Raw genomic sequence first — 112,622 nt, forward strand, 5'->3', positions numbered from 1 at the left:
GGCGGCAACTGGAGCTTCGAGTTCTACATGGAACAAAAACACGTCGGCTTCGCAACCGGAAATCACAACATCATGCAGCTGGGGAAGTGAAAACGACTGCACTCGAAATACGCGCTAAGAAACTCTAACTCCAGGAGGAGACCATGGGAGAAATCGTACTTGCCGCCAAAATGACTCACGTGCCTACCCTGCTCATGTCCGAGCAGGAAGGACCGATCAAAGGCAAGCGTCAACCGGCTATTGATGGCCACCGGGAGATTGCTCGTAGCGCCAAGGAACTGGGCGCAACAACTGTTGTCATCTGTGATACGCATTGGGTGTTGAACGCGGGCTTTCACATAAACGCCAACGACCATTTTGAGGGTCTATTTACATCGAATGAATTCCCCCAGTTCATTCAGGACCTGCCCTATAAATATGAGGGCAATCCCGAATTGGGTGATGCGATTGCGCGGATTGCGACCGAAAAGGGTGCTTATACGTTGGCCCATCACCTGGACAGCCTTGAGGTGGAATACGGCACACTGGTGCCGATGCGGTTCATGAGCCGTGAACACGAAATGAAAGTGGTGTCGATCGGTGCGTGGTGCACTGTGCACGCTCATGACGAAAGCCGTATCGTCGGCGAGGCAATCCGCGAAGCAGTCGAGGCCAGCGACGAAAAGGTGCTGCTGGTTGCGTCGGGTTCGCTGTCGCACAAGATCTGGGCCAACAAGGACTATGCCGCCAATAACGGCACTTTCACAATCAGCTCAGAATTCAATCGCCAGATGGATCTGCACGTGCTGGAAATGTGGAAAAACGGCGATCACGCTACGTTCCTCAAGATGCTGGGTGACTATGCCAACTTCTGCTGCGGTGAAGGTTCGATGCATGATACCGCGATGCTATACGGCGCACTCGGCTGGGACGCTTACGACAAGAAATGCGAGGTTGTGACCGAGTATTTCCCGTCCTCGGGCACCGGTCAGACTAACGTCATATTCCCGGTCTGAGGGTCGCGGTTCCCATACCGATTGCTTGCCCCTGGTGCCTTTTGGCGGGGCAAGCCGTTGATCTATCTAATTCGAACTGATGCAGGTCCCCAAATGTTTCCTTTGAAAGACCCCGGTTTGCTGCGAGAGGCTGCCCTTGTAGGTACACGCTGGATTGAAGCTGACCCGGCCAACGGCCTTGCCGTCACCAACCCTGCCACCGGTGAAGTTATTGGTCATGTTCCCAATCTGGGCGCCGCCGAAACCGCCGAAGCTATTGCTGCCGCCGAGACCGCGCGCCACGGGTGGGCTAAACGCACCGCCAAAACGCGTAGTCAAATTCTGCGTCGCTGGTACGAACTGATGATGGAGAACCAGGACGATCTGGGTGCCATCCTGACAGCTGAGCAGGGCAAGCCACTGGCCGAAGCCAAAGGTGAGATCGCCTATGGTGCCAGCTTCATTGAGTGGTTCGCAGAAGAGGCCCGCCGCGCCTATGGTGATGTCACCCCAGGCCACGCGCCAGACAAACGCATCCTGACGATCAAACAACCCATCGGGGTTGTAGCCGCGATTACGCCGTGGAATTTCCCAAACGCTATGATCACGCGCAAGGCTGGCCCTGCTCTGGCGGCGGGCTGCTCCATGGTTCTGAAACCGGCCAGCCAGACTCCATTCTCAGCTATCGCGTTGGCGGTTCTGGCCGAAAGAGCGGGCCTGCCTGCGGGGCTGTTCTCGGTCGTCACCGGCTCAGCCCGTGGCATTGGCGGCGAGATGACCGGGAACCCGACAGTACAGAAACTGACCTTTACCGGTTCGACCGAGATCGGAACGCTTCTATATGCGCAATGCGCACCAACGATCAAAAAACTGGGGTTGGAGCTGGGTGGCAATGCGCCCTTCATTGTTTTCGATGATGCTGATCTGGACGCTGCTGTGGAAGGAGCGGTGATCGCCAAGTTTCGAAATAATGGTCAGACCTGCGTTTGTGCCAACCGCATTTACGTGCAGGCCGGTGTCTACGATTCCTTTGCCGCCAAGCTGCGCGACAAAGTAGCGACTTTGCCCACTGGTAATGGCTTTGACGAAGGTATCATATTTGGTCCGCTGATCGATCAGGCGGCAGTCGACAAGGTTGCTGAGCACATCGCTGATGCGACCTCGAAAGGTGCCGAAGTCACTCTGGGCGGCAAGTCGCACGATCTGGGTGGCACATTCTTTGAGCCAACCATTTTGACCGGTGTTACTTCGGAGATGGCGGTCGCGACCGAAGAGACGTTTGGCCCGGTCGCACCCCTTTTTAAGTTCAACACCGAAAGCGAAGTCGTCGCTGCGGCAAATAACACCGAGTTCGGCCTTGCCTCATATTTCTATTCCCGCGACCTGGCTCGCGTTTGGCGAGTTTCCGAGAAGCTGGAATATGGCATGGTCGGAATCAACACCGGCCTGATCTCGACTGCGGAAGCTCCGTTTGGCGGGGTTAAGATGTCTGGTCTGGGCCGTGAAGGCTCGCGCCATGGGCTGGATGACTTCATGGAACTCAAATACCTGTGCATGGGCGGCATCGACACCGCCGAGGAGGCTTAATGCGCTTTGCTACTTTTACCACCGAAGGGGATACCTTTTTTGGCGCGATTACCGATGATGGTGCGATTGCCCTGAACGGTGATTTCCCCGAGTTTTCCAGCCTGTATGAGGTCATCGCTGCGGGTGAGTTTAGCCGGTTGGCTGCGGCGGCCGAGGGTAAGCCTGTGACCCATTCCGATTTCACCTATGAAATGGTGATGCCGGATGCACGTCGCATTCTGTGCGTCGGCGTGAACTTTCCGGACAGAAATGCGGAATACAAGGATGGCAGCGCGCAACCGGAATATATGTCGCTGTTCCCCCGCTTTGCCAGCGGTTTTACCGGCCACAACCGCCCGCTGATCCGTCCGCCGGAAAACCACACGCTGGACTACGAGGGCGAAGTGGCCATTGTAATCGGCAAGGCGGGTCGCCGGATATCGCAGGACGAAGCCTATGAGCACATCGCCGCGTTGACGCTGTGCAACGAAGGCACGATCCGCGATTGGGTGCGCCATGCCAAGTTCAACGTAACTCAGGGCAAGAACTGGGATAATTCAGGGTCGATCGGCCCTTGGCTGGTGCCCTTCACCGACCCGGCGCAATTGGATGACGCCCGCATTCAAACCCGCGTCAATGGTGAGTTGCGTCAGGACGACACCCTCGACCGCATGATGTTCCCGATCCGGCGCGAGATCGAGTATATCTCGACCTTCATGACCCTGAAACCGGGTGACATTATCGTAACCGGCACCCCCACCGGTGCGGGCGCGCGCTTTGACCCGCCAAAATATCTTGCACCGGGTGACGTGGTCGAGGTTTCTGTCGAAGGTATCGGCACCCTGCGCAACACAGTCGAGGATGAGAAGGCATGACACCCGAAGAGCATGCCCGCGCAGCAGCCGACCTGCTTCAGGCCGAACGCACCGGCGACCAGATCGGTCTGCTGAGCCTGCGCCACCCCCAGATGGGTATGGACGACGCTTATGAGGTGCAGAACGCCATCTATCGCCAGAAGCTGGCCGAGGGGCGCAAGGTCATCGGGTGGAAAATCGGTCTGACATCGAAAGCGATGCAATATGCGCTGAACATCGATATTCCCGACAGCGGCATCCTGTTTGATGATATGGCGTTTGAAAACGGTGGTATGGTCCCTGCGGGCCGGTTCATCCAGCCCCGGATCGAGGCTGAAATCGCCTTTATCATGAAATCCGCAGTCGGTGGCGAGAATGTCAGCCGCGACGACATCGTATCCGCCACGGACTACGTCTCACCGGCGATTGAAATTCTGGACACACGTATTCAGCGTCAGGACCCCGAGACCGGCAAGGCCAGAACCGTCTTTGACACGATCAGCGACAATGCCGCCAATGCAGGGATTGTGCTGGGTACAGAGCGCCACGCGATTGACGAATTCGACCTGCGCTGGGTTGGTGCCTTGACCTTCCGCAACGGTGAGATTGAGGAAACCGGCCTTGGGGCCGGCGTATTGAATGATCCTGTTGAAAGTGTTGTCTGGCTGGCCCGGCGTATGGCGCAATACGGACAAAGTATTGAACCCGGACAAGTGATCCTGTCGGGCAGCTTCATTCGCCCCGTCGAATGCCCGCCAAGCACAGAAATTCACGCCGATTTCGGACCCTTCGGCTCGGTCGATATCAAATTTGATTGAAGGAGCACCTTAATGCCCGCGCCAACAAACCCCTTCAAGGCCGCACTGAAAGCCGGAAAACCCCAGATCGGATGTTGGATTGGGATGGCCAATGCATATGCCGCCGAAATCGCCGCCACATCCAGATTTGACTGGCTGCTTGTTGACGGGGAACATGCCCCGAACGATCTGCGGTCTATCCTTGAGCAAGTGAGGGTCATCGAAGGCACAGGTAGCCAACCGGTAGCGCGCCTGCCAATTGGCGAGACCTGGATGATCAAGCAATATCTCGATGCTGGCGTCCAAAGCGTATTGGTGCCAATGGTTGAAAGCGGCGATCAAGCGCGGGAATTGGTGCGCGCGGTGCAATATCCACCACATGGAGTTCGAGGCGTTGGGTCTGCTCTGGCGCGTGCTTCGCGTTTCGCGGCGATCCCGGATTACCTGACAACGGCAGGCGACCAGATTTGCCTGTTGGTTCAGGTGGAAAACCGCCTTGGCCTGGATGCACTGGATGACATTCTGACGACAGATGTCGACGGCGTATATATCGGTCCGTCAGATTTGGCCGCGGATATGGGGCACATCGGCAATGCTGGCCACCCCGACGTGGTCGAAGCGGTTTTGGACGCGTTGTCAAGGATCGTGGCAGCGGGCAAGGCAGCGGGCATCCTAACGTTGGACCCCGTGATGCAGCGCAAGTGTCTGGATCTTGGGGTTACGTTCCTGGCCACGAATATCGACGTAACACTTTTTGCCAAGTCTATGCGCGGGGCGGCCGAAACTGCGTTGGAAATGTTGCCAGACCAGTGCGCGTCTGGAAATGCGCGAACAGAAATGGCCAGCAAGTATCTTCAGCAGTTATGCAAGCACTGGTCCCACAAAGGGCAAGTCGAATTTGGCGCAACTGAAGGAAACGTTTCGTTTGAAAACCGGCGCGCGGTTGCGATGAAAGCGACGGACGAAGGGCTGGAAATAGTTGCTTCAGTCGGCCCACGTGAGGATTTGAACTTTTGGATGGGTGTTATAGAGGACCACCTGAAACGCTTTGCGTTTCGCGAGGAGTTCGAGGTTGTTTGGAATGCATAGCGCTGGAATGCAAGGGCAACCGAGCGCGCCCGGGACTTTCGGACACCGCCGCAGGCTACGATTTGTAGTCTGCGGGTATTCGACAAGATCCTGCACCGGATTCTGACTCGGGTAAAACAAGCCGCAACTGCGGATTTTCCAAACCTAAAGCGGCATCAACCTCGATAGACGTTGTGACAGTGGAAACAGACAGGCTTGCAACGAGTGATAGATGTCCGGCTTGCCGTCAAAGATGGATGTCACAACAGCCCCTGCCCCATCTACTGCTGGATACCAGCCGCCATGCTGATGATCGACAAATGTTTCATTCGCATAGGTCCAGAGCTTTCTGTACCACTCCTCGTCTTCTGGCCTTCTGTCAAGCACGATCAGAGCGGCAACCGCCCCGATGGCTTCGGTGATGGGCCACCAGAACCGCGAAGCGTTGGCAACGCGGCCATCAAAATCAAGTGTGTAGGCCAACCCGCCATCAGGCAGCCACGCATCTTTCAAAGCCTGCGCAATCAGGTGGCGCGCCGTGTTCGGAGTATTAGGGCTCGTTCGGCCTGACAAATCCCAATGCTGAAGCTGAAGCCGACCCAATTCGAACGAATGCCCCGGCGTTGTTCCGGAAGGCCTGAACATCGGATCGCCCGCATAATCTCGGTTAATTTGCCAATCAGACGAATAGTGTTCGGGAAGCCGCCAGTTTTCACCGGGTGCAATTTTGCCAATGAAAAAGTCCAGAATGCGACCGGCGCGGGACAGGTAGGTTTCGTCCCCTGTTGCCTCAAAGGCAGCCAGCATCGCCTCAACGCCGTGCATATTGGCATTCATTCCACGATATGCGGAAAACGGCGTCCAATCCCTGTTCCATTCATCGCGAAACAGGCCCGCTTCTTCGTCCCAGAAGTGTTTTTCCAGAACATTTCGGACATCTGTCATTAGTTTGTCTGCATCCGGGTGACCCGCCATTTTCGCACTTGCCGAGGCAAGAAGGACAAAGACGTGCCCATAAGCAAGCTTGCGGTCATCCTTGATCTGATCCCCTTCCAGCGCCCAAAGATATCCGCCGTGGTCGCGATCTCGGTGATGGCTTTCAAGAAATGCCATACCGTGATCAATGATCCGTTCAGCACCTTGAAAACCAGACAGATGTCCTAATGCATAAGAATGAATCAACCGGGTTGTCGTGTGCAGCTCCTGCAGCTTGCCGGGCAGCGGGCGACCATCGTGACCAAGTGTATAGAACCCGGGCTCATCCCGGCAACTCGCGCTGAAGAACGTAAGTTGCCGCTTGGCCTGGTTCATCAACCAATCGCGGTGTCTTGGCGTTTCAATCCAAAACCCGGTCTCGGACTGTGACCCCGGAAGCAATAACTGATTGTCGTTCATCTAAATATCCCGCGGATGGAGTCCTGTCGTGCGCGACTTGGCCCGATCTTCCAAATTGCCCATCATCTCAGCAAGCCCGTCGCAACGCTGTACCATCCGAGGCAAACAGATGTGCATTCTGTGCTTGAATGCGCAAACCGAGGCGATCCCCGGATTTCACGGGGATATTGCCATGCTTGCGCACCATCATGGGGCCGATCCCCTCGGCATTGACGTAGATGTTCGTGTCCGACCCCAGATGTTCAACAACATCCGCAACGGCCGACAGATCACCGGCACCGTTGTCCACGACATCGATGTGTTCCGGCCTTACACCCAGTTCTTTGGCCTGAGCGGTAAGGGGTTGATCGAGGATTTTTATTTCAACCCCATTCCCGACATTCACACCAGTTTCAGTTCCCAATACAGGCACAACATTCATGGTGGGTGAGCCGATAAACTGCGCAACAAACTTGTTGGCCGGTCTTTCATAAAGCTCAAGCGGGCTGCCGACTTGCTGGATGTCGCCTGCGTTCAGAACAACGATCCGATCTGCCAGCGTCAACGCTTCGACCTGATCATGGGTCACATAGATCATGGTCGCGCTGAGCTTTTGATGCAGCCGCGCAATCTCCAGCCGCATCTCGACACGCAAAGCGGCGTCAAGGTTTGACAATGGCTCGTCAAACAGAAATGCGCGCGGGTCTCGGATGATGGCCCGTCCCATAGCAACCCGCTGACGTTGACCACCTGAAAGGGCTTTGGGCAAGCGATCCGTCAATTTGGTCAATCCCAGCGTCTCTGCCGCCTGGGCGACCTTTGATATGCGTTCAGCCACCGGAGCTTTGCGGATTTCCATTGAGAAACCCATGTTTCGCGCGACATCCATATGCGGATAGAGAGCGTAGGATTGGAACACCATCGCGATGTCCCGGTCCCTTGGTCTCACATCGTTCATACGCTCGCCATCGATCAGAAAGTCGCCGCTTGATATCGGTTCAAGACCAGCAACCATGCGCAGCAAAGTGGATTTGCCGCAGCCTGACGGGCCGACCAGAACGATGAACTCACCATCCTGAATTTCAAGGTTGATGTTGCGCAGGACCTCGACGGATCCATAGCGTTTTGCAACGTCACGAAGTTCGATACGTGCCATGATCTGGCCTCCTATCCTTTGACCGCGCCGGACGTGAGGCCCTGCACGAGATAGCGTTGAATGAAGATGAAGAAGAGGCAACTTGGGATCAGCGCCAGCACGCCGGCTGCCATCATTTGCCCCCAATCGACCGAGAATTTGGAAACAAACGTCAACAAGCCAACCGGGAATGTCATCGCGTCGTTCTTCGAGATCAGCATCAACGCAAACAACAGCTCGGACCACGCGGCAGTAAAGACAAACCCAAGCGTCGCCCCTAACCCGGGCAATGTCAGCGGGAACACCACTTTGCGCAGCGCCTGAAACCGTGTACAGCCATCCATCATCGCCGCATCTTCCAGATCTTTGGGTATGCCATCAAAAAATGACTGCATCAGGAATGTTGCAAAGGGGATGTTGAACGCAGTGTAGACCACGATAAGGCTTGTCAGCGAATTCAGCAGCCCCAGGTCCGCGATGATCTTGTAGATGGGTGCGATGATCATCAGCAGGGGGAACATCTGGGTGACTAGCATCAAGGCGATGATGATGCGTTTGCCCGCAAAAACGAAGCGGGAAAAGGCATAACCCGCCCCAGCCGCGAACAAGGTCGTAAAGAACGCCGCGCCCAGCGACACCACAAGAGAGTTCCGGAAATAGGCCACAAAATCGGTCTGAAAGATAACCGTTTTGAAGTTTGAAAAGGTCACCTCGCTTGGAAACAGGCGGGTGCCCTCTGAAAAGATCAGTGCGTCCGGCGTCAACCCGATCTTGAGCAACCAATAAAGCGGGAACAACGCAAAGATCAGATAGAACGCAAGTGCCGCGTATTTACCCACAACCAGCAGGGGGTTGGGTTTCCTGACAGCTGACATGGTCAACTCCTCAAATCTTGACCAGCTTCTTGCGAAGCCAGAGCAGGATAACGGCGTAAATCAGAAGGATCAGCAACAGCGCCACAGCAATGGTTGACGCGTAGCCGAAGTCCAATTTGCGAAAAGCGGTGGTGAATATGTAGGTCGACAGGATTTGCGTCGAATTGGCAGGCCCGCCGCCGGTCATCACATAGATCAGGTCGGCGAAATTGGCGATCCAGATCGTCCTCAGCATCACGGTGATCGCGATCATCGGAGCAAGAAACGGCAACGTGATCTTGGTGAAGGTCTGCCAGGGGGTCGCGCCATCGACTTCTGCGGCCTCATAAAGCTCATCGGGTATTGATTGCAAAGCCGCCAGCAGCGTGATCGCAAAGAACGGCACGCCAAACCAGATATTTGCTGTGATCGGACCCCACATGGCAAGCTTGGGGTCGCCAAGGATATTGTAGGGCTCTGACAGAATGCCAAGCGCGGCCAGCCAATGCGGCAGCGGGCCGATGACAGGGTTAAAAAGCCACGCCCAAGTCAGCGCGGAAAGGAAGGTCGGGACAGCCCAGGGTAGGAAAACAAGCGCCTGAAAAAGTTTCTTTCCAAAGAACTGCGTGTTCAAAAGCATGGCAAGGCCAAGGCCAAGCAGAAACTGGAATGTTATCGACCAAAAGGTCCAGAACAGCGTGTTCTCCATCGCGATCCAGAACTTGCGGTCTCGCCACAGGTCAACGTAGTTTTCAAACCCGATCCAACCAGAAGCAAAAGGCTTTAACAGCTCAATGGATTGGAACGAATATGAGATTCCGATGATTAGCGGAACCATGATCACCGCACCGATCAAAAGAATTGCGGGCGACAAATAGAAAAAAGGCTCGACCATGTATTGCAGGTAGAGCGAGCGTCGTGCCCGGGTTTCCCCGGGCCTGACAGTTTTCTGAGTACGCGAAATCACTGTTTTGCCTTCCACTTGGCATGCTCGTCGGTGAGGAACTCTGCCCACTCATCCGCGACGTCCTGCGCGCTGCGCTGCCCCAACAGGGCTTCCTGACTGGTTTCCAGCAGAAGTGTGCTGCCGAAGTAGCCCCACTGCTCCAGGTTGGTTGGCATTGTTGTCGGCACATATTGCTCACCGTTCAGTTCTTCGAACCAGCCTTTGAATTGCTCGGTCTGGAAATGAGGATCCTGGTCGGCGCCTTTGTGGATCGGAATGACGCCAACACGCTTTGCCCACGTGGCGTTGGCTTCGGGCGTCGACAGGGCTGCGACCAGATCAAAGGCTTCGGCTTCATGTTCAGTTGCACTGAAGATCGACCAGCCTGCGAACCCAATGGTCGGGAAAGCTTTGCCCGAAGGCCCAACAGGCATCGGAATGACCGCGAAATCTTCGGCAGGCATCCGCTCGGCAATAGCGATCAGTGCGTCCGGGTCCTGATCGAGGAATGCACAGGTGCCGGAATAGAAACCAGCCACAATCTCGTTAAAGCCCCAACTGACGGCATCCTTGGGCGCATATCCGTTCTGATACATGTCGATCATGAACTGGATGCCTTCGACCGAGCCGGGCTCGTTGATGCGGCTGGTGCCGTCTTCTGTGAAAAACTCGTTGGTGCCGTTCATGGCTGCGGCGAACATGATCCAGCCATTTGTTCCACCGGGACCACCGCGCAGACAGTATCCGTACTTGCCTTCAAGCTCGGACACCGCGGCAGAGGCAGCCTTGAACTCCTCCATCGTAGTCGGAGGGGTGTCGATACCGGCTTCGGCCAGCAGTTTTTTGTTGTAGAACATCGCCCGCAGGTAGAAGCCGTACGGGATCATATAGAGATCACCCGCCTGGCTGCCCATGGCAACGGTCTTGTCTGTCAGCGTTGCCCCGTGTTCCCATCCAGCGACATGGTCCTTGAGACTGACCAGCTGGTCGGACCCGGCATAAAGAGCCTGCCAGGTATCAGGCATTTCAACCACATCCGGGATGTCGCCACCTGCCACCATTGTCGCCAGCTTTTCGAACGCGTTGCCCCACGGCAGCGATACAATCTCGACAGTGACGTCGGGATTATTGGCTTCAAATTCATCAACCAGCCCCTGAAGCACCTCTGTACGCTCGGGGCTCGTAATAACCTCGACCAGTTTCAGTGTGGTCTCGGCATAAGATGCCGAACCCATGAACACGGCCGCAGCCGTCATTCCTGATAGTAGTTTTTTCATGTTTTCCTCCTGTTGATTTTATTGAGCGAACAGTTCTAAGCCGTGCTTTCGGCGAGAGCCGAAGCAAAATCGGCCCACAAGTCTTCTGCCGACTCGAGCCCCAAACTCAGGCGCACCAGATTGGGTGAGACCCCAAATTTCTGCATTGAGTTCTGTTCGCCAGCCTGAGCAAGCCCAACGCGTGCAGGCAGGATCAGACTTTCGAAGCCGCCCCAGCTCACGCCGAGGCGGAATAGGTTCAAAGCATCAGAAAACTTTGCGATGTCGACACTGTCATCAAACTCAACCGACATAAGTCCGGACCGCCCCGTCAACCCGGGAACGTCGTTGGCCCCGGGTGAGTTGACTCGCCTCACCTGCGGAACAGTGGCCAGGTGATCGACGAAGATGTTGGCAGTCGCCTGATGCTGCATCATGCGCGCATGCAAAGTACGCAGGCCGCGCGTCAACAGGAACGCTTCAAAAGGTGCCAGTTTAGCACCAAGCAAAGGAAGTGTCAGATCACGGATGCGGGCGATATGGTTTTTGGAGGCAACCGCCACGCCCGCAACCGTGTCCGAGTGCCCCGAGATATATTTCGAGGCTGAGTGGATGACGATATCGATGCCCAGTGTGAGGGGGCGTTGGAATACCGGGCTTGCCCATGAATTATCGATCATCGTCAGCACATTGTGGCGTCTGGCATGCTCTGCGACGCGGCGCAGATCCATCGCCTCAAAAACGACGGAACCGGGACTCTCCAGATAGGCAAGCGTTACATCGGCAAGCAGTTCGGGGTCGTTTTCGAAACGCTCCGGCGCGTGATAGTCGATATGCACCCCGAACGGGCGCAGGATGCGCTCCATAAACCGGAATGTGTCCGGATAGACATGTTCGACGCAGGCAATCCGGTCACCGGGTTTGACAAATGCCAGCAGCGTCGAAGATATTGCGGCCATCCCGGAAGCAAATGCAACGGCTGTCTGACCTTGTTCGGCTTCAGCCATGAGCGTTTCAAACGCGGCGACGGTCGGGTTTTCCACGCGCGTGTAGATGGCTGTTTCTGATCTTCCCGCCATCCGGTCTTCAAAACTCTGATAATTGTCGAAAGTGAATAGTGAGGTTTGAACAATAGGCGGCGTGACCGAACCTGCCGCGTCCGGGAAGATTGCTGCAAGACGCGTTGCAAGGTCTTTGTAATCAGACATTCTGACTTTCCATGATTTCCAGGACTTCTGCTTCGACCATGTCCATGATCTCGCCGACAATCCTTGCGGCTTCTTCTGCTCTGCCAGCGACGACTGCTTCGGCAAGTTGCGTGTGCATTGGAATTGAGGCCTGACCCAAGTGCGGTTGGCCGAATGGTGCTTCGTATACTTCGTTAAAGGCTTCTTGAATCTGCCGGATTAGCTGCCCGAACAATGGGTTTCCGCACGCTTCGTGCAGTGAAGCGTGAAACCGGTAGTCTGCCTGACGCCAGTCCTCACCGGCAGAATGAACAGCTATGAGTTCTGCAACGCGGGCCGAAATCAAAAGCCGCTGCGCGTCTGAGCAATTCAGTGCTGCCAACCTTGCTGCCTCAATTTCCAGTGGCCGACGCACGGCGTGCGTCCGCAAAAGGCTTTCGGCTTCGAGCTTCAGCGTGAATGGAAGGTGGATCGTGTTGGCAGATACCTCGGCCGCCAATCGCGTCCCGGCTTTCTTGTTCCGCACAACGATGCCCATGTTCTGCCAGCTTGTCAGGGCCTCGCGAACCTTCGCCCTTCCGATCCCAAGCTGATTTGCGATTTCGATCTCTGGCGGCAGGCGATCGCCTACTTTCAAACCTTCCAGTTCGATCATTCCAGAGAGAGCATCCAGAACGTCCCGGCCGCTGCTGCCAGCCGGTAGCACCTTCAAGGTGTTGCCGACACTCTCAGCTTTTTCTTTTGGGGGCGTTCTTTTGACCACGCGCGGCTTCTCCGATTCGTATTTCATTCACTTTTACATTTAATGTAGGACAAAATAAACAATAATGTCCGACATTAAAAAACGCTTGTCATCCTTACAGTTGAAGTCGAAAAATCCGGTCTCGGTCATTTCGCGGCGGGATCAATGCAACCATAATCGCCTGCGGCTTGTTGGCGGGCTGCGGTCTTCGCGCGTCCGTCTATTTGCTGTATTCCGCCCGATTTGCCGTAATCCTGAAACGCCCGCCCAGCGGCGCCTGTAATTGCCGTTAGATTTTTGTCAGCTACGGCTGAATAGTGCTTCTTTACGCTAGGGACCCGCGGTTTCTTGCCCAAAAAAAGATGTGCAAACTTGGCAAGGCTGATCTAACTTTTTAAATGCGGGGGCGCATCTCCGGATAATATGGATTTAAAACATTGAAACCTGAACACCGCGTATCTGCGGCCCCCCGGCATGAACTGCGCAATGTGCGCAATCAGGGGATCGCGTTCCTTGCTTTGGCGTTCTTGTTCAGCATTTTTGTGAACCTGCTTATGCTGACTGGCCCATTGTTCATGTTGCAGGTGTATGACCGGGTATTGGGCTCGCGTGCAGTGGAAACACTGACAGCGCTGTTTTTGTTGGTGGCGTTGCTTTATGCGCTGATGGCGATGCTGGATTTTGCCCGCGGACGCATCGTGGCCCGGTTCGGCGCACGGTTCCAGTCACAGTTGGATGAGCGCGTCTTCGAAGCAACGCTGCGGCGTTCACTTTTGCCGCAAATACGATCTGCCCCGGCAACGGCCTTGCGTGATTTGGAATCCATTCGAAACCTGTGCTCATCCCCCGTTCTGCTGGCGGTGATGGATATTCCATGGACGCCTGTTTTTCTGGGTGCGATTTTCCTGTTTCATCCCTTGCTGGGCTGGCTGGCCGTGGCAAGCGGTGTTCTGCTTGTCGTGATTGCACTGCTCAATCAGGCTCTGACCAGCAGAAAAGTCGCTGAAGCACAAACTGCAGCAGCGCGGGCAAACGCCTTTGCGGAACATGCGAGACAAGCGGCAGAGGTTGTGCGCTCACAGGGTATGCAGGCGGACGTGACAAAGCGGTGGTTGGACCAGCGTTCGAATGCCTTGCGCCAAACCATTTCGGCCAGCGACTGGACAGGCAGTTTTACGTCTTTGACCAAGTCGTTACGACTGTTTCTTCAATCTGCAATGCTTGCCTTGGGCGCGTGGCTGGTTTTGCAAAACGAAATGACACCGGGCGCGATGATCGCGGGTTCAATCCTTTTGGGTCGAGCCCTCGCCCCGGTCGAACAAGCGGTCGGCCAATGGGGCATGATCGAACGTGCGCGAACGGCCTGGACTTCCCTAAGCCGGTTTTTGGATCAGACCCCGCCCGAAGAGCAGCGGATTCGCTTGCCCATCCCGAAGGCACAGTTGGAAGCCAAATCGCTGACTGTCATTCCCCCCGGGGCAACAACGCCAACGTTGCGGAACGTGAATCTGAAGTTGCAACCGGGCAAGGCGCTGGGTGTCATCGGCAAAAGCGGATCGGGAAAGACGACACTGGCCAAGGCGTTGCTGGGGCTTTGGAATCCGGCAGCCGGTGAAATTCGGCTGGGTGGTGCCACTCTGGATCAATATGACTCCAACGATCTGGGCAGCCATATCGGATATTTGCCGCAGCAGGTTACCCTGTTTAACGGGACTGTGGCCGAGAACATCGCCCGGATGTCAGAAAACCCGGATTCCGAAGCAGTGGTGGCCGCAGCCAAGAAAGCCAATGCGCACGACCTGATCCTGTCTTTGGAAAAGGGTTATGGTACCTTCCTTGAAGGCAATGACAGCCAGTTGTCAGGCGGGCAGAAACAGCGCATCGCGCTGGCCCGCGCCCTCTATGGCGACCCTGTTCTGCTTATTCTCGACGAACCAAACTCGGCACTGGACGCGGATGGCACCGAAGCCTTGAACGCAGCCGTGAGGGGGCTCAAGGCGGCCGGCAAAGCCGCGATCATCATGACACACCGCCCGCAGGCCATTTCGGAATGTGACGATCTGGCCGTTGTCGAAAAAGGACAAGTGGTCAGGTTCGGCAGCCGTGACGAGGTTCTCAGCGCAATGGTGCAGAATGCCGGCGCGATTAAGCGCAAGCTTAGCCCCGTAGGTGAATAATGGCAAAAAAGACGACCAAGAAGCAGGCGCAGGCCTGGAGTATGAAAATTCCTGCCTTGGTGGGATTCGCCGCACTTGCCATTTTGGTTGGCGGATTGGGTCTTTGGGCAGTGAAGACGCGCCTCGCAGGTGCGATCGTATCCTCAGGAGTGATCGAGGTACAAAGCAACCGTCAGGTGGTCGAACACCCTGATGGCGGCGTTGTTGGCGAAATATTTGTACGCGATGGTGATGTGGTCGCCTCGGGCGAGATGCTGTTGCGGCTGGATGATACTTTCCTATCGTCCGAACAGACGATTGTGGAAGCGCAGCTTTTTGAGCTTCTGACACGGCGTGTCCGGCTTCAGGCCGAACGCGACGGGCTTTCGTCGCAAGAGTTGGCGGCGCGGTTGCACGAGGTTCAGACGGAATACAGCATTGATCTGGACCTGATCGAAGGTCAGCAAAACCTGTTCGACGCCCGGGTGGAAACCCTATCCAAACAGCAAGAACAGCTGAACAAGCAGCTGGTTCAGATCGAGAGTGAGATTGAAGGCACGCAGGCCCAACTCGTTTCGCTGCGCCGTCAGGTTGAATTGATCGAGGATGAGCTGGAAGACCAGCAAAGCCTGTTGAAACGTGGATTGACACAAACCAGTCGTGTACTGGCCCTGCAACGGGAAGAAGCCAGCCTGACAGGTGAAATAGGCCGACTGGAAGCTGCTGTCGCCCGCCTCAAAGGGCAGATCGCTTCAACCGAGATCCAGATCGTTGAACTGTCTGCAACCCGCCGGGAAGAGGCAATTACCACGTTGCGGGACGTACAGGCGCAAGTTGCTGAACTATCGGAACGCCGACTGTCCCTGTCCGAGCGGCTGACACGATTGGACATCCGCGCACCGGTCAGCGGAACAGTATATGGAAGTCAGGTCTTTGCCCTTCAGTCTGTCGTTCAGCCGGGTGAACCCATGATGTATGTTGTTCCACAGGATACGCCATTGCTTGTCGCCGCGCGCGTTGACGCGATCCATGTGGATCAGCTGCATGTGGGTCAACCTGTCGCCCTGCGGTTTCCGGCCTTCAATCAGCGTGAAACGCCTGAATTGGACGGGCAGGTCAAAAACGTGTCAGCCGATACATTCACGGATGAAAAGTCCGGCTTTACATTCTACCGCGCCGAAGTGGTTATGAATGATGGCGAGCTGGACCGTCTCAACGGTCAGGAGCTTTTGCCGGGTATGCCTGTTGAGACACTGATCAAAACCGATGAACGCACCCCGTTGTCCTATCTGGTCAAGCCGATGGCCGATTACTTCAATCGTGCATTTAGGGAATGACGGCAGGGCTATCTCTGGATAACTGCACTTTCCCATTCGGCCAGAAAACGGCGGCGTTTTAATCTGTCCAAAAACGTCATCAGCGCTGGATCAAGCCCTATCGTTTCACGTTCTTCGTCCGTGTCAAAAGGTGCCAAAGGCGGGAGGGTGTGGCCACCACCTGACTGCGTGGATTGCTTTGATACAAGGTGACGAACAAAAGACGCGGCAAATTCGGGTACGGGTGTACCTTCAAGAACCATCACCGTGCGCATCATGGTCGTCTGAAAATCCGACGGCAGGATAACCTCAAGCGTATCCTTGTGCCCGGCGCGCGCATCCGCATAGCTGCCAAGTACATTATAGGCTACGGCGATCTCACCTTTGACAAGATCATCAATCATGTCGCCGGAACAGCAGTACAGACGCACATCCAACCCGCCCATGACTTCCATCAGACGCCAGAACGTTTCTGACGCACGGGCATCCTGCGTCGCAAACAGATACCCTAGACCGGACTGACGGATGTCATAAGTTCCCACCCGGCCCCGAAAACTGTCCGGTCGCATTCGAAGGGCTTCAATCAATTGCTGTCGGGTCTCTGGGACAGGCGCATCGGAAAAGGCGGCACGGTTAATCACGATGGTCGCGGGCTCGAACGTGAAGGCGAAAAGACTGCGATGCCACTGCGCCCAGGACGGCAGGGATATGTCATCTATCACGCGTCCATAACCGTCATTGGCCAGTTTCAGTTGCAGGTCCATGGCGCTGGAAATGACAATATCGAAATCTTCCGGTGCGGTGCGCACGATCCGATCGATGTCGGCAGTACCCGTCACCAAATACTCGACAGAAACGTCAGGGTTTTCCTTGATAAAGCTGGAAATCATAGGCTCAAACAAAAACGTATCGGTGCTTGAGATGACCCGAATATGAGCCTCGTCTGCTTCGGCGTTGAATACTTGCCGATCCTCCCAGACTTGCGCCAGTGTGACGGCAGGAATCCAAAGGATGACTAAAGCGATAATGTAACGCATGCGCCACCTCCCTGCCTGTTGGACAAGTCAAGCGCTCCACCATGCGCTGTTGCAACGTCCTGCGCGATGGTCAGGCCCAAACCGGACCCAATGGTACCACTTGCGTTCTTACCCCGTTCAAACCGACGCGTGAGAGTGTCAATTTCGTTTAAGGGAAACCCCGGGCCACGGTCTTTTACCCGGATTTGAGCCCGTGGCTCCGACGTGACTTCGATGCGAACAGAACTGTCGGCCGGAGCATATTTAAGTGCGTTGTCAATCATGTTGCGCACGGCGTTTTGAATGAGGATGGGGTCACCTGAATACATGACCTGTGGGTCGCCACAAAGCGACAACGACAAGTCCTTCATCTCGGCAATTGGTGTCAGGCGTTGCACAAGGTCACTGACCAAAGCGTTCAGGTCAATGTCTTCCCGCTCAAGATGGTCAGCCCGGAACGTGATCATCGCATGATCCAACAGCTGTCCTGCTGCACGAGAGCTTTCGTCAATGGCACGCACCATCGAGCGCAGCGCCTCGCGGTTTTCTTCTTTTTCAACCCTTTGTAAAGTGGCGTCAGCATAGGACCTGACCGTAGCAAGAGGGGTGCGAACACGGTGGGCCGCCTCGGCAATAAAGTCTTCTGACTGGCTGAGTGACTGATCAAGCCGACCCATCAATGAGTTCAGCGAAGCAACCAAGGGGGCCATTTCGCGGGGTACCGGCTTTTTGAACGGGCTCAGATCCTGCGGCCCACGGCGGGTGACAGAGGTTGTCAATCTATTCAACTGCCCGATGGTCGAGGACGTCGCCCAGAAGGAAAGAGCGGCAGCAAGGGCAAAGAACCCTACGCCCAGAATCGCTGCATTGCGCGAAATCTGGTCCAGAGTTTCGGCCAACGCGTCTTGTGTCTGCCCCAGCGCGACCACCAGTTCGGTTTGCTTATCCAATCCCACCAAAGTCCGGCTGGCGCTGACCTGACGAATGGTTTCACCGCGAATCTGACTGGAACTGAAAAGCGACTTTCCGTCACGCGGTCCAATGGTCGGTGGAAAATCCTCGTATCCGGAAAGAAACGTGCCGTCCTGAAAAATAGAATAGAAGATCCGGTCGTCCGCAGGGGTGCTTAGCATCGCGAAGGCGGCATATGGGATATCGACCTCCAGCTCCCCTTCCCGCAAAGCGGCCGCATCGAGGATTGAGGCCACTGATGCACCAAGTATGTTGTCTTGCCCCTGTTGCGCGACCTGCGCAGCATAGTTTCGGACTGCGACAAACAGCAGGAACGCAAGTATGGCCGCGCCGCCGATCAGTGTCAGAACCAGCCTGTTCCGCAGCGATCCTGACACATTGGGATCAGGAGGCATGGTCAAGTCTGTATCCCAGCCCACGAAGCGTGGTGATCTTCAGGTCCGAGGGTTCCAGATGCTTGCGCAAACGGCCCACATAAACTTCGATCGCGTTATCAGAGACATCATCATCATAAGAAAACAGCCGGTCCGTTAGTTTTTGTTTCGAAAAAACCTGACCAGGTGCGCTGATGAACAATTCCAGCAGGCGCAGTTCACGATTGCGCAGCGACACGGTCTCGTCACCCACGGTCAGATGGCCAGCCAGGGGATCGAATACGATGCCGCCGACTTCTATCGTTGTCTTCGTATTCCCGGATTTACGACGCAGAACTGCGCGGCAGCGCGCTTCAAGCTCGGCATGATCAAACGGTTTGGTGACATAATCGTCAGCACCAAGATCAAGCGAGCCGATTCGATCCGAAACCTGACTGCGGGCCGTCAAAACGATCACCGGCGTGTCCAAATGGCTCGCGCGATGCCGCTTGAGGAAATCGCGACCGTCCCCATCCGGCAGCATGATATCCAGCAGGATCAGATCGTATTCCTGAGTTTCAACGAAGGCAGTAGCATCACCTAATGTAGACGCGTTATCAACCACATGCCCGTCTAACCTCATGCGGGAACTGATTGCGTTTGCGAGGTCTAGATTGTCTTCGACAAGCAGAAATTTCATCGGGCTTTTATACTATTCTCGCGCGTGACAGGTTGATGTCAGGTTGGTGTGTTTTTGTTCTTCCCAATCTGAGCCGCCATGCGGCCCGTTGTCAAATGGGAGGACATCATGACAACATTCGCACTGGGCCGTCGCGCCCTTATCGCAGCTGTAGCTGCAGTAGGTCTTGCAGGACCTGTTCTGGCTGAAGACCAGGTAGTGGACAGCATCCACTTTCTGATCCCCGGCGGCGCCGGTGGTGGTTGGGACGGTACCGCCCGCGGCACCGGCGAAGCGCTGACGAACGCCGGTCTTGTGGGCACCGCGTCTTATGAAAACATGTCAGGCGGTGGTGGCGGCAAAGCCATCGGCTATCTGATTGAAAACGCCGACAGCAACCACGGGACATTGATGGTAAACTCCACGCCAATCGTGATCCGTTCGTTGACTGGCGTGTTCCCTCACAACTTCCGCGACCTGACGCTGGTGTCGGGTACGATCGGTGATTACGCAGCCATTGTTGTCGGCAAAGACAGCCCCATCAACTCTATGGGTGATCTGCTTGCTGCCTTCGACGCAGACCCGGGCAACACGGCCATCGGCGGTGGCTCGGTTCCTGGTGGTATGGACCACCTGGTCGCAGCCATGGTGATGGAAGCGGCCGGAAAAGATGCGCTTGGCGTGAAGTACATTCCATATGATGCGGGTGGCAAAGCCATGGCTGCCCTTCTGTCCGGTGAGATCGCAGCGCTGTCTACAGGTTTCTCTGAAGCCGTCGATCTGGCCAACGCAGGTGAAGTCAAAATCATCGGCGTCACATCGGCAGATCGCGTAGATGCCGCCCCAGACGCGATGACCATGAAAGAACAGGGCATCGACACCACCTTTGTGAACTGGCGTGGCTTCTTTGCGGCCCCGGGTCTGCCCGAGGACAAGCTTGCAGCCTACCAGGCCGCGATTGCCAAGATGTACGACACCCCGGAATGGGAAGAGGTTCGTGCACGCAACGGTTGGGTGAACATCCACAACTCGGGCGATGATTTCCGGTCATTTCTTGAGCAGCAGGAACAACAGATCGGTGATCTGATGAAGAAGCTGGGCTTCCTCTGAATACAATTTGGGCAGAGCGGTAACCCGCTCTGCCATCCCTGACGACGAAAAAAAGGAGGGGGTCTCATGGCGCTGGATCGCTGGATCGCGCTCATTCTTCTGGGTGTTTGTTTAACATATGGCTACGCCGCTTGGTTCACGATGGACAGTAGTCTACCCCCTTTCATGCAAAGAAACCCCATATGGCCAAGCACTTTCCCAAAAGTCTTGTCAATTCTGGGGATCATCACGGCCACGATCATTCTGCTGGGCTTTGAAAAGGCTGAACCCAGCGAACCTGAAATCGATTACCGGCGGTTGGGCGATTACCATCTTGGTCAGGCGATCATGCTGCTGGTTCTGATGGTTGTCTACGCGTTGTGCCTGCGTCCCGTCGGGTTCCTGATCTCAACTTCAGCCTTCCTGATCTTTGGGTCTTTTATCCTGGGTGAACGAAAATGGCATATCATGCTGCCCGTCGCCCTGATCGCCACCGGTACGGTCTGGTATCTGGTTCAGGAAGTCCTTGGCATATACATGCGCCCTTTGCCCGGCATTTTCGGAGGCTGACATGCTTGAAGGACTTCTGATTGGCCTGCAAACGGCATTCTCACTGCAAAATCTGCTGATGGTCGTGGCGGGCTGTCTGATTGGCACATTCATCGGAATGCTGCCGGGTCTGGGCCCGATGTCGATCATCGCCATCATGATCCCGGTAGCTATTTCCATGGGCGACCCGTCCGCTGCGCTGATCTTGCTGGCCGGTGTGTATTATGGCGCCATTTTTGGTGGTTCGACCTCTTCTATTCTGCTGAATGCGCCGGGGGTCGCGGGTACCGTCGCCTCAAGCTTTGACGGCTACCCAATGGCACGTCAGGGCAAAGCGGGCAAAGCCCTGACCATTGCAGCAATCGCGAGTTTTGCAGGCGGTACGCTAGGCGCATTGCTTTTGATGATTTTCGCCCCTGCCCTGTCGTCTGTTGCGTTGCTTTTCCATTCAGCCGAGTATTTCGCGCTAATGGTTGTCGGCTTGTCGGCCATTGCCGCCTTTGCGGGAACAGGTCAGGTTGCCAAGGCTATCATAATGACAATCCTTGGATTGATCATGGCCACCGTTGGCGAAGGCGCACTGTTCAATATGCCTCGTTTCACCATGGGCATCATGGATTTGCAGTCGGGCTTTGGCTTTATCACACTTGCAATGGCCATGTTCGCGTTACCCGAGGCGCTGTTTCTTGTTCTCAAACCCAAGGACCTTAAGGGCGAAGAAGGTGAAATCAAGGACCTGCGCATAAGCAGGGAGGAAGCCAAAGCCATTGCTCCGGTGATTGGCCGCCAGTCTATCCAAGGGTTTTTCATCGGCGTTCTGCCCGGTGCAGGCGCAACGATTGCCAGTTTTCTGGGCTACGCAGTCGAACGTAACATCGCTCCAAAGGCCGAGCAGGACGAATTCGGCAAAGGGTCAATCAAAGGGCTGGCCGCGCCTGAAACAGCAAACAACGCCGCCTGTACAGGCTCGTTCGTGCCGCTTCTGACGCTTGGCATTCCCGGATCGGGAACGACGGCGATCCTGCTTGGCGCATTGATTGCCCTGAACGTGACGCCGGGCCCACGCCTTATGCTGGACGAACCGCAGATCTTTTGGGCGGTCATCATGTCCATGTTCATTGGCAATCTGGTACTTCTGATCCTGAATCTGCCGCTGATCCCCTATATTGCCAAAGTTCTCTCGGTGCCGCGTAACTATCTGATCCCCTTTATTTTGTTCTTTACTCTGATGGGGGCCTATATCGGACAGAACAATGCAACCGAACTGCTGATACTGGTGGGTTTTGGGGTATGTGCAACGGCGTTGAAATTTGCTGATTACCCACTGGCACCACTGCTGATCGGTTTCATCCTCGGCGGTATGATGGAAGACAACTTCTCACGGTCCATGCAGTTGTACGATGGTATCGCCTTTATCTGGGAACGCCCGATGACGCTGGGTCTGCTGGTTATTGCGGCGCTTCTGGTGCTCCTACCCAGCTACCGCGCGCGCCGTGCACAGGCCCGGGCGGAAGGGGTTGCCGAAGGTGACTGACCCGCTGGCGGGAATACGGGTTCTCGATCTGACCAATGTCCTCGCGGGTCCGTATTGCTGCTACCAACTGGCATTGATGGGTGCCGACGTGATCAAGGTCGAACGCCCCGATGGTGGCGACCTTGCTCGCGTTCTGGGTGCAGATCCCGCCAGAAACAAGGCGGGGATGGGGATCAGTTTTCTGGCGCAGAACGCCGGAAAAAAGTCTGTCACGCTGGACATGAAATCGGAAAAGGGCAAGGCGCTGCTGAAACGCCTTGTCCAGTCAGCTGAAGTTCTGGTGGAAAACTTCCGGCCCGGAGTAATGGATCGTCTTGGTCTTGGTTATGAAGTTCTGCGCAACGTTAATCCCAACCTGATCTATTGCGCCATCAGCGGGTTCGGGCAGGATGGCCCCCGGCGCGGCGATCCAGCTTATGACCAGATTGTGCAGGGTATCAGCGGCGTGATGTCAATCACCGGCGCCCCCGACACGGCACCGTATCGCGTCGGCTATCCGTTGGCGGACACGGTCGGGGGGATGACGGCCGCCTTTGCAGTCGCGGCGGCATTGAACGCCAACCCACGCGGCACCTATCTGGATGTTGCGATGTCCGAAGCCGTTATTTCGACAATGGGTTGGGTTGTTTCAAATTATCTGGTGGGTGGCGTAACGCCCGGAGCGCATGGGAATGAGAACACAACCTCGGCCCCCTCAGGTACATTTGCCACGCGGGACAGCCCTATCAACATCGCGGCCAATCGGGACGAGCAATGGCAGGCACTTGCCCGCTGTCTCGGGCGGGATGACCTGCTGGACAACCCCGACTACGCAACGCGTGAAGATCGCAAAACAAACCGCCACGCCTTACGTACAGAACTGGAACGCACCCTAAAGACGAAGGCCGCGTCCGAGTGGGCGAGTGAACTAAACGCATTGGGGGTACCGACAGGACAAGTTCTGACCGTGCCCGAGGCCCTTGCAGACCCGCAACTTTCCGATCGCGGTCTGATTGGCTCTTTGTTGGTTCACGGCGAACAAATGCAACTTGCAGGCAGTCCCGTCGTAATGGATGGCGCCCGGCGAATGCCGCAAATCGCGCCACCAAAACTTGGGGCCGACAACAAGGCGGTGTGGTCCGAAATCGGATTGACCGACGCGGAAGTCGACGCGCTGAGCAGAGAGGGGATCATATGAGCGATGTGTCAGATTGCTGGGCAACATCCATCATCGATATGGAACCTGGCCGGATAGACCTGCGCGGGGAGCCGATTCAAAACCTGATCGGACGCTTTGGTTTTGCGGAGATGATCTGGTTTATGGTACGCGGCGACCGCCCATCAAAAGCGCAGGCCCAATTGTTCGAAGCCGCGCTGGTCGCGGCAGTCGACCACGGTCCTCAGGCACCGTCGATTGCAACCGCGCGCATGGCGGTTACCTGTGGCCTGCCTCTCAACAACGCGATGGCGAGCGCTGTGAACATGTTGGGCGACATTCATGGAGGGGCTGGCGAGCAGGCCGTGGAACTCTACCACTTTGTGGGCCATTACCCTGGCACTTTGGCGCAGGCAATCGATGCGTGGATCGAAAGCCACGGAAAGATACTTCCGGGTTTTGGACACAGGTTTCACACGCCCACAGACCCCCGCGCGCCGCGCCTGATGGACTTGGTCGCCGAAGCGGTGAAAACCGGTGCTTGCGATGGGCAATTCATGCGCATTGCGCAGCAGATCGAGGCAGAAATTGCGCGGCGTAAGGGTAAACCCGTCCCGATGAACATCGATGGCGCAACCGCAGTTATTTATGCCGAGCTTGGGTTTGCGCCACCATTGGCGCGCGGCCTTTTCTGCCTGACCCGATCAGTGGGTATTCTGGCACATGCCTGGGAGCAGATGCAGCAAGGTGGTCGCAACAAAGGGCCGACCCCACCCTCATATCGCTGGACGTACCAGCCGGGTTAAGCGCTTTTCCGATGGGATCGATTTGCCAACAGATCGGCGGCCGCACGGGCAATAACCAGCTCTTCATTTGTCGGGATAACCATGGCGACCACTCGGGACAGGTCTGTCGAGATGATCCGATCATTGTCCGCGTTGGCATCGGGATCCAGTTCAATCCCCAGCCAGCCCATTCCGGAACATACCCTGTCGCGTACAAGGCGCGAGTTTTCTCCGATACCACCTGTGAAGATCAAGGCATCAATACCGCCCAATATTGCGGCCATTGCCCCAAGTTCGCGGCGGATGCGGAACGTGAAATAGCTAATGGCCTGTCGGCTTTCGCGGGTATCTGCTTTTTCAAGAGTGCGCATGTCGCTTGAAAGTCCCGAAAGACCCAGCAACCCTGATTTGCGAAACAGAAGGTCGGAAATCTCTGAGGCGCTCAACCCTTCCTGATCCATCAGATACAACAAAACACCGGGATCAAGCTGACCGCAACGGGATCCCATCGGCAGACCGTCCAACGACGAAAACCCCATGGTCGAACCGACGGATCGCCCCCCGATCATGGCACACATCGACGCACCGTTGCCCAGATGCGCAACCACAACCCGCCCCGCGTGCAAAAGCGGCGCGGTTTTGGCCAAATGGTCTGAGATGTATTCATAACTAAGCCCGTGAAAACCATAGCGTCGGACGCCTTTGTCGTAATACTCGCGCGGCAGGGCGAATACGTCGTTCTCCCAGGGGTGGTTGCGATGAAAGGCCGTGTCGAAACAGGCAATCTGGGCGGCATTCGGAAAACGTTCCATAGCTGCCTTGACGCCAGCCAGGTTGTGCGGCTGGTGCAGAGGTGCATACGGAGAGAGCTTGTCCAACTCCTCCAAAGCAGCGGCGGTCAACGGCAAAGGCGTATCGATCTCAGGTCCGCCGTGAACAATACGATGCCCAACCGCGGTGACCTCGCAACTGGGGAAGGCCCGTGACAACAGGTTCAGTACCCAGTCCAGGGCGGCGGCGTGATCGTGAATATCTCCTGCCGTGCCATTCGCCAGAACTCCACCGCCAGATGACCGCGCCTTGACGATTGGCTCAGGCTCACCGATCCGTTCGACCACACCGGTGCACACCATGACTGGATCGTCTTCTGTCAGTTCGAACAGGCCGAACTTCATCGAAGACGATCCGGCATTCAGGGTCACGACATGTGTCATGCATATCCTCTGGTTTGCGAAAAGGTGAAGTTCCTAAGGTTTACTGATCCGCTCTGGTACAAGGTTGAGTTTAAGACATTACCCAAGACTACGAGCCAGCCAACCGCTACAAACCCTGGTCTTTGCAAATCTCCATGGAAGAAAAGATCGTTCAGCCCATTTTTTTCCGGGGTGCCAACATCACCTTCATTCCTGCCAACCTAGTCGTAATCATGGATTGGAACACGTGCAAGGCACTAAGCTGACGCTGTCAAACACGGGTTCCGAAGCAAAGTTCACTTCATCCTCCGCGACGGTTTCCTCCACCCCCTTGTTTTCGCATGGTCAACCCAATGCGTTTTCTCGCGACATCAACATCGACGACACGTACTTTAACCACCTGCCCGGTTTTAACCACGTCATGCGGATCTTTGACAAACCGGTCCGCCAGCTGGCTGACATGAACCAGCCCATCCTGATGCACGCCGATATCCACAAAAGCGCCGAAAGCGGCGACGTTGGTGACTGTGCCTTCCAAAACCATTCCGGGTTTCAGATCGGTGATTTCTTCGATGCCATCGGTGAAAGATGCGGAGACAAAACTGGGTCTGGGGTCGCGTCCGGGCTTTTCAAGTTCGGCAAAGATGTCCCGAACCGTCGGCAGGCCGAAATCCTGAGTTACAAATTGTTCCGCCCGCAACCCCTTTAACGCGCCATCATGGCCCATGATGTGACGGATATCGCGACCGCAGGCGGCAACGACCCGGCGCGCAATGTCATAGGCTTCGGGGTGCACTGAAGACGCGTCTAAAGGCTCTGAACCGTCCCTGATGCGCAGGAAACCGGCGCATTGTTCGAACGCACGTGGTCCAAGGCGGGCGACGGACAGCAAATCCTTCCGCGATAGGAAGGGCCCATTCAGGTCACGGTGGGTGACAATCGCTTCGGCCTGCGCCGGACCCAGACCAGACACGCGTGACAGCAAAGGGGCAGATGCGGTGTTCAGATCAACCCCGACAGCATTCACCACATCCTCGATCGCGGAATCCAGCGACTGTGACAGGCGATGCTGATCCACATCATGCTGATACTGGCCAACACCAATGGATTTCGGTTCGATTTTAACCAGCTCGGCCAAGGGGTCCTGCAATCGGCGCGCAATCGAGACCGCGCCACGTAGCGAGACATCCAGATCAGGAAATTCGCGCGCAGCCAGTTCAGATGCGGAATAAACCGAAGCGCCAGCTTCTGACACCACCACTTTTGTTGGTGCTTTCACCGTCTTGGGTAGAAGTGCAAGAGTGTCTGCAACCAACCTTTCGGTTTCACGGCTGGCCGTCCCGTTCCCGATTGCGATCAGTTCGATCCGATGAGCTGATATCAGATTGAGGATACTGGCCTGTGCACCTCGCAGATCATTCTTCGGCTGAAACGGGTACAAGGTGTCGGTGGCGACAACCTTGCCGGTCGCATCAACAACAGCAGCCTTTACGCCCGTACGAATGCCCGGATCCAGACCCAAGGTCGCCTTGGCACCTGCCGGTGCGGCAAACAGCAGATCCTTGAGGTTTCGCGAGAAGACCTGAATGGCTTCGTCTTGCGCCCGGCTGCGCAGGTCAGCCATCAGTTCGACCATCATGGACAGCGAAAGTTTCACCCGCCAAGTCCAGCCCGCGACTTTGCGCAACCACACGTCTGCTAGCCCAGTGCCACGTGTCTGTAGATGGGCGGCGACAATCGTCTCGGCCCGCGCGGCACCAAACTCCGGTTCAGGCGCGATATCCAGCGTGACGATGCCCTCTTTGGATGCCCGCAGCATCGCCAATGCCCGATGTGACGGCACGTCCGCCCACAATTCGGAATGGTCAAAGTAGTCACTGAACTTGGCGCCGTCCTTTTCCTTGCCTTCTATGACCTTTGCGCTGAGCAGAGCCTCGTGCTGCATGAAACTGCGCAATTCGCCCAGCAGAGCGGCGTTTTCTGTCAACCGCTCGGTCAAAATATCCCGCGCACCGTTCAAAGCATCCCGGGTCGTTGTTACCGCCTCGGTGAGGTACGCCGCGGCTAATATTTCAGGGTCGCAGTTGCGGTCCGCCAGAATAGCGTCAACCAAAGGTTCAAGCCCATTTTCGCGTGCAATCATCGCCTTGGTGCGCCGTTTTGGCTTATACGGCAGATAAATGTCTTCCAACTGCGCTTTGGTTTCCGCGCGCGCAATGGATTTACTCAGATCGTCGGTCAGTTTGCCCTGATCCTTGATCGAGTTCAGAATGGTTTCACGCCGCGCTTCAAGCTCGCGCAGATAAGTCAGCCGCTCAGACAGCAGGCGCAATTGGGTGTCGTCCAATCCTCCGGTTGCTTCTTTCCGGTATCGGGCGACAAAAGGCACGGTTGCTCCTTCGTCCAGTAGCTTGATCGCGGCACCGACCTGCTCGGAACGTGCCTTAATCTCGGTGGCGATAGTGCGGGCGATACGGTCCAATGGTGCCTCCTGAAGCGACGGTGGAAGAACTTCTTAACCAGCCGTTTCGGCAAGGGGAAGACCCTTGGTTCACTCCGCAGTCAGGCCGTTTCAGTTTGGCTGTTCATCAAGTCAGCACGCCAGGCAGTGTCCACATCAAACCCACGGCATAAGTCCGCGATACGGGCTACGCGTGCTTACCGAATGGGCCATATGTGCCAAGGTCACCAGATCATAAACCGGCAGGCTCAATTCCTTCTGAATTGAGGCCGCGTAAGGCGGTAGATCGGTGCATTCCAGTACCAGCGAACGGATTTCCGGTGTATCGCGTTTCAGTTTGCGTACAGCATTCAGAACTTCAGCCTCAATCAGATCGGTATCCATTCGGGTGCGCGTATTGCGCAGGATGACTTCGGCGAACTCGGTCGTGTTCTCAAGACCCTGCACAGCTACGGGGATGTCCCCTGCCCCAACCCCATCGAAATGGCGTTGCGTCAGCGCCGAGGAATCGGCGGTTATCACTCCTACCGGTGCACTGGCACCGGTCATGTGATAAGCCAGCGGCACCTGAATCAGGCTTGAGGCAAAAACGGGCACGGACACGGCTTCGGCCAGCTCTTTCTGGAACAATGCAAGAAACCCGCAACTGCCAGTGATGGCCCGCACACCTTCGGATTCAAGCCTCTGCGCGCCTTTGATGAAGGGCTCCAGCAACTCTGGTGTCGGGTTGTTCAGCAGCTTTGGTACTGTGACGCCTTCAATCATCTCATACAGCACCGGGAACGGAAGACTCGATGGGTTTTTGATATGGCCCGGAGGTTTGGGGAAATAGCTTTCCAGGCACAAAACCCCGATGGATGCCCCGCAGATATTCTGTCCACCTGGGTAGATCGGCATGACGTTGTGATCCTTCTCGAGAAGTCGCTTCGCGTGTTTCAAAACCGCGACAAGGCAAATGGGTCCAGACTGATGTTCAGACGCTGTCCAGCTACCAGATCGGCCACAAGCTCTCCGGTTTTAGGCGCCATCATCAGGCCATAGTGGGAATGACCGAAAGCGCTGAACAATCCCTGATGTCCGTCAATCGGCCCGATGGCAGGCAAGCTGTCTGGAAACGATGGGCGGCGCCCCATCCAGAATTGCGTGTCGGCGGTATTAAGATCCGGTATCATTGCCTTGGCTTGTCGCGTCAGTAACGCCTGTTTTCGTGGATCGGGCGGGGCATCTACACGCGCAAACTCGGCGGTGCCTGCCACACGCAGCCCGCCCTGCATCGAACTGGCAACCACTTTGGCATCCACATCCATAACCGAATTCTGAAGGCTCGCCAAAGGTGCGGGGAACTGAACATGATACCCACGTTCAGCAGCCAGCGGCACAGACAGACCCAAGGGTTTCAAAAGCTCGGCAGACCACACACCTGCAGCCAATATGACTGTATCAGCCTGAAGCGTATCGGTCTGGGTTGTCAGATGCCACCGCCCCTCGTCGGTACGGTTCAGTTTTCGAACTTCGGCCCGAATAAACTCAGCGCCTTGTTGGCGCGCTTTTTCAGCCAGAACCGCGCCAACCTGACCGGGTGATGTAATCCGTGCCTGACCTTTGATAAGGATCGCTGCTTCGAAATCCCTGGATAGAGCGGGTTCAATTCGGCGCAACTCTGGGCCGTCGATCCTCTCGAGTTGCCCACCTTTCTCCTGTCGGATCAGATATCCCAGCGCCTTCAGGTCAGCTTGATTCGGGTGTCGGAAAGCATGGATGTAGTTGGAATCGACAATCAGGTCTTCATAACCAGTGTTCTGCAAATGACGTCGATACAACTCTATCGACGGTCTGCAAAGAAGCTCCATCGCATCCGAGATTCGGCGGACCGATCGTTCATCAGATGCTTTCAAAAACCTCAGGCCCCAAGGGACCATCCTCGGCCAGAACGAGGCCCTGACGGACAAGGCGCTTTTGGGGTCCAGCAGCATCCGGGGAATTGCCTTCCAGATACCGGGAACCGCTTGGGGGATCACTGACCATGGCGAGACGACACCGGCATTACCGAATGAGGTCTCCTGCCCGGGCTCTCCCCGGTCAATCAACCGCACGGTTTTGCCACGTTCCTGCAATGACAGCGCGCAGCAGATGCCGACGATCCCGGCGCCGATTATGGTAACACGTTCAGACATGTCAGGCCGTTGCTTGAGTTCGGGTACGGGCGATCAACTGCGCAACGATCACGGGTGACGCCACAGCCAGCGCGATCAGGTCAGCCGTTAACGTGGGTGCCACGAAGATGATCCCGGCAAAGGCCATCAGAATACGAGACAATACGTTGAGCGGTTGCAGCCAATAGCCGACGACCGCCGCGGACAGAGCGATGACCCCCGCTATGCAACTTGCCGCAGTATATGTGAATTCCCAAAAATCAAACCCTGTGGAGGACACGAACAACAAAACCGGCGCATAGACGAATGCCATCGGCGCTATCACCTTGCCCAACCCGAGCGTAAACGCGGACAGCCCGGTGCGGAACGGATTTGAGTTGGCGATCGCAGCTGCCGCATAAGCCGAGGTACAGACCGGAGGTGTAATTTCGGATACCACACCGTAGTAAAGCACGAACAGGTGGCTTGCGATGGGCGGAACACCCAACTGGGCCAGCGCGGGCTGCGCAACCGAAACCAGCATGATGTAAAGCGCGGTGGTTGGAATACCCGCCCCCATCAAAATGCAGACGACAGCGATGAAGATCAGTGAGATGAACAGTTGCAGGTCTTCGATTGCAAACAGCTGGAAGCTGCCGAACGAGATCATATTATAAAGATCCGCCGCCAGATTGCCTGCCCCTTGCGTGACCATAAATCCGATACGAAAGCCGATACCGGTGGTGTTAATCACACCCACAACGATACCCACAGCGGCGGCAGCGGCACCCACGGCCAGCGAGTATTTTACGCCCAGTTCGACAGCAGCCAGCATCTCGGGCACTTCGATACGTTTTTGTGGGTTCAGTGTGGCTGTCACAGACAGCGCGCAGAGTATCGCGGTCATTGTCAGGTCGAACCCGCCATCCGAGAATTTCCACAACACAAAGGCCAGAAACGCCGCCGCGTAAATCAGCGTTGGTGGCTGCTTGATACGCGACATACCCGCGATCACCGCCAGCGATATGCCGCAGAAGGCCGACATGAATGGCGTGTAACCGGTAAACAGCACCACCAGCAGGCCAATCAGGGGCACGATATTGGCCCAACCTTCAGCCCAGACAGCTTTAAGCTGCGGTAATTGCTCTTTCGTCAGACCCTTCAGGTTCAGCTTGCGCGCCATCAGATGCACAACTGCAAAGACACCCACGTAGTGCAGAAGCGCCGGGAAGATCGCCGCAATGACAATAGTGGTGTAAGGCACCTCCAGGAACTCGGCCATGATAAAGGCCGCGGCTCCCATGATGGGCGGGGTGATCTGGCCGCCCGCCGAGGAAGCGGCCTCGACCCCGCCCGCGAAATGGCCCGGATAACCCAGGCGTTTCATGTTCGGGATGGTTAGCGCTCCGGTTGAAACCGTGTTGGCGACTGAAGACCCCGAGATCGTTCCAAAGAATGCCGATGAAACGACCGATACCTTGGCCGGGCCACCTGTATAGCGACCCGCCAGAATGGTGGCATTGTCGATAAACAACTGTCCCAACCCGGTGCGCTGCGCGATCACACCAAACAAAACAAAATGGAAGACTATGGTCGAAACGACCCAAAGCGTGACGCCATAGATGCCTTCCTGCGGAAAGTACATCGACGACACGAAGGTTTTGAAATTTACACCGGGATGCTGCAACAAACCGGGAAAATAAGGACCAAGCAGAGCGTAAGAGATGAATACGCAGATAATCAGCGGCAGCACCCAACCCAGCGTGCGACGGGCGATGTCAAGTACCAGCAGAATGATAACCACGCCAAGAAAGACATCGTAATTGTTGGGATTACCCATACGAAAAGTCTGTTCCTCGATCCCGAGAAAGGGAATACCGCGCCAGGCAAATCCAACGTAAAGCGCCGCAACGATGCCAAATGCCATGAATACCAGGTCATAAAGCGGGACGTTCCCGATACGAAACCTGCTGATTTTGAGCGCATATAGGTTTTTGGCCCCGACAATCGGAATGGTCGCGTAAACCAGTATGAATAACAGGGCCAGATAAATGCCCATGTGCCAGTGGTCCGCCGGCAAGCCGAAACCTGCGGTGAAGAATTCATAGGACGCGAATAACAGGGCAACAACCCGCAGAACCTTGGCCGTGTTCGGTGTAACCTGACGTACTGCGGCGCCTTCGTCGAACTGTTCTTCGATGGCTGCCAGTTCTTCGGCTGTCAGGTCGTGGTCATCGCGTGTTTCGGTCTCGGACATGATGGCCCTCTGATTGCGCGTGTAAGGAGAGTGCGGTGCCCCGCACAGGGGCACCGACGACAGGCTTCAATGAGGTTCGATTACTGCAGAAGGCCTGCTTCTTTATAGAACTTCTCTGCACCAGGATGCAGCGGGACACCCAGTGCTTCGACCCCGTCCAAAGCTGTGTCAGCTGTGATCTGCTTGCCTTTGGCGTGACCGTTGTCCAGCAGTTTTCGGGTGTTGTCGTTCCACAGTGCTTTGGTCAGCTGATAGACCAGTTCTTCGGACAGATCCGACGACACAACCAGCATAGCGCTGACCGCTGGGGTCTTGGTTTCGGAGTCAATCCCTTCATACACACCGCCCGGTATGGCGGAAGGGATATAGGCCGGAATGATCTCGTTAATCTTGGCAAGGTCTTCGTCACTGAACGAGTGCAGGTTCATGCCTTTTGTCGATGACAACTGCACCATAGCGGCGACCGGCCAGCCAGCTGCGTAGAAATACGCGTCCAGCTGCCCATCGGCCAGACGCTCGGCGCTCTGACTGTTGTTCAGCTCTGCTTCGTCCATGTTATCGCGGTTTACGCCCCATGCATCCAACATCTGCAGCACGGCCACCTGTGTGCCTGAACCCGCCTGTGCGATACCCACGCGCTTGCCTTTGAGATCGCTCAGGTCACCAATGGTCTGACCTGCGGGCAGAACCAGATGCAGATCCTCTGGGAACAGGTTTGCTACAATGCGCAGCTTGGGATGCGGCTTGCCTTCGAACTTGCCTTCGCCCAGATACATCGAACGGGTGACATCAGCGGCGGCCAGACCGGCCTCAAGCTCGCCATTCTCCACTGCCGCGTTGTTAAAGACTGACGCAGTTGTTGATTGTGCAATCGCGATCAGGCCGGGTACGCCGCACTGACCACCCTCTTCGCAGGGGCGCGAGCCCGGAGGGGCCGAGATCCCATTTGCGATAGTTCCGCCAATCGGAAAATAAGTGCCGCCTGCACCACCGGTGCCAATACGGAAAAAAGTTGGGTCCTGTGCAAGTGCAGGCGCGGCCATAGCGCCTGCCAAAGCCAGACCTGTCAGGCATTTCATCAGTCTCATCGTAAGCTCCCAGTTTTGGATCATTGGATTCGGTTTGTCCGAACTCTGATCCAATCAGCCTATGGAGATTTACCATAAATACAAATTTGTTATATTTAACTAAACTGAAGTTTGGCTTATGGATGTGGAATGAACCTTACTCAATTGACTGTTTTTCGTGAGGTGATGGAAAGCGGCTCTATCTCTCAAACCGCAAAAAAGCTGAACCGGACACAGCCGGCCATCAGCCTTGCGCTCAAGAACCTAGAAAAAAGTTTGGGGCTGATCCTGTTCGAACGAAGAGGGCGCCGTTTGATTCCAGTACCGGAAGCGCACTACCTATTGTCAGAAACCACTGGTATTCTGGACAGATTATCTACGATTTCCAATACGATGCACGGGCTTCTGAAAGGGAGTTCCGGTAGCTTGAATATTGCAGCGATGCCAGGCCCTTCCACTTTTGCCTTTCCGAATTTCATCAGCCGTTCAGTTGGTGGAAACCCCGATATACAAATTACACTTTCAACCCGCAGCTCTCCGCAGATTATGGAACTGGCGGGTACTCAGAACATCGATTTCGGGTTTGCGGATTTTGAGCATCCGACAGGTAAGCAACCACAGTTCTCAGCCGAGATCATAAGCGGCGACTGTTTTTGCGCGCTGGACAGAGACAACCCTCTGGCGAAAGAAAGCGCCGTTACGATATCCGATCTTGACGGAGTTCCAATGGGCGGGCTGCATGACACGCATCCGTTTCAGGAAAAAGTGCGACAAGCGTTTCAGATGGTCTCGGCGAATTATACGCCAACCGTGACCTGCCAATATTTTCTGCCGCTTATCCCTTTTGTCGGATCGGGCCAATGCTGCACGATTGTCGATCCGTTGACAGTCGTTACCGAGCGGGAGTTGAACATTTCAAACGACCGTGTCGTGTTTTTGCCCTTCAGTGAACCGTTGAGGTATGAATATGCGATCCTGTCACCGAACCACCGGCCTCCGTCCCAGCTAGCGTTGCAGATCAAAGCCGGCTGGAAGGCTGAGGTTTTGTCGATGCTGCATCGAACAGGTGCCAACCCACAGACAGAAATCGCCTGAAAACATACACGTTTCCAGTGCTGCTCAGTTGCGTTGTTCAATTGATGACTCCAGCGTTGACCGCAAAAGTTGCGCATCAAGCGGTTTGTAGAGCAAAGGCAGATTGGCGCGCTTGCAGCGCCTGGCCAGTTCAGATGATCGGTTGGCCGAAATAACGCAGCCGGGCAGAGGTCCAAACTCGTTCGTCAGGGCATGTATCGCGTCGACACCGGTTCTATCGTGATTCAACTGAAAATCGGCAACTATTGCATCGGGCAGAATGTCAATTTCACGAAGAAGATTGATTGCTTCGTCTTCGCTTTCGCTCTCCAAAACCTCGACCCCCCAGGATTCGATGGTCATGGTCAGTGCGCTACGAAGGTTTTCATCATTCTCAATCAACAATACGACCGTGTTACCAAGTACCTTGGAGCCCGGATCGTGGGCCGCAGGGGCGCTGCTGGATGTGGTCTGCTCTTCCTGCGCCAACGGCACTTCGACCGAGAATCCAGTGCCTTTGCCTACTTCGGAAAACAGCTGGATTGGATGTTGCAACAGCCCACAGGCGCGCTCCACGATTGCAAGGCCCAATCCCATACCCTCTGCGGCGCTGGCATCAGAATGCAGGCGCTGAAATTCCTGAAAGACGATGTCTCTTTGGTCTGACGCGATACCGATACCTGTATCCCAGACTTGCAAGGCAATTGCGCCTTTGCGACGCCGCACACCGACCAGAACCTTTCCGGTCTCGGTATATCTGATCGCGTTCGACAGCAGGTTCTGCAAAATCCGACGCAAATAGCTGGCGTCGCTGGTCACACGCGCGTTCGTGTCAACAAATGAGAGCTCAAGCCCTTTTGCCTGCGCCACCGGGCGAAATGCGTCTTCCATCTGCGAAAACAGCGTGCTCACAGATATGGTCGACAAATGCGCGGTGGCCCGTCCTGAATCCAGCTTCGAGATATCCAGCAGCGCTTCCAGAATGTGTTCAACGCTGTTCAGCGCACTTTCAGCCTTGCCTGCAACGGTCTTTGCGTCGTCTTTATCCAGGCCGCTGCCCAGCGATGCAACATAAAGCTTTGCCGCGGAAAGAGGTTGCAACAGGTCGTGACTGGCAGCTGCCACGAATCGCGACTTGGATGCATTTGCACGCTCGGCCTCGTTCAACGCGTCAGCCAGTTCCATTGTGCGAGATGTTACGCGTTGTTCCAACAGCTCTTTGGCTTCGTATAAGGCCTGAGCGGACTTTCGTTCTGCGGTTACATCGGTGAAGGATATCACAAAGCCCCGGTCCGGCATCTCCTGCGCAAACACCGAAAGAATTTTTGACCTTCCGCGGTGCATCTGAAATTGCAGAGGACGGCGATAAGTTTGCCGCGTCACCCAATCCAGCAGATCGGCTTCCGTTACCCCCTTCTGGAACTTGATGTTCGTGCCAAGGCGATTGGACAGCGATTCAAACCGGGTCCCCATCTGAAACTGTGCGATCGGAATGGCCAGCAACTCGCTGGCGCGGTTGTTCCACCCGATCAGACGGTGTTTGTTGTCAAAAATGCAAACGCCCTGTTCGATATGTTCCAGCGTCGCGCGGATCAGCCTGGCCTTGTCATCCAGTATCCGGTCACGCTCCTGCCGTTCGATCCGCATGATATCGGTCACATCGGTTTGCAGGATAACAGTGCCGCCATCCGGCGTGCGGTGTTCGGATACTTGCGACCACCGATTGCCAACAAGCCGGACGTTGAACACCACATGATCGTCCGTATGCCGGTCCAAACGGCTTTTGGCCCAGTCTGTCGGTGTCATCGTTTCAGGCAGGGACAGAAACCCGGATCGGCTGACCAGTTCAACATATTCGGCAAAGCTCAGCCCCGGGCTCAGCCGCTCCTGAATGTCAGGCATATGCAGACCAAAGCGGCTGTTGCACAGCACCAGTTTTTCGTCGCGATTGAAAAGGGCGAACCCCTCCTGCACCGTTTCGATTGCATTGGCCAGGTCAGCGCGTGCGGCTTCTGTGTCCTTGTTCGCCTGTGCCAGTCTGGCATTGGAATCGTTCAGCAATTCAAGGGCACGTTCCAGATCATTCGTCCGGGCGCGGACCTCTTGTTCAAGCACGGCCGCGCGCTGAAATTGCGCATAAGCTGCGCCTGACGCATCGGTGGATTCTTCTACCCGGCGCATTAGCGCTTCGGCAATCTTGCGAAGTTTCTCGTTCTGGCGGTCAACCGAGTCCGTGGGATCTGTAAGATGCTCGATCATACGTTACTCTTTCTCGGGTGGATAAATCGCAACACCCGTCAGAGTTTGGTTCACATGGATTGAGTTGTACTGCTCTCCGTAAGTTGAGAATCCGACAACGTGGTTGCGGGCCAGAATGTCCGAGATTTCGCGGGTCTTTTGCTTTTCCTGCGCTTCCAGTCGGCGGAGAATGCAATCACAGCCCAGAATGGTGTCGGGTTGCCGTTTCTCGGTCAGAAGGCCGATTTCTTCCTCAAGGTGCTCGACCATGTCCCTTGGTTCGGCCAGCGTCAGCACAAGCCCTTCATCAATGGCCGAGAAAAAGACGAGGTCCCCGTTGCCCGCCACCTGCTGAATGGCGCGGACGTGATGCTGCCCGCCAATCTGTACAACAACGGGGTGCGCCGCAAAGGTGAATGTCGTCAGTTGTTCCGGATCCTTGCCAAGGATACGGGCGTATTCGCGGGCGGCGGGCTCAGCGTTGATCTCCTGAACGATGCGCTTTGCCGGATCCGCCTTGGTTACGACCATACGCCGGGTCGTTGGTACCAGATGATCGGTTTTGAACACCTTGATCGGGCACCGCGTACGAACCTGAGTCAGTATGGCAGCATTGCTCAGCGCCTTGCCCTGATGCAGCACATAGGTACGCCGGAACCGGGTTCCATCACCGGCCGATCCGCCAAACAATGGCACCGGCCCCAAACCGACGGCCAACTCGGAGGTCAACGCATCCTCTTTGGTCGACAATCCGTCGATCATCAGGAATGTAAATTCATGGCTCCAGTCGGGCGCCGTGACCATCATGGCATTTCGGTTGTGGATCATCTCGTTGATGATGCTTTCCGCCTCAAAATCGTTCAGATCGGAAACCAGGACCGTACGCGTGTCGAAATGGGATTGCGGAAGGCCGATTGCGACGATCTGGTCTTCGCAATAACCGCTGTCCGCAAGTTCTCCGGCGGTGGTGCAGCCAACCACCGGCGTAGGCGCAAACACCTGCTCGGCTTTGGCAATGACCGCAGCCGCGTCCGCGTTCGGACTAACAAACAATATCACCAGCGCAAGTGGTTCAGCTCCGAATTGACGTTCGAGCACCCCAAGCGCCTGCCCGGTGTCGTAACGCACGAAAGCCGTTTTGACGATGCCTGTTGCACCGGTCCGGGCTGTCGCCCACCCGACTGCTTGGTCCATCGAGCCTCCTCCCTAAAGCGCGACGATGTGGTGAGAGTATGACGCTTAGCCTTGGTCTTGCAAGACGCTGGCAAACGACGCTTTCTTTGCAATCAGAACGGCTTGCGTCCGGCTTTGCACACCCAGTTTCCGCATGATTGCCGTGACATGCGCTTTGACCGTGGGTTCCGCAATGGACAGGTCATAGGCAATCTGTTTGTTCAGCTTGCCCTCACAGATCAGTTGCAGAATGCGGGCCTGCTGATTTGTCAGCGTCGCAAGCCGATTGACCGCGTCGGCGTGTTCATCCTCTTCGACATTGATCAGAACGCACCCTTCGGGCACGAAAACTTTGCCGGAATGCACTGTCTCGAATGCCAGGCGAAACACATCGCGTTGGCTATGCTTGGGCACATAACCCGATGCGCCCGCCTGAATCACCTGACTGACAACGCGATTATCCGTCATCGAGGACACCACAATAACCGGGGCATTCGCAGCAGCCTTCAGACGGACAAGGCCGTCCAGCCCTTCCACATCCGGCAGGTTGAGGTCCAGCATGACCGCGTCCGGTTTCAGCCCCCCTGACAGAAGTTCCATCGCGCCTTCCAATCGGTCTGCGGTATGGATTTCGCCGATCTGCGCCACGCTTTGCAAGGTCATCGACAGCGCGTCGCAAAACAGGGGGTGGTCATCGACGATCAGCACTTTCTCGAAGCCAGACCTTACAACGGAGTCAGCAAGCATTTGGTATTGCCTTTTTCAATCAGGTTGTCCCCAGCTTACCCAATCCTAACAACGAAAGTAATCTGCGCCTACTGGCCCAAAGTCGTACATAAGATCGGCTCGGCGACACCTACACCCAAGGTCTAATAGGCAGGGCGAAAAACACCACGTAGCGTAAGAAAAAACACCTGGAGAAGAGAAATGGAGCTTAGTGACAGCCGCGTCATTGCCGCGCCGCGATCCAAGGTCTGGGACGCGCTTTTGTCGGCTGAGGTTCTGAAAGAATGCGTTCCGGGATGTCAGGAAATGACGGGCTCGGTCGATGACGGATTCGAAGCGACGGTGGTGCAGAAAGTCGGCCCCGTAAAAGCGACCTTCAAAGGGGCCGTTACCCTTTCTGATATCGTAACGCTTGAAAGCGTGAAGCTCTCGGGTGAAGGTAAGGGTGGGGCTGCTGGTTTTGCCAAGGGTGCGGCCGATGTCAGTTTGTCTGATGTGCCCGAAGGTACTCTGCTGACCTATACCGTCGACGCACGTGTCGGTGGCAAGCTGGCCCAGCTGGGCAGCCGGGTCATCGATGGCGTCGCCAGAAAAATGGCCGACCGGTTCTTTGAAAATTTTCAGAACGCGGTCGAACCCGAAAAAACACCCGATCCGGAAACCTCGGATCAGGTTCAAGCTGAACCTTCTGCCGAGGGTGAAGGCGGCGAAGCAAAAAAAGGTTGGTTCAAGCGCGTATTGGGCGGTTGAACCGTTGGAACTCAGGGAGGAGAAAGTCATGAAAATTTCCATGACCGTGAACGGCAAGGCCGTAAGCGGCGAGGTCGAGGGCCGGACATTACTGTCCGGCTTTCTGCGCGAGCAACTTTCATTGACGGGCACGCATGTCGGCTGTGATACGGCCCAGTGCGGCGCCTGCGTTGTACATGTGAATGGTCAGGCCGTGAAGTCGTGCAATATGCTGGCGGTCGAAGCCGACGGCGCTGATGTTGGCACCATAGAAGGTCAGGCAAATGCGGACGGTTCGCTGAACGTGATCCAGCAAGCCTTTCAGGATCATCACGGCCTTCAATGCGGGTTCTGTACACCGGGTATGGTGATGAGCGCCGCAGCGCTGCTGAAAGACAACCCGCGCCCATCTGAGGCCGAAATCAGGAAGTACTTGGAAGGCAACCTGTGCCGTTGCACAGGATACCACAATATCATCAAGGCGATCATGGCCGCCTCAGGTCAGGACGTCGGCAGTATCGCCGCGGAATGATGCCGCTGCGGGCGTAAACGTTGCGCCCGAGGGACAAGTGAAGGGTGCAGCAGCATCCGTTTATGGGAGGAGAACAAGCAATGCCCAAAGACAGTGGCATCGGAGCCAGTTCCAAGCGGCGCGAGGACGTCCGCTTTCTGACCGGAGCAGGCAACTATACCGACGACATCAACGTACGTGGTCAGGCTTACGTATATTTCCTGCGGTCCGACATCGCGCATGGTCGGATCAATTCTGTAAATACATCAACCGCCGAAGGTATGCCCGGTGTGGTCAGAGTATTCACCGGCAAAGACTTTGAAGGCGTGGGCGGAATGCCCTGTGGCTGGGAAGTGACCGACAAGCACGGCGCGCCGATGCAGGAACCACCACACCCAATTCTGGCACAGGGCAAGGTGCGCCACGTGGGTGATCCGATCGCTGCCGTGGTGGCTGACAGCCTGGAACAGGCCCGTGACGCGGCCGAGGCTATTGATCTGGATATCGAGGAACTGCCCGCCGTGATCGACATGAAATCCGCCGCGCAGGAGGGCGCGACGCTGGTTCATGACGATCTGAAAAACAACATCTGCTATGACTGGCAGCTGGGTGAGGCCGACGACGCCAAGGTGAACGACGTCTTTGCCAATGCGGCGCATGTCACCACTTTGGATCTGGTGAACAACCGGCTGGTCGCCAACCCGATGGAGCCGCGCGTGGCTGTGGCCGAGTACAGCCGGGGCACGGATGAATATACGCTCTACACCACGTCGCAGAACCCGCATGTCATCCGCTTGTTGATGTGCGCGTTCGTTCTGGGTCTGCCGGAACATAAAGTCCGCGTCGTAGCCCCGGATGTGGGCGGTGGTTTTGGCACCAAGATTTTCCATTACGCAGAAGAAGCGTTCTGCACCTTTGCCGCCAAGGCCTGCAACCGCCCCGTCAAGTGGACCGCCAGCCGGTCCGAGGCGTTCATGTCGGATGCGCAGGGTCGTGACCATGTCAGCACGATTGAGCTGGCTCTGGATGCTGATAACAACTTCATCGGCCTGCGGACCAACACCTATGCCAATCTGGGCGCTTATCTGTCGACTTTCTCCAGCTCGGTTCCGACATGGCTGCACGGGACGCTGATGGCTGGCAACTATAAGACCCCGGTCATTCAGGTGAATGTGAAGGCGATGTTCACAAATACAGTGCCCGTGGATGCCTATCGCGGTGCTGGTCGACCCGAAGCAACCTTCCAGCTGGAGCGCGTTATAGACAAGGCCGCGCGCGAGTTGGGTGTCGATCCAATCGCCCTGCGTCGCCAGAACTTTGTCACGCAGTTCCCCTATGACACGCCGGTGGCGCTGACTTACGACACCGGGGATTATAACGGGACAATGGACAAGCTTGAGGCGGCTGCCGATCTGGCAGGCTTTGCCGCACGTCGTGCAAAAAGCGAGGCCAACGGCAAGCTGCGGGGCTTGGGTGTCAACTGCTATATCGAGGCCTGCGGCATCGCGCCCTCGAATATCGTTGGCATGTTGGGGGCCCGGGCGGGTCTTTATGATGCGGCAACTGTTCGGGTGAACGCCACCGGTTCGATCAGTGTGATGGTTGGCGCACACAGCCACGGTCAAGGCCATGAAACAGCCTTCCCGCAGGTCGTGGCCGACATGATCGGTATCGATGAGTCGATGGTCGAGATTGTGCACGGGGATACCTCGAAGATCCCGTTTGGCATGGGCACCTATGGCTCACGCTCGCTGGCGGTTTGCGGCTCGGCTATGGTCAAGGCCACCGAAAAGGTGATCGACAAGGCCAAAAAGATCGCAGCCCATTTGCTGGAGGCGTCCGAGGCGGATATCGAACTTAAGGACGGTCAGTTCAGCGTTGCGGGGACCGACAAGTCTGTAGCTTGGGGAGATGTGACCCTCACGGCTTATGTCCCGCACAACTATCCGCTGGAAGTTGAACCTGGACTGGAGGAAACCGCGTTCTATGACCCGGCCAACTTTACTTTCCCGGCAGGGGCTTATGCCTGTGAGGTCGAGGTTGATCCAGACACAGGTCAGGTCAGTATCGAGAAGTTCACGGCTGCGGATGACTTTGGCAATATCGTCAATCCAATGATCGTTGACGGACAAGTGCATGGCGGTATCGGCCAGGGCATCGGTCAGGCCTTGCTGGAGAACTGTGCCTATGATGAGAACGGCCAATTGCTGAGCGCGTCCTTCATGGATTACGCGATGCCACGCGCTGATGACGTCCCGTTCTACGGCGTGGATCATTCCAGCCAGACGCCCTGTACGCACAATCCGCTGGGCGTGAAGGGTTGCGGCGAGGCCGGAGCGATCGGCTCACCGCCTGCGGTGGTCAACGCGGTGCTGGATGCGTTGAACTCGGGTGGAAGGGCTGTTGATCATATCGACATGCCGATGAGCCCGTCACGCGTTTGGACGGCGATGCATGGTTGAGAGGTTGGGGTGCGAGGGGCCAGCCCCTCGCGCTCCCCGGGATATTTATAGCCAGATGAAGGGCGGATCAGCGCCTTTCGGAAAGGAAGAACGAAATGTACAATTTCGAGTTTGAGAAGCCCTCGACCATTGCTGACGCGGTTGCAGCATTGGCAGCAGAGGATGCGCAGGCGTTGGGAGGCGGACAAACGCTGATCCCGACATTGAAGCAACGGTTGGCGGCACCGTCCAAACTGGTGTCGGTGAGCGGCATTGCCGAGATGCAAGGCGTCTGCGTTGATGATGACGGCTCAGTCTCTGTTGGGGGTGCAACACCTCACGCTGTCGTTGCTCGCGACGCTGCAGGATCTTATCCCGCGCTGGCGGCATTGGCTGGACAAATTGGCGACCCGGCAGTGCGCAATCGTGGAACCATCGGTGGTTCGGTTGCGAACAATGACCCGGCTGCCTGTTATCCGGCGGGTGTGCTGGGATCGGGCGCAACCGTGGTGACCAACGCGCGTCAAATTGCGGCAGATGACTTTTTTCAAGGCATGTTCACCACAGCCCTGGATGAAGGAGAGATCATCACCTCGATCCGCTTTCCGGTTCCGCAGGCGGCAAGCTATCAAAAATTCCTGCAACCAGCATCGCGGTTTGCACTTGTTGGGGTATATTTGGCCCGTTTCACGGACGGCGTGCGCGTGGCGGTGACCGGGGCAAGTGAGGATGGCGTCTTCCGTTGGAGCGAAGCCGAGCAGGCGCTGAACAAGGAGTTTCGCCCGGACGCCTTGACGGACCTTCGGATTAACCCCGCCAACATGATCGCTGATTTACATGGCAGCAAGGAATACCGGGCGCATCTTGTGTCGGTCATGACCAAACGCGCCGTTGAAGCCTGCATGTAGGCATTTCACGACAAGATGCTCAAAAGTCCCGGTTTTTACCGGGGCTTTTTCGTTGAGATATGGTTTGGGTGTCTCACCAAGGTCGGGCTGGCCAGCACTTTTCCGTTGTTTGAGGGTCGTGGCCAGTGTCTGCGCAAAATGAAATCAGGCCGCCCATTTCCGGGCGGCCTGATCAAGTCATAAACTAAGCTTTCGCTTTATTCGGCGGCTTGTGCACCTGTAGCGGCGTGTTTGTCACGCTGGCTGTCGCGGAACAAAGCTTTGGCCAGAGCAATACACATCAGACCCATGACAGCAGTAAAGGGCAATGCACCGATGATCATCGCGTTTCGCAGCGCATCCATCGGGTTGTTTTCACCGGCTGCGAGGATCAGCGCGCCGATCACAGCCGTCAGGATGACACCCCAGATGATGCGGTGCTTGATGCCCGTCTCCTGGCTGCCACCCGACATGATGGTGTTCATCACCAGAATGCCCGAGTCTGCCGACGTGACGAGGAATGTCATGATCAGGATCACGCACATCACGTTCAGCATTGACAGCAGACCACCGTCAATCATGTAAGATAGTGTCACGAACAGCTTGTTGGTGTTCGATGCACCGATGATTGCACCTTCTGCGGCGCCTGCCAGTTCCAGATCAATCGCAGTTCCTCCCAGAACAGTCATCCATGCAAAGCACACCAAAGCCGGGGCGAACACACAGCCTACGATGAACTCGCGGACAGAGCGTCCTTTCGATATGCGCGCGAGGAACAGGCCCACGAAGGGCGAGAACGCGATCCACCAGGCCCAGTAGAACGTGGTCCAACCCGACTGCCAGCCGAACTGACGCCCCTGCTCACCCGCCGCATAAACGGCTGCCAGGGTTGCTTCATCCAACTCTGCTGCTGCCCCTTCCAGGCCACTCTTGAAACCGTCAAAGCTGCCCCACGCATTGGTAGCTCCGCCCATCAGATCATTGGCATGGGCTTGTGCTTCGGCAGGCAAAGCCGCAGCGAAGGCTTCAACTGACAGTGGACCATAGGCGTTAAAGCTGAGCGACAGGATATGCAGGATATAGTCGACCATTGCAGTGCCATAAGTGGTCATAGCAAAGACGAACGAGCCGAAAACAACAAACGTGCCCAACAGGATGATCGACAATACGAGGTTCAGGTTCGACAGGTATTTAACACCACGACCAACGCCTGATACGGCCGAAATAATCGACAGGCACATGATGACGACCAGACCGGTGATCAGACCCACTTTGCTGGGGGTTGGAACTTCACCACCCAGATCCATGACCCACTCCATACCGGTGATGGCATAAAGCCCGTCGATGAACTGGCTGACACCATAGCCGATGGTGACGGAAACACCGAGGATCGTTGCAACAACGCCAAGTACGTCAACCACATGGCCGAAGAAACCATTGACGAAGCGGCCAAACAGAGGCGTCAGCGCCGAACGGATGGTGAGAGGCATGTCGCGGGTATAAGCGTAATATGCCAGCGACAAACCGGTCACCACATAGATGGCCCAAGCGTGAAACCCGTAGTGCAAGAAGGTATAGCGGTAAGCCGACTGCAGTGCTTCGGGTGTATTTCCAACGACCGCCTCGGATACGATTTCGGGGTTCGAACCCCACAGCCCCAACGGTTCTGCGGTTGCAAAAACCATCAGACCAACACCCAGGCCGGCGCCGAACATCATGGAGAACCATGAGAAGTTCGAAAACTCGGGCTTTTCACCGGGTGTTCCCATCACACGGCGACCCGTGGACGGAATAGCGGCGACAACGGCTAGAAAAACGAGGAACAACCCGACAATGACAATGTAGAAGCTGTTGAAAAGCTCGAGCAGCCGCCCGTTCAGGCTGCCAAGCGTGCCGTTTGCATTTGCAGGGAATACTAGTGCCCACAAAACCAGCGCAACCATGATGGCCTTGCTGATCAGGGCAATTGGGACGCTGTAGTTTTCATAAAAACCGGCATCCGCCGTCTTTATCTCAACGTCCGTGAATGGATCGGGTATCGACATATTGCGTTTTCCTCCGTGTGTTCGCCGTTTCTTGTTATTTTGATTTCTGCTTGGGGTGCACCGCGCGGGACGGCGTAAACAAACATGCCCAATGCACCAAACGATCAGCGAGTTGACTGCAACTCAGCTGAGACTTACGGGGAAGACCACACACCATGTGGGATCGCCCACCGCTCTTTTCCTCCCAGATTGTGTTCGCTTGCAAAAGCTGTTGGTTCGTTGTGACAAGTCTGTCTGCCGTTGAACCTGGTAGCAGCTTCGCAAGAAGTGGTTGCGCCCTTCAATTCGGGAAAACCTATGACAGAGGTTAGGGCAGCTCACCCAAGAATCCGACCCTTATGCTACTCGAAACGACGCACTCGGTTACTCGAAACATGTGTTAGCGAGAACAAGTAAAGGGCGTGATTGTGGTTCCTTCTACAGTTTCAATACCAATTTATCCGACTTGGCCCGCGAAACGCATGTGCACAGGAACTCATGCGTTTCCTGCTCTTGCGGAGTAAGTATACCGTCGCGATGATCAACTTCGCCGGAAACGACATCAACGATACAGGTTCCGCAAAGCCCTTCGGAGCAGCCGAAATCAACCTGCACACCATTGGCCTGCAAAACCTCCAGAATAGATTGGTCCTTTCCAACGGGATAGACCGCGCCGGTCGACTGGATCTCGATCTGGAAATCGGCGTTCGGGGCATGTTCAATGTCCGACGCGGCGGCGAACCGTTCAAAGTGTATCGCGCCGCCACGCAGCAAGGCACCCGCTTCCAGTACCGCATTCAGCATCGGTTCCGGGCCGCAGGTATAAACGTCTGCGCCCATCGGCATCGATTGCATGACCGATCTCAGATCGAATAGCCCGTCTGTGTTATCACAATGCAAATGATACCATTCATCCAGTCCAAGCGCCCGGAATTGCGCATCCATCGCCGCGTATTCTTTCGATCGAACAAGATAGTAGACACGAAAATCCTGCCCTCGGTTCAGCAACTCACGTGCCATTGCAACCAATGGTGTGGCCCCGATACCGCCAGCGATCAAAGTGACGTGTCGATCATGGCTTTCGAGTTTGAAATGGTTGCGGGGACCGCCGATTTCCACGGTCACGCCCTCTTGCAGGTCATGCATCGCCAGTGACCCGCCTCGCCCTTCGTCTTCGCGTTTGACGGCCACGTTGATCAGGCGTCCATCCTGGCTCCAGCTCCACAGCGAGTATTGCCGTATCAGACCGTCTTCAAGATGGATGTCCACATGCGCCCCGGGCTCAAGGCTGGTGAAGCGCCCGCTTTCGATCTCGAAGCAGAAATCAGAGGTGTCGGGGCTGAGTGGTGTTTTTCGCACAAGGCGGGCAACTTGAGTATCCATCACTTGTCCTGTTCGGTCTCACGTGGCGTACATTCTGCGTCGTTCAGCAAACAACAGGAAAAAAGATAGATTTCAATTGCAAAATTTCTAACATTCGGGTGAATTGAGCTCACCCAGAGTTCGAAAGCCAACAAATCTCCATGTCTCGACGCCACTACAACCTTCCTCCACTTACGACACTATCGGCCTTTGAAGCCGCCGCTCGGCATCTCAGTTTCAAAGAAGCCGCAAGCGAGCTTTCCGTGACGCCGGGTGCCGTCAGTCATCAGATAAAGGCGCTGGAAAGCGAGCTGGGCGCGGCACTTTTTGTCCGGAAACACCGCGGCGTGGAACTGACCGAGGATGGGCAAGACCTGTTTGAGGCACTCGGCACTTCGTTCCGGCAGATTTCAAAGGTGCTTGAAAAGATTCGCAGCAATGATTCCGAAAACCACGTAACCGTTGGGTCAACCACTGCCGTCGCCGCACTTTGGCTGTCGCCGTCTGTCATCCGGTTCTGGCAGGATTTTCCGCACGTGAAAGTGAACCAGATGGCGCAGGACAAGGCCTTCACGGACCGGCCGGATATCGACCTGTTCATCCGCTATGGCCGGGACGCCAACGCGCAACTCACGCACACGAAACTGTATCGCGATATCCTGACACCCGTTTGCAGCCCCCAGATGGCCGCGGACCTTAAAGGGGCCAGCCTTGAAGACCTCGTGCAGCGGCGGCTGATCCATCTCGAAACTCAGGACAGCACCTGGACGACCTGGTCATCCTGGTTCCACGACCTCGGGTTTTCTGGAGTTGTTCCCGTGGAATCGCGGGTGAACAGCTATGCGCTTGCCCTTCAGGTGGCGCGTAAAGGGGCGGGCCTTGCGCTGGGATGGAAACGTCTGGTCCAGCCCATGCTGGCTTCGGGGAAACTCGTCGCGCTGGAGGAATTCAGCCTGCCCGCCCCGGACAACTTCTATCTTGTCGGTCGCCCGGACGATCAGCTTTCGGAAGGGGCGCTGGCTCTCAAGAATTGGTTGCTCAACGAACTGTCTGAAGGTTCGGTTTAGCCTGCCTCAATTTGCCATTAGGTTTTTTAGTATTGAACGTAGGCGGCCTCAGCCGCCAATGGATGCAGCGATAAACTCATTCAAAATCACTCAGGAGTGGCCGATGAACAAGCACGCACCGCTTTCGTCTGTTCTGACACCGGTAAACACCGCAAAGGGTCTGCCGAACGAGCATTATATTGATCCCGCAGTTTTTGCCGAAGAACGGGATGCGGTCTTGTTTGCGAACTGGTCCGGCATCGGCTTTGGCAAAGACATTCCCGAGGCGGGAGATGCATATCCGATCGATTTCCTCGGTGTGCCGCTGTTGATGGTTCGTGATCGCGACGGTCAGATCGGCGTGTTCCAGAACACCTGTCGTCATCGCGGCATGATTTTGGTCGACAAGCCGCAAAAAATCCGCGGCGCGATCCGCTGCCCCTATCACAGCTGGTGCTACGGCCTGAATGGTGAATTGCGGACTGCCCCTCATGTCGGTGGCCCTGGGCAGAACACCCATGAGGATCTGGACTTCGCCGAGTTGGGCCTTATCCGCATCCGCTCGTATGTCTGGCGGGATGTTGTCTTTGTCAATGTCAGCGGCGACGCGCCGGAATTCGAAGATGTCCATGGCGAGTTGATGGAACGCTGGAAAGAATTCGATCAACCGATGTATCACGGTGGCGCTGGCGCATCGGTTTATCTTGAGTTGAACTCGAACTGGAAACTGGCTGTTGAGAACTACTGCGAAAGCTATCACCTGCCCTGGGTTCATCCCGGCCTGAACAGCTATTCGCGTCTGGAAGACCACTACAACATCAACGAACTGGGCAAATATTCGGGTCAGGGCACCTATGTCTACCGCCAGTTCGAGGGTCACGATGGCGAAAAGCTGGATGATTTCGAGAATCTGAGTGAGCAGTGGAATGACGGCGCGGAATATATCGTCGTTTACCCGAATACCCTGCTGGGTGTTCAGCGTGACCACGGCTTTGCCTTCCTCATCGATCCGATCACGCATGAGCGTTCGAACGAACGGATTGAGCTCTACTACGCCAAAAAACCCGAAGACGCACCCGAACACGAAGCGCTGCGTGCCAAGAATGCGCAACTGTGGAAAACAGTGTTCGAGGAAGACGTCTTTGTGGTTGAAGGCATGCAGAAAGGCCGTCACGGCGTGAAATTCGATGGCGGCCGTTTCTCGCCCGCGATGGACGGCCCGACCCATTGTTTTCATCATTGGGTGGCCACGCAAATCGAAAAAGCCCGCGCTGAAGTGTAAGCAATCCTGAAAATGTTGATCTGGTCAGGCCCTTCTGACCAGATCGCGGATCGGTTGTAACAACAGCAGACGGGACGGCGTTGCGTCTTTTGTCTCCTAGTGGACAGCCGGTGAATTCGCTGAAAGGGTCACAGTGGATCTGGACGAACTCGACAAACACCTCTTGCGGGCCCATGCGGAAAAAGATGTACCCGCATTGATCCGGCTGTATCACCAAGCGGCGATTCTCGCCGAAGAGCGCCAGCATCATGAAGCCGCGTGCTTCTATCTGACCCACGCATTTGTGTTTGCGCTGGAATACGGCGCGCCGGAGGCAGATGAGTTGAACCTGAAGTTGTTTGAACGTGGCCGCGCACACCGATTGACGTTCTGACGAGCTCATTTGCTTAAGCGTACCGCGACGCTAGGCAATTTTCAAAGTTTGAGTTTAGCTGACTTCATTCGATCTCGAATTTTGTCGACATTGTCGATGGGCCAGTCTTCATGAAAGAACAGGCGCGAACGAAAACGCGCGAGATAGCCAAAATGCGAAACGAAGCTCAGGCCGTGGTCATCGGCGGGGGAGTGATCGGGTGCTCGATCCTGTATCATTTGACCAAACTGGGATGGTCGGATGTTGTTCTGTTAGAGCGGGACGAGCTGACCTCGGGGTCAACCTGGCACGCAGCCGCCAACATTCACGGATTGCACGACAGTACCAATATCAGCCGCATCCAACATTACACGATGAGCCTGTATAAAGCGCTGGAAGCTGAAACCGGTCAAAGCTGCGGAGTATTCCAGCCCGGCTCGTTATACTTGGCCCAGACAGAAGAACGCGAACATCAGCTGAAGCTACAGGCCGCAAAGGCCAGGCTGTATGGCATGAATTTCTATGAGATCAGCATCGAGGAAGCCCAGAAGCTGAACCCGCTGGTCAATTACGAGGGCATCCGTTGCGTGATGTTCGAACCCGATGGCGGCAATGTGGACCCGTCGGGCGTGACCAATGCCTATGCGGTCGGCGCACGTCAACGTGGGGCGCAGATTCACCGTTTCACTCCGGTCACCGCAACCGAGCAGCAGGAGGATGGTAGTTGGATCGTCAGAACGCCAAAAGGTGACATCAGGACACGCTGGGTGGTGAACGCAGCGGGCCTGTGGGGGCGCGAGGTTGCTGCACTGGCTGGAATCGAACTGCCGCTGCAACCTACAGAGCACCAGTATTTCGTAACCGAATCCATGGCGGATGTGAAAAGCCACGGCACCCGCCTGCCGTCTGTGTCGGACCGGGATGGAGAGTATTACCTGCGTCAGGAAGGCAACGGCTTGCTGGTCGGCGCCTATGAGAAAGACATGAGGTTCTGGGCCGAAGAAGGCACGCCGCTGGATTTTGCCCACGACCTGTTCCCTGATGATCTGGAACGGATCGAAGAGAACGTGATGAACGCCATCGAACGCCTGCCCGCGGTTGGTGAAGCCGGGATCAAGCGTGTCATCAACGGCCCAATGATCTGGTCTCCGGATTCGAACGTTCTGATGGGGCCGGTGCCCGAGGTCGACGGCTATTTCTGCTGCAATGGTATCATCCCCGGCTTCTCGCAATCGGGTGGCATGGGCCTGATGGCAGCGCAATGGATCATCGAGGGTGAAACGGAATACGACATGTTCGCCTGGGATCTGGCGCGTTTTGACAGCTGGGCCACCAAGGCATTCACCAAAGCGCGCGTGGCAGATCAGTACAGTCATCGGTTCGCGATCCATTTCCCCAATGAAGAACGCAGCGCCGGTCGTCCGGCACGGGTTCGCCCGATCTATGAGGCGCAGAAAGCCATGGGCGCGGTTTTTGGCCTGAACGCCGGTTGGGAACATCCGCTGTGGTTTGCCGCAACGCCCGGCACCAAAGACACCAATGGCTTTACCCGTCAGAACTGGTGGGGACCGGTGGGCGAGGAATGCAGGATGTTGCGCGACCGTGCCGGGATCATCGATATCTCGAATTTCGCCAAATATGTCTGCAAGGGTCCGGGTGCAGCAGACTGGCTGAATGCCGTCTTTGCAAACACCATGCCCAAAACCGTTGGTCGGTCCTGTCTGACCCCACTGATTTCAAAGCGCGGCGGTATTGCAGGCGACTTTACCGTCACCCGCGTGGCTGATGACGAGTTCTGGGTGATCGGCTCGGGCATGGCAGAACGGTATCACAAACGCTTTTTCAAACAGGTTCCGCTGCCTGAAGGCACCGCTTTCGAAAGCAAAACCGAAGCGATGTGCGGCTTTAACGTGGCCGGGCCCAAATCCCGTGACATCCTGCAACGTCTGACCAACACATCGCTGGCAACCGAAGATTTCCCGTTCATGCGGTCCGCCAAGATCGAGCTGGCGGGAGTCCAGGTCCTTGCCCTGCGCGTCTCCTTTACTGGCGATCTGGGGTGGGAGCTGCATTGCGCCACCCAAGATCAAGCACGACTGTACAATGCCTTGATTGAGGCAGGCAAAGAGTTCGGGGCTGGCCCTGTTGGCAGTCGGGCACTGATGTCTATGCGGGTCGAAAAGGGCTATGGGTCTTGGAGCCGCGAATACAGCCCGGAATACTGGCCGCATGAAGTGGATCTTGATCGCCTCTGCAAATTCGAAAAGGACTTCCTCAACAAGGCAGCTGCGCAGAAAGTATTGCAGAACCCAGCTCGGGAAGACCTGGTGATCCTGCACCTTAACGAAACGGATGTGACAGCGTCCAACGCGGATGCAACAGGTGGCGAGCCGATCTTCAAGAACGGTGAAGGGATCGGTCGGGTGACCTCAGGCACCTATGGCTACACCGTCGGAATGTCGTTGGCCTTGGGATATGTGAAAAATGCCCAGCCAGGTGATGAGGTCGAGGTTATGGTTCTGGGGCGCCCACACAGGGCCACAATCCTGCATGAACCGCCCTTTGATGCCGCAGGAAAAGCGCTTAGGGCTTAAAACCGCAATAGCTCAAGGCGTTGCCCTTCGGGATATTCCGTCACCTCTGCCGGGATGATCGCCAATCCATCCGCTTGTGCAAGCAAAGCAACGCGGCCACTGTAGGACGGCTCCATCAGACGCAATCGGGGCCGTCCGTCCGGTGTGTAACCGTCAATCTGAACCGGGCGATATTCCTGTCGGCCTGCGGTACGGTACAAAGGTTCCGACAGAACTGCCTGCACGGCTGCCTGCGGTGTGTGGTGCAGACCGGCGCGGCGCGCCATCATCTGCGATCCGATAATTTGCCAGGTCAAAAAAGCAGAAACCGGGTTACCCGGCAGACCGATGTAAAGCGCACGGCCACGCCGACCGAACATGATGGGCTTGCCCGGTTTCATTGCGACTTTCATCACATCCGTCACGCCACCGATCTCGGTGAACAGACGCGGCATATGATCTTCATCGCCGACAGAAACACCACCGGTTGTAATAATCAGGTCAGAGGTTTCAGTCGCGTCCAGCAAGACCTGTTTCAAAAGCTCGGGGTCATCTTCGACCTGCCCCCGGTCCGTGAGGTCAATCCAGGGTTTCTGCAACAGCGCAAGCAGCATGTAACGGTTCGAGTTATAGATCTGCCCCGGCCCAAGGGGCTCACCCGGTTGGCGCAACTCACTGCCGGTTGAAAAGATCGAAACCTTCAGCTTGCGGAGGACCACGACCTCGCCATACCCGGCGGAAGCAAGGGCTGCCACCTCACGCGGGCCAATCTCGCAGCCGAGCCGCAGGATCGGCGCTCCGGCATGAAGGTCTTCACCGGCACGCCGGATATGTTGCCCGGGCTTTGGACGGCGGCTGAAGCGGATTTGCCCCTCTACAACATCACAATCTTCCTGCATGACGATGGCGTCGTAATCAGAGGGAACGGGCGCTCCGGTAAAAATCCTCAGCGCGCTACCCGCAGGAGCAGCATGAGATCCGCTGTCCCCCGCCGCGATGCGACCCGCCACCGGCATCTGGAACAGGTCGGTATCGCCAAGATCGGCTGTTCGAACCGCATAGCCATCCATTGCCGAATTGTCGAAAGCGGGCATATCGACCTTGCTGAAACAGTCGCAGGCCAATACTCGCCCAATTGCAGCGGCCAAAGGCAGCGTTTCCGTTTCTGTGATCGGATCAGCAGCGGACAGGCCACGGAGCAGGGCCTCATCCACGCTCAGATACACATGCGCGTGTCGATCACAGCCGCATCCATCAGCCATATCCAGCCTCCAACTCTGCGAACATGCCTTCCATCCATTCTAAGGTGGGCTAGGCTCGCTCAACCGACACGACATCCGCGGTACTGTCATTGACATAGGTCACGTGAAACCGCGTCGCGCGCTTCGAAACGACGGGTTGGCTGGCCAAGCGCGACTTCCGCTATAGTGGCTTCTCGGATGGCTCTCAGGCCGGGAACAGCTCTTCCTGATATGCGAACAGCGCCGGTTGCCCACCCGTATGCAACAGCACAACTTTCTGGCCCTGTTGAATTGTGTCGTTTTCAAGTAATTCCAACAAACCTGCAAAGGTTTTGGCCGAGTAGACAGGATCCAGAAAAATACCTTCGGCACGCGCCATCTGTTCAAGCGCCCTCTGTGTGGACGGACCTATCCGCCCGTATCCAGGGGGCAATGCGCCGTCCCATGTGATGATGTCTTTCATGACCAGAGCCGGGTCAAACTTCATCATACCCGCCAACCGTTCCAATACCTTTTGCAACCGCGCATGTTGCAGGTGGCGGTCGCGGCGAACGCAGATGCCATAAACAGGTGCCGTGTTGCCAGCCAGCCGCAGCCCGGCCAAAAACCCGCCGTGGGTCGAACCGCTGCCGGATGGCACCACCGCCACGTCGAAATCGGCGATCTGATCCAGTAGTTCGGCAGCCCCGGCCACATAACCTAACGCCCCCAAGGGCGGATGATCGATGCCCAAGTGAATTACATATGGCTTTCGGCCCTCAGAGATCAGCTGATCTGCCCGCGCGTGAAGGGCATTGTCGGCCCCGGCCTCGTCTTCTCCGGTACCGTAGTGCATGTGCTCGGCACCCAGAAGCCGGGCCAGAAGTACATTTCCCGAGGAATAATAATGGTCTCCCATATCCGGCACACGCTCTTCCAATTGAAGCACGGCCTCCATCCCAAGCTTCGATGCAGCCATGGCAGCCGTGCGCACGAAATTGGATTGCACAGCGCCGGTGATCAGAATGGTATCTGCCCCCTGTTTTTGTGCCTCGCCCATATAGAATTCAAGCTGCCGGGTCTTGTTGCCGCCAAAGCTCAACCCTGTCAGATCATCCCGCTTGATCCACAGATCCAGACCAAGCTGGTCGGACAGACGATCGAGCCGTTCGACCGGCGTAGCAGCTGTCATCAGTCTCGCGCGGGGAAAACCGACCAGTAGCTGTTCAATCGTCATGTCTGTGTTCCATCAACTCACCCACTCAGGATCGCGCCCGATAGGGCATGTCCAGCAAGAATAGGAAGGATAGTGATTGCCGGAAAGATCGCAGACCGGGAATGGCCAGTTTACTGCACAGAGCAACGGCCACGCGGCTCTATTTCTCGCTCGGGTCGCTTTCCGCGTAATTCCGTAATACATCCATATCTGCAATTTCCGCGTGGTTTCGGTTGATCTTAACCCCGACTGGTTTCAACCTCGAAAAAGCGCGGCTCAGGCTTTCGGGTTTCATCCCCAGACGCCCGGCGATCAGCATCTTGTCATACGGCAGTTCAACTTCGCACTGGCCGGCATCGCAATCACACAGGTTCAGCAGGAATTCCGCGACACGCTGCGCACCGGTCTGGGCTTTTAGCTGTTCGAGCTGCGCCACCAGGGAATGCAGATGCGTGAATGTGGCCGCCAGAATGGACACGCAAATTTCCGGATCTTGCTTCATCAGCGACAGCAGCACCGGACTTGGGATGTGCATGATCTCGCAGGGGGATACCGCCTCGGCCGAAACGGGATAGCGCACATTGCGCAGCGCAACGGCTTCGCCAAAGCTTTCACCGCGCGTGAAAACGCTCACCACGGCTTCGGCACCGGTCGGGGAAATGCGAAACAGCTTGACCCAACCAGCCAGTACAACATGTACGGCCTTGGCCTCTTCCTCTTGCAGAAAGATCGTCTCGCCCCGGTCGTATTGCCGCCAGACGGCCTGACGCAGCAGAGTATCGACATGTTGCTCTGGCAGGCTTCGCAAGAGCAGTGACTGCCGCGCAATTATCTTTTGTGCCTCGTGTGACAAGAAGGCAGCCCCTTATTCGTCCGCTCCGGGAACACCCCCGGATGATCAACCCCGAGACATGCTATGCCAAAGCCAGCGCGGGGGTGCCACCCTTTTCTCGGTCTCCAACTTGACTATTGTCATGTAAGGGCGGGCGCCACTGGCATAGGTTCAACGAAATTTCAGTTATCCGGGGAGCACGCCAGATGGACTTCGAGCAATTTTTCAGCCAGAGCCTCGACACTTTGAAAGACGAAGGCAACTACCGGATTTTCATCGACCTGCAACGCCGTCGTGGCGCGTTTCCGAACGCGCGTCAAACCGACGGGCCGGTTCAGCGGGATGTGCGGATCTGGTGCTCAAATGACTATCTGGGCATGGGTCAGCACCCTTCGGTGATCTCTGCCATGCACGACGCACTGGATCGCTGCGGAGCAGGCGCTGGCGGTACGCGCAATATCTCGGGCACCACGCATGATCACGTTCTGCTTGAGGCTGAGCTGGCTGATCTGCATGGGAAAGAAGCCGCGTTGCTGTTCACCTCGGGATATGTGTCGAACTGGGCTGCTTTGGGGACATTGGCCGCGCGAATTCCCGGGCTGATCGTGTTTTCTGATGCACTCAACCACGCCTCGATGATCGAAGGTATCCGGCATTCGCGTGCCCAGAAGGTGATTTGGAAACATAACGACTTGGCGGATTTGGACGCCAAATTGGCCGCAGCGGATCCCGACGCACCCAAAATGATCGCATTTGAATCGGTTTACTCCATGGATGGCGATATCGCCCCCATCAAGGAAATCTGCGATCTGGCTGACAAATACGGCGCGATGACCTATCTGGACGAGGTTCATGCCGTCGGCCTTTACGGCCCGCGTGGTGGCGGGATTGCTGAACGCGATGGATTGATGGATCGCCTGACGGTCATCGAAGGTACATTGGGCAAAGCGTTCGGCGTGGTTGGTGGGTATATCGCGGCCTCAGCCGCGCTGTGTGATTTTGTCCGCAGCTTTGCCAGTGGCTTCATCTTCACGACTGCCCTACCCCCATCGATTGCAGCCGGCGCTGCCGCATCGATCCGGCATTTGAAGCATTCAAGTGCAGAGCGTGACTTGCAAAAGACCCGCGTGGCGCAGGTACGCGCCCGATTGGATGCCGAGGGCATTCCGCATTTGCCCAACCCCAGCCATATCATCCCGGTGATGGTTGGCGACCCTGTGAAGTGTAAATTCATTTCGGACACCCTGCTTGAGGAGTTTGGCATCTACATTCAGCCGATCAACTATCCCACGGTTCCAAAAGGAACCGAGCGCCTGCGGATCACGCCGTCACCCGTTCATACGGATGAGGATATCGATCATCTGGTGGGCGCCCTGTCGGCGCTGTGGCAGCGCTGTCAGATCGCGCGGATGCCAATGGCCGCACAATAACCTAAGCGTCCCTTTGCTTGGTAACCTGCCGTCCCTTTTAGGGGCGGCTTTTTTCAGATCAGGTAAAGTGCGAAGATCACAGCAGAGAAGCCCGTCAGAACCAAGGTGAAGCCACGCAGCCAGCCCGGGCTTTCAGCCAGGTCCAGATATCGGGCCAGAATCACACGGGTTTTGATCAGGGCAAGGAGCAGGATACCGCCTGCAATGAGTGCGTCAGGCGTTTTCATCAGGGTCAAAAGCGTTGAAGCCAGACTGAGCGCCAAAAGCGCCAGCCACGCGCCGGTGAGTGAGTTCGGACGCCTCCGGCGGGAGTATTTAGCAAAAGATGAAGTTGCCGGCATATTGTTTATCCCAGAAGATAAATCACGGGAAACAGCACGATCCAAACCAGATCGACCATGTGCCAGAACTGTGCGCCCGCCTCGATGTTACGAGGATCATCGCGCCACGCGACCAGCAACAGGATACACACCCCGGCCAGAACATGCGCCGCGTGAAATCCTGTCAGCAGGTAGTAGAACATGAAAAACGGGTGGGTTTCATAGGTAATGCCCTGCCCCGCCTTTCCAGCATATTCCACGCTTTTGACAACCAGGAATGCGATCCCAAGTACGGCCGCCCCTGTCAGGGCAAGTCTGGCCTTGAACCGGAATGCTGCGCGGCGCCAGTTCAGGGCCTGCGCGGCCAGGTAGCCAGATGTGACCAGTATTGCAGTGTTAAAGGCTGCACCTGTTCGATAAAGATGCGATTGCGCCTCGGCAAAGCCTGCAGGGTCGGTCAGGCGAACGCCCATGAACGCGATCAGCCCCGCACCAAAAACCAGCAGCTCACTAATAATCAGAACCCACATCAGCAATTCGCCCGGAAGCTCGTCGATGAAGGAGGTTTCGCTCATGCACCGACCAATTGGCGATATATTTGCGGCAACGCCATGGTCAGGCGATGCGGATCTGGGATAACAGCGAAACCGCCCTGTCCGAACATGCGGGGGAACCAGCTTTTGCCGGTTTTATCGATGGTGACGCCAAAAACCGATTGCCCGGCGCGGCGTGCCTCACGCACGGCCATGCAGGTGTCTTCAATACCGTGACGCCCTTCGTAATGGTCAAGGTCATTGGGTTTGCCATCGGTGATCACCAGCAACAGGCGGCGTTTGCGGGTCTGACTTGCCAGATCCTTTGAACAGTGGCGGATCGCGGCCCCAAGCCGCGTGTAGTGACCGGGTCGCAGTGACGCGATACGTTGTTCAACTTTGGCGTCCATCGGCTCATCAAACCGTTTGCATCGCTGGATATAGACGCGCTGACGTTTCAGCGAACTGAAGGCATGAATGGCGAAATCGTCACCGCAGGCGTTCAGGCCCCAGGCCAAAGCAGCCAGGGCTTCACGTTCAATGTCGATCACGGCGCGACCGGTTACGGCACTTTCAGTGGACCGGCTGACATCCAGCAGGATCGAGACTGCCAGATCGCGCGCCTCGGGGCGGGATTGTTGCCAAATGCGGTCGTTGCTTTCGCCACTGGCCATGCGGTCAGTTTCGGCGCGCACGGCGGCTTCGATATCCAACTGGTCACCGTCCAGATGGCCGCGTGTCATCACGCGTCCAGGGCGCAGCGCCTCGAACTGGCGTTTGACCGCGCGGATACGGCGGGCGGTGGCAGGGTCCTTGCCAAACGCGGCAGCATCGTCGCGGATATCCGCATCCGACAGCAGGACGTTGACGTGATCTGCTAGATATCGGCCCGAACGCACGTCCCATTCGGGATAAAGGATGCGACCGGACAGACGCTCCCGGTTCACATCCTCGGGTGCCAGATCAAGGTGCAGTTTCAGCCGCGTTGGCGGGGCTTTTGATATCTGACCCAGGCCAATCTCTTCCTGGTCATCGGCCGCTTTCTTGGCATTGTCGGGATCATCATCGTCGATGCGGCGGTTGATGTTCAGGAACTCGGCCCAGCTGAGGATGGCTTCGAACTTATGCAGAATGAAACTGTCGCTGCGCTCGGCCTGATCCGATTTGCGACGACGGGCGCGGTGGGTTTTCTCACCGGATTCCTCGGGTGGACCTTCAGTTTCGGGGTTTTCCACCTCGTTATGTTCGGAAAAGCCAACTGCGCGCAGTTCGGGCCACAGGGGAACCGGGCGCATAGGCTGATAGCCGCGAGGGGCGATCAGGTCCTCGTCCAGTGTCAGAAGCTGCTCGGCTTTCGCCGACAGCGGTTGAGGGTCACCCAACTTATGGCGGATCAGCTCTTCAACTGCGTCTTCAATCGGTGGCAGGTTGGGGATATCGCGCTGATGCAGCACGCCCTTGCAAAGTTCGGTGTAAAGCGGGCGCAGGCCGGGGGCGTCGTCCAGCGTCGTATCAACCATTCTCTGCGCAGCGATCAACGCGCGCAGGTCGGCGCGCAGCGGATCGTCTTCATCAATTCGCGTTCCCGCATGGGCAGCCGCAGCGGCCAGCCAGACATACAGCGCGCCATTGGCTTCGCGCGCAGGAAAAACCGCCAACCGGTCCGGCAAGCGCAAGACTTCGCCATCAAACGAAGCGCGCGGCATCAGCTCCACTTCGGTCGCCAGACGCCGACGCCAACTTAGGCGGTGATGTGAAACCTCGGGCGAGACCGGGCGCAATTCTACGCCCGGACCACCGCCCAGCCCTCGAAAGAGGACGGCCAGCCGCCCCGCGACCTCAGAGAGGTCGACCGCGGCTCCATCGTGCACCTGGGGTGCATCGAGGCGGCTGGCAAGGGTGTGCCACAGTTTCCCGATCGTTTCTTCGGGTTCCCATGGCTCAAAATCGATCTTGACCATCGGCCGGCCTCACCCAAAGACAGCCGTAACAAGATCGAGGAGCCCGCGTTTGATATCCTCGTCATCTGTCAGAGGTTCAATCATGGCCGCGAGGATGGCGCGGTCGGTGGACATGCCTTGTGCGATAAGTGTTGCGGCATAAACAACCAGTCGGGTGGAAACGCCTTCCTCAAGATCCTGACCCTTGAGCCCGCGCAGCTTACCCGCCAGTCGCACCAGCGGCTTGCAACGTTCCAGCGGCAGACCGCTTTCCTGCGCGACCACTTCGGCTTCCATCTGCGCGGACGGGAAATCGAACTCCAGAGAGATGAACCGCTGCCGGGTCGAAGGTTTCAGGGTTTTTAGGATATTCTGGTATCCGGGGTTATATGAGGCGACCAGCATGAAGCCGGGTGCGGCCTCAAGTTCTTCGCCGGTGCGGTCGATTGGCAGGATGCGCCGGTCATCGGTCAGCGGGTGCAGAACAACAGTAACGTCCTTGCGGGCCTCGACCACCTCATCGAGATAGCAGATTGCGCCTTCGCGCACCGCGCGGGTCAGGGGGCCATCAACCCAGACGGTTTCCCCGCCTTTCAGCAGATAACGGCCAATCAGGTCGGCGGCGGCCAGATCGTCATGGCAGGCTACGGTATAAAGCGGGCGGCCAAGTTTTGCGGCCATGTGGGCGACAAAGCGGGTTTTGCCGCAGCCCGTCGGACCTTTCAGAAGAACTGGCAAATCGTTGTTATACGCTGCGGCAAATACATCGCATTCATCGCCTTGGGGCAGGTAGAAGGGGGCGTTTGCCGCCCCCTCATTCAGTTTCATGGAACCGTCCATATCCATCACTCCGCAGGGGTTTCAGCTGCGCCGGGTTCAATGACTTCTTTCCGGGGAACCCAGATCGAGTAGATGAACAGCAGCGCACCAAGGACCACGACGATACCGGAACCCAGACGCATCCAGTAGAAGATTGCGATCTGGTCTTGTACGTCCATGAAGTAGTCTCCGACCACACGTTGCATGTGAGTCTGCACGGTACCACCGAAGGTCAACACGAAGGTCATAAAGACCATACCGCTGGTCATCAGCCAGAACGAGCCCATGTTCAGCACCTGATTGTAAGGATCACGATTCTTCAGGATCGGCATCGCGTAGCTGAAGATCGCAAGGTTGAGGCAGACATAGGCGCCGTAGAAGGCCAGGTGACCATGGGCCGCAGTGATTTGCGTACCGTGGGTATAATAGTTCACCCCGTGCAGCGTATGCAGAAAGCCCCAGACACCGGCACCGAAGAAGGCAAGCGTTGCACAACCCAGCGACCACAACAGAGCGGCTTTGTTGGGGTGGTCACGACGGCCTTTCCAGACCATGACGAAGGCAAAGGCCATCATCGCGAAGAACGGGATCACCTCTAGGCTTGAGAAGATCGAACCGATCCACTGCCAGTAACCGGGGGTACCGATCCAATAGTAGTGGTGACCTGTTCCAAGAATGCCCGAGAACAGCGCGGCGGCGACGATGACATAAAGCCATTTCTCGACCACCTCACGGTCAACACCGGTCAGCTTCAGCATCAGGTACGCCAGGATCGACGCCATGATCAGTTCCCACACACCTTCGACCCACAGGTGGACAACATACCACCAGTATTGCTTGTCCAGCGACAGGTTGCCCGGGTTGTAGAAGGCAAACAGGAACAGCAGCGCCAAACCCCACAGACCCAACAACAGGATGTTGGTGATGGCAGTCTTCTTGCCTTTCAGAACGGTCATCGACACGTTGTAAAGGAAGATCAGCGCGGCAACGACGATACCGGCCTTGACCCATTTGGGTTGCTCAAGGAACTCGCGCCCCTCTTTGCCCAGCAGCCAGTTGCCTTCGAACAGGTTGAAGACATAGGTCAAAACCACGCCCAACGTACCGACCACAAGAATGATCAGCTGCAAATAGGCCAGCTTGGGCGAATGGATTTCACGCTCGGCCTCTTCCGGGATCAGGAAATAGGCCGCCCCGAAGAAGCCCAGTATCAGCCAGACAATCAGCGAGTTGGTGTGCAGCATCCGCACGATATTGAACGGCAGAAGCTCGCTCAGGAAGTTAGGCGACACATAGATCAGACCGGCCAGCAGGCCGCCGATCACCTGGATCGCGAACAACGCCATGGCTACCGCAAAGTAGGCATAGGCGATTTTTTGGGATTCATATTTCATTGCTCCATTCCCCTTCTCAGCCAGCCTCGTTGGGCGGCCAGTCCTGAGCATCGATATTGTCCGTCCAGATCAGGAAGTTGGTCAGATCCCGGATCTCTTCGTCGCTGAGGTTGAATTGCGGCATCTGCCGACGACCGGGAATGCCGGTGGGTTGTGCCTCCATCCAGCCCTTGAGGGATTCAAAGGCCGATTCCGGGTCGTCCAACACGCCCCAACGTGTCATCACATTGCCGACTTCAGGGGCAAAGTACGCCCCTTCGCCAAGGATCGTGTGGCAGTTGATACAGGCGTGTTTTTCCCAAACATGTTTGCCCCGAACCACACTTTCGTCGAGCTTCGCGGCATTTTCGGAATTGACGATATACAGGTGTGAATGGGCTGATAGAGCCAGAAAGATGAGGATGAAGAACAGTGACCCGCCATAGAATATGTTGCGAGCCATGCTCTTTGTCATGACTTCTCGCATCGCGCTCTCCTTTGCGCAGATTAGCTAGTACAGGCAACATGACGTGCGGGTCACAGGGCTGCCTTAACGAAAGTCAAGACTTCTAAAGTATCCTCAGGAACGAGATCAGAGATCCGCAAACACCGAGAATAACGAAATGACCTTAGGGTCGCCTTGAAATCTGAGGCAATTGTGAACACTTTCGCGTCGACTTCTTGATATACCGGACGTAATCAACCACCTGAGAAAAGGTGAAAATTCCGCTTCAAAGATTGATGGGCAAAAATGGCGAACTATTCCTATATCGGTTATACACCCGGTGTCATCACGGTGAATACGATTGGGCCGGACACGGTTACGTTGGATGTCAATTTTGATCCCGACACGGATCGTCGTTTGTTCAGCGTGACTGACGCAGCCGGTGGTTTTATTCAAAACGGCGGCGGACCACCTATCCCCGATACAGGGGATGTTTTCAACGGTGACCGCTTTGACAACGAAGACGGTGATGACCTGACGCAGACCGGTACTATCACCACCCTCGATGGTTCGACCACCTTTCTAAGCGGCCCAATATACCTAGAAGAATCCTACGTTCTGTCCAAACCAGGCGGGGGCACAATTACTGTATATCGCGTCGAAGTTGACGGCGTATTGGGCGGCTATATTACCTCTGAACCTCTTGTGCCCGGTACGACCTACTCGATGAACATCGTGAACGTCACGCCGACCAATGCGCCCGACACAACTGACCCGGCTGCCATCATTGACGTGCCGTGCTTTACTGCCGGAACACTTATCATGACGCCAGAAGGTCCGATGCCCATCGAGGATCTGAAGGTGGGTGACATGGTCGTGACTGCCGACAATGGACCGCAACATATACGTTGGATCGGAAAGCGAAATCTATCGCATGAGGAGCTGGTGAAAAAACCCAAGCTGCTTCCAATCCTCATCAAAGCCGGGGCCTTGGGGTGTGACTTGCCAAAACGCGACCTGCTTGTTTCGCCACAGCACCGGATGCTGGTTCGATCCCGGATCGCCGTCAGAATGTTTGACGCAGAGGAAATCCTAGTCCCCGCGCGCATTCTTACTGCCAGCCCCGGTATCAGCGTTGCAGAAGACACTGTGTCAGTCACGTATTACCATCTTTTGTTCGACCGCCATGAAATCATCTTCGCAGAAGGTGCCCCGTCGGAAAGCCTTTTTGTCGGCGCACAGGCTCTGTCCAGCGTTCCCCCAGAAGCAAGGGCAGAAATCTTCGACCTGTTTCCGGAACTAGAGACCCCTTGGCACGTTCCTCAGTCTGTGCGGCACATACCTGAAAACGGAAGACGCGCTCGTGCGCTCGTGTCCCGCCACGTAAAGAACGAACGCCCCTTAATATTCTGAACTGCAATCCGCGCTTAAGGTTCCGTGTCAGCCGTGCTTTGCTGCGCGCGGACCCGTCAGCGCTGGCCACATGGAAAACAGATACAACCCGATTGCGGCAATCCATAACCCGTCAGCCGTCAGCATGGCGGTCATATATCCACCTGCTAGCCCGGACCCCAGCCAGCGGACCAAAGCCGCCGCCGCCATAAGCCCGTATCCGACCGCCATGGGCGACGGAGCAACAAGGGGCCGGCCACTGTGGCCAAGGGCGGCGCGGCTCATGACGGCAAGGGTCATGCCACCAACGCACCCGATCCCCAAAATGTGCAGCGCGCCGATCTCATTGCCATATCCGGTGACGGCAGACCCCCACAGCAACAACCCAAGGGCCAGCATCATCAGGCCCAGGTGCAAAGCAATCAGGATCGGCTGCCGCAACGCCCAACCCGCTCTCCACCGTGCCATGCGCATCAGCTGGGCGCCGCCCAGCAACAACGCGCAGATACCCGCCAAGAAAACACTGCCCAAGGTCAGAACCAACAACGGCAGCACAAGGGCAAGCGCCATCACGGCCTTTTCCAGCGCCGCGTTTGAAACCGGCCACAGGGCTTCGGGAACACCGTCGCGTTTCATTGCATTGCGCGTAAAGGCCGGAGTAATACGTCCCCCCAGTATCGCTATCATTGAACACAAGGTCAGCAGCCCTGCGCGGACCCCGGTATTCAACGTGTCTGTGGTGATATCAATCCATTCCAGATGAACCATCAGGTTGGCCACCCACACCAAACTCAGAAGATACAGAAATATCATGTTCTGTGGCTTGGGCCTTCGTACCAGCTGGCTAGCAATTTTCAGGACAAGAATCGGAACAAAGCTCAGGTCAACAATCGCGACGGTAATCGGAGAGAGCGATCCTGAAAACCACACCGCCAACCGCCCCGCCATCCAGATCAGCGCTACGATCGTGACAAAGCGCGCCCGCACTTCCGGCGTACCGGTCCAGTTTGGAACTGCGGTCAGAAAAAACCCACCCAGTGCTGCCGTCGCATAGCCAAAAATCATCTCATGGGCATGCCACATGACCGGGGGCATTCCATAACTTTGCTCGGCATAGGGTAAGAGCCCATCCAGTGAGGCCAGCCAAACACCCCAGGCGACACCAGCAAACACACCATAAAGACCGGCAGAAAGGAAAAATACCCGAAAGCCTTCGCTGAAAATGCGCGATATTGCAGATGACATGCCTGCTCTCCATGGCCCATCTCGTCCTTCAACAAGCAGTACTGTCCGACGGGATTCGGGCACTTAACCGAAATCAAGACGACAAAAACATGTGCGAAAAAAACAGGTTTTATTGCTGAAATCTGCGTCTGGTTTTTGCCCAAAGAACGAAGTTAGCGCCGCGCCCGTTGACTTTGGTCAAGGATGACAATCCCGTGATGGATCAGTCTCCGCATTGCCTCACCACGCAAATGGAGAGTGATCATGTCACTTGGAATCAGCTACAACAAGACCGGCCGCGCTTTTGGGGTCGGATTGGCAATGTTGTTGGGCAGCGTCGCTGCTCCAGCTTTTGCCGACGAGCCAACACTTAGCGACGAAGCCTTTGAAGCTTCGAAACAACTGTACTTTGAACAATGTGCAGGCTGCCACGGGGTTTTGCGCAAAGGCGCTACCGGCAAAAACCTGGAGCCGCATTGGAAGAAGACCGCAGCCGACGGCACCGTAACCGAAGGCGGCACCCTGAAACTGGGTCAGGAACGCCTTGAGAAAATCATCGCCTGGGGAACTGAAGGCGGGATGAACAACTTCTCGGACATCATGTCCGAGCAGGAAATCAAGGATATGGCGACCTACATCATGATGGAGGCCCCAAAGCCGCCTGAAATGTCGCTGGAACAGATGAAGGCAACCCGCAAGGTTTACGTCGAAGAAGCAGACTACCCGACCGAGCCGCTTCACGGCCGCAACTGGGAAAACTTCTTTGTCGTCATCGAACGCGATGTGGGCAAGGTTGCCGTCATCGACGGTGACACGAAAGAAGTGCTGACGCATATTCCGACCGGCTATGCCGTGCACGTCCTGAAGGCTTCGGAACATCACAACATCACCGAACCCGAAACACCTGGACGTTTCTGGTACACAATGGGCCGTGACGGCAAGATGACCAAGATCGACCTCTGGCAAACGCCGGACAAGATGCTGGTTTCAGAAGTCAAGATTGCCTATGACGCGCGAGATGTTGCCGTGTCGGGTGACGGTAAATACGTCATCGGTGGTGGGTACTGGCCGCCTCACTTTGCGATCGTTGATGCGCAGACCATGGAGCCGGTCAAAGTCGTTTCGACCCGTGGCACAAACGTAGATGGTGAGTATGTGGAAGAAGCCCGTGTGGCCGCTATCTACACCACGCCGAACGAACCCACCTGGATCGTTGCCGTGAAAGAGCTGGGTCAGCTCTGGCAGGTTGACTACACCGACCTCGACAACTTGCGGATTGACAAGATCAACTCGGCCAAGTTCCTGCATGACGGGTTCTTCGACCCGACAGGCCGGTACTTCCAGATCGCGGCAAACGCATCGAACAAGATGGTCGTTGTCGATACTGAAACGCACAAGCTTGAGGCGATGATCGACACCGCTGCCCTGCCGCACCCCGGCCCGGGCGCGAACTGGATTGACCCGAACTGCGGACCTGTGGCGGGCACAACCCACCTGGGTGTCGGTACCGTGACAGTCTGGGGCAACGACCCAGAAGGTCACCCGGAACAGGCGTGGAAAACCTGTTACGAGGTGGAAACCGACGGTCCCGGCCTGTTTGTCCGTACCCATCCTAACTCGGACTACATCTGGGCTGACCAGACCAAACACCCCGAGCCGGAAATTCAGCAATCGGTTCAGGTCATCTCGAAAGAGACCGGTGAGATCGTGAAAACCATTCAGATCACCGAAGACGAAGGCAGCGCCGCTGTTCACTTCGAATTCAACGCCGATGGTACCGAGGTTTGGGTTTCCAAGTGGAACCTGTCGGATTCGAAAGAACCCAATGGCCAGATCGTGATCTTCGACGCCAAGACATTGGAAGAGATCGGTCGGATTGACGGGCTTTACGCCCCGACCGGCAAGTTCAATGTCCACAACCGGTCGAACCACGTCACCTGACGGGTTCGCAACTTAAACCGGAAAGGGCGGGCCCCTCGCCCGCCCTTTCCTCGTTTGACAGATCCGCCAAACTCACCGGCCTGCCACCAAAGGCCAGATAAGACAGCCAAAACGGAGCCCGGATATGACTTCCGAACCGGATAAGAAAAAACCGATCTGGCGCCGGTATTTCCTGTGGGGAATGCCCGTGGCCGGCATTGCTGCGGCCTTTGCCGCCGGCATCATCTTCTGGGGTGGGTTCAACACCGCCATGGAAGCCACAAATACCAAGGAATTCTGTGTCTCGTGCCACGAGATGCGGGATTTTGTTTATGCGGAATACCAGGGCACGATCCACGACGTGAACCGTTCGGGCGTTGGTGCGGTCTGCTCGGACTGTCACGTACCCAAGGACTGGACCCACAAGATCATCCGCAAAATAAAGGCCTCGAAAGAGCTTTATGGAAAGGTGGTCGGTACCATCAACACCCGCGAGAAATTCGAAACCAAGCGCATTCATCTTGCCATGAATGAGTGGGAGCGGATGAAAGCAACGGACTCGCGCGAGTGTCGAAACTGCCATGACTTTGAATCGATGATGCCCGAGTTCCAGCGGCCCCGTGCGCGTCAGCAGCACCTGAACGCAATGGAAACCGGTCAGACTTGTATCGACTGCCACAAGGGCATAGCCCACTCGAACATCCGAGACCGCGCAACCGACGAGTATCTGGAAGAGCTTGAAGCACCAAACCCGGCCTTCATCCGGCCAATTCCGCCAGAATACCTTGCCAGCCTTGAACGGATCGAAGCCAAGGAAGCTGCCGAGGCCGAGGCTGAGAAAGCTGCAAAGAAAGCCCAGCAGGAGGCCGTTCAGGCCCAGATTGCGGCAGCAGTTGACGCCGCTGTCGCGGAAGAGCGGGCAGCGGCTGCAACCGATGGTTCGGCAACACCTGCCAGCAGTGAAAGCGGCGATGTCGGTGCCAACATCGACTGGAATGCGGTGGCCAGTGCGGACTTGAAACTGTTCTATCCAGGCCAGGCGTCGTTTGAATGGGTGCAGAATGGAAAAACCCATGGCGGGGCCCGTCCGCTGACCAAAGGTGGCGATCAATGTTCGACCTGTCATGCCAAGGAACTGGATGCGATTGGTAACAAGATCGTTGCCGGTGGCGAGTTGGAACCCACTCCGATCCCCGGCAAACGCGGTGTGATCGACGCAACCGTTCAGGCGGCACATGATGACGAAAACCTGTACATCCGTCTGCAATGGCCGGATGTGGGGCACAACCCTGCTCCGTTTGTCGATGGCGGCAAAATGGATCCTGAAAACCAGATCAAGGTCGCTATGATGATCACTGGAACCGGTATCGAACTGGGCGATCAGGTCGGGTGCTGGGCGTCGTGCCACGCCGACAACACCTATATGCCCTTTGCGCCTGAGGCCGATGCAATTGCCGCAATCGGGGATGTTTCCGGTCGCCTGACCGCTCAGGACACCGTGACCAAGTACCTCAGCGAAAGCCGCACCGAGATCGAGATCAAAGGTCGAGGCGGCAAGGCTTTGGGCGGTTGGGACAAGTTGCAGGCCGCCGAACAAATCGAGCAGTATCTGGCTGACGGTACCTATCTTGACCTGATGCGTGTCTACGCGGACGGCAGTGCCACAAATGGTTATCTGCTGGAACAGCGGGTGGTCAATGATGGTGAGATTGCAGCCTCGGCAAACCTGTCTGGTGGCATGTGGACGGTTGTTTTCACACGTCCGCTGAACTCAGGCGCACCCGGCGATGTTCCGCTGGAGGCCGGTCAAACCTATACGGTCGGTTTTGCCATCCATGATGACTTTGCCGCCGCACGGTTCCACCACGTAACGCTGGATACCAGCCTAGCGCTCGACGACGACAGCGCGTTTATCAACGTGGTCAAGCAATAACAGTTTGGGGCCGGTTCTCCCGGCCCCAATTACTTTGGAAAGGAGACATGGACCATGAAACCCCACCGCCTTCTTCCCGCGCTGCTGCTTCTTGCCGCGCCAGCCTGGTCAGATGAAACCGCCGAGATCTGCGCCGAAGCCGAAGAACGTTATGTCGAGCTGTTCGGCCACCCCTCGGCCTCGGTCGAGGACGCCAAAGTGGTTTTGATGTACAACTACAATTTCTGCCCGTTCGAACTGACCGTAAAGGCAGGTACAACTGTCCGATGGGTGAATGTCGACAAGCGCACCAGCCACAGTGTGTTGCTGAAAGATGGCAGCGAACCCGAAAGCGACCGGTTGTTCCCGGAAGAAACGGTTGAAATGACCTTCCTGACACCCGGCCCTCAGGATTATCTCTGCGGGCCCCATTGGGAGACACAGAACATGATCGGGGTGATCACTGTCGAGCCCTGATCCCGGGTGTTTTCATAGGCTGAACAGAGGGGCGCGGGCGCAAATCCCGCGCTCCTTAACTTATGTCAAGGAGGTTGGTTTTCGATTGCGCCAATCTGCCCTCATGACACGCCCGGCCTACCCAGCAACGTCCCGCAAAAGCATTGGATTCGCGCAGGAAACCCCGGGTTTCGAAGACATTCAGACCCAGCGAGTTTGAACATGAGCGGTAAGGTTTTTCTGATTGGTGCAGGCCCCGGCGACCCCGAACTGATGACGCTGCGTGCCCTGCGAATGCTGCAGGAAGCAGATGTGGTGGTCTATGACAGGCTGGTGTCTGCTGATATCCTGAATCTGCACGCCGAAGGCGCGCGGCTGATCCCTGTTGGGAAAGCGCCCAAATGCCACACCGTCCCACAGGACCGGATCAACGAAATCCTTCTGGAAGAGGCCAGCGCAGGTCACACGGTCGCCCGTCTGAAAGGTGGCGATCCGATGATCTTTGGCCGCGGCTCGGAAGAAGCCGCTTATCTGATGGCCCATGGCGTGGCAGTCGAATACGCACCGGGGATCACGGCGGCGCAGGGCGCGTCCTGCTCGACCGGCGTGCCACTGACCCATCGCGGTCTGGCCACCTCGGTTCAATATGTTACCGGACACCGGCAGGCAGACAAAGTGCTGGACCTGGACTGGAAACGCCTGGCCGACCCGGACACGACACTGGTGGTCTATATGGGTGTGGCCAATATCGGCCAGATCGCCATGGGGCTGATGACCGAAAACCTGCCAGGATCGACGCCGGTTCTGGCCATCGGAAATGCGACGACACCTGATGAACGCCGGCTGGTGTCACGGCTGGACCAATTGGCCAACGACGTGCGCACCTCCGGGTTGAAGGCACCAACGCTTTTCATCATCGGCAAAGTTGTCTCACTCTACGCCGAACAGCCCGTGGCGAACATTCTGGAACGGGCTCATGGCTAAGCTAGGGTGCAGAAATCGTGTGCCGTGTCCCGCGCCGAACAGAAATGTGCCCGGCCACAAGGGGTGGGTCGCCCGAACCTTTCTGACAACTGCGGTTCTGGCCGCAACGTCCGCCTTTGCTGCCGATGTCATTGATCCCAACGCACTGAAAAGACTTGTGCATCAGGATTGCGGCTCGTGCCACGGGTTATCGCTGAAAGGCGGCCTGGGGCCTGATCTGCGCTCGAAAACACTGGAGCATTATGACGCCGAGGTTTTGACCGGCGTCATCCTTGACGGCATCCCCGATACGGCGATGCCCCCGTGGCGGCCCCTGATCAGCGAAGAAGAGGCCGAATGGATTGCCCGATACCTGCTGGAACAGGAGGCACAATGAAACACCTTATCCTCAGCCTTGCGGCGACATTGATGATGACCACGGCCCAGGCCGAGCCGATGGCGACAGGAGACCTTGGGCTGGTGATCGAACGTGCCAGCGGATCGGTCCTGTTGGTGGACCAGTCCGACCGTGCAGCTCTGGCCCGGATAGAAGGATTGGGCGATCTGTCCCACGCCTCGTTGGTCTATTCACCGGATGAACGTTTTGCCTATGTCTTTGGCCGTGACGGAGGCCTGACCAAGGTTGACATTGTCACCCGCCAGATCGTGAACCGTGTTGTGCAGTCCGGAAACGCCATTGGTGGCGCAATCTCGGACGATGGCGCCTTTGTAGCTGTATCGAATTACGAACCCGGCGGTGTGCGCGTGTTTGATGCGCAAACGCTGGAGATGGTGGCTGACATTCCCACCGGCAGCAAAACGATTGGTCTGGTCGACGCGCCGGGCCGCCGTTTCGTTTTCACAATGTGGGACACCGGCGAGACATGGATCGCGGATTTCGCACAAGGCGCGCCCGAGATCACCAAGATCCCCGATATCGGCAAGAACCCTTATGACGCGCTGATCACTGCCAATGGCCGCACCTATATCACCGGCCTGTTTGGCGAGGATGGTCTGACCGCGCTTGATCTGTGGTCCGACAACCCGGAACCGATCCGCGTTCTACCCGGCTATGGCCGTGGTCAGGAGGAAATGCCGGTCTACAAGATGCCCCATCTGGAAGGTTGGGCGCTGACAGGGTCCGAATTTGTCTTGCCCGCCGTTGGCCACCACGAGGTTTTGTGGATCGACGCCACCACCCTGACCGAGACCGGACGCACGCAAACCTACGGACAGCCGGTTTTTGCCATGGCCCGCCCGGACGGGCGGCAGGTCTGGGTTAACTTTGCCCACCCGCTGAACGATACCATTCAGGTCATCGATACCGTCAGCAAACAGATCATCCACGAATTCAAGCCCGGCCCTGCCGTTTTGCACATGGAATTCACTCCGCGCGGGCACGAGGTCTGGATCAGTGTGCGCGATGCGAACAAGGTCATGGTTTATGACACGCGTAGCTTCGAAAAACTACGTGAGATCGAGGCCGAAAGCCCGTCGGGTATCTTCTTTACCGCGCGTGCGCACAAAACGGGTCTGTAAGTCATGCAACACATTACAGACCCGATCGACCGCCGCTTGCTGGATGAATTTCAGCGCGATTTCCCGGTAACCGAACGCCCGTTTCAGGTTCTTGGAAACGCACTTGGACTTGACGAAAGCGAAGTCATCCACCGCCTTTCAAGAATGCGCACTACGGGTCGCATCACGCGGGTTGGCGCAACCATCACGCCCGGCGCGGTGACGGCCAGTACGCTGGCGGCTGTGTCCGTCCCGGAGGAGCGGCTGGAAGAGGTCGCCGCCCTGATCGACGCCGAACCGGGTGTAAACCACAATTATCAGCGCGAGGACGCCTGGAACCTCTGGTTTGTTGCAACCGGCCCGGATCGGGCGCATGTGAATGCTACCCTAGCGCGGATCAGCCGGGTCACCGGGCTGCGGGTGCTGGATTTGCGGCTGGTGCGCCCTTTCAACGTTGATCTTGGGTTCCGCATGATCGGCGGGGTCAAAACCGTGCCTACAGCACGCCAGGTGGATGCAACTGCGATGCGCGAGGGTGATCGGTATCTACTGCAGACGCTGAGTTCGGGACTGTCTCTGGTCGCTGAACCCTATGCAGATTTGGCACATTCACTGAACCGGGACGTTGATGATGTGATGGCGCGAGTCATCGCGTTGCATTCGGCCGGTATCATCTCGCGGCTGGGCGTCATCGTACGTCACCGGGCGCTTGGCTGGTCGGCCAATGCGATGGTTGTCTGGGACCTGCCAGCGGAGCAGGTCGATACAGCCGGCCCCGCTTTGGCGGCTTTCCCCGGTGTGACCTTGTGTTACGAGCGCAACCCGGTGCCCGGTGTGTGGCCATATCGCCTGTATTCCATGATCCACGCGCGATCCCGCAGCGAAGCTTTGGACGTACTGGCCCGTGCGACGGCCCTGCCAGAACTATCGGGCGCACGGAACAAGGTTCTGTTCTCAACCCGCTGCTTCAAGCAGACCGGCGCGCTGATTCAAACCAAAGAGGTCGCCGCATGACGCTGGACCAAACTGACCGTGCGATCCTGAACCGGATGCAAGACGATCTGCCACTGGTTTCACATCCTTACGCAACAGTCGCCAAAGAACTTGGCCTGTCCGAGGCCGAATTGCTGGCGAGCCTGACGCGCATGAAAGAGACCCGCGTCATCACACGTTTTGGGCCGTTTTTCGATGCCGCGGCGATGGGCGGTGCTTTTTGCCTCTGTGCGATGGCCGTTCCGGTCGGGGAATTTGAAGCCGTCCTGACCAAAGTCAATACACACCCCGAGGTCGCCCATAATTATGAACGCACGCACCGGCTGAACATGTGGTTCGTACTGGCCACGGAAACGCCCGAAGGGATCGAGGCCGCGGCCGATGCAATCGAACGGGAAACGGGGATCGAGGTTCTTTGTTTCCCCAAACTTCAGGAATTTTATATCGGCTTTCGGGTGGCGGCATGATCGACGCAACAGACAGACAGATTATCCAAGCACTACAGGGCGGATTGCCTCTGGTTTCTGCCCCATATGCTCAGGTTGCTGATGATCTGGGGATGCAGGAAGCCGATCTGCTTGAGAGGCTGTCAGCCCTCAAAGCGCGTGGCGTAATCCGCCGCATCGCGGCCGCCCCCAACCACTACAAGCTGGGCATGACCTCGAACGGCATGACTGTCTGGGATGTCGAAGATGACCGCATCGCCGAATTGGGCGCTCAGATCGGTGCTCTACCCTTTGTCACCCATTGCTATGAACGCCCGCGCGCCCTGCCCGACTGGCCCTACAATCTGTTTGCCATGGTTCACGGATCGGATCGGGATGAAGTCGAGGAAAAACGCGCCCAGATCACTACGATCCTGGGTGACGCCTGCCGGGCCAAGGATATCCTCTATTCCACGCGCATTCTGAAAAAGACCGGGCTGCGCCTGAAAAAGAAAGGCTGAGACGATGTTCCGCCTGACCGAATACATGCACCAGCTGGTCAAACCGACCCCGGTGCGAAAACGCCGCCCCGGTCCTGTGAAACCGGTTGTAATCTGGAACCTAACGCGGCGCTGCAATCTGAAGTGCCGTCATTGCTACACCGTCTCGGCGGATGTTGCGTTCCCGGGCGAACTCAGCCACGAGCAAGCCATGGTAACCCTTGAGGATCTGGGCCAGTTTCGCGTCCCGGCCCTGATCCTCTCGGGCGGGGAACCGCTGGACCGATTTGATTTCTTCGACATTGCCAAACGTGCCCGCGACCTTGTGCCGATGCTGGCGCTGTCGACCAACGGGACACGCATTCATGATGAGACCGCCGACATGATTGCCGATGTCGGATTCAACTACGTTGGTATCTCGTTGGATGGGATCGGGGCCACGAATGACTGGTTCCGCGGCGTTGAAGGGGCTTTTGCCGACGCCCTGCGCGGTGTGCGCGAATGCAAGAGGCGCGGCATCAAGGTTGGCTTGCGGTTCTGCCTGACCGAAGGCACGCAGCATCACCTGCCGGACCTGCTTCAGCTATGCGATGACGAGGGCGTCGACAAGTTTTACCTGTCGCACCTGGTTTATGCCGGGCGCGGCGACAAGAACCGCGGCGAGGATGCTGAGCATCAGCGCACCCGCAAGGGAATGGATCTGCTGTTGGAGCGCGCGTGGGAGGCTGCCTCGGGCGGTCGCCCGCTGGATATCGTGACCGGCAACAATGATGCAGACGCGGGGTATTTTCTGAACTGGATTCGTGCGCATTTCGACGCTGACAAGGCTGCGCATGTCCGCGAGCATCTGGCCGCTTGGGGAGGAAATTCCAGCGGTTTGGGTGTGGCCAATATCGACAATCTGGGCCGGGTCCATCCTGACACCTACTGGTCCGATTATACAGTAGGCAACGTTAAGACTAATCCGTTTTCCGAGCTTTGGACCAGCGACGATCCGATGCTGGCCATGCTGCGCACGCGTCCGCGCCCGCTTAGGGGTCGATGTAGGGCCTGCGAGCTAAAGGACGTCTGCGGTGGCAACACCCGCATCCGGGCCCTGCAACTGACCGGTGATCCCTGGGCCGAAGATCCGGCCTGTTACCTGACAAACGAAGAAATCGGTGTTGACGACGCAGGCGAGCGTCTGCGGGTTACGCCGTTCCGGGGGAAAAGCCATGATCCGGCGCATCAATTCTTTTAATCCCGTCTGCTCTGAGCCTTCGACATGGGTGCCAGAGACACCCAAGGGAGCCTCCGGCGGGAGTATTTTTGAAAAGATGAAGCTCGTGGTGATGTGTTCCGTGCTGACCGCAGGTGCAGCCTGGGCAGACGCACCAACGGATTATGCTGAACATTGTGCGTCCTGCCACGGTGAAAACCGTCTGGGCGGCGTCGGCCCGGCCTTGATCCCAGAGACGCTCCAGCGCATGCGCGGGCCCCGCATCGCAGCGGTGATAGCCGAAGGGCGCGCGGCGACGCAGATGCCTGCTTTCTCGCACGAACTTGACGCTTTGCAGATTGAAGAGCTGGCTGGCTGGCTAAAATCACCGCTGGAAACCGACCCCGAATGGGGCGAGGCCCATATCATGGACAGCCGCACGCTGGATGACGGTTACATCCCCGTTGAGGCGCCAGTGTGGTCAAGTGACCCGATGAACATCACTCTGGTGGTCGAAACCGGGGACCATCACGTCAGTGTGCTGGATGGTGACACGTTTGAGGTTCTGGACAGGTTCGAGACACCTTTTGCGGTTCACGGCGGGCCGAAGTTCAGCCCGGATGGGCGTTTCGTTTTCATCATGTCCCGGGATGGCTGGGTTCAGAAATACGACATCTGGGCCCTGCAACAGGTGGGGCGCGTACGGGCGGGGCTTAACAGCCGTAACATCGCAATGTCCGGCGACGGCAAGTGGCTGGCTGTTGCGAATTATTTGCCCAACAGTCTGACCTTGCTGTCGACCGAAGACTTGTCGGTGGCAAAAGTCATTGCGATCAAAGGAAAAGCGGGAAAATCCAGCCGCGTATCCGCGGTGTATCAGGCCCCCCCGCGTGAGAGCTTTGTTCTGGCGCTCAAGGATGTTCCCGAGATCTGGGAGGTCTTCTACGGAGCCAACCCGCCGCAATCCGGGCTGGGTCACGACTTTCGCATCGAAGGGCAGTTCAAGAACCCCGATCCTTTCCCGGTGCGCAAGATCACAACGCCCGACTATCTGGACGATTTCTTTTTCGATCAGAGCTATGAATACGTCATGGGTGCCGCGCGCGATGGCAAGGGCGGACAGGTGATCGACCTTGTTATTGGGCACAAGGTGGCCGATCTGGACTTGCCGGGGATGCCGCATCTAGGCTCGGGGATTACGTGGAAACATGGCGATACGACCGTTATGGCCACGCCGCATCTGACTGACGGCACGGTGTCGGTGATCGACATGGGGACTTGGGAAACCGTCAAGCGGATCAAGACCGAAGGGCCGGGATTCTTCATGCGGAGCCACGAGAATTCGCCTTTCGTCTGGGCCGATGTCTTCTTTGGTCCCAACAAGGATGCCATGCATGTGATCGACAAGCAAAGCCTTGAAATCGTAAAGACTTTGCGCCCTGCCCCGGGCAAGACCGTGGCACATGTAGAGTTCACAAAGGATGGCCGCCACGCGCTTGTGTCGATCTGGGAAGATGACGGCGCGGTGATCGTTTATGACGCGCAGACGCTGGAAGAAGTGCGCCGCCTGCCGATGCGTAAACCATCTGGGAAGTACAATGTCTGGAACAAAATCACCTTCTCGGAAGGCACCAGCCACTGAGGGCAAATGGCCGGTCTGGAAACTGGCCATTCTGCTTTTTCCAGCCACCATGTTGACCGTGGCCATCAACCTGTTTCTGGCCGGGCTGATCCTGCATAGCGCCGGTTTCGGTGTGATTGGACCGGTTCCGGCAATCCTTTGGTCAATACCTTTAGGCATACCCGCGTCCTGGTTGGCGGGGCGATGGGTGCGTGGGTTGATGGACGAAGCGGACGGCTGAAGGGAAATTCCAAAGGCCTGACGAAAGTCAAGTATCGGACAGGGAAAACCGCCTACGACTCGGGAAAGAATACCGAGTTGGATTCTCCATGCCTGCCTTTAACTCTTTCCACACCCTCCCTGTTCGCGCATTACGCGCGGCGTGTGGACTGGCAGGTATTTTCCTTCTGTTGTTGCAAATGCTTGGCCCGGTTCTGGCGAGTCCCGGTGAGAGCATGTGGGTGGAGATCTGCTCGGAGGCGGGCGCGGTCTGGGTTCAAGTTGACCTTGAAAAAGAAGGCGACAACGATCCAACCGCGCCCTGCCCGAAATGCGCGGACTGTGCGCTTTGTGCGGTGACGGTGTCAGCACCGATGCCGGGCGCTTTGCAGCCCGCAAGCGTCGGAAATGTTCAAAATGTACGTTTTGAACATGGGGGGCAGTGCATTTTGTACAGCCCCAAACACCTGTGGCCCGAAACCCGGGGGCCCCCGTTCACGACCCTAGAAGAATCTGAACGCGCCCCGCGCGCGTCCATGGCGTCCACCCAATTGATCGGAGGTGCGCCGTGGTCATAAGTCGCGCAATCCATTTCCTTCTGGCCCTCATTCTGTTCTGCGGTGTCGCAATCAGTGCACGCGCCGACAGTCTTGCCAGCTTTCTTCCTGACATCGATCCGGCTGACCTGGCCCCGGGTGCCGACGCGTTTGGCCCGGTACGCAGCGACGTGAAGGTTGCCCCGGTCCTTCGGGGTGGCGAGACCATCGCGTGGGCTTTTCTCACTTCGGACTTTGTCGGAACGACCGGCTATTCGGGCAAACCCATTCACGTGGTTGCTGCCATCGACGCAGACGCTGTTCTGACCGGTGTTCAGCTGGTCAAGCATTCCGAACCCATCGTGCTGATCGGCATTCCCAATTCCCGGATGGTTGAACTGACCGAAGGCTATGCGGGCCTTGACCTGAAACGAGAGGCCGAGACCGGGGGTGAGGGGCATGACCTAGACATTATCTCGGGTGCGACCGTGACGATCATGGTGATCGATGACAGCCTTGTGCGCGGAGGGATCAAAGTGGCCCGCGCGCTGGGACTGGGCGGATTGTCTCCGGTACAAGCTGGAGGTCCCCAGCGCGAAGTCGATTTGGCGCAGGATGCGGTTTACGACTGGACCACATTGTCTGGAGACGGCTCGGTCCGGCGGATGACGCTGGATGTCGGGCAGGTCAATGCTGCCTTTGAAGCCACCGGGGATCAGCGCGCGATCAAGCGACCCGAACCGGGCGAGCCGGATGACACCTTCATCGACATGCACATGGCGCTTGTTTCGGTCCCGTCTATCGGCAAGTCGCTGCTGGGTGAGGCTGAATACCAGAACCTGACCAACTGGCTGGACGAAGGTGAACAGGCCATTCTGGTTCTGGGGCGCGGGGCCTATAGCTTCAAGGGCTCGGGCTATGTCCGGGGTGGGATCTTTGACCGGATTCAACTGATCCAGGGCGACAGCTCGGTGCGGTTCTTTGACAAGCAGCAGCGCCGTCTGGGTGAGGTTGCCGCGCCAGATGCCCCCAGCTTTACCGAATTGGATATCTTCAAGATTCCCGCTGATGCCGAGTTTGACCCGGCCGAGCCGTTCCGCCTGCAATTGCTGGTGCAGCGTGCCGTCGGGGCGGTTGAAAAGACCTTTCTGACCTTCGATCTGGGATACAAACTGCCGGAACAGTACCTGTTGCCCGTCACCGCGCCTTCGGTCGTGGATGATGCAACAGGCGAAGCGGCCGCCAAGGCCGCCCTGTGGCAGCGCATCTGGAAGGATCGCACTGTCGAGATCGCCGGGCTTGGTGTCATGCTGCTGGTGCTGACGGCGACGTTCTTCTTCCAGTTCCACGCCACGATGAATGCGCGCGTCTTCTACTGGTTCCGCATCGGGTACCTGACGATAACCCTGTTCTTCATCGGCTGGTATGCCAATGCACAGCTGAGCGTGGTGAACCTGATGGCGCTGGCGGGCAGTCTGCGAACCGGGTTCTCGTGGGATGCGTTCCTGCTGGACCCGCTGGTCTTTATCCAGTGGTTTGCCGTGGCCGCAGCCCTGTTGTTCTGGGGCCGTGGGGCCTATTGCGGATGGCTGTGCCCGTTTGGCGCGCTTCAGGAGCTGACCAACAAGATCGCGCGGGCGCTGAAAGTGCCGCAATGGACTTTGCCCTGGGGTCTGAACGAGCGTCTCTGGCCTGCGAAATACATGATCTTTCTGGGTCTTTTTGGGCTGAGTTTCGTATCGATCCCTCTGGCCGAGCAATATGCCGAGATCGAGCCGTTCAAGACCGCGATCATTCTGAAATTCATGCGCGACTGGCCGTTTGTGGTCTTTGCGCTGGTCCTGCTGGGGATCGGGCTGTTCGTTGAACGGTTCTATTGCCGCTATCTTTGCCCGCTGGGCGGAGCGCTGGCGATCCCTGCCCGTATCCGCATGTTCGACTGGCTGCGCCGCTACAACGATTGTGGCACGCCCTGTCAGACCTGCGCCAATGAATGCCCCGTTCAGGCGATCCACCCCACCGGTGAGATCAATCCGAACGAGTGCGTCACCTGCCTGCATTGTCAGGTGCTCTATCAGTCCGAGGACAAATGTCCCGTCGTTATCCGCCGACTGAAACGGCGGGCCAAGACCGGGTCGGTCACACCTAAGACCCCCCTCGGGCAACCACCGGCGAACCATCCGAACGCCAAACCGAAAACCGTTTCCTAAAAAGGAGGAACGACCATGTCGGACCAAGAAAACAAACTGAACATCACGCGCCGCGGAATGCTGGGGGCCACTGCCACCGGTGCCGTCATCGCCGGGACCGGTCTGGGATCGACCCTGATGACCGCGAAAGAGGCCAGCGCTGCCGCCAAGCAGCATCTGGAACCGGGCGAGCTGGACGAATATTACGGCTTCTGGTCGTCGGGCCAGACTGGCGAGCTGCGCATTCTGGGCGTGCCGTCCATGCGCGAGCTGATGCGGGTGCCGGTGTTCAACCGCTGCTCGGCCACGGGCTGGGGCCAGACCAACGAGTCGCTGAAGGTTCTGACCGAAGGCCTGCTGCCTGAAACCAAGGAATTCCTGGCTGCAAACGGCAAGGTCACCTATGACAACGGCGACCTGCACCACCCGCATATGTCGTTCACCGACGGCACCTATGATGGCCGTTATCTGTTCATGAACGACAAGGCCAACACCCGCGTGGCCCGTGTGCGTTGTGACGTGATGAAATGCGACAAGATCATCGAGATCCCGAACGCGCATGACATCCACGGCCTGCGTCCGCAGAAATTCCCGCGCACCGGCTATGTCTTTGCCAATGGTGAGCACGAGGCCCCGCTGGTCAATGACGGCCAGATCCTTGATGATCCGTCGCAATATGTGAACATCTTTACCGCCATCGACGGCGACAGCATGGAAGTTGCATGGCAGGTGATGGTGTCGGGCAACCTCGACAACACCGACTGCGACTATCAGGGCAAATACGCCTTCTCGACCTCGTATAACTCGGAAATGGGTATGAACCTGGCCGAGATGACCGAGAACGAGCTGGACCATGTGGTCGTGTTCAACCTCAAAGGTATCGAAGAAGCCGTAGCGGCCGGGAACTATCAGGAACTGAACGGCGTCAAGGTCGTGGACGGGCGTAAAGAGGCGGGTGGAAACCTGACCCGGTACATCCCGATCCCGAACTCGCCACACGGTGTGAATGCGGCACCCGACAAGAAACACATCATGATCAACGGCAAGCTGTCGCCGACTGTATCCGTGATCGATGTGGAAAAGGTCGATGCGCTGTTCAGCGAAAACGCCGATCCGCGTTCCGCTGTTGTCGCCGAGCCGCAGCTGGGCCTTGGCCCGCTTCACACGGCATTCGACGGCAAGGGCAACGCCTATACCACCCTGTTCCTGGACAGCCAGGTGGTGAAGTGGGACATCGCCAAGGCGATCGAGGCCTATGCGGGTGCCGATGTTGACCCGATCGTCGACAAGGTCGACGTGCATTACCAGCCGGGCCACAACTCGACCTCGATGGGTGAAACTGCCGAAGCTGATGGCAAGTGGCTGATTTCGATGAACAAGTTCTCGAAAGACCGCTTCCTGAACGTGGGTCCTCTGAAGCCCGAGAATGAGCAGCTGATCGATATTTCCGGCGACAAGATGAAGGTGGTCCATGACGGCCCGACCTTTGCCGAGCCGCATGACTCGATCATTGTTCACCGGTCCAAGGTGAACCCGGTCAATGTCTGGGACCGCAACGACCCGATGTGGGAAGAGGCGCGTGCGCAGGCTGCCGCTGACGGTGTCGATCTGGACGAAGGTACCGAGGAACCGATCCGGGATGGCAACAAGGTGCGGGTCTACATGACCTCGACCGCGCCCGTGTTCAGCATGGAGAAGTTCACCGTCAAGCAGGGTGACGAGGTGACCGTCTATGTCACCAACCTCGATGACGTGGATGATGTGACCCACGGCTTCTGCCTGTCGAACTTCGGTATCGCGATGGAAGTTGCACCGCAGGCCACCGCCTCGGTCACGTTCATTGCCGACCGTCCGGGCGTGCACTGGTTCTATTGCCAGTGGTTCTGTCACGCGCTGCACATGGAGATGCGCGGCCGGATGTTTGTTGAGCCGCGGAGCGCATAAACATGCGTTGGCCACTGCTCATACCGCTCATGCTCGGCTCGCCCCTTTGGGCGGCGGAATGGGATGTGCCCAACCGGGCGGGGGCCATCAACGAGATACTGGCGCAGGCGGCGGATGGAGACACCCTTCGCCTGAGCCCCGGCGTTTACGTCGAGCAGTTGGTTCTGGACCGGCCCGTGACCCTCGACGGGCTGGGACAGGCCACCATCGACGGACAAGGCCAAGGCAGCGTGATCACAGTGACCGGGCCGGGCGTGACCCTGCGCGGGCTGACGGTGATCGGATCAGGCTCGGATCATGACGGGATCGACAGCGGCATCCAGCTGACCAAGACGGCGCGCGCGCCGGTGGTCGAGGATAACGTGCTGCTGGGCAATCTTTACGGCATCGACATACACGGTGCGAAGGACAGCATCGTACGACGCAACCGGATTGAAGGGCGACAGGATCGCCACATGAACGCGCGTGGCAATGGTGTCTATGTCTGGAACGCGCCGGGTGCAGTGGTTGAAGGCAATGACATCCGCTATGGGCGCGACGGGATCTTTGTGAACTCGTCCAAGAAGAACACCTTTACCGGCAACCTATTCCGCGATCTGCGGTTTGCCGTTCACTACATGTATGCCGACGACTCGGTCGTCAGCGACAATGTCTCGATCGGCAACGATCTGGGCTATGCGGTGATGTTCACGACCAATGTGCGGGTCGCCAACAATGTCTCGATCGGGGACCGCGAACATGGCGTGATGCTGAATTACGCCAACAAGAGCGTCATCACCGGCAATGTGGTGAAAGGTGCCAAGGAAAAATGCACCTTCCTCTATAACTCGAACAAGAACGAATTCACCGACAACTGGTTTGAGGGATGTGGCATCGGTATCCACTTTACCGCTGGCAGCGAACGCAACCGCATTGTTGGCAATTCATTCATCGGAAACCGGACGCAGGTGAAATACGTCTCGACCAAGTGGGTCGAGTGGTCCGAGGACGGGCGCGGCAATTACTGGTCCGATTTTGCCGCCTATGATGTGGATGGCAACGGTATCGCCGATGTCCCCTATCGACCCAATGACAGTATGGACCATGTGCTGTGGACCCAACCCGCAGCCAAATTGCTGCTCGGCTCGCCTGCCGTGCAGCTGGTGCGCTGGTCGCAATCGGCCTTCCCGGCACTGTTGCCGGGGGGTGTGATGGACAGCAACCCATTGATGCAAGCCCCTGAACCCCCAGCTATGAAAAAGGTGCCTCATGACGGATAAGGCCCTGTCAATTGACCATGTCAGCAAGAACCGGGGGAAAACCCGCGTTCTTGACGATATCACCCTGTCCCTTGCCCCCGGTCAGCGCGTGGCGCTGCTGGGCCATAACGGCGCGGGAAAGTCGACCCTGATCAAATCCATCCTTGGCCTGACGCCCATTCGGGACGGAGCCATTCGGATCGGGGGCGCCACCCCCGGCAGCGCGCAGGCGCGGCGGGATACGGCCTATCTGCCCGAGGCGGTCTCGTTTCACCCGGCGTTGACCGGGCGCGAGCAGCTGACGCTGTTTGCAAAACTGTCCGGGTCAAAAGCCGATGTTCCCGGCCTGCTGGAGCGCGTTGGCCTGAGCGACGCATTGGACCGCCGGATCGGTGCCTATTCCAAGGGGATGCGGCAACGACTGGGACTTGCGCAGGTGCTGCTGGGACAGCCGAAAGTGGCGCTGCTGGATGAGCCGACATCGGGCCTGGACCCGATCTCGCGTCAGGACCTCTATGCCATTATCGACGAATTGGCCGCGCAGGGTACTGCGGTGCTGATTGCCAGCCATGCGTTGACCGAGGTTGAGGCCCGCACCGACCGGATCGCCATCATGCGCAAGGGTCGGATGGTGGCCGATGACACGCTGAACAACCTGTCGGCGCTGGCCGGGCTGCCGATCCGCCTGAAGGTGCGCGCCAGCGCCAATGCAGATGCCCTGGCCGCTGAACTGGGCGGCAACCGGATCAACGGCGCATCGGTCGAGCTGCTGTGTACACCCGAAGACAAGATGGAGGCCCTGCGCCGGATCGCCGGGTTGGGCGATGCAGTGGCGGATGTGGAAATGACCCCGCCCAAGCTGGAGGATCTTTATCGCCACTACGCACAAGAGGAGAGGACATGACCCGCTTCCTTGCCATCACCCGAACTGAAATGCTGATCCTGCGCCGCAACCGCTGGCTGTTGGTTGCCACGCTGATCATGGTGCTGTTCGCCTTGGCGCTGACCTTTGCGGGCAGTGCGCCCACCGGCACATTGGGTGTTGATATGCTGACCGTTTCGGTCGCGTCGATGACCACGCTGTCGGTTTACCTTGCGCCTTTGCTGGCGCTGATGATTTCCTTCGATGCCATCGCGGGCGATGTGGACCGGGGCAGCCTGTCGCTGCTGCTGTCTTATCCGGCTGGACGCGGGGAAATCCTGTTGGGCAAGTTCTGCGCCCATCTGGCCGCGCTGGCCTTTGCCATGACCGTGGGTTTTGGCACCGCAGGCGCGGTAGCCGCGTTCTTTGGTGGTGCGGGGCCGGAAAGCCTGATGGCGCTGGTGCGACTTATCCTGACCTCGATCCTGCTGGGCGCCGTGTTTCTGGCGCTTGGATACCTGCTGTCCGCTTTGGCGAGGGGCGCCACGGCGGCAGCGGGTCTGTCGGCCGGGCTTTGGCTGGTTTTTGTCGTCCTTTATGATCTGGGCCTGTTGGGGGCCGTCGTCATGGACAAGGGCGGCGCATTCACCCAATCCGTCTTTCCATGGGTGATGGTGGCCAACCCGGCCGACGCGTTCCGTTTGTGGAACATCGCCGCGACGGAAGGCGTGGCCATGGCTTCGGGCATGACCGGGGCCGCACAGGCGCTGCCGGTCTGGGCCGCACCCGCGTCGCTGCTGATCTGGCCGGTGCTGGGCTTTGCCCTCGCCCGGCTGGCTTTCCGGAGGGTCGAGCCATGAGACGCCTTGCCCTGATCGCATTGCTCGCACTGGCGGCCTGCAAGGAAGAGCTGGCCGAGGCCCCTGACCCGGTCGACCTGACACCCGATGCGCTGAGCTATTTCTGTCAGATGAATGTCACCGAGCATGGCGGCCCCAAGGGGCAGGTTCATCTGGAAGGCTATCCGGCCCCGCTGTTTTTCGCGCAGGTGCGGGACATGGTGGCCTATCTGAAAAGCCCCGAGCGCGATGCGGATATCACTGCCATATATGTCAGCGATATGGGTGTCGCGCCAAGCTGGCGGCAGCCAGGGATTTCGAACTGGATCGCTGCGGATGGTGCGACTTTTGTCGTTGGTGCCGATGTGGCAGGTGGCATGGGGGCGCGCGAAGTGGTGCCCTTTGCTGATCCTGCCGATGCGCGGGTTTTCGCGGAGACCTATGGCGGGACCGCGATGCGCCTGCCCGACATTCCCGACGCCGAAGTGCTTGGCCCTGTCGATCTTGATCTGACATTGGAGACCCCCGTATGACCGCCCTGTCCCGTCGCCGTTTTCTGATCATTTCAGCTGCCTGTGCGGCCACCCCGGCCATGGCTTCGGACGCGCATTGGCGCGGCACAGCCCTTGGGGCTGCGGCCAGCCTGCGGCTGGTTGGGCTGGCGGATGTCGAGGCCGCACCGATCATTGCCGCCGTCGAGGGTGAGGTGACCCGGCTGGAGGATATCTTCAGCCTGTACCGTCCGCAGTCACAGCTGAGCCGCCTGAACCGCGACGGTGTTTTGACCGCACCCGCGCCTGAGCTGTTGAATGTGCTGAGCCTGAGCAGTGCGCTGCATCAGGCCTCCGGCGGCGCTTTCGATCCCAGCATTCAGCCCCTGTGGTATGCTTTGGCAACAGGGGCAGGCCCCGGAGATCTGGCTGCCGCCCGCGCTGCTGTGGGTTGGGAACGGGTGTCTTTCGATGCTGCGTCGGTGCGGCTGCCGGTGCCGGGCCAGTCGGCCCTGACGCTGAACGGAATCGCCCAAGGAGCGATCACGGATCGGATCGCCGCGCTGCTGCGTGGCTTTGGTTTGCGTGATGTTCTGGTCGATATGGGAGAGGTTGCCGCCTTGGGTGCGCGAGGCGACGGCGCCCCCTGGAAAGTCGGGTTGGTCGCGCCGGACCAGCGGGTTTTGAAACGGGTCGCGCTGCGTGACCGCGCGGTCGCGACATCATCGTCGCTGGGGACGCAGCTGGGACAGGGTTTGGGCCACATCATCACCCCGGACGGGCCTGCAAACCGGGACAGAACGGTTTCGGTTTCTGCCCCTGACGCGGTGATCGCAGATGGGCTGTCTACTGCGATATGCGCGGCGCCCGAAAGCCAAGTAGCTGAAATCTTTAGATATTTTATCGGAGCCCGTGTCGAGCTGAATGTATGACGCATGGTCGCAAATCTCAGGTGGGTCAGGAAAATTCACCAAGAACATGATATTCGCGAAAAACATGATATAGGTCAATTCGTGCGCTGCTTCGCGCAGTTAGGAAGTAAGGACGCGAACCAATCTATCCACACTCGAGTCGCCAGCCATGAGCCAGTTGACCAGCAGACGCGCTTTTCTGAGCGCACGTATCCTACGGGAGGATCCTGATGCGATCCGACCGCCGGGTGCGGGCGTGACAGGCTTTGCCGATCTGTGCACAGGCTGCGAAGACTGCGCCGGGGCCTGCCCGGAAGAGATCATCACATTCGACAACAGCGGCTTTCCGGTTCTGGATCTTTCCGCAGGCGGCTGCACCTTATGCGGTGCATGTGCCGAGGTTTGCCCGACCCCGGCGTTGTTGCCCGAGCGTGTGACCGAGTGGCCGTGGCGCGCACGGATCGAGGCTGCAAGCTGCCTGTCGATGAACGGGGTAAGCTGCCGCCTGTGTCAGGACACTTGCGAACAGGAAGCCATCCGCTTTCGCCTGCAACTGGGCGGGCGGGCTGAACCAGCGCTTGAAACCGAAACCTGCATCGGATGCGGCACATGTTCTGCCGCCTGCCCCGCCGGGGCCATCACGATGCACCGCCCCGCCCCTTTGCACCCGGAGGTGACCCAATGAATATCTGTGGCTGTCTTGTCCACATCGCCCCCGATCACACCGACGCCGCACGCGCGGCGATGACCGGCACCGATGGCGTCGAGCTTCATGCCGAGGCCGAGGATGGCCGGTTCGTCGTGGTTGTCGAGGATACAGCCGACCGGCTGGCCTCGGAAACCATCATGGATCTGCACCAGATCCCCGGCGTGATCTCGCTATCGCTGACCTATCACCATTTCGAAGATCCCGCGGAGGCTGCTCCGCGTCCTGATGCTCCAAGCCAACCGTCCAGCAGGAGGCCCATGCAATGACCATCTCTGAATCCCGTCGTACATTTCTGAAAGCGTCCGCAGCGGCTGCCACGGCCTCGGCTGCCGGCATTCCAATGGCCGCTGGTTCGGCCAGCGCCCAGGCCGCCGCGCCCGATATCCGCTGGGACAAGGCCGCCTGCCGGTTCTGCGGCACGGGCTGTTCGGTTCTGGTGGGCACCAAGGATGGCCGCGTAGTCGCCACGCAGGGCGACCCGGATGCGCCGGTCAACCGGGGTCTGAACTGTATCAAGGGCTATTTCCTGTCCAAGATCATGTATGGCAAGGACCGCCTGACCACGCCGCTTTTGCGCAAAACCAACGGCGAATATGACAAGAATGGCGAGTTTGAGCCGGTCAGCTGGGACGAAGCCTTTGACGTCATGGCTGCCAAGTGGAAAGAGGCGCTGGCCAAGAAAGGCCCGACCAGCGTGGGTATGTTCGGTTCCGGTCAGTGGACCGTCTGGGAAGGTTATGCGGCGGCCAAGATGATGAAGGCCGGGTTCCGGTCGAACAACATCGACCCCAACGCGCGTCACTGCATGGCGTCGGCCGTGGTCGGCTTTATCCGTACCTTCGGCATCGACGAGCCGATGGGCTGCTATGACGACCTTGAGCACGCAGATACGTTTGTTCTGTGGGGGTCGAACATGGCCGAGATGCACCCGATCCTGTGGTCGCGTCTGACCGATACGCGCCTGACCAAGCCGGGATGCGAAGTGCATGTTCTGTCGACCTTCGAGCACCGTTCGTTCGAGCTGGCCGACAATGGCATGGTGTTCAACCCGCAGACCGATCTGGCGATCCTGAACTACATTGCCAATTACATCATCCAGAATGGCGCGGTGAACGAAGAGTTCGTCAAGAACCACGTCAACATCACCAAGACCGCCACCGATATCGGTTATGGCCTGCGCGACAATCATCCGCTGCAACAAGAGGCCGCGAACCCCAATGTCGGCAAGATGGAGCCGATCAGCTTTGAGGAATATGCCGAGGCGGTATCGGCATACACGCTGGAATACACCTCGGAGCTGTCCGGCGTTCCGGCGGACAAGCTGGAGCGTCTGGCCCAGCAATATGCCGACCCGAACCGCAAGGTCATGAGCCTGTGGACCATGGGGTTCAACCAGCATACCCGCGGGTCGTGGGTGAATTCGCTGATGTATAACGTGCACTTGCTGGTGGGCAAGATTTCCGAGCCCGGAAACTCGCCCTTCTCGCTGACCGGTCAGCCGTCGGCCTGCGGAACCGCGCGTGAGGTCGGCACTTTTGCCCACCGTCTGCCTGCCGACATGGTTGTCATGAATGACGAGCACCGCAAGATTTGCGAAACCGCCTGGAATGTGCCTGCGGGTACCATTCCGGCCAAGCCCGGCTTTCACGCCGTGCTGCAACACCGCAAGCTGAAGGATGGTGATCTGAACGCCTATTGGGTGCAGTGCAACAACAACATGCAGGCCGCACCGAATATCAACGAAGAAGGCTATCCCGGGTATCGCAACCCCGAGAACTTCATCACCGTATCAGACCCCTACCCGACCGTCACGGCCGTATCCGCCGACCTGATCCTGCCCACCGCCATGTGGGTCGAGAAGGAAGGCGCCTATGGCAACGCCGAGCGCCGCACCCAGTTCTGGCGGCAGCAGGTCAAGGCTCCGGGCGAGGCCAAGTCGGACGTGTGGCAGGTGATGGAATTCTCGAAACGCTTCACCGTTGAGGAGGTCTGGGGCGAAGAGTTGCTGGCCACCATGCCGGAACATCGCGGCAAGACCATGTACGAGGTTCTGTTTGCCAATGGCAGCGTCGACAAGTTCCCGCTGTCGGAAACCGCCGAGGGCTTTGACAACGACGAATCCGAGCATTTCGGGTTCTACGTTCAGAAGGGTCTGTTCGAGGAATATGCCAATTTCGGACGCGGCCACGCGCACGATCTGGCACCGTTTGAAACCTATCACCAAGCCCGTGGCCTGCGCTGGCCGGTCGTGGATGGCAAGGAAACGCTGTATCGTTTCCGCGAAGGCTATGACCCTTATGTGCCCGAAGGCGCGGGCGTGAAGTTCTATGGCAAGAAGGATGGCAAGGCGAGCATCATCTTTGCGCCTTACGAGCCTGCGGCCGAGGAACCGGATGCGGAATATGATCTGTGGCTGTGCACCGGTCGTGTGCTGGAACACTGGCATTCGGGGTCGATGACGCGCCGTGTCCCAGAGCTGCACCGCGCCTACCCAGCGGCTGTGGTTTACATGCATCCGCAGGACGCCAAGGATCGGGACCTGCGCCGGGGTCAGGAGATTGTTCTGTCTACCCGTCGGGGCGAGGTCACCAGCCGGGTCGAGACCCGTGGGCGCAACAAGGTGCCGCGCGGTCTGGTGTTCATGCCGTGGTTCGACGAAGGCCAGTTGACCAACAAGCTGACGCTGGACGCGACCTGCCCGCTGTCGAAAGAGACCGACTTCAAGAAATGCGCCTGCAAGGTCGAGCGCGCATAGGCAACAAGGATCGTACGGGTAAATCCTCATGTCTTTTGCCGACAAACCCCTTTCGCCGCAGCGGCGCCGGTTCCTGCAGGATTCGGCGCGGGCGGCGGGCGGCTGCGTGGTCGCCGGGACGGTGCTGGCCTATCTGGCCCGCGACGCCCGCGCCCTGCCGGCCGAGGCATTGCGCCCGCCCGGCGCGCTGCCGGAAAAGGAGTTTCTGTCAGCCTGTATCCGCTGCGGCTTATGCGTGCGGGATTGCCCATATGATACTTTGAAACTGGCCGAGTTGGGCTCGGACGCGGTGGCGACGGGAACACCCTTTTTCACCGCGCGGGATATTCCCTGTGAGATGTGCGACGACATTCCATGTGTCGCCGCATGTCCGACCGGGGCACTGGATCCCGCGTTGGACAATATCGACGACGCGAAGATGGGGGTCGCGGTTCTGGTCGATCAGGAGAACTGCCTGAACTTCCTCGGGTTGCGCTGCGATGTCTGTTACCGCGTCTGCCCCGTCATCGACGAGGCGATCACGCTGGACACCACGCACAACACGCGGTCGGGTCATCACGCGATGTTCATCCCGACCGTCCACGCCGACCGCTGCACCGGCTGCGGCATGTGCGAGAAAAGCTGTGTTCTGCCCGAGGCCGCCATCAAGGTGCTGCCTGCCCGGCTGGCGCGGGGCAGTTCGGCAGAGCATTACCGCAAGGGTTGGGAAGAAAAGGCCGCGAAAGGCGCGCCGGTGGTCGAGGGGATCATCGACCTGCCGGACCGTTTGCCCGGACCGGGCACGGACAATCTGGCCACGCCCGGCGGCTTTGCGCCGGGATATGATCTGCCGGGGGTGGGACAATGAGCGCCCGCACAGATATGCCCACAGGTCACGAGGCCATCGCCAGCAAGGGCTGGATCGGCGCGCATCGCTATCTGCTGTTGCGCCGTGCAAGCCAGCTGTTCTTTCTGGTTCTGTTTCTGCTGGGCCCGTGGTTCGGCATCTGGATCGTTCAGGGCACGCTGGCCGGGTCGCTGACGCTGGGCGTGCTGCCTTTGACCGATCCGTTCATCCTGTTGCAGAGCATGGTTGCGGGCCACTGGCCCGAAATGACCGCGCTGATCGGTGGGCTGATCGTTCTGGTGGTCTATGCCTTGATTGGTGGCCGTGTTTATTGTTCCTGGGTCTGCCCCATAAACCCGGTGACGGACGCGGCCAACTGGGTGCACCGCAAGCTAAACCTGCCGAAAGGCTGGCAGCCCAAGCGCGGCACGCGCCTGTGGATTCTGGCAACCGTCCTGCTTGTTTCGGGTCTGAGCGGCATGATCGCGTGGGAGTTGATCAACCCGATCACCATGCTGCATCGCGGGCTGGTCTTTGGAATGGGCTTTGTCTGGGCCTTGATCGCCGCCATCTTTGTCTTTGACGTCTTCGTCTCGCGCCACGGATGGTGCGGGCACCTGTGCCCGGTGGGCGCGTTCTATGGCCTGATCGGAGCAAAAAGCCTGCTGCGGATCAGCGCCACAAACCGCGCCGCCTGCGATGACTGCATGGATTGTTACGCGATCTGCCCGGAAAATCAGGTGATCTCGCCAGCGCTGAAGGGCAAACCGGGAAGTACCCCGCTGATCCTGTCACCCGACTGCACGAATTGTGGCCGCTGCATCGATGTCTGCGCGGTCGACGTTTTTACCTTTACTCACCGGTTCGACGACCACGTCGTCCAACCTTCCGATCCAGTTGCCGCGCCCGAGCCGCGCGCCGCCAGACCTATCTAGGGGAGTGCCAAGATGAAAAAATCTATCGTTACAGGCGGAATTGCCCTTCTACCCGTATTATTGCTGAGCGGATGGGCCCTCGCGCAATCTGCTCAGGTTGAATCCCTGCGCGGTGCGGACGTGGATGAGCCGGTGCCGCTGGACCAGATCCACCGAAATGTCGAAGGGCGCCAGCAGCGCAATTACCGTCAGCAGCCGCCAGTCATCCCGCATTCGGTCGAACAGTACCAGATCGACATCCGTACCAACCAGTGCCTGTCCTGCCATGACTGGACCAAAGCCGGTGACCGCAACGCGCCGACGCTGTCGATGACTCATTACCTGGACCGTGAAGGCCGCGAACTGGATCGGATCGCCGGAACCCGGTATTTCTGCAACCAGTGCCACGTACCGCAGGCCGACGCCCCGCCGCTGGTCGACAACGTGTTCCAGCCCTCCGCCGGCAATTGATCCAACGCAAGACTGAAAGGAGCACCGATATGGCCGACTCTCCTGAAAACCGCGGCTTGCTTGGTCGCCTCTGGAATGCGATCTGGACGCCGACGGTGCTGTTCAGTTCAGGCTTTCTTGTCCTGGCCGGATTTCTGGCCGGTATCCTGTTCTGGGGTGGATTTCACTGGACCCTTGAGCTGACGAATACCGAAGAATTCTGTACCTCGTGCCACACAATGGAAACCAACCTGGGCGAGTATCGCGAAACGGTCCATTACAACAACCATTCCGGCGTTCGCGCGATCTGTTCCGACTGCCACGTGCCGGATGAATGGAGCCACAAGATCAAAGCCAAGATCATGGCCGTCAAAGACGTCTATCATGAGTTGGCTGGAACCATCAGCACACCCGAGCAGTACGAGGCGCATCGCCTGAGCATGGCTTCGGCCGTGTGGAAGAAGATGAAGGAGTCGGACAGTCGTGAATGCCGCAACTGTCACAACTTTGACTACATGGACTTTACCATTCAGGAAACCCGCGCCGCGTCGGAACACCAGCGCGCCATCGACACTGGCATGACATGCATCGACTGCCATCAGGGCATCGCGCATAATCTGCCCGCGAATTATCTGGAACAATACCAGAAGATAAGCGAGGCCGTGGAGGGCGTGGTTCTTCAGGAACATGCTTCCGCCTTGGGCAGCGACATCCGCGCGTTTCTGAACAACAGCTCGAATTAGGGTGGGGGCAGACATGTTAGACTTACTTGGAACAATCGGTGCCAATGTCCTGGGCCTGCCCGGCATACTGGGACTGGCGCTTGGAATGATGACCCGCAAGCTATGGTTGGGCGCGGTACTGGGGGCCGGTGTCGGCATTCTGGAAACGCTGGTTTTTGCGGGCTTTCAGTTTGCCCATGTGGAAGCGCTGGAACTGGGCATCTCGGTTCTGGTCGGGCTTTGCGCGGGCAGCCTTGGCACTGCCATCCGCCTGAAGGGCGCAACCGTCTGAAGAAAACACCGGTTCTGCCCATTGGTGGAACCGGTATTCTGCCGGGTCACGTTTCCAGCGCCAAAGCGGGTGTTTGTACCGCGCGCGACACGTCTATTGACGTTAGGGAAGCGTTTAAGGGGCGCGGCAGCAACGAAAATCGGCAGGGTCTGATTTTCGCATTTCCACAACTTCGACAAAAGCGCACGAGGCCCTAGTGCCAAGGGGAAAACACCCTTTCCCAATACGCTCGGCAAAACAGCAGGCCGGGCCGCAACTGGCGCGTGAAAAATCAATATGAAACCGAAAGCCAATGATTTGACAAGAAAAATTCAAAGTGGAGTGGAAATTCGAAACGACATCTGTCACAGCAGATAACAAGTTAATAATGGTGTCCCTGCGTCATGTGGATAGAACGTAAATTCCTCTCTATTTTTGCTTATACAAATACAATATGTTTTGAGGGGAGTAAGGGGGGAAGGAAAATGGGCGGGGGCGCAGAACGATGACGGGGGTCCTTGAGGCATCGCCGCGTATCTCAAAAGTTCTTCAACTGGCTGATCTGGAAAACCATGCCACGCTGTTTCGGCAGGAAGGCGTGGATGATGATATTCTGGACGAGCTGACAGATCCCGAACTGCGCGATCTGGGGCTGACGGTTGGTGAAAGAAAGCGGTTTCGCAAGGCGCAGGCGCGTCTGAAATCTGAGGAAGCTTCGACCCGGCAGGAGCTTAGGTCGGAAGCCGAACGGCGGCAGCTTACGCTGGTTTTCTGCGATCTCGTAGGGTCCACGCAGCTGGCCCAGCGGTATGACCCGGAAGACCTGATGCAGATCATGAATCTGTATCTGGATACGGCGATCGGCACCCTGAAACAGCATGGCTGTCATCTGGCCTACAGGCAGGGCGACGGAATCATGGTCTATTTCGGATATCCCAAAGCCATGGAGGACGATGCCGAGCGCGCCGTTCGCGCCGTGCTGGAGACCATCGAAGCCGTACAAAACCTTGAAAACAGGTTTGGCGAAAAACTGGATCTGCGCGCGGGAATTGCCACCGGTATGGTTGTTGTAGGGGTGGTTTCGTCGACAAGTCTTGGGTCGCAGGACTTTCTGGTCGGTGAAACTGCAAACCTTGCATCCCGCCTGCAAGGTCTGGCCGAGCCGGGTGAGGTGATCGTTTCCGCAGAGACGTGGCGATTGACACAGGGCGCATTCGAGTTCGAGCCCCGTGGCAGCCAGAACCTGAAAGGGTTTGACAATCAGCGCACCGTCTATCGCGCCATTTCCGAAAGCGTCGCGACCAGCCGGTTCGATGCGCGTGTCGGACAGTCAGCCGTTGATCTTGTCGCCCGGGGCGACGATCTTTCGGTCCTGACCCAGCTTTGGAAAGATGCACAGGCGGGCTCCGGCAGGTTCGCGTTTGTCGGCGGCGCCGCAGGCATTGGCAAGTCGCGGCTTATCAAATCGCTGTCCGAAACAATTGGCGTCAAACCCTTTACCTTGCAGTGCATTCCGCATCTGGCCAGCCTTCCGCTTCACCCGATCGTGGGAGAGTTGAGGCGGGTTTCAGGCGACAAATCCGATGACAGCATCAGGGCCGCGATTTCCGATTTTGTTCAGGCCGCCTCTCGTCTGAGCGACGCGGATTTGCCTGTTCTTCTCGATATGGCCGGGGTCGAAACGGGCGCAGCGCCGGATCCAGACCCCCTGAAGAAGGCCCGCAAGTCGCTGGACGTGTTGTTGCGCAGCCTTGGCAGCCTGTGTGACAGGCGCGGCACCTTGCTGCTGGTGGTGGAAGACGTGCACTGGGCTGACGCAACCACGCTGGACGTGCTGGAGGCGCTGGCATCAGGACTGGACGGGTTCCCGATACTGGTGGTCCTGTCGCATCGCCCTGAATATGAACCGCCTGAGCATTACGAGGGCCGCGCGGCGCGCATCGATCTGACGCCTTTGGCCAGCAGTGAAGCCTCGGAACTGGTCCGGCGCGTGGCCGAGCCATACAGTTTGCCGGTCATCCTGATCAGGCAGATTGTCGAAAAAGCCGATGGCGTGCCGCTTTACATCGAAGAGATGACAAAGGCGGTTCTGGACCAGCTGCCGCAAGATGCGCCGATCAACGCCGAGGTTCTGGATGCCCTGAGTATCCCCGCGACCCTTCAGGATTCGTTGATGTCGCGTCTTGACCGGATGGAAAACGCCAAGCCTATCGCGCAGCTTGGGTCTGTTATCGGGCGCAGTTTCACCTCGGCGATGGTCCAGGCGGTGGCGCAGGAAGACATGGATGTGGAAAGCGCGCTGATGCAGCTGATGGCGGCTGGGGTTGTGCTGATCACGGGCGAAGCCGGAACGGCCACCTACACGTTCAACCACGCGCTGGTTCAGGATACGGCCTATAACTCGCTGCTGCGCGAAGACCGGCAGAAGGTTCATCTGAAAATCGCCCGGGCCTTGCTGGCCGGACATAACGCATTCGGAAACCCCGCCCCCGATACCGTGGCGCATCACTGCGACCATGGCGGGTTGAAGGATGAGGCGGTGTCCAACTGGTTTACGGCAGGCGAACAAGCCCTGACGCGGTTGGCGAACCTGCCTGCGATCTCGGCGTTTCGCGCGGCACTGCGTAATATCGGAACGATGCCCGCCAATGCCGAGCGTGACGGATTCGAGCTTCGGGTGCAGATGAATATCCTTCCGGCTTACATGGCGATCTATGGATGGTCCTCCGACCAGGTCGGAGAGACAGCCGCCCGCGCGATGGAGCTTGCCCATGCATTGGGCGATGGCGAAACCCTTTTCGCGGCCACCTTCTGCCGCTGGACCAATTTCTTTGTCGCGGGCCAGATGAACCGCGCAATGGAGATGGGACAGGCCCTGGACGCGATGGCCGGTATGAGTGGCGATCCTGTCGCCAACGTGCTGGCAGCCCGCGCGCTGAGTTTCACGCATTACTTCCGCGGGGAGTTCGCGGATTGCGAGCAGCAGCTTGACCGTGCCTTTGCGCTGATCACGCCTGAGCTGGACATGGCCATGATGCCGATGACCCAGTCCTCGACCACGGCGTCGTTGCTGGCCATTCAAGGGTGCCTTCTGTGGCAGCAGGGCAAGTTCGACGAGGCGGAGGCGGCACGTCTGAAAGCCATCGACGTCAGCCGGGCACTGAACCACGCACCCAATCTTGTCTATGTCATGGGCGCGTGCAGCATGTTCCTGCCCTACGCGGGCGAATGGGACCGGCTGGACGTCACTATGAAAGAAGCGCGCAAGATCGCCGATGAGGAAGGGTTCCTGTATCTTCACGCCATGCAGGATATCTACATGGGTCTTGCGCAGGCGGGAAAAGGTGACATCGAGGGCGTCCCGGCCCATATCGAGGCCTGCATGAACCTGATCTCAAAGTCTGGTGGAAACTTTACTTTTCCGCAGAATCAGATTGTTCTGTCTGAGTTGATGATCGATCACGGGGATATTGATCAGGCCCTGGACCGGCTTGAAACCGTGTGTACCCCCGGTTGGGAACGAGGAGAAACGCTGAACAAACCGGAATATCACCGCGTGCGGGCCAAAGCCTTTGCTGCCAAGGGTGATCGGGATAGCGCGATTGCCGAGGGTGAACTGGCATTGGCGCTTGCCCGCGAATGTGGTGCCGTTGTTCAGGAACAACGCGCCGAGGCACTTCTAGACAGTTTGACGAAAGCCGAATGAACGAGACGGACTGCCCGGCCAAACAGGGCAGCATCACCAAGAGGGATTTACAATGACCGACGCATTGGATTGGAACACCGAACAGTGGAATGCCGTTAACAAGGCCGTCCATGATGAAGCGCTGCGTGCGCGGGTGGCTGCGAGTTTTCTGCCGCTTTATGGGCCGCTGCCGGCGGACACGCAATCTGTTCCCCTGAACAAGCTGGGTCTGGTCGACAACGCATCAGGCGCGGCCAAGCGTCTGGAAGTGAATGATTATGACACCCTGCGGCTGACGACGGTTTCCGTCAACGTCTACCTGAAAGGCGCGCAGGTGGCTGATCCGGAACTGGCCGCGGCCATGATCATGTTCCGCCGGGCCGCCGCCGTCGTGGCCAAGGTCGAGGATGACATCGTTTTCAACGGCCAGCCAGGCAGCAGCGAAGCGCCCAAACATGCCGGTGGCGCACCTGCGGATCTACCGCCGATCTATACCGTCAGCGGTGGCGGCAAATACCCGGGGCTGCTGGAGGCTGGCGAAGGTCAATCCATATCGATCAACGGGAAGAAAAAACCCTGTTCCGGCCCCGAGGTTTTCGAGGCCGTGGTCGCGGGCATCAACAAGCTGGAAGCGCATGGATACCTTGGGCCTTTTGCCTGTGTGATGGGCAATGGGCTGTTTCAGGCCGTGACCACGCCGATCGAAAACTCGATGGTGCTGCCGCGTGACAGTATTCTTCCGTTCCTTGACGGCCCGCTGCTGCGATCGGGCACCCTGCCCGCAAACAAGGCAGCACTTGTATCGCTGCAAGGTGCGCCGGTCGAGATTGTCGTGCCTTCGGATATCGCGGTGAAGTATCTGCAAACCTCGTCTGACGGTGAGCACATCTTCCGCGTGCAGCAGAAGTTCCACCTTAGGATCAAGGAAGCACAGGCGATCTGCACCATCACGTGCTGACCGGAGAACTGGTCATGCGAGAATTCACAGACCGGGGTGTGACATTGCGTTGGTCCGAATTGATCAACGAAAATGGGTTAAATCGGGTGCTGATCGAAGCCGGACCCGCCGTGTCTTCGCATGACGTGGTGCGTGTGATCTGTTCCGAAGATGGCGGCCCCGAACGCGCCATTCGCGGCTGGCCCTTGCAATGCGACCCCATGACGGGGTTTCAGCAGTTTGCAGCCATGCTGCCATCTGTGACCCAGGAAAAGACATTGACCTGGCGACCGGTGCTGACGACCGGTGGTCGCGAATATGATCCCGGCCCCGGAAAGGCCCCCGAGCCTGCGCCGCCAAGCCCGGCAAAGCCAGTCACGCAAGTGCCCGCGCTTGAACACGTTGGCAGGTTTGTGGTGCCGTTCACCGACGAGTTCTATCCGTCGGGGGAAACACCGGACGGCATCTGGCTGCATTTCGGGATCAAAGAGGGCGGAACGGTTGAAGGACCTCATCTGAAGGGGACGATCGATCCGCTGGGGGGCGACTGGATGCGCGTGCGATCCGACGGAGTTGGGCTTTTGCACGCCCGAGCGCTTATTCAACCCGTTGAAGGGGGTGCGCCGATCCTGTTTGAAGATACCGGCGTGTGTGACTTTGGCTCGGATGGGTTTGCCGGGCTGGCGAAGGGCACTCTGCCCGCCTCGGCCCCGGTCCGGCTGGCACCGCGATACCTGACGTCAAACCCGAATTATGCCTGGATGAACAGGTTGCAGGGGTTCGGCATCGGCGAAGCCAGCCTGTCCGATATCACCCTGCGCTTTGACGTCTATTCCGCGAAAGGAACATCCGATGGCTGAAAAGGTTGTCATACTGGGCGGTGGCGTGGCCGGAATGAGCGCCGCGCATGAGCTGATCGAGCGCGGGTACGAGGTCGAGATTCACGAGCGCCAGCTGATCCCCGGCGGTAAGGCACGCAGCATCCCCGTGATGAAGGGCGAAGGCGATCACGGGTCTAAGGCGAAACACATCAAGGCGCTTGAACAATGGGCCGAGATGGACGGCGCCAGTTATCCCCCAGGCGTGAAACGCCCCTGGCTGCCCGGCGAGCATGGGTTCCGGTTCTTTCCGAATTTCTACCGCCATATCACCGATACGATGGCGCGCACGCCCTATTACGGCAAAGGCACCTGTTACGATAATCTGGTATCCACCACTCAGGTTCTGGTCAGCCAGTTCGACGACCCAGGAATCATCGTTCCCGAACGGTTTCCCCGCACGCTGAAAGACGTGGCCGACGCGCTCAAGACGGTTGCATTCACGCTCTCGCCCCGGGACCAGATCGCCTATGAGGATGTCGAACATTTCATCGCCTGCATGTGGCGCATCGCGACATCCTGCAAGGAACGCCGGTTCGATGAATATGAACGCATCGGGTGGTGGGACTTCATCGGTGCCGAACAACGCTCGGAAGCGTATCAGAAGTTTCTGGCCATTGGCCTGACTCGTTCGCTGGTGGCTGCGAAGGCGACAACTGCCAGTACAAAGACCGTGGGCGACATTGCCGTTCAGCTTCAACTGGGTATCGCGACGCCCGAGCCGCATGGCAACCGGCTGTTGAACGGTCCCACCAACCTTGTCTGGATACAGCCGTGGCTGGATTACCTCAAAAGCAAGGGGGTCGTGTACAAGTTCAACTCAAAGGTCACGGGCATCGACTGCGAGGATGGCCGCATCGTCAGCGCGACGGTTGAACAGGATGGCGAAGAAAAGCAGGTCACCGGGGACTGGTTCATCAGTGCGATGCCGATCGAACGGATCGCTCCGCTGATCACCCCTGCGATGACGGCAATCGACCCGTCTCTGGCCAAGCTGCCCCTGCTGGCCGAAGACGTGCAATGGATGAACGGAATTCAGTTCTATCTGACAAAGGATGTTGAACTGACGCACGGCCATGTCATTTTCATTGACAGCCCCTGGGCCCTGACCGCGGTTTCACAAAAACAGTTCTGGTCGGCCATCAACTTTGAAAACTGGGCAGAAGGCAAGACCAAGGGTTTGCTTTCAATAGATATCTCGGAATGGGACAAGCCGGGCCTGAATGGAAAAACCGCGCGTGATTGCAGCCGTGAGGAGATTGCGCAAGAGGTTTGGGAACAGCTCAAGCGGAGCGTCAACGTGGATGGCCAGACCGTCCTGCGCGACGAGGATATGCATTACTGGTTCCTTGATCCGGATATTGTGCAGGATCCCAACGACCCCAAGCGCCAAACCAATGTGGAGCCGCTGTTGGTCAATCGCATCAACAGCTGGCGGTTGCGCCCTGAGGCGGCCACATTAATCCCGAACTTCATGCTGGCGTCGGATTATGTGCGCACCTACACCGATCTTGCCACCATGGAAGGGGCGAACGAAGCGGCGCGCCGGGCGGTCAATGCCATCCTGCAACGCGGTGGATCAAAAGCTGAGCCCTGCCAGATCTGGGACCTGCACGAGCCGGATATCCTGAAACCGCTGCGCGCCTATGATTTTGCCCGTTATCAGGCCGGCCTGCCCTGGGACAACCGGTTTGCGGTTGCGGTCGAAGCCGCGCTGAGGATGGGACAGGATTCCGTGGGTGTTGAGCGTGGCGGCGAAGGGCCGCTTGCCGTCATTGCGAAACCGGCTACGGAATATTCAAAACCCGGCGGGATTACCGAAGACCCTGCGATTGCGGACGCGTTGCGCATGATCTGCCCTCCGAAAGAGCTGTTTGACCTGATGGTGGCCTACGAGCCGACCGCTGATCTTCCGATCCCGGGAGAGGAGATTGCAGAGGATGTTGCCTTTGATCTGGGCCGGGACAGCGGCCAGACGGGGGTGTTGTCCAAAGCCTTGCCGCTGACGGATTCACCTTTTTCCGCCACCGGACCAAACCTTGCCGAGACGGGCAGGAACGAGACCAAAACCCGTGTGATCATCACCCAGAAGGGATGACCCTGTGGCCACTGGCACAGCACATCTGGATCCTGCGGCACAGCAGGACTTTCTGAAAACCCTGACCTCATACGGGGATCGGGCCCGTGAGACGCTTTTGCAACTGCTGCCGACGGGCGAACCGCAGGCCTATCTGTACGGGCCGATGCGGGATTACATCGAAACCTCGGGCAAGGGGTTGCGGCCCGCGCTGTTGCTGGCCACATGCGAGGCTTTCGGCGGTGACAGCGAAAACGCACGGGTGTCTGCCGCCGTTCTTGAACTGCTGCACAACGCATTTCTGATCCATGACGATATCGAGGATCAAAGCGATTTCAGGCGCGGGCGCGAATGTATGCACAAGCGGCTTGGGGTTCCTCTGGCGATCAATACCGGCGACGGGATGCAATCGCTGGCCCTGCGCCTGTTGCGCCAGAACCTTGGGCCGCTGGGCCCTGAAACGGGTATACGCGTGGTGGACGAGTTCGATCACCTTTTGCAGCAGTCCATTGAAGGTCAGGCGCTGGAGCTTGGCTGGATACGGGACAACCGGCTGAACGTGGATGCATCGGATTATCTGACGATGTGTCTGAAGAAGACCTGCTGGTACAGTTTCATTCACCCCATGCGCATCGGGGCGCTGATTGCCCGGCCACATGATGTGGCGTCAGGCGCGCTTAATCTGGACGATTTCAACGCGTTTGGGTTTTTTCTGGGGGCTGCGTTTCAGATACAGGATGATGTTCTGAACCTCGTGGGCTCGCAGGACAAATATGGCAAAGAGATCGGCGGGGACATTTACGAAGGCAAACGCACGCTGATGCTGGGGCGGCTTAGCTTGCAGGCGGATGAGCCCGAAAAAGCGCGCCTGTCGGAGATGCTGTCAAACCCGCGTGACAACCGCTCGACGCAGGATGTCAGCTGGGTTCTGGATCGCATGGATCACTATGGCTGCATCAGATATGCACAGGACGCGGCCAATGACCTGCTGGCCTCGGCCCGTCAGGAGTTTGCGCAGGTTTTTGCAGCCACCGAAGAAGTGCCGCGCGCGTTTCTGGGTCATTTCATGGACTATCTCGTAACCCGTCAGGTTTGAGCGCCCACCACCTCATACATCACGATGATCGAGGTTTGCACTGTGCCTGTGCAGGCGATCCGGCCGTGATATTCGCCGGGATCGGCAAGATCCGGCACGGTTACAATGACGGCAACATCCGTTGACTCGCCGGGGTTTAACTGGATTCGCGGGGGGACAACATTGACCCGGTTTGCCGGAAGAGTGTCGCCGTTCCGGTTAATCAGGTCGCCCGGTTCGAATTGTAATGCGACAGGCCCGCCACCGTTTGGTGCGTCAAAGGACAGCAATATGGTTGCGGTACCGCCGGGGTGGCAGGTTTTGCGGCACGCAAATGGCCCTTCAAGCGGCTGTTGCGCGCCCCGTTCAGCCCCAAGCACGCGGCGGGCAATGTCCGAGATCGGTTGCGCATCCGGCTGCGGCGCGATCGGGCTGACCGGAAGTGGCGTGCTAACGTATGGTTTTCGTTCGAAATAAGGCATGCCCAACTGTGCACCTGTGGCGCGGATCAGTAAATGGGAAATTTACCGGATCCGCGCGACAAACACACCGCGTTATTATTTGCCTTTCCAGACCGGATCACGTTTTTCGGCAAATGCACGCGCGCCTTCAAGCTGGTCCTCGCTGGAATATAGGACATCCACGCTGCGCAGTTGCCGTTTGGTGATGCGGTTCATGGCGTCCTGAAACTTGGCGTCTTCGGCATCGCGCACGATTTCCTTGATGGCCGCATAGACCAGCGGCGGCCCTGACGCCAGCAGTCGGGCGAGGCCCCACGCGCGGTCCATCAGCTGATCAGCGGCGACGATCTCGTTCACCAGACCCCAGCGGTTGGCTTCTTCGGCATCAAACCAGCGGCCTGTCAGAAGCAGCTCCATCGCGATGTGATAGGGGATGCGCTTGGGCAGTTTGACGCTGGCGGCATCCGCAACGGTGCCCGAGCGGATTTCCGGCAAGGCAAAAGTGGCGTGGTCAGCGGCAAGGATCATGTCTGCGGACAAGGCCAGCTCTAGCCCGCCGCCGCAGGCGATACCGTTGACGGCGGCAATCACGGGTTTGTTCAGGTCGCGCAGCTCTTGCAGGCCTCCGAACCCGCCGACGCCGTAATCTCCGTCCACCGCGTCGCCGTCGGCGGCAGCTTTCAGATCCCAGCCGGGGCAAAAGAATTTTTCGCCCGCGCCGGTCAGGATGGCCACGCGCAGGTCCGGGTCGTCGCGGAATTCAGCAAAGACCTCGCCCATTCTGCGGCTGGTGATCAGATCAATCGCGTTTGCCTTGGGGCGGTCCAGCGTAACCTCGAGGATCGAGCCATCGCGGCGGGTTTTGATCGGGTCCATATCTCAGGCCTTTCTTATCAGGGCGTCCACGGCAACGGCCTTGTCCGGCGTGCACAGGAGCGGGTTAATCTCGACCTCGCCAAGCGTGTCGGCATTTTGCATGACATAGGTCTGAACGGCCTCGACCGCGGCAACAACCGCATCCATATCAGCCGCCGGTTGACCGCGATAGCCCGCCAGCAGCGGGGCGATCTTCAATTGGCTAAGGGCGGAGCGGATGTCTTCGGGCGGGCTGGGCACCAGCACGGATACCGTATCGCGCAGCAGTTCGGTCAGCACGCCCCCTGCCCCAAGGGTCAGAACAAACCCATGGGCGGGATCACGCACCACGCCAATCAGAAGTTCGGCAACGGGTCCGGTGACCATCTCCTCGATCAGGATGTCTTCGGTGCCGATATCTGCCGCGACAGCCGCGACGTCCTGGGCCCGGATGCCCAGCCGAACGGCGCTGTGTTCGGATTTATGCGCAAGCCCGACACCTTTGACGGCAAAGGGGCCTTCCATCTGGTCCGCTGCGGCACGGGCAGCTTCCGCGCCCCGCACCGTCCGGTTCTGCGGGATACGCAGGCCGCATTCCGCCAGCGCCGCCTTCGAGGCGCCTTCGGTCAGGGTTTGGGTTGGTTCCATCATACCCGGTTGCAAAACGGGCGCAGCGGATGGGGCCTTGACCTGCCCTGCGGCGCGGGTCGCAGACAGCGCCTCGCGCAGGCCCATGAAGGGGACAACACCCCCGGCCATCAGCTGTTGTGCGATGTCTTCCGGCAAAAGTTCCGGCAAGGTGGCGACAATCGCAAACCGGGCGCCGGTTTCTGCCCGTACGTTCAGCGCTGCCTGCGTTGCGCAGGCCCAATCGGTGGAGTCGGTGGTCGGGTAGTCGACGATCGAGAATGTCATGTCGATATCGTCACCCGTCATGCCCGACCAGGCCCGCGTCATCGCCTGCTCGTCACGCCAGATATAGGTGTGATAATCCAGCGGGTTGTTCAGCGCGACCATTGGCCCGAGCGCGCCGCGCAGGCGGGTCAGCTTTTCACCGCTCAGCCGTGGAAATTGCAACCCCGTGCCGACGGCCATATCGGCAATCAGGCTCGCCTCGCCCCCCGAACAGCTGATCGAGGAAATGTTGCCCCCCGGCAGCGGCCCGTAGCAATGCAACAGTTTGAGCGTTTCAAGGAAGTCAGGCAGTGCCGAAACGCGCGGAATGCCAAGCCGGTCAAGCAGCGCCTGCGCCCCGGCATCGCTGCCCGCCAGAGATGCGGTATGGGAAACGGTTGCCGCTTGCGCCTGTTCCGATGCGCCGACCTTGAGGGCGACCAGAGGGATGCCTTTTGCGTGGGCCTTGGCGGCCAGCGCCTCCCACTCGCGGATGTTCTTGAAGCCTTCGATATGCAGGCCCACTGCGGTCACGCGCGGGTCATCGATCAGGGCCGAGGCGATTTGCGCCTGACTGGTCTGAGCCATATTTCCGCAGGTGACCATATAGGCAATCGGCAGCCCGCGTTTCTGCATGGTCAGGTTGATCGAGATGTTCGAGCTTTGCGTCAGGATCGCCACGCCCTTGTCGACGGGCACAACCCCGTGCTGATCCGGCCACAGCAATGCCCCGTCCAGCGCGTTGATGAACCCATAGCAGTTCGGGCCCAGAATGGGCATGTCACCGGCCGCTGCGATCAGTTGATCCTGCAAATCCCCGCCGGTGTCGTCCTCGGCCACGGCCTCGGAAAAGCCCGAGGCGAAGCAGACAGCGCCACCCGCACCCATACTGGACAGGACTTGAACCGCTTCAATCGTGGCGTGGCGGTTGATACCGATAAAAACCGCGTCAGGTGCGTTGGGCAGGTCTTCGATAAGCCCATAAACCTTGTGGCCCGCAATGTCCGAAGCCTTGGGATGGACCGGCCAGATCTGACCGGCATATCCCATGCGTTCGGATTGCAGAATAACCTGTTGGCACCATGCACCGCCGCCAATGACAGCGATGGATTTCGGGCGCAGCAGCCGGGTCAGGTCTTTGGTCATGGTCAGGCGCCCAGCGGACGCAGAAGATCGCGGCTGATGATGTGGCGCTGAATCTCGCTGGTGCCGTCCCAGATCCGTTCGACCCGGGCGTCGCGCCAGAACCGTTCAATCGGGAAATCATCCATCAGGCCCATGCCGCCGAAGATTTGCAGCGTCGTGTCGGTGACCCGCGCCAATGCCTCGGAGGCATAGAGCTTGGCCGAGGCGATCTCGCGGTTTGCGGGCAGGTTCTGGTCCAGGCGCCAAGCGGCGGCAAGGGTCAGCCAGTCGGCGGCGTCAATCTCGGTGATCATGTCGGCAATCTGAAAGCCCACACCCTGAAACTTGCCGATGGGCTGGCCGAATTGCTTGCGCTCGGCGGCGTAGTTCAGCGCATAGTCAAAGCAGCGCCGCGCGCGCCCGACCGAGAAGGCCGCAACCGTCAGGCGGGTCGCGTAGAGCCATTCGTTCATCACCGCAAAACCGCCATCGACCTCGCCCAGAACCTGGGCATCGGACAGGCGGCAATTGTCGAAATACAGGATACAGTTTTTATAGCCCCTGTGGCTGACGGATTTGTAGCCGTCGCGCACTTCAAAGCCCGGTGTGCCGCGATCCACCAGGAAGGTGGTGATGCGTTTTTTGGGGCCTTTCGGGGTCTCATCCACGCCGGTGGCAACGAAGACAATGAAGAAATCGGCGTGTTCCGCGCCCGAGATGAAATGTTTCGATCCGTTGACGACCCAGTCGCCACCGTCGCGCACTGCCTGACATTTCATGCCGCGCACGTCCGATCCGGCATCCGGTTCGGTCATCGCCAGGGCGTCCATCTTTTCCCCGCGCACAGCGGGCAGCAGATAGCGTTCGCGCTGTTCGTCGTTGCAGGCCATGAGGATGTTCTGCGGGCGGCCAAAGAAATGCGTCAGCGCCATCGACCCACGGCCCAGTTCACGCTCGACCAGCGTAAAATCCAGATGCGACAGGCCCGCGCCGCCCACTTCTTCGGGGAAGTTGCAGGCATAGAACCCAAGATCGATACATTTCTGCTTGATCTCATTGCCAAGCTCCAGCGGGACCGTTCCGCTGCGTTCCACCGCGTCTTCATGCGGGTAGATTTCTTTTTCTACAAAGCTGCGGACCGTCGAGACGATCATGTCCTGTTCTTCTGTCAGACCAAACTGCATGGCGCGTATTCCCTGGATCGGTGGTTGACCAACCAAACGCCATCGCTCATGGTCGCGGCATGCAGAGATAGATCAGTTTCATGCCAAACTCGAAAATATTATCGCAGCAGTACAATGTCCTGCTGTTCAACGGGTTCTCGAACCATTGCCTTGCGAACATGGTCGAACCGTTGCGGGCGGCGAACACCCTGTCGCGACAGGCGTTATATGCGTGGCGCTTCTGTTCGCTTGACGGCAACCCTGTTCAAAGCTCCAGCGGCCTTGTCGTCACCCCGAACGGGGCCATCGGCGATCAACAGGGGGATTTTCTTCTTGTCATGCCGTCATATGGATACCTGAAGCTGGATACGCGGTCGACCATGCGTGCCGTGCTGGCTGCGGCCAAGAAACACAAGCACCTGGCCGGGCTGGATACGGGAAGCTGGCTGCTTGCCAGCGCGGGATTGCTGGATGACCACAGGGCGACCATTCATTGGGACGAGTTTTCGCGGTTCGAGGAAAGGTTTCCGGCGGTGGAGGCCGTGCAGGAACGGTTTGTCATCGATGGCAACCGGCTGACCTGTTCCGGGGCCATGGCCGCCTTTGATCTGGCCCTGACCCTTATCCGCCGGGATCACGGCCCGCTGCTGGCGATGGAGGTCGAGCACTTGTTCATGAGCCGGAACGGGCGCGGCCATTATGACCTGCCTCTGAAATCCGAGGACACGCTGGTCAATCGTGCGCTGACCGTCATGCAGGCGCATCTTGAAGCACCGCTGTCAGTCCGGAGTGTGGCCCGGAAAATCGGGTGTTCGCAAAAACGGCTTGAAACGCGTGTTCAGGCGGAACTGAAAACAACTCCTCAAGCGCTGTACCGGCGTCTGCGCCTGAACCGCGCACGCAATCTGGCCGAGGATACGGAACAATCCATCGCCGAGATCGCGGGGCGCTGTGGATATGAAAACGCCAGCGCCATGACCCGCGCGTTCAAGGCCGAGTTCGGTCAAACGCCGACCGCATTTCGGAATGGAAACCTGTCGGGGCGATGAGCCCGGACTGGCGGGAAGCCGTTTGTTGCTTTTCACAACCTGCAATAAAGCATGCGGTTTTCTGATGTCACTCCAGCGAAACCCACAGAATCCTGGCGTCTTCGTCGCTGGTCGAGATACAGCCATGGCCCATTCCACTGTCGTAATACAGTGAATCCCCCGCCTTCATGGGCAGGGGTCGGTAATGTTCGGAAAGGAAAATCAGCTCGCCGCTGAGTACATACATGAATTCTTCGCCAGAGTGCCGAATCCAAGTGTCGAACTCGGATACATCCCGCGCCTTGATCGTTGCGATATAGGGCAGCATCCGTTTGCTGGTCAGTTCGGAACACAGCAGTTCGTGATGATAGGTGGGCGTGGTCTTGAATTCCCCTTCACCTTTTGGGGTGAAATCGCGGCGACCCGAGATGCCCGACTGACCCGATTGCAGGAACAGCTGTGGCGTGCTCATGTCGAGCGCCTGTGTCAAGCGCCGCACGATTTCAAAACTGGGCCGTGTCTGGTTGTTTTCGATCTTAGACAGAGTGGACCGACCAATACCCGCAGCACGGCCAGCCTCTTCCAAAGTCCAGCCTTTTGATCGCCGCGCATCGCGAATGGAGCGGCCCAAAGCCTCGCCTTCGTCCGGTTCTTCCAGCCCGGAAACATCGTTTTGGCTTTCATCGACCATGGATTTCCCCCTGTTTTTCAAAGGCTACAGGTTTTCCCATACATACGCAACTTCTTGAATAAGAGATTTATGTTGCCCTATTGGATCATTTTCCACTATTGGAAACAAAGTTTCGTACTGAGGATTCGGAACCGAAGGAGGGGATAATGTTCAAAACGTCGCTGAATGAGGCTGACCCGGTAATCGCCGCGTCGATCGCGCGCGAAGGAATACGTCAGGCGGAACAGATTGAATTGATCGCGTCCGAGAACATCGTCTCGAAAGCTGTGATCGAGGCTCAGGGCTCGGTCCTGACCAACAAATACGCCGAAGGTTATCCTGCGCGCCGCTATTATGGCGGGTGCGAATATGTCGACGAGGTCGAAGTCGAGGCCATCGAAAGGCTGAAACAGCTGTTCGGTTGTGAATACGCCAACGTTCAACCCCATTCCGGCGCTCAGGCGAACGGGGCGGTCAAACTGGCGTTGCTGAGCCCCGGTGACACCATCCTGGGCATGTCGCTGGATGCGGGCGGGCACCTGACACACGGTGCAAAACCTGCCCAATCCGGCAAGTGGTTCCGGCCGGTACAATACGGTCTGACCCAAGCCGGCCTGATCGATTACGACCAGGTGGCCGAGCTGGCCCGGGTGGAAAAGCCCAAGATGATCATCGCAGGCGCATCGGCCTATTCCCAGAAGATCGACTTTGTCCGTTTCCGCGAGATCGCAGATGAAGTTGGCGCGTGGTTGCTGGCGGACATGGCGCATATCGCGGGTCTGGTCGCAACTGGCCTGCACCCTTCGCCCATTGGGCACGCGCATATCGTCACCTCAACCACCCACAAGACACTGCGCGGCCCGCGGGGCGGGATCATTCTGACCAATGACGAAGCGCTGGCGAAAAAGATCAACTCTGCCGTATTCCCGGGCTTGCAAGGTGGACCGCTGATGCATGTGATCGCCGGCAAGGCGGTTGCATTCGGAGAGGCGCTGAAGCCGGAGTTCAAAGAATACATGCAGCGCGTTGTCGACAGTGCATCGGCTTTGGCCAATGTCATGATGGCGCGCGGATGTGACATCGTTTCGGGTGGCACCGAAAACCACCTGATGCTGGTCGATCTGCGCCCGATCGGTGTGACCGGCAAGGATGCCGAGGCCGCGCTGGAACGTGCCGGGTTCACCTGTAACAAGAACAGCGTTCCGGGCGATCCCCAGAAGCCCACCATCACCAGCGGCATCCGTCTGGGCACTGCCGCCGGGTGCAGCCGGGGTTTTGGCCCTGAAGAGTTCAAACAGATCGGCCATCTGATCGGCGATGTTCTGGACGCGTTGGCGCAGTCGCCCGAAGGCGACGCGGCCATCGAAAAAGAAACCCGCGAAAAGGTTCGCGCGCTTTGCGCAAGCCACCCGATCTACTGAAAGTGCGCGAAATGAACACCTACGATCTGATTGTCATCGGAGGCGGACCGGGCGGCTATGTTGCCGCGATCCGCGCGGCTCAGCTGGGACTGAAAGTTGCCTGCGTCGAAGGGCGCGGCGCTCTTGGCGGCACCTGTCTGAACGTGGGGTGCATCCCCTCCAAAGCGTTGCTGACCTCCTCGGCCAAATATGCCGAGCTTGCACATCTCTCCTCCCACGGTGTTGCGGTCGAGGGGGCCAGCATCAATGTCGGCGCGATGATGGAGCGCAAGGACAAGATCGTGGGCGACCTGACCAAAGGCATCGCATTCCTGTTCAAGAAGAACGGCGTTGACCTGATCGAAGGTTGGGCCAGCATCCCTTCAGTCGGGCAGATCAAGGTTGGCGCTGACATCTATGAGGCAAAGAACATTCTGATCGCGACCGGGTCGGAACCTACCACGCTACCGGGGATCGAGATTGATGAGCAGGACGTCCTGAGTTCGACCGGCGCGATTGCGATGGAAAGCGTGCCGGATCATCTGGTGGTGGTCGGCGCAGGTGTGATCGGTCTGGAACTTGGTCAGGTCTGGGCGCGTCTGGGCGCGAAAGTCACCGTCGTCGAATATCTGGACCGTGTGCTGCCCGGCATAGATGGCGAGATTGCAAAACTGGCGCAGCGGGCGCTGGCCAAGCGCGGCCTGAAGTTCCAGCTTGGTCGGGCATTGAAATCCGTCAACAAGACCGCGGCCGGACTGACGCTTGCTCTGGATCGGGTTGGCAAAGACAAGGAAGAGGTGATCGAGGCCGACAAGGTTCTGATCGCCGTCGGACGCCGACCGGTAACGCGCGGGTTGGGGCTGGAAGAACTGGGGGTAGCCTGCGACCCGCGCGGCTTTATTCAGGTGGATGACACATTCTGTACCTCTGTTCCCGGCATCTATGCCATAGGCGACTGCGTTCCAGGGCCGATGCTGGCACACAAGGCCGAAGAGGATGGCGTTGCCTGTGTCGAGATGCTGGCAGGCGAAGCGGGACATATTGACTACAATACCGTGCCCGGCGTGGTTTACACCGACCCCGAGGTCGCCTCGGTCGGGCTGACCGAAGAAGCCTTGCAAGAATCGGGCATTGAATACGTGGTCGGGAAGTTTGCCTTCATGGCCAATTCGCGGGCGCGCTCGACCGGCGAGACCGACGGGGCCGTCAAGGTGCTGGCCAGTTCCGAAGGCAGGATCTTGGGCGCGCATATTTGCGGTGCGCATGGGGGAGATCTGATTGCCGAGCTGGTTCTGGCCATGGCCCAGGGCATCACCGTCGCCGAGGTCGCAGCCACCTGCCATGCCCACCCGGCGATGGGCGAGGCTGTGAAAGAAGCCTGCCTTGACGCCCTGGGCCGGGCAATTCACGCGTAGCGGGGAACAGCCAGATGACCATCCAGCTAAGACCACGTCACCCGGAAAAAGCCAAAAAGGCCGACAGCGTCATTCCGCGCAAACCCAAGTGGATACGCAAGAAAAAAGGCGACAGCTCCGCCTATTACGAAACCCGGCGCCTGATGCGGGATCACAATCTGGCGACGGTCTGCGAAGAGGCGGCCTGCCCCAATATCGGCGAGTGTTGGTCCAAGCGCCACGCAACCATGATGATTATGGGCGAGGTCTGCACACGCGGATGCTCGTTCTGCAACGTATCGACTGGCCGCCCCGACGCGCTGGACGCTTTCGAACCCGGTCGCGTTGCAGCGGCGGTCAGGAAGCTGGGCCTGCGCCATGTCGTCATCACCTCGGTCGATCGCGACGATCTGGCCGATGGCGGGGCCGAGCATATTGCCCAGACCATTCGGGCGGTACGCCACCAAAACCCCGGCACCACGGTCGAAGTTCTGACCCCCGATTTTCTGGGCAAGGGCGACGCCGCCAAGGCAGTCTTTGACGCCGCACCGGACGTGTTCAACCACAATCTGGAAACCGTGCCGCACCTATATCCGACCGTCCGTCCTGGCGCGCGGTATTACACGTCGCTGCGGCTGCTGGATGATGCCAAGCGCGCCAATCCGGAACTATTCACCAAATCCGGCCTGATGGTGGGCCTGGGGGAAACACTCACGGATGTGCGTCAGGTCATGGATGACCTGCGTGCAGCGCAGGTCGATTTCCTGACCGTTGGCCAATATCTGCAACCAACCCCGAAACACCATCCAATCGACCGGTTCTGGACACCGGAAGAGTTCGCCCAGCTGGAACAGATTGCCCGGTCCAAGGGCTTTTTGCACGTGTCAGCAACCCCGCTGACCCGGTCGTCGTTCCATGCGGACGAAGATTTCGCTGCTCTCAGGCAGGCTCGCCAGCGGGCTATCGCCAAAGGGGCATAAACCAAACGCAAATGGGAGGGAATCCATGGAAGCGTTAAATTCAATCGTAGGGGCCATCAATGGCGTCGTGTGGGGGCCGCTGATGCTGGTTCTCATCCTTGGCGTCGGCTTCTTCCTGCAGGTCGGACTGAAGTTCATGCCGATCCTGCGCATTGGCACGGGCTTCAGCCTGCTGTTCAAAGGCCGTGAAGGTCAGGGCGAAGGGCAGATCAGCCCGTTCAACGCGTTGATGACTTCGCTGTCGGCCACCATCGGTACGGGGAACATCGCCGGTGTTGCCACTGCTGTCTTCCTGGGCGGTCCGGGCGCATTGTTCTGGATGTGGATGACCGCCCTGGTGGGCATGGCCACCAAATATGCCGAGGCTGTCTGCGCGGTGAAATACCGCGAAAAGGACGAGCTGGGCAACTTCGTCGGCGGCCCGATGTACTACATCAAGAACGGTCTGGGCGCGAAATGGGCGTGGCTGGGTGTTGCCTTTGCCCTGTTTGGCGCAGTTGCGGCCTTTGGCATTGGTAACGGCGTGCAGGCCAATGGTGTTGCACAGGTTCTGGAATCGAATTTCGGAGTAAACACCTCGGTCACCGGTGTCGCTCTGATGGTTCTGACCGCCGCTGTTATTCTGGGTGGTATCACCCGTATCGGTGCGGTCGCCGGTAAACTGGTTCCGTTCATGGCGATTGCCTATATCGTTGCCGGACTGCTGGTCCTGATCATCAACATCGGCAACATCGGTCATGCGCTGTCGCTGGTCTTCACCTACGCCTTCACCCCATCAGCCGCCGAAGGTGGTTTCGCAGGTGCAGCCGTCTGGGCCGCCATCCGCTTTGGTGTGGCGCGCGGTGTTTTCTCGAACGAAGCGGGTCTGGGTTCCGCTCCGATCGCGCACGCTGCAGCCGAGACCAAAGGCCCGGTCAATCAGGGCCTGATCGCGATGCTGGGAACGTTCATCGACACTATCATCGTCTGTTCGATCACCGGTCTGGCGATCATCTCGTCAGGTGCTTGGACATCGGGGGAATCCGGTGCGGCGCTGACCTCGCTGGCGTTCGAGACCACTCTGCCGGGTATCGGCGGGTCGATCATCGCCATCGCTCTGTCGATCTTTGCCTTTACCACCATCCTCGGCTGGTCCTTCTATGGCGAGAAATGCGTCGAGTTCCTGCTGGGCGTGAAATCCCTGCTTCCCTACCGCATCCTGTGGATCATCGCGATCTACTTCGGTGCAACCGCGGATCTGGGCTTTGTCTGGCTGCTGGCCGACACGCTGAACGCCATGATGGCCATTCCGAACCTGATCGCCCTGGCCCTGCTGAGCCCGATCGTCTTCAAGCTGACGAAAGAGTTCTTCGCCTCGGGCGGCAAGTCCGAAGAGCCGGGCGGCGCGCCTGCCGAATAAGCTTGGTCTGACTTGAAACCGGGGGGCCATTCCGGCCCCCCGCCTTTGAAACAGAATTCCATATCTCGAGGAGAGACGTGATGGCCACGAAAATCCTGCTGCCCATTGATCACACCGACGACCGTTCGTGGAAAAATGCCCTGCCAGTTGCCTTGGAACAGGCGAAATTCTACGGGGCTGAGCTGCATGCGGTTGCCGTTATCCCCGAGATCATCCAGCTGCCGAACCTGCCCGCCAACTACGGCGCCGGCGCCAAAGATCACGTGCGAAATGCGGTTCAGGCCATTCTGGATCATGGCAACGCATCGGACGTGCCTGTCCATATTGAAGAAGGCAGCGTTTACCGTGAAATCCTCAAGCGCGCCTACAAGGACGGCTTTGACCTGATCGTCATGGCCTCGACCAAGGGTGATTTTCCGAATTATGAAATCGGTCCGAACCTGGCCCGTGTCGTGCGCAACGCGCATTGCACCGTCATGGTTGTTCGCGACCAGTCCCGTTGAGTGAAAGGTTGGATCAATGACCGAGATTAGACGCACGCCGCTTTTTGGGCTTCACGTTGAGTTGGGCGGCAAGATGGTTGATTTTGCCGGGTGGGAGATGCCGGTTC

General features: G+C 57.8%; 97 protein-coding genes. 61 read left to right on the forward strand and 36 right to left on the reverse strand.

Annotated elements, in window-relative coordinates; all coding sequences use genetic code 11:
• The first annotated feature begins 143 nt into the window (after positions 1-143).
• The 5 genes from hpaD (at position 144) to ACR0ES_RS14805 (ending at position 5,280) form a co-directional block, all read left to right on the forward strand.
• On the forward strand, positions 144-995 hold the full coding sequence (hpaD, locus tag ACR0ES_RS14785) for a 3,4-dihydroxyphenylacetate 2,3-dioxygenase (RefSeq protein ID WP_480774245.1): 852 nt from the start codon (positions 144-146) through the stop codon (positions 993-995).
• Positions 996-1,088: 93 nt separating this feature from the next.
• Complete coding sequence (locus ACR0ES_RS14790) at positions 1,089-2,561, forward strand: NAD-dependent succinate-semialdehyde dehydrogenase (protein ID WP_480484356.1); 1,473 nt, start codon at positions 1,089-1,091, stop codon at positions 2,559-2,561.
• Positions 2,561-3,415 (forward strand): fumarylacetoacetate hydrolase family protein, encoded by an 855-nt coding sequence (locus ACR0ES_RS14795; RefSeq protein ID WP_480774243.1) that lies wholly within the window; start codon positions 2,561-2,563, stop codon positions 3,413-3,415. Before ACR0ES_RS14790 ends, ACR0ES_RS14795 begins: the two co-directional genes overlap by 1 nt.
• On the forward strand, positions 3,412-4,212 hold the full coding sequence (hpaH, locus tag ACR0ES_RS14800) for a 2-oxo-hept-4-ene-1,7-dioate hydratase (protein ID WP_480484354.1): 801 nt from the start codon (positions 3,412-3,414) through the stop codon (positions 4,210-4,212). Before ACR0ES_RS14795 ends, hpaH begins: the two co-directional genes overlap by 4 nt.
• Positions 4,213-4,224: 12 nt before the next feature.
• On the forward strand, positions 4,225-5,280 hold the full coding sequence (locus tag ACR0ES_RS14805) for an aldolase/citrate lyase family protein (protein WP_480871178.1): 1,056 nt from the start codon (positions 4,225-4,227) through the stop codon (positions 5,278-5,280).
• Positions 5,281-5,424: 144 nt separating this feature from the next.
• On the opposite strand, the gene ACR0ES_RS14810 is transcribed toward ACR0ES_RS14805, so the two are convergent.
• From ACR0ES_RS14810 to ACR0ES_RS14840, 7 genes are all read right to left on the reverse strand, one after another.
• Entirely contained in the window at positions 5,425-6,654 is a 1,230-nt protein-coding gene (locus ACR0ES_RS14810) for an AGE family epimerase/isomerase (protein ID WP_480774241.1), read from the reverse strand.
• A 67-nt stretch (positions 6,655-6,721) separates the two neighbouring features.
• On the reverse strand, positions 6,722-7,789 hold the full coding sequence (locus ACR0ES_RS14815) for an ABC transporter ATP-binding protein (protein WP_480774240.1): 1,068 nt from the start codon (positions 7,787-7,789) through the stop codon (positions 6,722-6,724).
• An 11-nt stretch (positions 7,790-7,800) separates the two neighbouring features.
• Complete coding sequence (locus ACR0ES_RS14820; RefSeq protein ID WP_480477286.1) at positions 7,801-8,643, reverse strand: carbohydrate ABC transporter permease; 843 nt, start codon at positions 8,641-8,643, stop codon at positions 7,801-7,803.
• Between the two features lie 10 nt (positions 8,644-8,653).
• On the reverse strand, positions 8,654-9,460 hold the full coding sequence (locus tag ACR0ES_RS14825) for a carbohydrate ABC transporter permease (RefSeq protein ID WP_480774238.1): 807 nt from the start codon (positions 9,458-9,460) through the stop codon (positions 8,654-8,656).
• A 125-nt stretch (positions 9,461-9,585) separates the two neighbouring features.
• Positions 9,586-10,845, reverse strand: a complete 1,260-nt coding sequence (locus tag ACR0ES_RS14830) for an ABC transporter substrate-binding protein (protein WP_480774237.1) — start codon at positions 10,843-10,845, stop codon at positions 9,586-9,588.
• A 35-nt stretch (positions 10,846-10,880) separates the two neighbouring features.
• Complete coding sequence (locus ACR0ES_RS14835) at positions 10,881-12,032, reverse strand: aminotransferase class I/II-fold pyridoxal phosphate-dependent enzyme (protein WP_480774236.1); 1,152 nt, start codon at positions 12,030-12,032, stop codon at positions 10,881-10,883.
• A complete protein-coding gene (locus ACR0ES_RS14840) occupies positions 12,025-12,801 on the reverse strand; it encodes a FadR/GntR family transcriptional regulator (RefSeq protein ID WP_480871179.1) in 777 nt (258 codons plus the stop codon). Before ACR0ES_RS14840 ends, ACR0ES_RS14835 begins: the two co-directional genes overlap by 8 nt.
• 389 nt (positions 12,802-13,190) lie before the next feature.
• Between ACR0ES_RS14840 and ACR0ES_RS14845 the strand changes: the two genes are divergently transcribed.
• Both ACR0ES_RS14845 and ACR0ES_RS14850 read left to right on the forward strand, forming a co-directional pair.
• Positions 13,191-14,930 carry a type I secretion system permease/ATPase gene (locus tag ACR0ES_RS14845; protein WP_480484348.1) on the forward strand — a complete coding sequence of 580 codons (1,740 nt, stop codon included), beginning with the start codon at positions 13,191-13,193 and terminating at the stop codon, positions 14,928-14,930.
• A gap of 41 nt (positions 14,931-14,971) precedes the next feature.
• Entirely contained in the window at positions 14,972-16,246 is a 1,275-nt protein-coding gene (locus ACR0ES_RS14850) for an HlyD family type I secretion periplasmic adaptor subunit (protein WP_480871181.1), read from the forward strand.
• An 8-nt stretch (positions 16,247-16,254) separates the two neighbouring features.
• Here the strand turns inward: ACR0ES_RS14850 and ACR0ES_RS14855 are convergent, their stop codons facing one another.
• Genes ACR0ES_RS14855 through ACR0ES_RS14865 form a run of 3 tightly spaced genes read right to left on the reverse strand, consistent with a single transcriptional unit; the run spans position 16,255 to position 19,266 of the window.
• Positions 16,255-17,262 (reverse strand): ABC transporter substrate-binding protein, encoded by a 1,008-nt coding sequence (locus ACR0ES_RS14855; protein ID WP_480871183.1) that lies wholly within the window; start codon positions 17,260-17,262, stop codon positions 16,255-16,257.
• Complete coding sequence (locus tag ACR0ES_RS14860) at positions 17,241-18,608, reverse strand: sensor histidine kinase (protein WP_480588529.1); 1,368 nt, start codon at positions 18,606-18,608, stop codon at positions 17,241-17,243. The genes ACR0ES_RS14855 and ACR0ES_RS14860 overlap by 22 nt, the downstream gene beginning before the upstream one ends.
• Positions 18,598-19,266 (reverse strand): response regulator transcription factor, encoded by a 669-nt coding sequence (locus tag ACR0ES_RS14865; RefSeq protein WP_267366073.1) that lies wholly within the window; start codon positions 19,264-19,266, stop codon positions 18,598-18,600. The genes ACR0ES_RS14860 and ACR0ES_RS14865 overlap by 11 nt, the downstream gene beginning before the upstream one ends.
• 108 nt (positions 19,267-19,374) lie before the next feature.
• Here ACR0ES_RS14865 and ACR0ES_RS14870 point away from each other — a divergent pair, with 108 nt between their 5' ends.
• The 5 genes from ACR0ES_RS14870 (at position 19,375) to ACR0ES_RS14890 (ending at position 24,358) form a co-directional block, all read left to right on the forward strand.
• Positions 19,375-20,355: a tripartite tricarboxylate transporter substrate binding protein gene (locus ACR0ES_RS14870; RefSeq protein ID WP_480871185.1), complete on the forward strand. Its 981-nt coding sequence runs from the start codon at positions 19,375-19,377 to the stop codon at positions 20,353-20,355.
• Positions 20,356-20,421: 66 nt separating this feature from the next.
• Positions 20,422-20,904, forward strand: a complete 483-nt coding sequence (locus tag ACR0ES_RS14875; RefSeq protein ID WP_267366075.1) for a tripartite tricarboxylate transporter TctB family protein — start codon at positions 20,422-20,424, stop codon at positions 20,902-20,904.
• A gap of 1 nt (position 20,905) precedes the next feature.
• Positions 20,906-22,417 carry a tripartite tricarboxylate transporter permease gene (locus ACR0ES_RS14880; protein ID WP_480588430.1) on the forward strand — a complete coding sequence of 504 codons (1,512 nt, stop codon included), beginning with the start codon at positions 20,906-20,908 and terminating at the stop codon, positions 22,415-22,417.
• The gene (locus tag ACR0ES_RS14885) at positions 22,410-23,594 is read left to right on the forward strand and encodes a CaiB/BaiF CoA transferase family protein (protein ID WP_480774232.1); all 1,185 of its coding nucleotides are present in this window, start codon (positions 22,410-22,412) and stop codon (positions 23,592-23,594) included. Before ACR0ES_RS14880 ends, ACR0ES_RS14885 begins: the two co-directional genes overlap by 8 nt.
• Complete coding sequence (locus ACR0ES_RS14890; protein WP_480871187.1) at positions 23,591-24,358, forward strand: citryl-CoA lyase; 768 nt, start codon at positions 23,591-23,593, stop codon at positions 24,356-24,358. The genes ACR0ES_RS14885 and ACR0ES_RS14890 overlap by 4 nt, the downstream gene beginning before the upstream one ends.
• Here ACR0ES_RS14890 and ACR0ES_RS14895 read toward each other — a convergent pair.
• The 6 genes from ACR0ES_RS14895 to ACR0ES_RS14920 all read right to left on the reverse strand — a co-directional run bounded on the left by ACR0ES_RS14895 (position 24,355) and on the right by ACR0ES_RS14920 (position 33,468).
• Positions 24,355-25,551: an acetate/propionate family kinase gene (locus ACR0ES_RS14895; RefSeq protein WP_480484341.1), complete on the reverse strand. Its 1,197-nt coding sequence runs from the start codon at positions 25,549-25,551 to the stop codon at positions 24,355-24,357. The genes ACR0ES_RS14890 and ACR0ES_RS14895 overlap by 4 nt on opposite strands.
• Positions 25,552-25,831: 280 nt before the next feature.
• Entirely contained in the window at positions 25,832-28,012 is a 2,181-nt protein-coding gene (locus ACR0ES_RS14900; RefSeq protein WP_480488684.1) for a Tex family protein, read from the reverse strand.
• Between the two features lie 135 nt (positions 28,013-28,147).
• A complete protein-coding gene (locus ACR0ES_RS14905; RefSeq protein WP_480871189.1) occupies positions 28,148-28,888 on the reverse strand; it encodes an aspartate/glutamate racemase family protein in 741 nt (246 codons plus the stop codon).
• A 38-nt stretch (positions 28,889-28,926) separates the two neighbouring features.
• Positions 28,927-30,165 carry an NAD(P)/FAD-dependent oxidoreductase gene (locus tag ACR0ES_RS14910; RefSeq protein ID WP_480871191.1) on the reverse strand — a complete coding sequence of 413 codons (1,239 nt, stop codon included), beginning with the start codon at positions 30,163-30,165 and terminating at the stop codon, positions 28,927-28,929.
• Between the two features lies 1 nt (position 30,166).
• Entirely contained in the window at positions 30,167-32,380 is a 2,214-nt protein-coding gene (locus ACR0ES_RS14915) for a TRAP transporter permease (protein ID WP_480833147.1), read from the reverse strand.
• A gap of 80 nt (positions 32,381-32,460) precedes the next feature.
• On the reverse strand, positions 32,461-33,468 hold the full coding sequence (locus ACR0ES_RS14920) for a TAXI family TRAP transporter solute-binding subunit (protein WP_480774227.1): 1,008 nt from the start codon (positions 33,466-33,468) through the stop codon (positions 32,461-32,463).
• 129 nt (positions 33,469-33,597) lie between these two features.
• Here ACR0ES_RS14920 and ACR0ES_RS14925 point away from each other — a divergent pair, with 129 nt between their 5' ends.
• Entirely contained in the window at positions 33,598-34,542 is a 945-nt protein-coding gene (locus tag ACR0ES_RS14925; RefSeq protein ID WP_480774226.1) for a LysR family transcriptional regulator, read from the forward strand.
• Between the two features lie 24 nt (positions 34,543-34,566).
• On the opposite strand, the gene ACR0ES_RS14930 is transcribed toward ACR0ES_RS14925, so the two are convergent.
• The 3 genes from ACR0ES_RS14930 to ACR0ES_RS14940 are packed head-to-tail and all read right to left on the reverse strand — an operon-like array spanning position 34,567 to position 38,679.
• Positions 34,567-36,780 (reverse strand): hybrid sensor histidine kinase/response regulator, encoded by a 2,214-nt coding sequence (locus tag ACR0ES_RS14930; protein ID WP_480774225.1) that lies wholly within the window; start codon positions 36,778-36,780, stop codon positions 34,567-34,569.
• Between the two features lie 3 nt (positions 36,781-36,783).
• Positions 36,784-37,953 carry an FIST N-terminal domain-containing protein gene (locus ACR0ES_RS14935; RefSeq protein ID WP_480774224.1) on the reverse strand — a complete coding sequence of 390 codons (1,170 nt, stop codon included), beginning with the start codon at positions 37,951-37,953 and terminating at the stop codon, positions 36,784-36,786.
• 45 nt (positions 37,954-37,998) lie between these two features.
• A complete protein-coding gene (locus ACR0ES_RS14940; protein WP_480484332.1) occupies positions 37,999-38,679 on the reverse strand; it encodes a response regulator in 681 nt (226 codons plus the stop codon).
• A 180-nt stretch (positions 38,680-38,859) separates the two neighbouring features.
• Between ACR0ES_RS14940 and ACR0ES_RS14945 the strand changes: the two genes are divergently transcribed.
• The 4 genes from ACR0ES_RS14945 (at position 38,860) to ACR0ES_RS14960 (ending at position 43,247) form a co-directional block, all read left to right on the forward strand.
• A complete protein-coding gene (locus tag ACR0ES_RS14945; RefSeq protein WP_267367516.1) occupies positions 38,860-39,408 on the forward strand; it encodes an SRPBCC family protein in 549 nt (182 codons plus the stop codon).
• Between the two features lie 28 nt (positions 39,409-39,436).
• Entirely contained in the window at positions 39,437-39,919 is a 483-nt protein-coding gene (locus ACR0ES_RS14950; protein WP_480871193.1) for a (2Fe-2S)-binding protein, read from the forward strand.
• A gap of 80 nt (positions 39,920-39,999) precedes the next feature.
• A complete protein-coding gene (locus ACR0ES_RS14955; RefSeq protein WP_480871195.1) occupies positions 40,000-42,360 on the forward strand; it encodes a xanthine dehydrogenase family protein molybdopterin-binding subunit in 2,361 nt (786 codons plus the stop codon).
• Between the two features lie 95 nt (positions 42,361-42,455).
• Entirely contained in the window at positions 42,456-43,247 is a 792-nt protein-coding gene (locus ACR0ES_RS14960) for an FAD binding domain-containing protein (RefSeq protein ID WP_480871197.1), read from the forward strand.
• Between the two features lie 197 nt (positions 43,248-43,444).
• Here ACR0ES_RS14960 and ACR0ES_RS14965 read toward each other — a convergent pair whose 3' ends face one another.
• On the reverse strand, positions 43,445-45,271 hold the full coding sequence (locus tag ACR0ES_RS14965) for a BCCT family transporter (RefSeq protein ID WP_480484328.1): 1,827 nt from the start codon (positions 45,269-45,271) through the stop codon (positions 43,445-43,447).
• A gap of 417 nt (positions 45,272-45,688) precedes the next feature.
• Positions 45,689-46,633 (reverse strand): PDR/VanB family oxidoreductase, encoded by a 945-nt coding sequence (locus ACR0ES_RS14970; protein WP_480484327.1) that lies wholly within the window; start codon positions 46,631-46,633, stop codon positions 45,689-45,691.
• Between the two features lie 140 nt (positions 46,634-46,773).
• Between ACR0ES_RS14970 and ACR0ES_RS14975 the strand changes: the two genes are divergently transcribed.
• From ACR0ES_RS14975 to ACR0ES_RS14990, 4 genes are all read left to right on the forward strand, one after another.
• Positions 46,774-47,679 carry a LysR substrate-binding domain-containing protein gene (locus ACR0ES_RS14975; RefSeq protein WP_480774219.1) on the forward strand — a complete coding sequence of 302 codons (906 nt, stop codon included), beginning with the start codon at positions 46,774-46,776 and terminating at the stop codon, positions 47,677-47,679.
• A gap of 103 nt (positions 47,680-47,782) precedes the next feature.
• Complete coding sequence (locus ACR0ES_RS14980; protein ID WP_480488705.1) at positions 47,783-48,940, forward strand: aromatic ring-hydroxylating oxygenase subunit alpha; 1,158 nt, start codon at positions 47,783-47,785, stop codon at positions 48,938-48,940.
• Between the two features lie 133 nt (positions 48,941-49,073).
• Positions 49,074-49,313, forward strand: coding sequence for a hypothetical protein (locus ACR0ES_RS14985; protein WP_480488707.1), 240 nt, complete (start codon positions 49,074-49,076; stop codon positions 49,311-49,313).
• A 152-nt stretch (positions 49,314-49,465) separates the two neighbouring features.
• Entirely contained in the window at positions 49,466-51,886 is a 2,421-nt protein-coding gene (locus tag ACR0ES_RS14990; protein WP_480539694.1) for a GcvT family protein, read from the forward strand.
• Here ACR0ES_RS14990 and ACR0ES_RS14995 read toward each other — a convergent pair.
• The 3 genes from ACR0ES_RS14995 to ACR0ES_RS15005 all read right to left on the reverse strand — a co-directional run bounded on the left by ACR0ES_RS14995 (position 51,883) and on the right by ACR0ES_RS15005 (position 55,154).
• Positions 51,883-53,127, reverse strand: a complete 1,245-nt coding sequence (locus ACR0ES_RS14995) for a molybdopterin molybdotransferase MoeA (RefSeq protein ID WP_480507925.1) — start codon at positions 53,125-53,127, stop codon at positions 51,883-51,885. The genes ACR0ES_RS14990 and ACR0ES_RS14995 overlap by 4 nt on opposite strands.
• A gap of 184 nt (positions 53,128-53,311) precedes the next feature.
• The gene (locus ACR0ES_RS15000) at positions 53,312-54,322 is read right to left on the reverse strand and encodes a D-cysteine desulfhydrase family protein (RefSeq protein ID WP_480507923.1); all 1,011 of its coding nucleotides are present in this window, start codon (positions 54,320-54,322) and stop codon (positions 53,312-53,314) included.
• Positions 54,323-54,461: 139 nt separating this feature from the next.
• The gene (locus tag ACR0ES_RS15005) at positions 54,462-55,154 is read right to left on the reverse strand and encodes a Crp/Fnr family transcriptional regulator (RefSeq protein WP_267365173.1); all 693 of its coding nucleotides are present in this window, start codon (positions 55,152-55,154) and stop codon (positions 54,462-54,464) included.
• Positions 55,155-55,339: 185 nt separating this feature from the next.
• On the opposite strand from ACR0ES_RS15005, the gene hemA reads away from it, so the two are divergent.
• Complete coding sequence (gene hemA / locus ACR0ES_RS15010; protein WP_480488712.1) at positions 55,340-56,563, forward strand: 5-aminolevulinate synthase; 1,224 nt, start codon at positions 55,340-55,342, stop codon at positions 56,561-56,563.
• Positions 56,564-56,616: 53 nt separating this feature from the next.
• Here hemA and ACR0ES_RS15015 read toward each other — a convergent pair whose 3' ends face one another.
• The 6 genes from ACR0ES_RS15015 to ACR0ES_RS15040 are packed head-to-tail and all read right to left on the reverse strand — an operon-like array spanning position 56,617 to position 62,035.
• Positions 56,617-56,904: a cytochrome C oxidase subunit IV family protein gene (locus ACR0ES_RS15015; protein ID WP_267365170.1), complete on the reverse strand. Its 288-nt coding sequence runs from the start codon at positions 56,902-56,904 to the stop codon at positions 56,617-56,619.
• Between the two features lie 5 nt (positions 56,905-56,909).
• Positions 56,910-57,458 (reverse strand): cytochrome c oxidase subunit 3, encoded by a 549-nt coding sequence (locus ACR0ES_RS15020; protein ID WP_480488714.1) that lies wholly within the window; start codon positions 57,456-57,458, stop codon positions 56,910-56,912.
• Positions 57,455-59,377 carry a nitric oxide reductase activation protein NorD gene (locus tag ACR0ES_RS15025; RefSeq protein WP_480616782.1) on the reverse strand — a complete coding sequence of 641 codons (1,923 nt, stop codon included), beginning with the start codon at positions 59,375-59,377 and terminating at the stop codon, positions 57,455-57,457. Before ACR0ES_RS15025 ends, ACR0ES_RS15020 begins: the two co-directional genes overlap by 4 nt.
• Positions 59,378-59,386: 9 nt before the next feature.
• Positions 59,387-60,196 carry an AAA family ATPase gene (locus ACR0ES_RS15030; protein ID WP_480484317.1) on the reverse strand — a complete coding sequence of 270 codons (810 nt, stop codon included), beginning with the start codon at positions 60,194-60,196 and terminating at the stop codon, positions 59,387-59,389.
• A 5-nt stretch (positions 60,197-60,201) separates the two neighbouring features.
• Entirely contained in the window at positions 60,202-61,569 is a 1,368-nt protein-coding gene (locus ACR0ES_RS15035; protein WP_209507056.1) for a cbb3-type cytochrome c oxidase subunit I, read from the reverse strand.
• Between the two features lie 16 nt (positions 61,570-61,585).
• Positions 61,586-62,035, reverse strand: coding sequence for a c-type cytochrome (locus ACR0ES_RS15040; RefSeq protein ID WP_209597154.1), 450 nt, complete (start codon positions 62,033-62,035; stop codon positions 61,586-61,588).
• Between the two features lie 264 nt (positions 62,036-62,299).
• Here ACR0ES_RS15040 and ACR0ES_RS15045 point away from each other — a divergent pair, with 264 nt between their 5' ends.
• A complete protein-coding gene (locus ACR0ES_RS15045; RefSeq protein ID WP_480488719.1) occupies positions 62,300-63,406 on the forward strand; it encodes a Hint domain-containing protein in 1,107 nt (368 codons plus the stop codon).
• A gap of 27 nt (positions 63,407-63,433) precedes the next feature.
• On the opposite strand, the gene ACR0ES_RS15050 is transcribed toward ACR0ES_RS15045, so the two are convergent.
• Positions 63,434-64,630, reverse strand: coding sequence for an NnrS family protein (locus tag ACR0ES_RS15050; RefSeq protein ID WP_480871198.1), 1,197 nt, complete (start codon positions 64,628-64,630; stop codon positions 63,434-63,436).
• Between the two features lie 243 nt (positions 64,631-64,873).
• On the opposite strand from ACR0ES_RS15050, the gene ACR0ES_RS15055 reads away from it, so the two are divergent.
• The 32 genes from ACR0ES_RS15055 to ACR0ES_RS15210 all read left to right on the forward strand — a co-directional run bounded on the left by ACR0ES_RS15055 (position 64,874) and on the right by ACR0ES_RS15210 (position 100,664).
• The gene (locus ACR0ES_RS15055; protein ID WP_480871200.1) at positions 64,874-66,550 is read left to right on the forward strand and encodes a cytochrome D1 domain-containing protein; all 1,677 of its coding nucleotides are present in this window, start codon (positions 64,874-64,876) and stop codon (positions 66,548-66,550) included.
• A gap of 124 nt (positions 66,551-66,674) precedes the next feature.
• The gene (locus tag ACR0ES_RS15060) at positions 66,675-68,462 is read left to right on the forward strand and encodes a NapC/NirT family cytochrome c (protein WP_480871202.1); all 1,788 of its coding nucleotides are present in this window, start codon (positions 66,675-66,677) and stop codon (positions 68,460-68,462) included.
• A 54-nt stretch (positions 68,463-68,516) separates the two neighbouring features.
• Complete coding sequence (locus tag ACR0ES_RS15065; protein WP_480488725.1) at positions 68,517-68,918, forward strand: cupredoxin domain-containing protein; 402 nt, start codon at positions 68,517-68,519, stop codon at positions 68,916-68,918.
• 201 nt (positions 68,919-69,119) lie between these two features.
• The gene (gene cobA / locus ACR0ES_RS15070; protein WP_480484311.1) at positions 69,120-69,881 is read left to right on the forward strand and encodes a uroporphyrinogen-III C-methyltransferase; all 762 of its coding nucleotides are present in this window, start codon (positions 69,120-69,122) and stop codon (positions 69,879-69,881) included.
• A gap of 46 nt (positions 69,882-69,927) precedes the next feature.
• Positions 69,928-70,257 (forward strand): c-type cytochrome, encoded by a 330-nt coding sequence (locus ACR0ES_RS15075; RefSeq protein WP_480488726.1) that lies wholly within the window; start codon positions 69,928-69,930, stop codon positions 70,255-70,257.
• Entirely contained in the window at positions 70,254-71,399 is a 1,146-nt protein-coding gene (locus ACR0ES_RS15080; RefSeq protein WP_480871204.1) for a cytochrome D1 domain-containing protein, read from the forward strand. Before ACR0ES_RS15075 ends, ACR0ES_RS15080 begins: the two co-directional genes overlap by 4 nt.
• A gap of 3 nt (positions 71,400-71,402) precedes the next feature.
• Positions 71,403-72,392, forward strand: coding sequence for a siroheme decarboxylase subunit beta (gene ahbB / locus ACR0ES_RS15085; RefSeq protein ID WP_480871206.1), 990 nt, complete (start codon positions 71,403-71,405; stop codon positions 72,390-72,392).
• Positions 72,389-72,838 carry an Lrp/AsnC family transcriptional regulator gene (locus tag ACR0ES_RS15090; protein ID WP_480774215.1) on the forward strand — a complete coding sequence of 150 codons (450 nt, stop codon included), beginning with the start codon at positions 72,389-72,391 and terminating at the stop codon, positions 72,836-72,838. Before ahbB (ACR0ES_RS15085) ends, ACR0ES_RS15090 begins: the two co-directional genes overlap by 4 nt.
• Positions 72,835-73,317, forward strand: a complete 483-nt coding sequence (ahbB, locus tag ACR0ES_RS15095) for a siroheme decarboxylase subunit beta (protein ID WP_480774214.1) — start codon at positions 72,835-72,837, stop codon at positions 73,315-73,317. The genes ACR0ES_RS15090 and ahbB (ACR0ES_RS15095) overlap by 4 nt, the downstream gene beginning before the upstream one ends.
• A 4-nt stretch (positions 73,318-73,321) precedes the next feature.
• Entirely contained in the window at positions 73,322-74,536 is a 1,215-nt protein-coding gene (gene nirJ / locus ACR0ES_RS15100) for a heme d1 biosynthesis radical SAM protein NirJ (protein ID WP_480774213.1), read from the forward strand.
• A gap of 76 nt (positions 74,537-74,612) precedes the next feature.
• Complete coding sequence (locus ACR0ES_RS15105) at positions 74,613-76,136, forward strand: cytochrome D1 domain-containing protein (protein WP_480774212.1); 1,524 nt, start codon at positions 74,613-74,615, stop codon at positions 76,134-76,136.
• Complete coding sequence (locus ACR0ES_RS15110; protein WP_480871208.1) at positions 76,093-76,356, forward strand: hypothetical protein; 264 nt, start codon at positions 76,093-76,095, stop codon at positions 76,354-76,356. The genes ACR0ES_RS15105 and ACR0ES_RS15110 overlap by 44 nt, the downstream gene beginning before the upstream one ends.
• Before the next feature lie 546 nt (positions 76,357-76,902).
• Positions 76,903-79,080: a 4Fe-4S binding protein gene (locus tag ACR0ES_RS15115; RefSeq protein ID WP_480871210.1), complete on the forward strand. Its 2,178-nt coding sequence runs from the start codon at positions 76,903-76,905 to the stop codon at positions 79,078-79,080.
• A gap of 15 nt (positions 79,081-79,095) precedes the next feature.
• Entirely contained in the window at positions 79,096-81,003 is a 1,908-nt protein-coding gene (gene nosZ / locus ACR0ES_RS15120; RefSeq protein WP_480871212.1) for a TAT-dependent nitrous-oxide reductase, read from the forward strand.
• A gap of 2 nt (positions 81,004-81,005) precedes the next feature.
• Complete coding sequence (locus tag ACR0ES_RS15125; RefSeq protein WP_480871214.1) at positions 81,006-82,262, forward strand: nitrous oxide reductase family maturation protein NosD; 1,257 nt, start codon at positions 81,006-81,008, stop codon at positions 82,260-82,262.
• Complete coding sequence (locus ACR0ES_RS15130) at positions 82,252-83,145, forward strand: ABC transporter ATP-binding protein (RefSeq protein WP_480539707.1); 894 nt, start codon at positions 82,252-82,254, stop codon at positions 83,143-83,145. The genes ACR0ES_RS15125 and ACR0ES_RS15130 overlap by 11 nt, the downstream gene beginning before the upstream one ends.
• Complete coding sequence (locus ACR0ES_RS15135) at positions 83,142-83,963, forward strand: ABC transporter permease (RefSeq protein ID WP_209507037.1); 822 nt, start codon at positions 83,142-83,144, stop codon at positions 83,961-83,963. The genes ACR0ES_RS15130 and ACR0ES_RS15135 overlap by 4 nt, the downstream gene beginning before the upstream one ends.
• Complete coding sequence (locus ACR0ES_RS15140; protein ID WP_480539709.1) at positions 83,960-84,475, forward strand: nitrous oxide reductase accessory protein NosL; 516 nt, start codon at positions 83,960-83,962, stop codon at positions 84,473-84,475. The genes ACR0ES_RS15135 and ACR0ES_RS15140 overlap by 4 nt, the downstream gene beginning before the upstream one ends.
• Positions 84,472-85,365 carry an FAD:protein FMN transferase gene (locus ACR0ES_RS15145; protein WP_480546658.1) on the forward strand — a complete coding sequence of 298 codons (894 nt, stop codon included), beginning with the start codon at positions 84,472-84,474 and terminating at the stop codon, positions 85,363-85,365. Before ACR0ES_RS15140 ends, ACR0ES_RS15145 begins: the two co-directional genes overlap by 4 nt.
• A gap of 148 nt (positions 85,366-85,513) precedes the next feature.
• Positions 85,514-86,029 (forward strand): ferredoxin-type protein NapF, encoded by a 516-nt coding sequence (gene napF, locus ACR0ES_RS15150; protein WP_480484297.1) that lies wholly within the window; start codon positions 85,514-85,516, stop codon positions 86,027-86,029.
• On the forward strand, positions 86,026-86,319 hold the full coding sequence (locus ACR0ES_RS15155) for a chaperone NapD (protein ID WP_267363554.1): 294 nt from the start codon (positions 86,026-86,028) through the stop codon (positions 86,317-86,319). Before napF ends, ACR0ES_RS15155 begins: the two co-directional genes overlap by 4 nt.
• On the forward strand, positions 86,316-88,808 hold the full coding sequence (gene napA / locus ACR0ES_RS15160) for a nitrate reductase catalytic subunit NapA (RefSeq protein WP_480484296.1): 2,493 nt from the start codon (positions 86,316-86,318) through the stop codon (positions 88,806-88,808). The genes ACR0ES_RS15155 and napA overlap by 4 nt, the downstream gene beginning before the upstream one ends.
• Positions 88,809-88,836: 28 nt before the next feature.
• Positions 88,837-89,655, forward strand: coding sequence for a ferredoxin-type protein NapG (napG, locus tag ACR0ES_RS15165; protein WP_267363552.1), 819 nt, complete (start codon positions 88,837-88,839; stop codon positions 89,653-89,655).
• Positions 89,652-90,569: a quinol dehydrogenase ferredoxin subunit NapH gene (napH, locus tag ACR0ES_RS15170; RefSeq protein ID WP_480871215.1), complete on the forward strand. Its 918-nt coding sequence runs from the start codon at positions 89,652-89,654 to the stop codon at positions 90,567-90,569. The genes napG and napH overlap by 4 nt, the downstream gene beginning before the upstream one ends.
• 12 nt (positions 90,570-90,581) lie before the next feature.
• Positions 90,582-91,019 (forward strand): nitrate reductase cytochrome c-type subunit, encoded by a 438-nt coding sequence (locus tag ACR0ES_RS15175; RefSeq protein ID WP_209507029.1) that lies wholly within the window; start codon positions 90,582-90,584, stop codon positions 91,017-91,019.
• A 29-nt stretch (positions 91,020-91,048) separates the two neighbouring features.
• Positions 91,049-91,741 (forward strand): NapC/NirT family cytochrome c, encoded by a 693-nt coding sequence (locus ACR0ES_RS15180; protein ID WP_480484293.1) that lies wholly within the window; start codon positions 91,049-91,051, stop codon positions 91,739-91,741.
• 13 nt (positions 91,742-91,754) lie between these two features.
• Positions 91,755-92,012 carry a hypothetical protein gene (locus ACR0ES_RS15185; RefSeq protein ID WP_480484292.1) on the forward strand — a complete coding sequence of 86 codons (258 nt, stop codon included), beginning with the start codon at positions 91,755-91,757 and terminating at the stop codon, positions 92,010-92,012.
• A 484-nt stretch (positions 92,013-92,496) separates the two neighbouring features.
• On the forward strand, positions 92,497-95,697 hold the full coding sequence (locus ACR0ES_RS15190; RefSeq protein WP_480871217.1) for an adenylate/guanylate cyclase domain-containing protein: 3,201 nt from the start codon (positions 92,497-92,499) through the stop codon (positions 95,695-95,697).
• A 52-nt stretch (positions 95,698-95,749) separates the two neighbouring features.
• Positions 95,750-96,634, forward strand: a complete 885-nt coding sequence (locus tag ACR0ES_RS15195) for an encapsulin (RefSeq protein ID WP_209507025.1) — start codon at positions 95,750-95,752, stop codon at positions 96,632-96,634.
• A gap of 14 nt (positions 96,635-96,648) precedes the next feature.
• A complete protein-coding gene (locus ACR0ES_RS15200; protein ID WP_480871219.1) occupies positions 96,649-97,473 on the forward strand; it encodes a DUF3237 domain-containing protein in 825 nt (274 codons plus the stop codon).
• Positions 97,466-99,589 (forward strand): hydroxysqualene dehydroxylase, encoded by a 2,124-nt coding sequence (locus ACR0ES_RS15205; protein ID WP_480484289.1) that lies wholly within the window; start codon positions 97,466-97,468, stop codon positions 99,587-99,589. Before ACR0ES_RS15200 ends, ACR0ES_RS15205 begins: the two co-directional genes overlap by 8 nt.
• A 4-nt stretch (positions 99,590-99,593) precedes the next feature.
• Positions 99,594-100,664, forward strand: coding sequence for a polyprenyl synthetase family protein (locus ACR0ES_RS15210; protein ID WP_209507022.1), 1,071 nt, complete (start codon positions 99,594-99,596; stop codon positions 100,662-100,664).
• Here the strand turns inward: ACR0ES_RS15210 and ACR0ES_RS15215 are convergent.
• The 4 genes from ACR0ES_RS15215 to ACR0ES_RS15230 form a co-directional block, all read right to left on the reverse strand.
• The gene (locus ACR0ES_RS15215; RefSeq protein WP_480871220.1) at positions 100,655-101,125 is read right to left on the reverse strand and encodes a hypothetical protein; all 471 of its coding nucleotides are present in this window, start codon (positions 101,123-101,125) and stop codon (positions 100,655-100,657) included. The two genes, ACR0ES_RS15210 and ACR0ES_RS15215, sit on opposite strands and share 10 nt — an antisense overlap.
• Before the next feature lie 75 nt (positions 101,126-101,200).
• Positions 101,201-101,980 (reverse strand): carnitinyl-CoA dehydratase, encoded by a 780-nt coding sequence (locus ACR0ES_RS15220; RefSeq protein WP_480871222.1) that lies wholly within the window; start codon positions 101,978-101,980, stop codon positions 101,201-101,203.
• 3 nt (positions 101,981-101,983) lie between these two features.
• Complete coding sequence (locus tag ACR0ES_RS15225) at positions 101,984-103,999, reverse strand: acetate--CoA ligase family protein (RefSeq protein ID WP_480539723.1); 2,016 nt, start codon at positions 103,997-103,999, stop codon at positions 101,984-101,986.
• 2 nt (positions 104,000-104,001) lie between these two features.
• The gene (locus tag ACR0ES_RS15230) at positions 104,002-105,162 is read right to left on the reverse strand and encodes an acyl-CoA dehydrogenase family protein (protein ID WP_480520441.1); all 1,161 of its coding nucleotides are present in this window, start codon (positions 105,160-105,162) and stop codon (positions 104,002-104,004) included.
• A gap of 80 nt (positions 105,163-105,242) precedes the next feature.
• Here ACR0ES_RS15230 and ACR0ES_RS15235 point away from each other — a divergent pair, with 80 nt between their 5' ends.
• The gene (locus ACR0ES_RS15235) at positions 105,243-106,190 is read left to right on the forward strand and encodes a GlxA family transcriptional regulator (RefSeq protein ID WP_480871224.1); all 948 of its coding nucleotides are present in this window, start codon (positions 105,243-105,245) and stop codon (positions 106,188-106,190) included.
• 67 nt (positions 106,191-106,257) lie between these two features.
• On the opposite strand, the gene ACR0ES_RS15240 is transcribed toward ACR0ES_RS15235, so the two are convergent.
• A complete protein-coding gene (locus ACR0ES_RS15240; protein WP_480484283.1) occupies positions 106,258-106,860 on the reverse strand; it encodes a helix-turn-helix domain-containing protein in 603 nt (200 codons plus the stop codon).
• 146 nt (positions 106,861-107,006) lie between these two features.
• On the opposite strand from ACR0ES_RS15240, the gene glyA reads away from it, so the two are divergent.
• The 5 genes from glyA (at position 107,007) to ACR0ES_RS15265 (ending at position 112,515) form a co-directional block, all read left to right on the forward strand.
• Positions 107,007-108,260: a serine hydroxymethyltransferase gene (gene glyA / locus ACR0ES_RS15245; RefSeq protein WP_480559936.1), complete on the forward strand. Its 1,254-nt coding sequence runs from the start codon at positions 107,007-107,009 to the stop codon at positions 108,258-108,260.
• Between the two features lie 11 nt (positions 108,261-108,271).
• A complete protein-coding gene (gene lpdA, locus ACR0ES_RS15250; RefSeq protein ID WP_480871226.1) occupies positions 108,272-109,654 on the forward strand; it encodes a dihydrolipoyl dehydrogenase in 1,383 nt (460 codons plus the stop codon).
• A 14-nt stretch (positions 109,655-109,668) separates the two neighbouring features.
• Entirely contained in the window at positions 109,669-110,613 is a 945-nt protein-coding gene (lipA, locus tag ACR0ES_RS15255) for a lipoyl synthase (RefSeq protein WP_480546642.1), read from the forward strand.
• 25 nt (positions 110,614-110,638) lie between these two features.
• The gene (locus tag ACR0ES_RS15260; RefSeq protein WP_480488771.1) at positions 110,639-112,012 is read left to right on the forward strand and encodes an alanine/glycine:cation symporter family protein; all 1,374 of its coding nucleotides are present in this window, start codon (positions 110,639-110,641) and stop codon (positions 112,010-112,012) included.
• Between the two features lie 80 nt (positions 112,013-112,092).
• Positions 112,093-112,515 (forward strand): universal stress protein, encoded by a 423-nt coding sequence (locus ACR0ES_RS15265; protein WP_480539726.1) that lies wholly within the window; start codon positions 112,093-112,095, stop codon positions 112,513-112,515.
• The last annotated feature ends 107 nt before the right edge of the window (positions 112,516-112,622 follow it).

This window comes from Ruegeria sp. N7, assembly GCF_056531345.1.

Coding starts and splice junctions, on each gene's coding strand:
- ACR0ES_RS14910 (WP_480871191.1), bottom strand. CDS start 30,165: ATGTCTGAACGTGTTACCATAATCGGCGCCGGGATCGTCGGCATCTGC.
- ACR0ES_RS14790 (WP_480484356.1), top strand. CDS start 1,089: ATGTTTCCTTTGAAAGACCCCGGTTTGCTGCGAGAGGCTGCCCTTGTA.
- ACR0ES_RS15130 (WP_480539707.1), top strand. CDS start 82,252: ATGACGGATAAGGCCCTGTCAATTGACCATGTCAGCAAGAACCGGGGG.
- napH (WP_480871215.1), top strand. CDS start 89,652: ATGAGCGCCCGCACAGATATGCCCACAGGTCACGAGGCCATCGCCAGC.
- ACR0ES_RS14880 (WP_480588430.1), top strand. CDS start 20,906: ATGCTTGAAGGACTTCTGATTGGCCTGCAAACGGCATTCTCACTGCAA.
- ACR0ES_RS14855 (WP_480871183.1), bottom strand. CDS start 17,262: ATGCGTTACATTATCGCTTTAGTCATCCTTTGGATTCCTGCCGTCACA.
- ACR0ES_RS14860 (WP_480588529.1), bottom strand. CDS start 18,608: ATGCCTCCTGATCCCAATGTGTCAGGATCGCTGCGGAACAGGCTGGTT.
- ACR0ES_RS15035 (WP_209507056.1), bottom strand. CDS start 61,569: ATGAAATATGAATCCCAAAAAATCGCCTATGCCTACTTTGCGGTAGCC.
- ACR0ES_RS15230 (WP_480520441.1), bottom strand. CDS start 105,162: ATGCAGTTTGGTCTGACAGAAGAACAGGACATGATCGTCTCGACGGTC.
- ACR0ES_RS14975 (WP_480774219.1), top strand. CDS start 46,774: ATGTCTCGACGCCACTACAACCTTCCTCCACTTACGACACTATCGGCC.
- ACR0ES_RS14830 (WP_480774237.1), bottom strand. CDS start 10,845: ATGAAAAAACTACTATCAGGAATGACGGCTGCGGCCGTGTTCATGGGT.
- ACR0ES_RS14970 (WP_480484327.1), bottom strand. CDS start 46,633: ATGGATACTCAAGTTGCCCGCCTTGTGCGAAAAACACCACTCAGCCCC.
- hpaD (WP_480774245.1), top strand. CDS start 144: ATGGGAGAAATCGTACTTGCCGCCAAAATGACTCACGTGCCTACCCTG.
- ACR0ES_RS14810 (WP_480774241.1), bottom strand. CDS start 6,654: ATGAACGACAATCAGTTATTGCTTCCGGGGTCACAGTCCGAGACCGGG.
- hemA (WP_480488712.1), top strand. CDS start 55,340: ATGGACTTCGAGCAATTTTTCAGCCAGAGCCTCGACACTTTGAAAGAC.
- ACR0ES_RS14820 (WP_480477286.1), bottom strand. CDS start 8,643: ATGTCAGCTGTCAGGAAACCCAACCCCCTGCTGGTTGTGGGTAAATAC.
- ACR0ES_RS14995 (WP_480507925.1), bottom strand. CDS start 53,127: ATGGCTGATGGATGCGGCTGTGATCGACACGCGCATGTGTATCTGAGC.
- ACR0ES_RS14990 (WP_480539694.1), top strand. CDS start 49,466: ATGCGAAACGAAGCTCAGGCCGTGGTCATCGGCGGGGGAGTGATCGGG.
- ACR0ES_RS15235 (WP_480871224.1), top strand. CDS start 105,243: ATGCCAAACTCGAAAATATTATCGCAGCAGTACAATGTCCTGCTGTTC.
- ACR0ES_RS15105 (WP_480774212.1), top strand. CDS start 74,613: ATGAAGCTCGTGGTGATGTGTTCCGTGCTGACCGCAGGTGCAGCCTGG.
- ahbB (WP_480871206.1), top strand. CDS start 71,403: ATGCAACACATTACAGACCCGATCGACCGCCGCTTGCTGGATGAATTT.
- hpaH (WP_480484354.1), top strand. CDS start 3,412: ATGACACCCGAAGAGCATGCCCGCGCAGCAGCCGACCTGCTTCAGGCC.
- ACR0ES_RS14875 (WP_267366075.1), top strand. CDS start 20,422: ATGGCGCTGGATCGCTGGATCGCGCTCATTCTTCTGGGTGTTTGTTTA.
- ACR0ES_RS15140 (WP_480539709.1), top strand. CDS start 83,960: ATGAGACGCCTTGCCCTGATCGCATTGCTCGCACTGGCGGCCTGCAAG.
- ACR0ES_RS15020 (WP_480488714.1), bottom strand. CDS start 57,458: ATGAGCGAAACCTCCTTCATCGACGAGCTTCCGGGCGAATTGCTGATG.
- ACR0ES_RS14955 (WP_480871195.1), top strand. CDS start 40,000: ATGCCCAAAGACAGTGGCATCGGAGCCAGTTCCAAGCGGCGCGAGGAC.
- ACR0ES_RS15145 (WP_480546658.1), top strand. CDS start 84,472: ATGACCGCCCTGTCCCGTCGCCGTTTTCTGATCATTTCAGCTGCCTGT.
- ACR0ES_RS15025 (WP_480616782.1), bottom strand. CDS start 59,377: ATGGTCAAGATCGATTTTGAGCCATGGGAACCCGAAGAAACGATCGGG.
- ACR0ES_RS15080 (WP_480871204.1), top strand. CDS start 70,254: ATGAAACACCTTATCCTCAGCCTTGCGGCGACATTGATGATGACCACG.
- ACR0ES_RS15110 (WP_480871208.1), top strand. CDS start 76,093: ATGTCTGGAACAAAATCACCTTCTCGGAAGGCACCAGCCACTGAGGGC.
- ACR0ES_RS14960 (WP_480871197.1), top strand. CDS start 42,456: ATGTACAATTTCGAGTTTGAGAAGCCCTCGACCATTGCTGACGCGGTT.
- ACR0ES_RS15125 (WP_480871214.1), top strand. CDS start 81,006: ATGCGTTGGCCACTGCTCATACCGCTCATGCTCGGCTCGCCCCTTTGG.
- ACR0ES_RS15265 (WP_480539726.1), top strand. CDS start 112,093: ATGGCCACGAAAATCCTGCTGCCCATTGATCACACCGACGACCGTTCG.
- ACR0ES_RS14895 (WP_480484341.1), bottom strand. CDS start 25,551: ATGACACATGTCGTGACCCTGAATGCCGGATCGTCTTCGATGAAGTTC.
- ahbB (WP_480774214.1), top strand. CDS start 72,835: ATGATCGACGCAACAGACAGACAGATTATCCAAGCACTACAGGGCGGA.
- ACR0ES_RS15055 (WP_480871200.1), top strand. CDS start 64,874: ATGTCACTTGGAATCAGCTACAACAAGACCGGCCGCGCTTTTGGGGTC.
- nosZ (WP_480871212.1), top strand. CDS start 79,096: ATGTCGGACCAAGAAAACAAACTGAACATCACGCGCCGCGGAATGCTG.
- ACR0ES_RS14980 (WP_480488705.1), top strand. CDS start 47,783: ATGAACAAGCACGCACCGCTTTCGTCTGTTCTGACACCGGTAAACACC.
- ACR0ES_RS15225 (WP_480539723.1), bottom strand. CDS start 103,999: ATGACCAAAGACCTGACCCGGCTGCTGCGCCCGAAATCCATCGCTGTC.
- ACR0ES_RS14940 (WP_480484332.1), bottom strand. CDS start 38,679: ATGCTTGCTGACTCCGTTGTAAGGTCTGGCTTCGAGAAAGTGCTGATC.
- ACR0ES_RS15185 (WP_480484292.1), top strand. CDS start 91,755: ATGTTAGACTTACTTGGAACAATCGGTGCCAATGTCCTGGGCCTGCCC.
- ACR0ES_RS15195 (WP_209507025.1), top strand. CDS start 95,750: ATGACCGACGCATTGGATTGGAACACCGAACAGTGGAATGCCGTTAAC.
- ACR0ES_RS15090 (WP_480774215.1), top strand. CDS start 72,389: ATGACGCTGGACCAAACTGACCGTGCGATCCTGAACCGGATGCAAGAC.
- ACR0ES_RS15045 (WP_480488719.1), top strand. CDS start 62,300: ATGGCGAACTATTCCTATATCGGTTATACACCCGGTGTCATCACGGTG.
- ACR0ES_RS14865 (WP_267366073.1), bottom strand. CDS start 19,266: ATGAAATTTCTGCTTGTCGAAGACAATCTAGACCTCGCAAACGCAATC.
- ACR0ES_RS15240 (WP_480484283.1), bottom strand. CDS start 106,860: ATGGTCGATGAAAGCCAAAACGATGTTTCCGGGCTGGAAGAACCGGAC.
- ACR0ES_RS14915 (WP_480833147.1), bottom strand. CDS start 32,380: ATGTCCGAGACCGAAACACGCGATGACCACGACCTGACAGCCGAAGAA.
- lipA (WP_480546642.1), top strand. CDS start 109,669: ATGACCATCCAGCTAAGACCACGTCACCCGGAAAAAGCCAAAAAGGCC.
- ACR0ES_RS14870 (WP_480871185.1), top strand. CDS start 19,375: ATGACAACATTCGCACTGGGCCGTCGCGCCCTTATCGCAGCTGTAGCT.
- ACR0ES_RS15030 (WP_480484317.1), bottom strand. CDS start 60,196: ATGGACGGTTCCATGAAACTGAATGAGGGGGCGGCAAACGCCCCCTTC.
- ACR0ES_RS14925 (WP_480774226.1), top strand. CDS start 33,598: ATGAACCTTACTCAATTGACTGTTTTTCGTGAGGTGATGGAAAGCGGC.
- ACR0ES_RS14840 (WP_480871179.1), bottom strand. CDS start 12,801: ATGAAATACGAATCGGAGAAGCCGCGCGTGGTCAAAAGAACGCCCCCA.
- ACR0ES_RS15040 (WP_209597154.1), bottom strand. CDS start 62,035: ATGCGAGAAGTCATGACAAAGAGCATGGCTCGCAACATATTCTATGGC.
- ACR0ES_RS14825 (WP_480774238.1), bottom strand. CDS start 9,460: ATGGTTCCGCTAATCATCGGAATCTCATATTCGTTCCAATCCATTGAG.
- ACR0ES_RS15215 (WP_480871220.1), bottom strand. CDS start 101,125: ATGCCTTATTTCGAACGAAAACCATACGTTAGCACGCCACTTCCGGTC.
- napA (WP_480484296.1), top strand. CDS start 86,316: ATGACCATCTCTGAATCCCGTCGTACATTTCTGAAAGCGTCCGCAGCG.
- ACR0ES_RS14850 (WP_480871181.1), top strand. CDS start 14,972: ATGAAAATTCCTGCCTTGGTGGGATTCGCCGCACTTGCCATTTTGGTT.
- ACR0ES_RS15135 (WP_209507037.1), top strand. CDS start 83,142: ATGACCCGCTTCCTTGCCATCACCCGAACTGAAATGCTGATCCTGCGC.
- ACR0ES_RS14935 (WP_480774224.1), bottom strand. CDS start 37,953: ATGGACCAAGCAGTCGGGTGGGCGACAGCCCGGACCGGTGCAACAGGC.
- ACR0ES_RS14965 (WP_480484328.1), bottom strand. CDS start 45,271: ATGTCGATACCCGATCCATTCACGGACGTTGAGATAAAGACGGCGGAT.
- ACR0ES_RS15180 (WP_480484293.1), top strand. CDS start 91,049: ATGGCCGACTCTCCTGAAAACCGCGGCTTGCTTGGTCGCCTCTGGAAT.
- ACR0ES_RS14905 (WP_480871189.1), bottom strand. CDS start 28,888: ATGCCGATCTACCCAGGTGGACAGAATATCTGCGGGGCATCCATCGGG.
- cobA (WP_480484311.1), top strand. CDS start 69,120: ATGAGCGGTAAGGTTTTTCTGATTGGTGCAGGCCCCGGCGACCCCGAA.
- ACR0ES_RS14950 (WP_480871193.1), top strand. CDS start 39,437: ATGAAAATTTCCATGACCGTGAACGGCAAGGCCGTAAGCGGCGAGGTC.
- ACR0ES_RS15260 (WP_480488771.1), top strand. CDS start 110,639: ATGGAAGCGTTAAATTCAATCGTAGGGGCCATCAATGGCGTCGTGTGG.
- napF (WP_480484297.1), top strand. CDS start 85,514: ATGAGCCAGTTGACCAGCAGACGCGCTTTTCTGAGCGCACGTATCCTA.
- ACR0ES_RS15060 (WP_480871202.1), top strand. CDS start 66,675: ATGACTTCCGAACCGGATAAGAAAAAACCGATCTGGCGCCGGTATTTC.
- napG (WP_267363552.1), top strand. CDS start 88,837: ATGTCTTTTGCCGACAAACCCCTTTCGCCGCAGCGGCGCCGGTTCCTG.
- ACR0ES_RS15205 (WP_480484289.1), top strand. CDS start 97,466: ATGGCTGAAAAGGTTGTCATACTGGGCGGTGGCGTGGCCGGAATGAGC.
- ACR0ES_RS15220 (WP_480871222.1), bottom strand. CDS start 101,980: ATGGACCCGATCAAAACCCGCCGCGATGGCTCGATCCTCGAGGTTACG.
- ACR0ES_RS15200 (WP_480871219.1), top strand. CDS start 96,649: ATGCGAGAATTCACAGACCGGGGTGTGACATTGCGTTGGTCCGAATTG.
- ACR0ES_RS15190 (WP_480871217.1), top strand. CDS start 92,497: ATGACGGGGGTCCTTGAGGCATCGCCGCGTATCTCAAAAGTTCTTCAA.
- glyA (WP_480559936.1), top strand. CDS start 107,007: ATGTTCAAAACGTCGCTGAATGAGGCTGACCCGGTAATCGCCGCGTCG.
- ACR0ES_RS14890 (WP_480871187.1), top strand. CDS start 23,591: ATGAGCGATGTGTCAGATTGCTGGGCAACATCCATCATCGATATGGAA.
- ACR0ES_RS14805 (WP_480871178.1), top strand. CDS start 4,225: ATGCCCGCGCCAACAAACCCCTTCAAGGCCGCACTGAAAGCCGGAAAA.
- ACR0ES_RS14815 (WP_480774240.1), bottom strand. CDS start 7,789: ATGGCACGTATCGAACTTCGTGACGTTGCAAAACGCTATGGATCCGTC.
- lpdA (WP_480871226.1), top strand. CDS start 108,272: ATGAACACCTACGATCTGATTGTCATCGGAGGCGGACCGGGCGGCTAT.
- ACR0ES_RS14920 (WP_480774227.1), bottom strand. CDS start 33,468: ATGAGACTGATGAAATGCCTGACAGGTCTGGCTTTGGCAGGCGCTATG.
- ACR0ES_RS15065 (WP_480488725.1), top strand. CDS start 68,517: ATGAAACCCCACCGCCTTCTTCCCGCGCTGCTGCTTCTTGCCGCGCCA.
- ACR0ES_RS15000 (WP_480507923.1), bottom strand. CDS start 54,322: ATGACGATTGAACAGCTACTGGTCGGTTTTCCCCGCGCGAGACTGATG.
- ACR0ES_RS15015 (WP_267365170.1), bottom strand. CDS start 56,904: ATGCCGGCAACTTCATCTTTTGCTAAATACTCCCGCCGGAGGCGTCCG.
- ACR0ES_RS14930 (WP_480774225.1), bottom strand. CDS start 36,780: ATGATCGAGCATCTTACAGATCCCACGGACTCGGTTGACCGCCAGAAC.
- ACR0ES_RS15155 (WP_267363554.1), top strand. CDS start 86,026: ATGAATATCTGTGGCTGTCTTGTCCACATCGCCCCCGATCACACCGAC.
- ACR0ES_RS15050 (WP_480871198.1), bottom strand. CDS start 64,630: ATGTCATCTGCAATATCGCGCATTTTCAGCGAAGGCTTTCGGGTATTT.
- ACR0ES_RS14945 (WP_267367516.1), top strand. CDS start 38,860: ATGGAGCTTAGTGACAGCCGCGTCATTGCCGCGCCGCGATCCAAGGTC.
- ACR0ES_RS15175 (WP_209507029.1), top strand. CDS start 90,582: ATGAAAAAATCTATCGTTACAGGCGGAATTGCCCTTCTACCCGTATTA.
- ACR0ES_RS14795 (WP_480774243.1), top strand. CDS start 2,561: ATGCGCTTTGCTACTTTTACCACCGAAGGGGATACCTTTTTTGGCGCG.
- ACR0ES_RS14835 (WP_480774236.1), bottom strand. CDS start 12,032: ATGTCTGATTACAAAGACCTTGCAACGCGTCTTGCAGCAATCTTCCCG.
- nirJ (WP_480774213.1), top strand. CDS start 73,322: ATGTTCCGCCTGACCGAATACATGCACCAGCTGGTCAAACCGACCCCG.